This window comes from Desertibacillus haloalkaliphilus (assembly GCF_019039105.1).
Taxonomy (GTDB): Bacteria; Bacillota; Bacilli; order Bacillales; family KJ1-10-99; genus Desertibacillus; species Desertibacillus haloalkaliphilus.
The window spans coordinates 57672-173014 of record NZ_JAHPIV010000004.1 but is presented as its reverse complement, the minus strand read 5'-3'; the positions used below and the strand labels follow the sequence as shown (position 1 = coordinate 173014).

Annotated in this window: 104 protein-coding genes, 4 pseudogenes and 1 other annotated feature (1 of these 109 only partly in view); of the genes and pseudogenes, 47 read left to right on the top strand and 61 right to left on the bottom strand. The window is 38.7% G+C overall.

Translation table 11 applies throughout. From position 1 onward, the window contains the following. Window positions 1–359: 359 nt before the first annotated feature. Complete coding sequence (locus KH400_RS06115; protein WP_217222946.1) at window positions 360–980, top strand: NAD(P)-dependent oxidoreductase; 621 nt, start codon at window positions 360–362, stop codon at window positions 978–980. Window positions 981–1132: 152 nt separating this feature from the next. Here KH400_RS06115 and KH400_RS06110 read toward each other — a convergent pair whose 3' ends face one another. Further along, a complete protein-coding gene (locus KH400_RS06110) occupies window positions 1133–2257 on the bottom strand; it encodes an NADH:flavin oxidoreductase (RefSeq protein ID WP_281418650.1) in 1125 nt (374 codons plus the stop codon). 419 nt (window positions 2258–2676) lie between these two features. Here KH400_RS06110 and KH400_RS06105 point away from each other — a divergent pair. Both KH400_RS06105 and KH400_RS06100 read left to right on the top strand, forming a co-directional pair. Next, a pseudogene (locus KH400_RS06105) lies at window positions 2677–2880 on the top strand (hotdog family protein); the annotation flags it as partial. A 46-nt stretch (window positions 2881–2926) separates the two neighbouring features. Further along, complete coding sequence (locus KH400_RS06100) at window positions 2927–3553, top strand: hypothetical protein (protein WP_217222944.1); 627 nt, start codon at window positions 2927–2929, stop codon at window positions 3551–3553. A gap of 404 nt (window positions 3554–3957) precedes the next feature. On the opposite strand, the gene KH400_RS06095 is transcribed toward KH400_RS06100, so the two are convergent. Together KH400_RS06095 and KH400_RS06090 are read right to left on the bottom strand one after the other, a co-directional pair. Next, window positions 3958–4194, bottom strand: coding sequence for a hypothetical protein (locus KH400_RS06095; RefSeq protein ID WP_217222942.1), 237 nt, complete (start codon window positions 4192–4194; stop codon window positions 3958–3960). Window positions 4195–4237: 43 nt separating this feature from the next. Then, window positions 4238–4591, bottom strand: a pseudogene (locus KH400_RS06090) (RNA-guided endonuclease InsQ/TnpB family protein); the annotation flags it as partial. Window positions 4592–5385: 794 nt separating this feature from the next. Continuing rightward, window positions 5386–5629: a binding site (T-box leader), on the top strand. A 60-nt stretch (window positions 5630–5689) separates the two neighbouring features. Between KH400_RS06090 and KH400_RS06085 the strand changes: the two are divergent. From KH400_RS06085 to KH400_RS06030, 11 genes and pseudogenes are all read left to right on the top strand, one after another. Beyond that, window positions 5690–7393: a 2-isopropylmalate synthase gene (locus KH400_RS06085; protein WP_217222940.1), complete on the top strand. Its 1704-nt coding sequence runs from the start codon at window positions 5690–5692 to the stop codon at window positions 7391–7393. 404 nt (window positions 7394–7797) lie between these two features. Then, on the top strand, window positions 7798–8112 hold the full coding sequence (locus KH400_RS06080; protein WP_217222938.1) for a hypothetical protein: 315 nt from the start codon (window positions 7798–7800) through the stop codon (window positions 8110–8112). A 289-nt stretch (window positions 8113–8401) separates the two neighbouring features. Then, entirely contained in the window at window positions 8402–9754 is a 1353-nt protein-coding gene (locus tag KH400_RS06075) for a short-chain fatty acid transporter (RefSeq protein WP_217222936.1), read from the top strand. A 130-nt stretch (window positions 9755–9884) separates the two neighbouring features. Further along, window positions 9885–11882 (top strand): acetoacetate--CoA ligase, encoded by a 1998-nt coding sequence (locus tag KH400_RS06070; protein ID WP_217222933.1) that lies wholly within the window; start codon window positions 9885–9887, stop codon window positions 11880–11882. 777 nt (window positions 11883–12659) lie between these two features. Continuing rightward, window positions 12660–13067, top strand: coding sequence for an NAD(P)/FAD-dependent oxidoreductase (locus KH400_RS06065; protein WP_217222931.1), 408 nt, complete (start codon window positions 12660–12662; stop codon window positions 13065–13067). Continuing rightward, a pseudogene (locus KH400_RS06060) lies at window positions 13025–13683 on the top strand (CocE/NonD family hydrolase). The gene KH400_RS06065 and the pseudogene KH400_RS06060 overlap by 43 nt, the downstream one beginning before the upstream one ends. A gap of 177 nt (window positions 13684–13860) precedes the next feature. Then, window positions 13861–14568 carry a purine-nucleoside phosphorylase gene (gene deoD, locus KH400_RS06050; protein ID WP_217222924.1) on the top strand — a complete coding sequence of 236 codons (708 nt, stop codon included), beginning with the start codon at window positions 13861–13863 and terminating at the stop codon, window positions 14566–14568. Window positions 14569–14781: 213 nt separating this feature from the next. Continuing rightward, entirely contained in the window at window positions 14782–15468 is a 687-nt protein-coding gene (locus KH400_RS06045) for a Dph6-related ATP pyrophosphatase (RefSeq protein ID WP_217222922.1), read from the top strand. 319 nt (window positions 15469–15787) lie between these two features. Beyond that, window positions 15788–17155: a 23S rRNA (uracil(1939)-C(5))-methyltransferase RlmD gene (rlmD, locus tag KH400_RS06040; RefSeq protein ID WP_217223145.1), complete on the top strand. Its 1368-nt coding sequence runs from the start codon at window positions 15788–15790 to the stop codon at window positions 17153–17155. A 917-nt stretch (window positions 17156–18072) separates the two neighbouring features. Further along, window positions 18073–18942 carry a fructosamine kinase family protein gene (locus KH400_RS06035; protein WP_217222920.1) on the top strand — a complete coding sequence of 290 codons (870 nt, stop codon included), beginning with the start codon at window positions 18073–18075 and terminating at the stop codon, window positions 18940–18942. A gap of 402 nt (window positions 18943–19344) precedes the next feature. Then, on the top strand, window positions 19345–19614 hold the full coding sequence (locus tag KH400_RS06030) for a DUF4190 domain-containing protein (protein ID WP_217222918.1): 270 nt from the start codon (window positions 19345–19347) through the stop codon (window positions 19612–19614). Window positions 19615–19737: 123 nt separating this feature from the next. Here KH400_RS06030 and KH400_RS06025 read toward each other — a convergent pair whose 3' ends face one another. Further along, window positions 19738–20613: a LysR family transcriptional regulator gene (locus tag KH400_RS06025; RefSeq protein ID WP_217222916.1), complete on the bottom strand. Its 876-nt coding sequence runs from the start codon at window positions 20611–20613 to the stop codon at window positions 19738–19740. Window positions 20614–20763: 150 nt separating this feature from the next. Between KH400_RS06025 and KH400_RS06020 the strand changes: the two genes are divergently transcribed. The 5 genes from KH400_RS06020 to KH400_RS06000 all read left to right on the top strand — a co-directional run bounded on the left by KH400_RS06020 (window position 20764) and on the right by KH400_RS06000 (window position 24281). Then, window positions 20764–21450, top strand: a complete 687-nt coding sequence (locus KH400_RS06020) for a YczE/YyaS/YitT family protein (RefSeq protein ID WP_217223142.1) — start codon at window positions 20764–20766, stop codon at window positions 21448–21450. A gap of 182 nt (window positions 21451–21632) precedes the next feature. After that, on the top strand, window positions 21633–22088 hold the full coding sequence (locus KH400_RS06015) for a hypothetical protein (protein ID WP_217222914.1): 456 nt from the start codon (window positions 21633–21635) through the stop codon (window positions 22086–22088). A 198-nt stretch (window positions 22089–22286) separates the two neighbouring features. Then, window positions 22287–22493 (top strand): hypothetical protein, encoded by a 207-nt coding sequence (locus KH400_RS06010; RefSeq protein WP_217222912.1) that lies wholly within the window; start codon window positions 22287–22289, stop codon window positions 22491–22493. A 421-nt stretch (window positions 22494–22914) separates the two neighbouring features. Next, window positions 22915–23286, top strand: coding sequence for an iron chaperone (locus KH400_RS06005; RefSeq protein WP_217222910.1), 372 nt, complete (start codon window positions 22915–22917; stop codon window positions 23284–23286). 347 nt (window positions 23287–23633) lie between these two features. Then, window positions 23634–24281 carry a hypothetical protein gene (locus tag KH400_RS06000; RefSeq protein ID WP_217222908.1) on the top strand — a complete coding sequence of 216 codons (648 nt, stop codon included), beginning with the start codon at window positions 23634–23636 and terminating at the stop codon, window positions 24279–24281. Between the two features lie 107 nt (window positions 24282–24388). On the opposite strand, the gene KH400_RS05995 is transcribed toward KH400_RS06000, so the two are convergent. Beyond that, on the bottom strand, window positions 24389–25378 hold the full coding sequence (locus tag KH400_RS05995; RefSeq protein WP_217222906.1) for a DMT family transporter: 990 nt from the start codon (window positions 25376–25378) through the stop codon (window positions 24389–24391). A gap of 99 nt (window positions 25379–25477) precedes the next feature. Here KH400_RS05995 and KH400_RS05990 point away from each other — a divergent pair, with 99 nt between their 5' ends. Then, a complete protein-coding gene (locus tag KH400_RS05990; RefSeq protein ID WP_217222904.1) occupies window positions 25478–26056 on the top strand; it encodes a helix-turn-helix domain-containing protein in 579 nt (192 codons plus the stop codon). Between the two features lie 47 nt (window positions 26057–26103). Here the strand turns inward: KH400_RS05990 and cyoE are convergent, their stop codons facing one another. Beyond that, window positions 26104–27018 carry a heme o synthase gene (gene cyoE, locus KH400_RS05985; RefSeq protein ID WP_217222902.1) on the bottom strand — a complete coding sequence of 305 codons (915 nt, stop codon included), beginning with the start codon at window positions 27016–27018 and terminating at the stop codon, window positions 26104–26106. Between the two features lie 553 nt (window positions 27019–27571). Here cyoE and KH400_RS05980 point away from each other — a divergent pair. The 3 genes from KH400_RS05980 (at window position 27572) to KH400_RS05970 (ending at window position 30419) form a co-directional block, all read left to right on the top strand. Then, entirely contained in the window at window positions 27572–29206 is a 1635-nt protein-coding gene (locus KH400_RS05980; protein ID WP_246589413.1) for a catalase, read from the top strand. Between the two features lie 467 nt (window positions 29207–29673). Continuing rightward, window positions 29674–30189: a hypothetical protein gene (locus KH400_RS05975; protein ID WP_217222898.1), complete on the top strand. Its 516-nt coding sequence runs from the start codon at window positions 29674–29676 to the stop codon at window positions 30187–30189. Between the two features lie 29 nt (window positions 30190–30218). Beyond that, entirely contained in the window at window positions 30219–30419 is a 201-nt protein-coding gene (locus KH400_RS05970) for a hypothetical protein (protein ID WP_217222896.1), read from the top strand. A 353-nt stretch (window positions 30420–30772) separates the two neighbouring features. On the opposite strand, the gene KH400_RS05965 is transcribed toward KH400_RS05970, so the two are convergent. The 3 genes from KH400_RS05965 to KH400_RS05955 all read right to left on the bottom strand — a co-directional run bounded on the left by KH400_RS05965 (window position 30773) and on the right by KH400_RS05955 (window position 33453). Next, a complete protein-coding gene (locus KH400_RS05965; RefSeq protein ID WP_217222895.1) occupies window positions 30773–31942 on the bottom strand; it encodes a DUF4317 domain-containing protein in 1170 nt (389 codons plus the stop codon). 288 nt (window positions 31943–32230) lie between these two features. Continuing rightward, on the bottom strand, window positions 32231–32452 hold the full coding sequence (locus KH400_RS05960) for a YjcZ family sporulation protein (RefSeq protein ID WP_217222893.1): 222 nt from the start codon (window positions 32450–32452) through the stop codon (window positions 32231–32233). A gap of 158 nt (window positions 32453–32610) precedes the next feature. Then, window positions 32611–33453 carry a protein-glutamine gamma-glutamyltransferase gene (locus KH400_RS05955; RefSeq protein ID WP_217222891.1) on the bottom strand — a complete coding sequence of 281 codons (843 nt, stop codon included), beginning with the start codon at window positions 33451–33453 and terminating at the stop codon, window positions 32611–32613. A gap of 549 nt (window positions 33454–34002) precedes the next feature. Here KH400_RS05955 and KH400_RS05950 point away from each other — a divergent pair. The 18 genes from KH400_RS05950 (at window position 34003) to KH400_RS05865 (ending at window position 55361) form a co-directional block, all read left to right on the top strand. Continuing rightward, window positions 34003–34932, top strand: a complete 930-nt coding sequence (locus tag KH400_RS05950; RefSeq protein WP_246589400.1) for a sugar ABC transporter substrate-binding protein — start codon at window positions 34003–34005, stop codon at window positions 34930–34932. Between the two features lie 24 nt (window positions 34933–34956). Continuing rightward, window positions 34957–36468 carry a sugar ABC transporter ATP-binding protein gene (locus KH400_RS05945; protein WP_217222889.1) on the top strand — a complete coding sequence of 504 codons (1512 nt, stop codon included), beginning with the start codon at window positions 34957–34959 and terminating at the stop codon, window positions 36466–36468. A 1-nt stretch (window position 36469) separates the two neighbouring features. After that, on the top strand, window positions 36470–37441 hold the full coding sequence (locus KH400_RS05940) for an ABC transporter permease (protein ID WP_217222888.1): 972 nt from the start codon (window positions 36470–36472) through the stop codon (window positions 37439–37441). Further along, the gene (gene trpA, locus KH400_RS05935) at window positions 37438–38214 is read left to right on the top strand and encodes a tryptophan synthase subunit alpha (RefSeq protein ID WP_217222886.1); all 777 of its coding nucleotides are present in this window, start codon (window positions 37438–37440) and stop codon (window positions 38212–38214) included. The genes KH400_RS05940 and trpA overlap by 4 nt, the downstream gene beginning before the upstream one ends. 12 nt (window positions 38215–38226) lie before the next feature. Next, the gene (locus KH400_RS26380) at window positions 38227–39705 is read left to right on the top strand and encodes a xylulokinase (RefSeq protein WP_217222884.1); all 1479 of its coding nucleotides are present in this window, start codon (window positions 38227–38229) and stop codon (window positions 39703–39705) included. A 244-nt stretch (window positions 39706–39949) separates the two neighbouring features. Next, entirely contained in the window at window positions 39950–40486 is a 537-nt protein-coding gene (locus KH400_RS05925; protein WP_217222882.1) for a D-glycero-alpha-D-manno-heptose-1,7-bisphosphate 7-phosphatase, read from the top strand. A 738-nt stretch (window positions 40487–41224) separates the two neighbouring features. Further along, entirely contained in the window at window positions 41225–41857 is a 633-nt protein-coding gene (locus KH400_RS05920; protein WP_217222880.1) for a TetR/AcrR family transcriptional regulator, read from the top strand. A gap of 767 nt (window positions 41858–42624) precedes the next feature. Further along, a complete protein-coding gene (locus KH400_RS05915; protein WP_217222878.1) occupies window positions 42625–44244 on the top strand; it encodes an AMP-binding protein in 1620 nt (539 codons plus the stop codon). 21 nt (window positions 44245–44265) lie between these two features. Then, entirely contained in the window at window positions 44266–45297 is a 1032-nt protein-coding gene (locus KH400_RS05910; RefSeq protein WP_246589399.1) for a zinc-dependent alcohol dehydrogenase, read from the top strand. A gap of 299 nt (window positions 45298–45596) precedes the next feature. Beyond that, a complete protein-coding gene (locus KH400_RS05905) occupies window positions 45597–46349 on the top strand; it encodes an SDR family NAD(P)-dependent oxidoreductase (protein WP_217222876.1) in 753 nt (250 codons plus the stop codon). A gap of 35 nt (window positions 46350–46384) precedes the next feature. Beyond that, window positions 46385–47350, top strand: coding sequence for a thiamine pyrophosphate-dependent dehydrogenase E1 component subunit alpha (locus KH400_RS05900; RefSeq protein ID WP_217222874.1), 966 nt, complete (start codon window positions 46385–46387; stop codon window positions 47348–47350). Between the two features lie 29 nt (window positions 47351–47379). Then, a complete protein-coding gene (locus KH400_RS05895; RefSeq protein ID WP_217222872.1) occupies window positions 47380–48351 on the top strand; it encodes an alpha-ketoacid dehydrogenase subunit beta in 972 nt (323 codons plus the stop codon). Window positions 48352–48366: 15 nt separating this feature from the next. Next, entirely contained in the window at window positions 48367–49659 is a 1293-nt protein-coding gene (locus KH400_RS05890) for a dihydrolipoamide acetyltransferase family protein (RefSeq protein WP_217222870.1), read from the top strand. Between the two features lie 28 nt (window positions 49660–49687). After that, entirely contained in the window at window positions 49688–51082 is a 1395-nt protein-coding gene (gene lpdA, locus KH400_RS05885; RefSeq protein ID WP_217222869.1) for a dihydrolipoyl dehydrogenase, read from the top strand. 47 nt (window positions 51083–51129) lie between these two features. Then, window positions 51130–52281 carry a TRAP transporter substrate-binding protein DctP gene (dctP, locus tag KH400_RS05880; protein ID WP_217222867.1) on the top strand — a complete coding sequence of 384 codons (1152 nt, stop codon included), beginning with the start codon at window positions 51130–51132 and terminating at the stop codon, window positions 52279–52281. Between the two features lie 185 nt (window positions 52282–52466). Continuing rightward, on the top strand, window positions 52467–53783 hold the full coding sequence (locus tag KH400_RS05875; protein WP_217222865.1) for a TRAP transporter large permease: 1317 nt from the start codon (window positions 52467–52469) through the stop codon (window positions 53781–53783). A 21-nt stretch (window positions 53784–53804) separates the two neighbouring features. Continuing rightward, window positions 53805–54353, top strand: a complete 549-nt coding sequence (locus tag KH400_RS05870; RefSeq protein WP_217222863.1) for a TRAP transporter small permease subunit — start codon at window positions 53805–53807, stop codon at window positions 54351–54353. A 12-nt stretch (window positions 54354–54365) separates the two neighbouring features. After that, the gene (locus KH400_RS05865; RefSeq protein ID WP_217222861.1) at window positions 54366–55361 is read left to right on the top strand and encodes a zinc-binding dehydrogenase; all 996 of its coding nucleotides are present in this window, start codon (window positions 54366–54368) and stop codon (window positions 55359–55361) included. A gap of 63 nt (window positions 55362–55424) precedes the next feature. On the opposite strand, the pseudogene KH400_RS26890 reads toward KH400_RS05865, so the two are convergent. The 6 genes and pseudogenes from KH400_RS26890 to KH400_RS05835 all read right to left on the bottom strand — a co-directional run. After that, window positions 55425–55670: pseudogene (locus KH400_RS26890) on the bottom strand (OsmC family protein); the annotation flags it as partial. A gap of 21 nt (window positions 55671–55691) precedes the next feature. Beyond that, window positions 55692–55892: a hypothetical protein gene (locus tag KH400_RS05855; protein ID WP_217222859.1), complete on the bottom strand. Its 201-nt coding sequence runs from the start codon at window positions 55890–55892 to the stop codon at window positions 55692–55694. Between the two features lie 694 nt (window positions 55893–56586). Beyond that, a complete protein-coding gene (locus KH400_RS05850; RefSeq protein ID WP_217222857.1) occupies window positions 56587–57057 on the bottom strand; it encodes a metal-dependent hydrolase in 471 nt (156 codons plus the stop codon). Between the two features lie 95 nt (window positions 57058–57152). Then, window positions 57153–59588: a DNA topoisomerase IV subunit A gene (gene parC / locus KH400_RS05845; protein ID WP_217222855.1), complete on the bottom strand. Its 2436-nt coding sequence runs from the start codon at window positions 59586–59588 to the stop codon at window positions 57153–57155. 3 nt (window positions 59589–59591) lie between these two features. After that, complete coding sequence (parE, locus tag KH400_RS05840; RefSeq protein ID WP_312889058.1) at window positions 59592–61565, bottom strand: DNA topoisomerase IV subunit B; 1974 nt, start codon at window positions 61563–61565, stop codon at window positions 59592–59594. Between the two features lie 319 nt (window positions 61566–61884). Next, entirely contained in the window at window positions 61885–62298 is a 414-nt protein-coding gene (locus KH400_RS05835; RefSeq protein WP_217222852.1) for a CoA-binding protein, read from the bottom strand. A 167-nt stretch (window positions 62299–62465) separates the two neighbouring features. Here KH400_RS05835 and KH400_RS05830 point away from each other — a divergent pair, with 167 nt between their 5' ends. The 4 genes from KH400_RS05830 (at window position 62466) to KH400_RS05815 (ending at window position 66059) form a co-directional block, all read left to right on the top strand. Further along, on the top strand, window positions 62466–63011 hold the full coding sequence (locus KH400_RS05830) for a DUF2249 domain-containing protein (protein WP_217222850.1): 546 nt from the start codon (window positions 62466–62468) through the stop codon (window positions 63009–63011). A gap of 5 nt (window positions 63012–63016) precedes the next feature. Beyond that, window positions 63017–64309, top strand: coding sequence for a heme-copper oxidase family protein (locus KH400_RS05825; RefSeq protein WP_217222848.1), 1293 nt, complete (start codon window positions 63017–63019; stop codon window positions 64307–64309). A 28-nt stretch (window positions 64310–64337) separates the two neighbouring features. Then, entirely contained in the window at window positions 64338–64634 is a 297-nt protein-coding gene (locus tag KH400_RS05820) for a metal-sulfur cluster assembly factor (RefSeq protein ID WP_312889057.1), read from the top strand. Between the two features lie 93 nt (window positions 64635–64727). After that, window positions 64728–66059 carry a DUF2254 domain-containing protein gene (locus KH400_RS05815; RefSeq protein ID WP_217222847.1) on the top strand — a complete coding sequence of 444 codons (1332 nt, stop codon included), beginning with the start codon at window positions 64728–64730 and terminating at the stop codon, window positions 66057–66059. A gap of 120 nt (window positions 66060–66179) precedes the next feature. Here the strand turns inward: KH400_RS05815 and KH400_RS05810 are convergent, their stop codons facing one another. From KH400_RS05810 to KH400_RS05660, 31 genes are all read right to left on the bottom strand, one after another. Next, window positions 66180–66458: a hypothetical protein gene (locus KH400_RS05810; RefSeq protein WP_217222845.1), complete on the bottom strand. Its 279-nt coding sequence runs from the start codon at window positions 66456–66458 to the stop codon at window positions 66180–66182. Window positions 66459–66538: 80 nt separating this feature from the next. Further along, window positions 66539–67480 (bottom strand): MBL fold metallo-hydrolase, encoded by a 942-nt coding sequence (locus KH400_RS05805; RefSeq protein ID WP_217222842.1) that lies wholly within the window; start codon window positions 67478–67480, stop codon window positions 66539–66541. Window positions 67481–67524: 44 nt separating this feature from the next. Further along, a complete protein-coding gene (locus KH400_RS05800; RefSeq protein WP_217222840.1) occupies window positions 67525–68499 on the bottom strand; it encodes an NAD(P)H-dependent flavin oxidoreductase in 975 nt (324 codons plus the stop codon). Window positions 68500–68665: 166 nt separating this feature from the next. Continuing rightward, on the bottom strand, window positions 68666–69406 hold the full coding sequence (gene fabG, locus KH400_RS05795; RefSeq protein WP_217222837.1) for a 3-oxoacyl-[acyl-carrier-protein] reductase: 741 nt from the start codon (window positions 69404–69406) through the stop codon (window positions 68666–68668). Window positions 69407–69424: 18 nt separating this feature from the next. Next, window positions 69425–69859, bottom strand: a complete 435-nt coding sequence (locus KH400_RS05790; RefSeq protein WP_217222835.1) for a PaaI family thioesterase — start codon at window positions 69857–69859, stop codon at window positions 69425–69427. A gap of 56 nt (window positions 69860–69915) precedes the next feature. Beyond that, window positions 69916–70236, bottom strand: coding sequence for a DUF3870 domain-containing protein (locus KH400_RS05785; RefSeq protein WP_217222833.1), 321 nt, complete (start codon window positions 70234–70236; stop codon window positions 69916–69918). A gap of 233 nt (window positions 70237–70469) precedes the next feature. After that, the gene (gene nfsA / locus KH400_RS05780; protein ID WP_217222831.1) at window positions 70470–71219 is read right to left on the bottom strand and encodes an oxygen-insensitive NADPH nitroreductase; all 750 of its coding nucleotides are present in this window, start codon (window positions 71217–71219) and stop codon (window positions 70470–70472) included. A 47-nt stretch (window positions 71220–71266) separates the two neighbouring features. Further along, on the bottom strand, window positions 71267–73369 hold the full coding sequence (locus KH400_RS05775) for a heterodisulfide reductase-related iron-sulfur binding cluster (protein WP_217222829.1): 2103 nt from the start codon (window positions 73367–73369) through the stop codon (window positions 71267–71269). Between the two features lie 79 nt (window positions 73370–73448). Further along, window positions 73449–74216 (bottom strand): 2,4-dienoyl-CoA reductase, encoded by a 768-nt coding sequence (gene fadH / locus KH400_RS05770; protein ID WP_217222827.1) that lies wholly within the window; start codon window positions 74214–74216, stop codon window positions 73449–73451. Beyond that, window positions 74206–75603 carry an MFS transporter gene (locus KH400_RS05765; RefSeq protein WP_217222825.1) on the bottom strand — a complete coding sequence of 466 codons (1398 nt, stop codon included), beginning with the start codon at window positions 75601–75603 and terminating at the stop codon, window positions 74206–74208. Before KH400_RS05765 ends, fadH begins: the two co-directional genes overlap by 11 nt. 57 nt (window positions 75604–75660) lie before the next feature. After that, a complete protein-coding gene (locus KH400_RS05760) occupies window positions 75661–76431 on the bottom strand; it encodes an SDR family oxidoreductase (RefSeq protein ID WP_217222823.1) in 771 nt (256 codons plus the stop codon). Between the two features lie 126 nt (window positions 76432–76557). After that, window positions 76558–78552 (bottom strand): TRAP transporter permease, encoded by a 1995-nt coding sequence (locus KH400_RS05755; protein ID WP_217222821.1) that lies wholly within the window; start codon window positions 78550–78552, stop codon window positions 76558–76560. Window positions 78553–78620: 68 nt separating this feature from the next. Continuing rightward, the gene (locus KH400_RS05750; RefSeq protein ID WP_217222819.1) at window positions 78621–79628 is read right to left on the bottom strand and encodes a TAXI family TRAP transporter solute-binding subunit; all 1008 of its coding nucleotides are present in this window, start codon (window positions 79626–79628) and stop codon (window positions 78621–78623) included. A gap of 57 nt (window positions 79629–79685) precedes the next feature. Beyond that, window positions 79686–80876: a thiolase family protein gene (locus KH400_RS05745; protein ID WP_217222818.1), complete on the bottom strand. Its 1191-nt coding sequence runs from the start codon at window positions 80874–80876 to the stop codon at window positions 79686–79688. Window positions 80877–80929: 53 nt separating this feature from the next. Further along, window positions 80930–82078 carry an acyl-CoA dehydrogenase family protein gene (locus tag KH400_RS05740; RefSeq protein ID WP_217222816.1) on the bottom strand — a complete coding sequence of 383 codons (1149 nt, stop codon included), beginning with the start codon at window positions 82076–82078 and terminating at the stop codon, window positions 80930–80932. Window positions 82079–82090: 12 nt separating this feature from the next. Next, window positions 82091–82936 (bottom strand): 3-hydroxyacyl-CoA dehydrogenase, encoded by an 846-nt coding sequence (locus tag KH400_RS05735; protein ID WP_217223132.1) that lies wholly within the window; start codon window positions 82934–82936, stop codon window positions 82091–82093. Between the two features lie 15 nt (window positions 82937–82951). After that, window positions 82952–83932 (bottom strand): electron transfer flavoprotein subunit alpha/FixB family protein, encoded by a 981-nt coding sequence (locus tag KH400_RS05730; RefSeq protein WP_217222814.1) that lies wholly within the window; start codon window positions 83930–83932, stop codon window positions 82952–82954. A 15-nt stretch (window positions 83933–83947) separates the two neighbouring features. Further along, complete coding sequence (locus KH400_RS05725; protein WP_217222812.1) at window positions 83948–84718, bottom strand: electron transfer flavoprotein subunit beta/FixA family protein; 771 nt, start codon at window positions 84716–84718, stop codon at window positions 83948–83950. A 28-nt stretch (window positions 84719–84746) separates the two neighbouring features. Next, window positions 84747–85151: a PaaI family thioesterase gene (locus KH400_RS05720; protein WP_217222810.1), complete on the bottom strand. Its 405-nt coding sequence runs from the start codon at window positions 85149–85151 to the stop codon at window positions 84747–84749. Window positions 85152–85168: 17 nt separating this feature from the next. Further along, entirely contained in the window at window positions 85169–85948 is a 780-nt protein-coding gene (locus tag KH400_RS05715) for an enoyl-CoA hydratase/isomerase family protein (RefSeq protein ID WP_217222808.1), read from the bottom strand. Between the two features lie 33 nt (window positions 85949–85981). Then, entirely contained in the window at window positions 85982–86848 is an 867-nt protein-coding gene (locus KH400_RS05710) for a 3-hydroxyacyl-CoA dehydrogenase family protein (RefSeq protein ID WP_217222806.1), read from the bottom strand. Between the two features lie 15 nt (window positions 86849–86863). Continuing rightward, window positions 86864–88024: a thiolase family protein gene (locus KH400_RS05705; RefSeq protein ID WP_217222804.1), complete on the bottom strand. Its 1161-nt coding sequence runs from the start codon at window positions 88022–88024 to the stop codon at window positions 86864–86866. Between the two features lies 1 nt (window position 88025). Further along, complete coding sequence (locus tag KH400_RS05700) at window positions 88026–89654, bottom strand: long-chain-fatty-acid--CoA ligase (protein WP_312889056.1); 1629 nt, start codon at window positions 89652–89654, stop codon at window positions 88026–88028. 35 nt (window positions 89655–89689) lie between these two features. Further along, on the bottom strand, window positions 89690–90835 hold the full coding sequence (locus KH400_RS05695; RefSeq protein ID WP_217222802.1) for an acyl-CoA dehydrogenase family protein: 1146 nt from the start codon (window positions 90833–90835) through the stop codon (window positions 89690–89692). A gap of 49 nt (window positions 90836–90884) precedes the next feature. Next, window positions 90885–91286: a PaaI family thioesterase gene (locus tag KH400_RS05690; RefSeq protein ID WP_217222800.1), complete on the bottom strand. Its 402-nt coding sequence runs from the start codon at window positions 91284–91286 to the stop codon at window positions 90885–90887. Window positions 91287–91319: 33 nt separating this feature from the next. Then, the gene (locus KH400_RS05685; RefSeq protein WP_217223129.1) at window positions 91320–92489 is read right to left on the bottom strand and encodes an acyl-CoA dehydrogenase family protein; all 1170 of its coding nucleotides are present in this window, start codon (window positions 92487–92489) and stop codon (window positions 91320–91322) included. 217 nt (window positions 92490–92706) lie between these two features. Next, window positions 92707–94389 carry a sigma-54 interaction domain-containing protein gene (locus KH400_RS05680; protein WP_217222798.1) on the bottom strand — a complete coding sequence of 561 codons (1683 nt, stop codon included), beginning with the start codon at window positions 94387–94389 and terminating at the stop codon, window positions 92707–92709. 7 nt (window positions 94390–94396) lie between these two features. Continuing rightward, window positions 94397–95305 (bottom strand): ketopantoate reductase family protein, encoded by a 909-nt coding sequence (locus tag KH400_RS05675; protein ID WP_217222797.1) that lies wholly within the window; start codon window positions 95303–95305, stop codon window positions 94397–94399. Between the two features lie 497 nt (window positions 95306–95802). Beyond that, a complete protein-coding gene (locus tag KH400_RS05670) occupies window positions 95803–97077 on the bottom strand; it encodes a TRAP transporter large permease (RefSeq protein ID WP_217222795.1) in 1275 nt (424 codons plus the stop codon). 4 nt (window positions 97078–97081) lie between these two features. Beyond that, on the bottom strand, window positions 97082–97585 hold the full coding sequence (locus KH400_RS05665) for a TRAP transporter small permease (RefSeq protein WP_217222793.1): 504 nt from the start codon (window positions 97583–97585) through the stop codon (window positions 97082–97084). 99 nt (window positions 97586–97684) lie between these two features. Further along, a complete protein-coding gene (locus KH400_RS05660) occupies window positions 97685–98716 on the bottom strand; it encodes a DctP family TRAP transporter solute-binding subunit (RefSeq protein WP_217222791.1) in 1032 nt (343 codons plus the stop codon). Window positions 98717–99025: 309 nt separating this feature from the next. Between KH400_RS05660 and KH400_RS05655 the strand changes: the two genes are divergently transcribed. Continuing rightward, window positions 99026–100108: a tyrosine-type recombinase/integrase gene (locus KH400_RS05655; protein ID WP_217222789.1), complete on the top strand. Its 1083-nt coding sequence runs from the start codon at window positions 99026–99028 to the stop codon at window positions 100106–100108. A 63-nt stretch (window positions 100109–100171) separates the two neighbouring features. On the opposite strand, the gene KH400_RS05650 is transcribed toward KH400_RS05655, so the two are convergent. The 6 genes from KH400_RS05650 to KH400_RS05625 all read right to left on the bottom strand — a co-directional run bounded on the left by KH400_RS05650 (window position 100172) and on the right by KH400_RS05625 (window position 107013). Then, window positions 100172–100423 carry a hypothetical protein gene (locus KH400_RS05650; protein WP_217222787.1) on the bottom strand — a complete coding sequence of 84 codons (252 nt, stop codon included), beginning with the start codon at window positions 100421–100423 and terminating at the stop codon, window positions 100172–100174. Between the two features lie 451 nt (window positions 100424–100874). Next, entirely contained in the window at window positions 100875–102020 is a 1146-nt protein-coding gene (locus KH400_RS05645) for a histidine kinase N-terminal domain-containing protein (RefSeq protein ID WP_217222785.1), read from the bottom strand. A 157-nt stretch (window positions 102021–102177) separates the two neighbouring features. Next, window positions 102178–103134, bottom strand: coding sequence for a ketopantoate reductase family protein (locus KH400_RS05640; RefSeq protein WP_217222783.1), 957 nt, complete (start codon window positions 103132–103134; stop codon window positions 102178–102180). Between the two features lie 62 nt (window positions 103135–103196). Next, entirely contained in the window at window positions 103197–104396 is a 1200-nt protein-coding gene (locus tag KH400_RS05635; protein ID WP_217222780.1) for a lactate 2-monooxygenase, read from the bottom strand. 29 nt (window positions 104397–104425) lie between these two features. Continuing rightward, on the bottom strand, window positions 104426–105205 hold the full coding sequence (locus tag KH400_RS05630) for a class II aldolase/adducin family protein (RefSeq protein ID WP_246589396.1): 780 nt from the start codon (window positions 105203–105205) through the stop codon (window positions 104426–104428). A 296-nt stretch (window positions 105206–105501) separates the two neighbouring features. After that, a complete protein-coding gene (locus KH400_RS05625; RefSeq protein WP_217222778.1) occupies window positions 105502–107013 on the bottom strand; it encodes a carboxypeptidase M32 in 1512 nt (503 codons plus the stop codon). A 164-nt stretch (window positions 107014–107177) separates the two neighbouring features. Between KH400_RS05625 and KH400_RS05620 the strand changes: the two genes are divergently transcribed. Then, on the top strand, window positions 107178–107486 hold the full coding sequence (locus tag KH400_RS05620) for an iron-sulfur cluster biosynthesis family protein (protein WP_217222776.1): 309 nt from the start codon (window positions 107178–107180) through the stop codon (window positions 107484–107486). 59 nt (window positions 107487–107545) lie between these two features. Here KH400_RS05620 and KH400_RS05615 read toward each other — a convergent pair whose 3' ends face one another. From KH400_RS05615 to KH400_RS05575, 9 genes are all read right to left on the bottom strand, one after another. Beyond that, on the bottom strand, window positions 107546–107809 hold the full coding sequence (locus tag KH400_RS05615) for a DUF2564 family protein (RefSeq protein WP_217222774.1): 264 nt from the start codon (window positions 107807–107809) through the stop codon (window positions 107546–107548). Between the two features lie 270 nt (window positions 107810–108079). Beyond that, complete coding sequence (locus KH400_RS05610) at window positions 108080–108826, bottom strand: SDR family NAD(P)-dependent oxidoreductase (RefSeq protein ID WP_217222773.1); 747 nt, start codon at window positions 108824–108826, stop codon at window positions 108080–108082. A 33-nt stretch (window positions 108827–108859) separates the two neighbouring features. Next, window positions 108860–110491 carry an AMP-binding protein gene (locus tag KH400_RS05605; RefSeq protein ID WP_217223125.1) on the bottom strand — a complete coding sequence of 544 codons (1632 nt, stop codon included), beginning with the start codon at window positions 110489–110491 and terminating at the stop codon, window positions 108860–108862. Between the two features lie 36 nt (window positions 110492–110527). Then, window positions 110528–111325 carry a 1,4-dihydroxy-2-naphthoyl-CoA synthase gene (gene menB / locus KH400_RS05600; protein WP_217222771.1) on the bottom strand — a complete coding sequence of 266 codons (798 nt, stop codon included), beginning with the start codon at window positions 111323–111325 and terminating at the stop codon, window positions 110528–110530. A gap of 11 nt (window positions 111326–111336) precedes the next feature. Further along, window positions 111337–111729, bottom strand: a complete 393-nt coding sequence (locus KH400_RS05595; RefSeq protein WP_217222769.1) for a hotdog family protein — start codon at window positions 111727–111729, stop codon at window positions 111337–111339. A 17-nt stretch (window positions 111730–111746) separates the two neighbouring features. Beyond that, a complete protein-coding gene (locus KH400_RS05590) occupies window positions 111747–112901 on the bottom strand; it encodes an acyl-CoA dehydrogenase family protein (RefSeq protein ID WP_217222767.1) in 1155 nt (384 codons plus the stop codon). A 284-nt stretch (window positions 112902–113185) separates the two neighbouring features. Continuing rightward, window positions 113186–114535: a sigma-54 interaction domain-containing protein gene (locus tag KH400_RS05585; protein WP_217222765.1), complete on the bottom strand. Its 1350-nt coding sequence runs from the start codon at window positions 114533–114535 to the stop codon at window positions 113186–113188. A gap of 9 nt (window positions 114536–114544) precedes the next feature. Continuing rightward, window positions 114545–114970, bottom strand: coding sequence for a hotdog family protein (locus KH400_RS05580; protein ID WP_217222763.1), 426 nt, complete (start codon window positions 114968–114970; stop codon window positions 114545–114547). Between the two features lie 212 nt (window positions 114971–115182). After that, window positions 115183–115343, bottom strand: the final stretch of a protein-coding gene (locus tag KH400_RS05575) for a rod shape-determining protein (protein ID WP_217222761.1). 886 nt of this gene lie beyond the right edge of the window; 161 of the gene's 1047 nt are visible here — the last part of the coding sequence; its start codon lies off the right edge, out of view — the gene reads right to left on this strand; the stop codon is at window positions 115183–115185.

Sequence of the window (115343 nt, the reverse complement as noted above, 5' to 3'; positions counted from 1 at the left end):
CTAGGAATATAGCGCACACGAATTATCTAAATGGGAAAGAAGAAATCGTGAAGCGTTATTACATAGAAAAAGATCTAGACTATTACGGTAGTGAATCTATATAGACATGGGGAGTCTTATGATTTCTGAAGCTACAAAGTAAAAGTTGGAACAATGTGTACATTGTTCCAACTTTTAAGTATCTTCTAGTTTTTGATTATTTTTTTACTTTAATACTTTATTATATACCTCCTTAATTACTTATCTATGGTACATGTAAACAGAGATAAAAGGTGCATCATATCAACATTTTCTTATTGATACTGTATAAAATAACTTTTATAGTAAAATATTGTATATGCAAGAGGAGGCTCATTCTTATGAATATTTTAATTTTAGGTGCAACTGGACGAGTTGGAGGTCAAATAGTAACTTATGCCCTTCATGACAGACATCATGTTACTGTATTAGTTCGCACTCCAGAGAAGATTCAAATAAATAATGGAAATTTAACCATTATTCAAGGGAATGTTTTAAATAAAGATGATATTGTACGAGCAATGCATGGGATTGATGTAGTTATTAGTGCACTAAATACTGATGGGACAACCACTCTATCAGTAAGCATGCCACTAATTATCGAAGCAATGGAAAATGAAGGTATAAAACGAATTATCACTATAGGCACCGCAGGTATCCTACAAAGTAGAACAACTCCCGATTTACTACGTTATCAATCAAGTGAATCAAAGCGTAAGTCAACCCGTACTGCGAAAGAACATCATAAAGTATACGACATGCTCAAACAATCCACACTTGACTGGACTATTGTCTGTCCTACGTATTTACCGGATGGAGAAGGCTTAGGCGAATACCGGGAGGAGCGTGATTTATTGCCTGTGGATGGAATTGAAATTTCCGTACAGGATACAGCAGAATTTACATTTAGCCAGATAAAATCAAGCGATTATATAAAATCACGTGTAGGTATCGCCTACTAATAATATTCTCTTATAGTACTTTTATATTGGATTAAGCCATTTGTTGAAAAAAGTGAGATGCGGAAACCATCCCAATTCTTCAACTAAAGCACTCCTTTCAGGCATGTTTAAAATAGAAATTAGAGTCTAAAATCACAAGGAATTATAAGTAATTAAATCAAATTTCTCTCTGCTTCCTTCGTATAATGCGTCACTTGATCAAGTTGACCATCTTTGAGTTTGGCAGCCCATTCTGGATCAGCTAGCAGTGCACGGCCGACGGCCACATAGTCAAATTCGCCGGCTTTGATTTTTTCATCGACAATTTTTAGATTTTCTTCAATGGTTACCTGCGCATTATCCTGGTTGCTCAAATATGCGCGGTTAATACCAACGGAACCGACCGCAATCGTTGGCTTTTTCGTAATTCGTTTCGTCCAGCCGGCTAAGTTTAAGGTTGGGTCTTCATCTTTAAATTCAGGTTCCCATATTCGTCTTGTAGAGCAGTGGAAAATATCTACGCCAGCTTCAACCAGCGGGGTAAGTAATTGGGCAAGCTCATTAGAATTATGAGCTAACTTCGCTTCATAATCCGTCCCTTTCCATTGGGAAAACCGGAAAACAATCGGAAAGTCCGACCCTACAGCTTTCCGGCATGCACGAACGATGTCTGTAGCAAATTTTGTTCGCTCCCCTAGATCTCCACCATACTCATCATTACGCTTGTTCGTTACTTCCCAAAAAAATTGATCAATTAAGTATCCATGCGCTCCATGCAATTCAATTCCGTCAAAACCGATACGCTTTGCATTTGCTGCAGCTTCGGCATATGCATTAACCATTTCAGCTACTTCTTCTTTCGTTAAAGCCTTAATTTTTTCATTTCTTTTGCCTTTTAAAGTATATCCAGACGGACTGATAGGTGGTGCTTCAATATTTGGTTCACTGCCTGCTTTTCTTGCTGCACCTACATGCCATAATTGCGGAATAATTTTGCCACCTGCTTCGTGGACTTCCCGAACTACATTGGACCAGCCATTTAAGGCGTCCTCTCCATAAAAACGAGGAATATCAGGGCTATGTACAGCCGCTGGGTGGTTGATGGCTGTCCCTTCTGTTATGATAAGTCCAATACCATTCTCTGCGCGTTTGCGGTAATATTGAGAAACATTTTCCCCTGGGACTCCTCCTGGTGAAAAAATTCTTGTCATTGGGGCCATCACTAGCCGACTTGTTAACATTTCCTTTCCAAACGGTACAGATTCAAACAAAGTATAACCTACGCACTTTTGATCCAAGGTGAGCACTCCCTTCCAATAATTGTATTTGTCACTTCCTTTATTCTACAATTTTACTAGATAAATATAAACCAATAAGTCCTAACTTTTTAAATTTCGCCATATGGACATGTGTATCAATTTGCGAGGTGATTCCCCGTTAATGAAATATCTCTTTTAGAGCAACTCAAGGAAATAGTTTTGCAAATAACTTTGTTTCTCCTCGTTTTTTATTTAAGACAAATGTTCATTAAAACTGTCTAATAGATAAACAAAATGAAAGAGGGGGAGATTCTTATGATTCGTTTAGAGAGAGAAAAGCTCAAAAAGGAGGTAATAAAGTCTTATCGAGGACACAGCTCAAGAACTACTCAAGATAGCTAAAGGTTGCTTGTAATTACTTTAAAATTCAGATTATAATGAGGGCGTACAGCTAAAGGGGAGATCATAACGTAATGGCTCGGAGTATGAATTTTGCGTTTTTAAGACCTGTGTATACGGGGGATAAAATCATTTGTGAGGTTAAAATTGAAACATACGAAGAAGATGACAAAAACAGGACAGCTATTGTTGCGTCCTTTTCTTGTAATAACCAATTTGAAAAAGAAGTGCTAAAAGGTGATTTTTCTGGTGTCATACTATAACGTTCGTATACGATCTTCAACAAATAGCTGACAAAGGAGACGAAGTATGGGAATAATAAAAGTCGCATTTTTTGTTGTTATATCGTTACTTCTTATCTCGTGTCAATCAGAACATGATCAAACAAGTTTTCAGGATAATGGAGATCGTGAGCATGAATGGGAAAATGAATATTATCTATGGACGGAAAAACTTTATGGTAATGGTCAACTCATCAAAACAATGGTCCCTTACCTTCAAGATGGGAACTATAAAGAAGCTTCAGCATTAGTTAAAGGATTTAACATTGGGAGAGAAAGGTATAACCTGTATGAACAGTTGGATCGAGAGGTCTACAGTTATCTTGAACAGTATTATGGGGAAGAGGTAGTTCAATCGTTAATAGAAGTTGATGATAATCTTGTACGTACAACTCATGAATTACCAAATTTTTTAAATCAGGATTCGAAAGAGTACCATGAGGAAGTGCTGACTTTATTAAAAGAAATTAACACTAATTATTTTAGTATTGGTGGAATAAATAAAACCGTTACAAATAGGGATCTTTCCCTTTATCATATTTATACTTATCCATATCAAATGACGGATGAACATAACTTAAATGAGATTAAGCAGTTAACGAATGAAGTGAAGAATCAAACAGAAGATCTATTAGACTTGCTAGAAAAGTTTTAATTGAAGTGGAGAATAGTTAAGGGGGGGGCAGAAAATAACTAGTTAAAATATTGGCAGTGGCTTCACTCACCTACAGCGGTTACGCTCATTGCTTAAGGGGTGGGACAAAAGGTAACCTTTATGTCCCAGCCTCTGTTCACTTATTGTTTACTTTCTACATGTAAATTACATAATGTAATTGATGATTTATATCATCATAACTGACTTTTCCCTGTTTCTCGAGTACAGTGCCTCTCATCCAATCCGCAACAAAACAATGCCACCGCGTATAGTTGCATGCCGCCATAAGAAAACAGTCCAGTGATAAGTCCAAAGGCAAAACCTTTAAATTGAGTGGACGGCTCCACCTTTTTGTTATCGTTTGATGCAACATAGGCATAGACAGACCACACTGTTTCAACGAATTAACCGACCAACAATATCGTTGTGTTTGGCAGGGCCATTTCCTCTGTTACCTTCAGTCCACCGTTTCGAAAGAAAAACAAAATGGTTGCTACTAGGGCATAGACGTACCAGATTCTATTCGGAATACTTAGCTTTTCCTTCGGGTCTAGGGGGAGAATACTAATGGCTACGATAATAAGTAGAATCCCTGTATATTCAAATAACCCAAGACGCTCATCGTAAACGAATACTGACATAACGACAATGAAAAGTATGTTTGTATTGACGATAGGGGAGGTGAGACTCCAAAAAGTTGTAATCAACATAAGGATTCTCTTTTGAGGGTTCTTCAAATAAGTTACATTTGATTTGCTTTCGTTTTTCAATAGGTTTCGCCTGTTCTTTATCTTTTTTCTTTTGATAAATCAAAAGTTGATTGTCATTGATTTTTGGAACATGCTTTTGAATGTTTTCTAAAACTTCTTGTTGTGGTGGCTGCAACTCTTTTTCTTGAGTTAAACCTGTGAAAACTTGGCGGATATAAAAATTTGTCGTGTTAAATAAATTCTTAGAATTTGAGCACATTTCATTAAAATACGAGTACATACGATGCCCTTTTTTGACCCAAATTTGCATGGTTTTGTAGTTTGCCATTTTGCTGCCACCTCCAAACATAGGTTCTTATATGGTTATATTATCAATAAAGTTATAAAATTCCTAGTAAAAAAACGCCATTTCACCTCCCACCTAAAATTCCACCGAATTTTTGAGGAAGGAGTCCTCTTGGCTGAAACGATAGACCCTTATCGGAATAGTCGTCAGCAGGGACAACTATTGAAAAAATAGTAAAGCTATTATTATAGTGTGATCAATGGTATGTAAGTGAACAACTTGATCATAAAGAAATAGAGTTTTTACGGATTTTATTAGATGATTTAGACGATATGAAGGGATCACTAATAGACGAAATAGGTATCACATTCAATACATTACTTTACATTTTGACGATGAATAAGCTGTTTGATTAATAGTTATTGTATTTGCAATTTCTTCACTCGGTGGGTTTTCACCAGAATAACCGCATAATAATAATAACTCAATGTCTGCTCCATCATCATGTAAAGGGGAAAATAAATATTGAAAGTATCTGTCTTTACCGAACGGAGAACAACTAGATACAATAAATAAAGAAAAAACAATTAGTAGTTTTAGAGATAACTTCACGAACACCAGCTCCCGTATATTTATTCCAATTATAAGCGAATGGTTACAATTAGCAACTTGTATGATAATTTTAAATCAAAACGGTTTGGCACGTCCGAAAAAAATCGTTTGACTCCATTCAAACGACTTTGACGTATTGTAAATTCATAATAATCTTTACTTTCGGTAAATATAGTGTTGACAACTTAAGTTTATCGATATATCATAATATTTAATTTAATAATATGTAAGCAAAGATTGGAAATAGTAAAAGGACTTATAAGCTTGTCAGAGAGCCGATGGCTGGTGCGAATCGGTAGTTATAACCTTTGAACTCATCCAAGAGCTACTCCCTGAACATATTCAGTAGGGGACGTCGGTTTTCTACCGTTATCAAGATAGATGGTGATGGCCATCGAAAATGAGTGGATTAATATCGTTATGATTAATCAATTAGAGTGGTACCGCGAGCAATGCTTCGTCTCTATATTTTATAGAGCCGGAGCTTTTTTATTTTACTAAACTAACAATTAAAAGGTGGGAGTCAAAATGAAAAATCACGATAAATATTCCAGAGTTTACTTTATGCCTCCAGTACAAAGCTTGAAATGGACAGAAAAGGAGTATATTACGGAAGCTCCTACCTGGTGTAGTGTGGATCTTCGTGATGGGAATCAAGCATTGGTCGTCCCGATGAGCCTAGAGGAAAAGTTAGAATATTTCCAGTTGCTTGTCGAAATAGGCTTTAAGGAGATTGAAGTTGGTTTCCCAGCAGCTTCGGAGACTGAATTTGCTTTCTTACGCACATTAATTGAAGAGAATTTGATTCCTGATGATGTGACTATTCAAGTTTTAACACAGTCAAGAGAGCATATTATTAAAAAAACATTTGAAGCGTTACAAGGTGCGAACAGTGCAGTGGTACATCTATATAACTCCACTTCTGTTGCCCAGCGTGAGCAAGTATTTAGAAAGTCTAAGGAAGAAATTATCGATATTGCTGTCACTGGAGCAAAAATGCTTAACAAATATGCTGCTGAAACCGAAGGGAATTTCAAATTTCAATATTCTCCGGAAAGTTTTACTGGGACAGAAATCGAGTTTGCACTTGAGATTTGTAATAAGGTACTTGAAATTTGGAAGCCGACAGATGATGGCAAGGTTATTATTAACCTACCAGCCACTGTATCAATGTCTATGCCCCACGTTTACGCAAGCCAAATTGAGTATATGAGCGATAACCTGAGGTACCGAGATAATGTCATTCTATCAGTACATCCCCATAATGACAGAGGTACTGGGGTTGCAGATGCCGAGCTAGGAATGCTTGCGGGAGCACAGAGAGTGGAAGGAACATTGTTCGGTAATGGCGAACGAACAGGGAATGTTGACATCGTTACGCTTGCTTTAAACATGTATTCACATGGGGTAGATCCACAGCTGAATTTTGAAGATATCCCTAGCATTATGGCTAAATATGAAAAATTGACAAGAATGAAGGTTCACGAAAGACATCCATATGGTGGTGAACTCGTCTTTACTGCATTTTCAGGCTCTCACCAAGATGCCATTGCAAAAGGTATGAAATGGCACGAGGAAAAAGAACCGGAGCATTGGACAGTACCTTACTTATTAATTGATCCTATTGATATTGGTAGGGAATATGAAGGAGATATCATCCGCATTAACAGTCAGTCCGGCAAGGGGGGAATCGGTTATATTCTCCAGCAAAATTATGGAATTGACCTACCGGCTGAAATGCGTGAAAGTTTTGGATATAGTGTGAAAAATGTTTCAGATCACGAGCACAAGGAGCTTCTGCCGAATGAGATCTATGACATTTTCATTAACGAATATGTAAATGTTAATACACCTGTGGAATTTATCCGTTACAATTACACGAAAAATGATCATTATGAAATGACTGTATCGATCCGCGTCAATCATGATGAACACGAATTTTCTGGTGAGGGAAATGGGAAACTTGATGCTATCAGTAATGCCCTGCAAACCAAACTAGGGCTCGACTATACGGATTTGGTCTATAAGCAACATGCACTTGAAATAGGCTCAGGTTCAAACGCTGTTTCTTATGTAGGAATTACCGCAAAAAATGGCGATGTATATTGGGGATGTGGCATAGACACTGACATTATGACCTCGTCGATAAAAGCTCTGTTTAGTGCCGTTAACAAGATGGTATCTAGCTTAGAGCTTTCTGTTGAAAGCCAACTGATCGAGTCAAATAAATAAGTGGAAATAAAGGGGATCAGAACAAGGTTATTAACTTGGATCTGAAAAATGAAAGAATACTCACCCTCAGCGAACCACAGGTGATGAGGCACAGCTATTTTCCATTGTAGCTGTGCTTTCTCTTGTGAATGTTTCTAAAAGCCTTTTTCCAACACTAACCTATGATGGATGAAGACGATTTTTGTCTTGCAATCTAGTTGTACCTTGATGAAGGAAGCAATATTGTTTTAAATATTTCCCCTAGCTTATTTCAATTCGTTGTATGACCTTCTTAGATATCAGCCGTCAAAGCAAATGCTTAAAGGAAAACCAACAATATTCGTTTTAATAAGAATAAAATGAGTTCAATGGTTGTGGCAGGGAACTGCCCTTTTTTGTCGAAATGACAGTTGGGGTGATTCAATATGGATAAAGTGACAGAAGAAATCATGACTTGGAAAAAGGAACTAGAATCTGAGAAAGTTAAAAATACAGAAGAAGTGAATAAAGAAGCCGAGAAGGTAACGATAGCCAAAACTTCGTACTCTATAGCTGAACAAGCTTTAGATTCAATGGATAGGGGCGAGGAGCGAACAAGGTATTACGAGGAAAATGTGAAGCCTTTAGAAGATGCATTGGATCTAGCGGAACAGCAGTTTGAAAGTATGAAGCTTGCAAAAGGCATGAGGAATGCAAAGATTGATTTATTATTAGCTGAAATAGAAATGAAAGTTAAATGAGTGAGCACCAATTAGGTGCTTTTTTTTATGGGCTAGGAATCTTTTAAGGGGGTACAAATCCTAGGATTGTTGAAATGTTGCCCATGCTATTTAAGTGCGAGTGATCGTATAAATAGGAGTGCGATATATGTACACATATAATTTATTGACAATTTAGAATATTTAATATAATATGTTTCGTACTGAAAGATTATAGGATCTACCAGTACGAAAGGAAGGGATAAAGAGCTATTTTCTATACTTTATCACTTATCGTAAGTGTGTTCTGACTCGCGAAAGGGGGAATTTTATGTTGAGAGCGATATCACAAAGATTTAATGTTGCGGTTGAAAAGTTTTTACCGAATGCTTTTATTTTTGCTATTATCTTGACTTTTGTTACGCTCATTTTTGGGATGGTCGTCGGAGGTGAGTCACTACTTACGATGATCGAATTTTGGTACGGTGGCTTCTGGGACTTTCTTGCTTTCACGACACAAATGATTCTGATCTTAATTACAGGGTATGCTCTTACACAGGCTCCTCTAATTAAAAAGTGGATGACTAATATAGCTAAGAAACCAAAAAATCAACTATCTGCGATCACGATGACGATCACTGTAGCTGCGATTGCTGGTTATATTAGCTGGGGACTCGGATTCGTTCTTGGGACTTTATTTGCAATGGAAGTGGCCCGAAATGTCCAAACAGCAGATTATCGTATTTTAGTTGCTGCCGCTTATACGGGAACGATTGCGATATTACCTGCCAGCATTACAGTTACGGCACCATTGCTTGTGAACACACCGGGGCACTCCCTTGAAGAACAGATTGGCCTAGTTCCATTAACGGAAACGATTTTTAGTCCAGTATTACTAGGGGTTGCCTTAGTGTCTGTCGTTGTCACGATTTGGGCGTATCGAAAAATGGCTCCGAAACCGCATGATGTTCGGCCCTTTGCTCATTTTGCAACAGATGAAATAGCATCATCCGTTGAGGTACAACATGAAAACAAACCTGAACCAGAAAGAACGGTAGCAACAAGGCTCGACAATAGTAAGATACTTAATTACCTCATTGTGCTCATGGGTATGACTTGGATTGTTATTTACTTTAGTCAAAATGGATTTAATTTAGATTTAAATATTTTAAATTTTATGTTTATTATATTAGGTTTAGCTCTTCATGGATCACCACAAAGCTATATTAAAGCGATTACAGGAGGAATGCCTTCTGCTTCAGGAATACTCCTTCAATTCCCTTTTTATGCTGGGATTATGGGAATGATGGCAGGGGCAGGCTTAATTACAGTAATTGCACAATGGTTTGTTAGTATCTCAAATGAATTTACGTATCCGGTCTTAAGCTTAATCGCAGCTGGATTTGTCAATATTTTTGTACCTTCCGCTGGGGGACAATGGCAAATTCAAGGTCCAATTATGGTAGAAGCCGTACAGCAAATGGGGATTCCGGTTAGTGTGGCGATCAATTCAGTAACGATCGGGGATTTATTAACTAACCTGCTCCAACCATTTTTTGTCTTGCCTGCACTTGGTCTAGCTGGGTTATCACTAAAAGACATATGGGGATACTGTCTAGTTTCGATGGTGTTATTATTTATCGTAGCAGCAATCGGGGTTACATTCATTCCAATTTTCCTCTAAAAAAATGATTTTTTAGAGAACATATACACATTCTTTGTTCAAGAAGTCGGGTCATAATATACTGAATTTTCGTAATAGTATATTTGTGGAACTATAAAGCGGAAATATGGTTTAATAAGGAGTTGATTTTATGGGAGGTTTTTCAAGCAGAGAGGTTATTTGGACACCATCTCAACAAAGAATTGACAATTCTACTATGACTAGCTACATGAATTGGTTACAGGAAACCAAGGGGCTTACTTTTAGTAAGTATACTGATTTATGGAAATGGTCCGTTGATGAATTAGAGGAATTTTGGGAGTCGATATGGGACTATTGTGGTGTGAAAGCTGAAAGTAACTTTCAGAACGTGCTATCGGATAGAAAGATGCCAGGAGCAACATGGTTTGAAGGTGCAAGACTAAACTATGCTGAAAATATTTTTACAAAATATCAAGAAGATAAAACAGCGATTTATTTTCGTTCTGAACACATTCGCAGCAAAGAGTTAAGTTGGAAAGAATTAGAGGAAAAAGTGGCATCAGTTGCCCATCAATTAAGACAGCTCGGTGTCAAACGTGGGGATCGTGTTGCGGCGTATATGCCAAACATCCCTGAAACTGTCATTGCCTTTTTGGCAACTGCAAGTATTGGAGCTATTTGGTCCAGCTGTTCTCCAGATTTCGGGACGAATAGTGTTGTTGATCGCTTTAAGCAAATCGAGCCTGTTGTTTTGTTTGCCATTGATGGATACTATTATAACGGTAAAGTTTATGATAAGCGTTCAGTAGTCAATGAACTCCAAGAAGAGCTTGATAGTTTACAACATACGATCGTTGTTCCAAATATGAATGAGAACTCTCAAGTTAGCACGGGAGACAAAACAATCCCTTGGGAACAGATCAGCAAAGAAAATGTTCCACTCACGTTTGAACATGTACCTTTTGATCACCCGTTGTGGATTCTTTATTCATCAGGAACAACTGGAATGCCAAAGCCAATTGTTCAAGGACACGGTGGAGTGTTGGTAGAGGCACTTAAATCAACAATCATTCAACAGGACCTTTATTCAGACGATAAAGTTTTTTGGTTTACAACGACTGGCTGGGTGATGTGGAATCTGCTTGTTTCTAGTTTAGTAGCTGGATCATCGATTGTACTATATGATGGAAATCCTACATATCCAAGTGCAGATACACTTTGGGAATTCGCAGAGGATATTGGGATGACATTCTTTGGTACAAGTGCACCATTTATACACAACTCGCTCAAGCTTGGTATTAAACCTAATGAAAAATATGATCTATCTAAATTAAAAGCACTATATTCGACTGGAGCCCCTTTATCAGAGGATGGGTTTAAATGGGTATATGAGAGTGTAAAGGAAGACATCTGGCTAGCGTCAATTAGTGGAGGAACGGATGTTTTCGCAGCCTTTGTTGGAGGGGTGGGGACAGAACCAGTCGTTGTAGGAGAGATCCAAGGTCGCGGTCTAGGCGTGCATGTCGAAGCATTTGATGAGCAGGGAAATGCATTAGTAAATGAAGTTGGAGAAATGGTGATCACTAAGCCGATGCCATCAATGCCATTATATTTCTGGGGTGATCATGGTAACAAACGATATTTTGAGAGTTATTTTGATACGTATCCAGGGGTTTGGAAACATGGTGATTGGATTAAATTTGATGAGAAGGGAAGCTGTATCATTTATGGACGCTCTGATTCTACGATAAACCGATCGGGTGTCCGAACGGGAACGAGTGATATCTATCGAGTTGTCGAAGGAATTGAAGAAGTGATGGAAAGCATAGCTATTGATATGGAAGTACTTGATCGTCAGTCTTGTTTGATGCTGTTTGTTGTGTTAAAAGATGACACAAAACTGGATCAGGAATTAGTTGCAAAAATAAAACAACAAGTAAGAATGAATGTTTCCCCTAGATTCATACCAGATGAGGTCCATCAAGTGGAGCAAATACCAAAGACGTTGAATGGTAAAAAGATGGAAGTTCCAATTCGGAAGTTGTTGCTTGGATTAGACATGGATAAAGTCATCAATGTAGATTCCGTAAGTAACCCTGAGTCATTACCATATTTTAAAGAATTAGCTGCTCGCTTACAAATGGAGAATAAAGGGAAATTATTTTAATAGAGTCTATACAATGCATAGTCATGCATGTATAGAGAATAAGGATGCAAATTGTAGGTCGGTTTGCATCCTTGTTTTTAGTACTCCAACTAGGAAAAATTAACGAATGGTTATAGGAGGTTTAAGCCAATGGCCATTGTTATTGGCTAATGTTAAAGGAGATTTTAACATAGCTATCGAGTTCGAAATCCTATAAAACCTCACTGCATCGAGTGTATAGTTTAAATTTTGGACGTAAACTTTTGTTGTAGTTTTTTGCTTTAAAAAAATATTGACCAGTCGGTATCTGCGCTGTATTCTTATAATGGAAATTTTTTGAAAATTTAGTAATCTATTAATGATTTTGAGGGTGTTTGTAGTTTTAACCGGGAGATCGTAGAGGGAAAGTCTTGTAGTCATGATATTAGCAGAGACGATACATGTATAGTTGTACTACTAAAAGGATTAGAATTCATGCCTTTTGGTGTACAGTTAATACGTCTTCGCCTGAGGGTGTAAGCGCATCCTTCATATGAGAGTGTACATATTTACAATAGTTTGGGTTGTGCCCCCTATTTGTTACAAGACTTGCTAATTTGGAGAGGAAAAAATTAATTATGACACATACTCTTATATGAGGCAGGTAGTAGCGTTGGTGGTACATGGTATTGGAATCGCTACCCTGGTGCTATTGTGACACTCCTAGTCAATTCTATTGCTATACTTTTTCAGAAGAGCTTTATAAGGATTGGATATGGTCCTCTTTGTACCCTGAACAAACGGAAAATTCTTAACTATTTGAATTACGTAACAGATAAGCTTGTCCTCCGCAAAGATCTCCAGCTGAATACTAGAGTTACTTCTGCAGAGTATGACGAGAAAATTTGTAGGTGGCGAATCGTTACCGAGGATGGCGATCTTGCGTTAGCAAAATACTTCATACCAGCACTTGGTAGTTTAGCTGCTCCTCATACCCCTGACATTAAAGGTCTAGAAAATTTCGCAGGTGAACAATATCATACGAGCCGTTGGCCACACGAAAAAGTAGATTTTAGAGGGAAACGAGTCGGTGAGGTATTATCGGAATGGATTTTTGAATGTATAAAGTATCTCGAAACAAACGGGATCGGAGAAATTGAAGCGACTCCTGAAGCTGAAGAAGTATGGACGAATCATTTAAATCAAGGTTTGGGGACGGACATCTAAATTGGGAAACACCAACGACAGAAGAACAACACGATAAATATCTATATGACCCCGAACAACCAGTCCCGACAAAAGGTGGTCCACTTCTATTACCTGCAAAAATAAAGGGAGGAGCGGTTAATCAATCTCAATTGGAAGAACGCTCTGACATTCTTTGTTATACTTCATATACATTAGAGCAAGATTATACCGTGATTGGAAATGTATCTGCAACTCTGTACGCGGCTTCTTCGCCCCTAGATACTGATTTTGTCGTGCGCTTGGTTGATGTACATCCCGATGGAAAGGCCGTTAATATTACAGATGGTATTATCAGAGCAAGTGCGAGAGAAAGCTATCCTCAAGCGGGAGTGTTTAAACCGACAGAATCAAGCTTCATTGAACCTGATCGAGTATATAAATATACGATAGATATGTGGGCTACTGCGGTGACTTTCAAAGCAGCCACCGTATTCGAGTCGAGGTATCTAGCAGTAATTTTCCTCGTTGGGATCGTAATTTAAATACTGGAGAAGACAGCCTTACTTCATCAAAGTCTCAAACAGCTGTACAAACAATCTTTCATCATCCGACATATCCAAGTTCAATTACATTATCTGTTGTTCCAAAGAGATAGAATAACGGGAAATTTCATAATAATGAAAATAACCTTGGGCCACTATATGATAGTGGTCTTAAATTATTAACTACAATTTAAAATTTAAATTCGAAATGCTTATAAATTCTTGTTTTTTGGATACTAATAACCATATACTACCTATAGGAATAATAATTTAGTAAATGGAGTGTTGAAATGAGTATTCATATTGGTGCAAATAAAGGTGATATAGCGGATAAGATTTTACTACCTGGGGACCCATTGCGTGCCCAGTTTATTGCGGAGAACTTCCTAGAAAATCCAGTTAAGTATAATGATGTACGAGGGATGTATGGCTTTACTGGAACGTATAAAGGTGAAAAAGTCTCTGTGCAAGGAACAGGGATGGGGGTTCCTTCGATTTCAATTTACGCTCATGAACTGATCAATGAGTATGATGTAAAAAAACTGATTAGAGTAGGTACGTGTGGAGCGTTTCAGGATGATGTGAAAGTGAGAGACGTTATCCTTGCGATGAGTGCATCTACAGATTCGAGTACAAATAAGAACACGTTTCATGGATTAGATTTTGCCCCGACAGCAAATTTTGATCTTTTGAAAAAAGCTCATGATGTCGTGTTACAAACAGGTAAAAATGTACACGTTGGAAACGTGTTTACGAGTGATTTATTTTACGATTCAAATGAAAATTTTGTTCCTACACTTCGTAAACACGGTTCGCTTGCTGTTGAAATGGAAACAGCAGCTCTTTATACACTAGCTGCTCGTTATAATGCGCAAGCACTATCGATTTTAACAGTTAGTGACCATCTCATTACTGGAGAACTTACTTCTTCTGAAGAAAGACAAACGACATTTAAAGAGATGATGAACATTGCATTAGATACGATTATTGAAGGTTAGGGTCATGTCTATAGAATGTGCAAAATGAAAAAGCGGGTCTGCTTCAAAAGTCAAGTCACAGCCACTTGTGGAGCAGACCTGTTTTTATTTTTAGTTTTCGCGAGCTAGGATATTGTAGCTGTTTTACAATTTGAGTCCTAGGGGTACATCTTTTATATATTATAAAGAAACGACTATTGACATAAAAGGTCTGAGGGAAAGGTTGTGGTTTTTTTGAAAAAGAATACAAGAAAAAAGGTAGCTATCTGCTGGAGTGGAGGGAAAGATAGCTGTCTCGCATTATATCGCGTACTAAAAGAAAATCACGAGGTAAGTTGTTTATTATCAATGGTTTCAGAAAAAGATGCTAGAAATCACGCACATGGTATACAATTAGAGGTATTAAAACTACAGGCTGATGCATTGGGATTACCTTTAGTCTTAGTCGATTCAGCAGAGGATTATGAGTCGTCACTACAAAGGTCTTTGTCTCTATTAAAAAAGCAATCAGGTGTAGAAGCTATTGTATTTGGAAGTTTATACTCAAACGAAGATAGAAGGTGGAATGAACAAATTGCATTAAAGTCAGGAATTGAGCCTTTGTTTCCTATATGGATTTCGAAAAAACAAACTTCTAAACTATTGCATGAATTTGTATCACTAGGTTTTAATTCTGTTGTTTGTCGTGCCTCCACAAAGTTTTTTGACCGTTCTTGGGCTGGTAAATATCTTGATTGGAACTTCTATGATGAGATCCATCAGACAGATTGTTGCGTTATGGGGGAATATGGGGAATATCATACCTTTGTTTTAGATGGACCAATTTTTAAGAAAAAAATTGATATCACTAAATCTAGTGTTGTTATGAATTCTGGATTATGGTCTTTAGATATTCAATCGTGCGAATTAGTAGATAAATGATCGTCTTATTTACATACTTCATAGCTTTATTATTTTCGTCGGTTTAGAGTTGATAAGTTTATTTGTCAAAGTTTAAGGAAACGAACTACTGATTGATGAAAATGAGGAATTTCGCATAGCTTGGCTCTTTCAGGGAGAGGGAAGTATATTATCACTTATACTTATAACTGTAAATAAATACAAAAATGATTTTATTCCAAATTGAGCTTTCCTCCTTTATACTAGGTAGAATATGATATTTTTTGGATAAAGAATTTTTGGTTATCCTTTTAATAAATAGGAGTTGTCGAAGGAGGAAAATAAAGTGACTGCAGAAACAATGGTTGCTACAATTCGCACACTTGATGATAGAGGATCAGGCCGAGCTAACGTTTGGCGTGAAAATGAGAAAGGGAATCTAAAAAAGCTAAAATTAACAATCCCGCAAACTCTTCCAGGAGAAGAGGTTCGTGTAACGGTCGCTCAGCCTAGCCGAAGACGATGGAAGGTTATGCCAGATGAAATCGTAACAGCTCATGACGAACGAATCGAGGCACCTTGTCCTCACTTCCAAAAATGTGGAGGTTGTGTATGGCAGCACTGGCAATATAGTGGGCAATTAAAAGCAAAAACGAATCATGTGAAAGAGGCAGTCGAATCTCAAGGGTTTGACTCAGATCTAGTGTTAGATACGATTGGGATGGATGAGCCGTGGCATTATCGAAATAAGATGGAGTTTACCTTTTCTCCTGAAGGTTCATTAGGGCTGCATGAGCAAGGGAACTGGCGTAAAATTATTCCGCTTGAAACGTGTTTAATTGCTGGCAAGGATATGGTTGATGCTGCGATGGAAGTAGCTGAATGGGTAAGAGAATACGAGTTAAAAGGTTATGACAAAGACGAGCATGAAGGATTACTGCGTCACCTTATGGTAAGGCAGTCATTTATCACTGGAGAAATGATGTTAGGTCTTTTTGCAACAGAAGCACCAGAAGGACATTTAGCAGAAGCAGTTGATCAACTAGTCAAGCGAATTGAGGATAAGTTTCCTCAAGTGAAAAGCTTGTTATGGCTTGAGAATACAGACTGGGCTGATCGTACGCAGTCAGAAGAAACTCACGTATTGTCAGGAAGAGACTTTATCTATGATGAGATCGCAGGCTATCGCTTCCGCCTCTGGTTCGATACGTTTTTCCAAACGAATCCAACACAAGCCCAGAAGTTAGTGGATATAGCATTAGAAATGGCAGAGCCAAAGGAAACTGAAAAGGTGATTGACCTATTCTGTGGTGTTGGGACGTTCTCACTACCTTTTGCAAGTAGAGTAGACAAGCTTGCTGGAATAGAGATTGTTGAGAGCTCTATTGAATCGGCTAAGCGTAATGCCTCAGAAAACGGGTTAGACAACACTACGTTTTTAGCCAAGGATGCTAGAAAAGGCATTGATCAGATGTTAGAAAGCTTTGGGCACCCAGAATTACTGTTACTAGATCCACCTCGTTCAGGAGCAGGTGGTAAAGTAATGAGAAGAATTGGACGTGCTCAACCAGGTCGAATTGTTTACGTATCATGCAACCCAGATACATTTGCAACAGACATTAAAGAGCTAGAGGCTTTTGGGTATGAACTAAAAGTCGTACAGCCTGTAGATTTATTCCCACAAACGGTACACGTAGAAAGTGTTGCGTTGTTGGAGTTGAAAAAGTAAGACAGTTTGTAATGAAATGAGCCGCCATCCTAATGATGGGGCTCATTTTTACTAAAACAATTTCATTTGTTCATCATCTGACATGTTTCTCAATGCTTTCTCTTCGTTATACCCAAGTGCTTTATAAGCAGATATTCGTTTTTCGAACATTTTGTTAAGTATAAGTACATGTTGACACTTCCGTTCGTCTTGGTAATATTTTATACCTCCATACAACCCATAGAGATGGGATTGGACCCCGTCTATACAAAAATGGTGAATGTAATGGATTTGTACGAGGTTTGTTAATGAATCAACCATTGCATTTGGTGCCGTACGAGATCAGTGCTGAAGCAAATAGCTATTGTGTGGTATGTTAAGCTTGTAATAGACTACTATTAGGAATAAATATAGGGGTTGTGAAACAAAGTCAATAGAAGGGAACTCTCAGCAAAAGTAAAAAAAGCTGTTAATGTTAGCTGTAGTGAAAAGGATCTTTGAGTGCAATAGATGTGTTCATCTATTTAAATAAACTAACTGAAGAAAATTACAAGAGCTGGCGAAAAGGTAACGTTTTTTATTTAGAACGGGTCATAAGAGGGAACCTAGCACAATTTAGTTTTCTTATGAAAGAATTCAGGTCCTATTGTTTAAGCTTAGGCTTAAAACCTTCTTGGACCGCTTATAACGCATGGGGAGGCCAAAACAAAAGGCTTCGATTTAGTAAATCAGGTAATCCTAAAATTGAAGAGGCTTATGCGACGCATTATACCGTCAGGAAAAAATAATAAGAAAATCATGCTAATAAGGATGAGTAAAAGTGCAATTCGCTTTTTCTCGTCCTTTTACTATTGTCCCAATGCAATAAACCTTTGCGAACGATTTATATAGTTTTTGAAAGAGGTTGTCTAGTTGGGAATCAGAAGGAGGATGATGATATGAAGGAAATCATTGGAAAATTCCTTTTACGATTAGAGCCGAACGGTAAGCTTCAAAAACTTCGTCCCGTTGCTGGGGGAGACATAAATGAGGCTTATTATGTACGAAGTAAGGAAAATGAATATTTTGTCAAACTAAATAGGGACGTTGATGCTTCATTTTTTGATTTTGAAGCTGAAGGGTTAGAACGCATAGCTAAGACGAATACGATCTCTGTCCCTAACGTACTCATGAATACTGTAGATGATCAGTCCAGAATACATATGTTGTGGCTAGAATGGGTTGATGGAACAAAGCGTTCAAGCACAGAAGCCTTATTAGGGGAACAACTTGCTGCCATGCATTTATGTAAAGTTCCTGGATATGGATATACGCGTGATGGATATATCGGGAAATTAAGACAAGACAACCAATTAGTAGACAACTGGCTGACTTATTACCGTGATTTTCGACTGAGGGGGCAATTAGAGATAGGACGAGCTAGACAAACGATTACAGGTCGACGTGAAACCCTATTACTCTTGTTGTTAGAACAGCTTGAAAAATGGGTACCTGATCATCCTCAGCCTAGCCTCCTGCATGGCGATTTATGGGGTGGAAATTGGCTTATTGGGGAAGAGGGTAGACCTTATTTGATCGATCCATCTGTCTTATTTGGCGATCATGAATTCGAAATCGCCTTTACTGAATTATTTGGTGGGTTTTCTACAACATTTTATGAGGCGTATACTTCGGTGTACCCTCTCGCTGACGAATATGAAACAAGAAAACCTCTTTATCAACTATATTATTTACTCGTACATGTAAATATGTTTGGCGAGTCATATGGTCATTCAGTTGATCATATCTTAAATAGGTATGTGGGATAGAAGATATGTTAAACATTTCTAATATTTTCCATCTAATCTTTGTTTTTATAGAAGCGATTTTTCTAGAGGGGGGTATGGTTGAAGGATGCAAAACTACTACATGGGGTGAGGGGTGTTGAATAAAGTGAAAATTCACCCATTCATAATTCTATCTTTAATAGTGAGTGCTATTTCAATGGGAATATATGCTTATCGAAATTATACCAATCAAGAAATTGGTTATGCAATTTTATTCACCCTATTATTTATATTCCTAATGACGCTTGTGATTTTTGGATTTTTGAGAAACAGAAAGATTGGTCAAGAAAAACATAGAAAATAATTAACTTTATGAAATACACAGATGCTTTCATTTTCTCAACTGGTTGATCCGGATTTTCTTATACGGTTGGAGGCGGTTAGGTGACGTCCACTATACAAACAAATAGTAAAGCAGTTACATCCATAACATTTGGTATATTATCATTAGTCATTCCCTATGCTGGTCTGATTATTGGGATTGTTGGTCTGATAGTTGCAAGAAAAAGTGTTAAAGAAATACAAATGAAAAATGAAGGTGGGAAAGGTTTATCGGTTGCTGGAATGGTATTTAGTATCGTCGGGATTTGTATTCATGCACTTCTCATTACCCTTTTAATTATGTACTTTGCAACATTCTCTTATTTTGGATGAGCTTTAATTGTACGGAATGCTAGAGTCATAGAGCATTCCTTTTTTGGTTAGGAAACTTTTTTACAGGCTACAGTTATTATTGCAAAGAAATACATCCTTGACGAAATACTACGATCTTTTGGTTCACTCAACGCACTCCCAAAATTGGGTAGCTGCCTTTGAGGTAGGAGTATCTTTTAGTTTTAAAAAAACAGGCTCTACGCTAAAGTCAAATTGTTTCAGTTCGTAAAGCGTTGTTTGTCCTAGAAAATGTGATGTATAATTCATTTTTGGAATAATAGATAAGCCTAAGCCTCTGCTTACTAGCGCAACGATCATATTGATATCCTTACACTCGATGATAATATTCGGCTTTAGATGATGTTTATTAAACGCATGAAGAAGGTCTTTATAAAAAGAATGTCCTTCCATCGCTCCTAGCATAACCAAAGGGAATTGGGCTACTTGTTCTAAGGTTATATGTTGAGATGAAAATGATGTTGCCCAACTTTTGGGGATAATCACAGCGGTTGGCTGTTGTTTCAATTTTTTCATTTTATACTGGCCACTATGTTCCAATCGTAAAACCAAGGCGATGTCAATTTCTCTTTGTTCCAGTTTTTTTAAGATCTCTGCTGAATTCCCTGTAACGATACTAATTTTAATCGTTGGAAATTGCACTCTAAACATACTGATATAGTCAATGAGCATATTCGAACATGCAGAGGACACACCAATACATACTGTTCCTGCCGTATTTTGTTCAATGTCCTGAATTTGCTGCTTTACATCTTCCATTCGAATTAACATGTCTTCCGCATATTGATACAATAACTTTCCTGTTTCTGTAAGTTCCCATTTCTTTCGATAACGATGAATTAATGTCGTGCCAAGTTCTGTTTCAAGCTTTTTTAATACTTGACTAAGTGGTGGTTGTGCAATGTGAAGTACTTCTGCTGCTTTTGAGATGCTACCTTGTCTTACGATTTCTTTAAAGTAGTTTAATTGTCGAATGTCCATGTATATCCCCTTTCATCATATAATATATATATGATTAGTTTACCATATATATATTATTCATATCTTAAAATCGGTGTTATATTTAACCTTAATAATTATTTTTATGGTGTTAATAGAAAGTGAGGGGTTTTATGAATCATGGGTAGAACTATGAGGCAAACCAGCCTATACGTGTTGGGTTTATTTGTTTTGTCGCTAGGCGTGAGTTTGTCGATTCAAGCAGGATTAGGGGTCTCTCCTGTGTCCTCACTTGCTTATGCAACTACGTTAACGGCTGGCCTATCAATTGGTGTAACAACTGTACTTTCAAATGTTTTATATATTATTTTTCAAGTCATTTTTAGCAAACGTGTAGTGCTTAATGAATTTGCAGGCCAACTCATTATTGCGTTCTTATTCGGCTTCTTCATGGATGTAACGCTTTTCATCATACGACTATTCCCTACACCTGAAACCGTCTTTGCTCAATTTGTCTATTTAATTGTTAGTTTATTCGTTGTATCAATCGGCTTATTGGGCTATACAACGGCTCAACTTCCACTCATGCCTTATGATGCGTTAACGAAGGTAATTAGTGAGAGATTTAAGATCGTATTTAGTAAAGCTAAAATCTCAGGGGATATAATCAATGTTTGTGTGGCAGGTGCAATATGTTTAATTTTCATCCAATCATTAGGTTCAATCGGCATTGGTACAATCATTGCTGCCTATTTTATTGGCAAAATATTAGGGTGGATGATCCCACGCTACCGAGACACTCTATTAAACTGGGTATTTAAAACGGAGAAGGCAACAGAAGAAATCGCAATTAAGGGTAGACAAAAAGAAAATGCATAAATGAAGAAACAAGATAACCAGATTAGATTGCACATGCCTAAATGGTAACGAGAAAGTAACCACTGTTTTACATGAAGAAGCGCAGCTGGGCAGTTGTTTTTTTATTTTTCCTCTAACTCTTGCCAGTTATACCTGCCATAATGGTATACGGGAAAACTGAGGGGAAGAAAAGAGGTAGAAAAATGTTGCACAAGGGTTACAACCTTATCCTTATTAAAATAATGGTAGCAATTGTCTCGGCAGTTGCTTTTACTTTTTATCTAGCTTGGGCAGCGTATACACCAGTAGCTGATAGGGTTTCTGATGTTGGATATTATTCTTTTAGTGGTTTATTTGCTTTTAATTTTGTACCAGTCTTTTTTATCTTTATCATATTAGGTGTAAGCCTTTCTTTGGTTATTGATCGTCTAGTTCTCCATAACTTTAATCTGAAGGGGATGAGAGGAATTCTAATCATGGTAACAGCTTACGTGGTGCTCGGAGTTATTAGTGGGGTGATCGTTGCTGTTGTCTTTTTTGGGGTTAATTTTATTAACGTATCACTGATCAAATTCCTTTTTCTAACTATTTTTGGCGCTTTGATTTTTCTTGTGGTTCAAACAGTATTTTTATTTAGTTTTTATAAATTTGCAAAATAATTTTATATCCTTATCTTGCAAACGTGAGCGTTACTGTTATAAGCAGGAACGTTTTTTTTTTCAAAAGAAAGAAATCAATGTTAAGCTAATAACGACTGTATACTAAAAGCTTACTTAATTTTGAGAGTAGTTCTTCAGGTGATTATGTTCATTTGGCTTTAAAATCATTGTTTGAAGTTAGGAAGGTATCTATATGGGATGGATAAAAAGATGACACCAGTACAGGGATTAGTAATGATAGGAACGATTGCTTTTCTTGCGATTGCGGTCATAATAGCTAGCCAATCTTATTTTAGTTATTTAGAAGTGACAGAAGCAGCTAACAGTTGTTTTGATATGGGTGGTCTTCCAATTATTGAAAAATCTGGACTAAGAATGACTTACTTTCACTGTAATATGGAATAAGATAGGATGAAGTCAAACAAGGAGTGGCCAAGGAGGCAACTCCTAAGCGTCGAATGGTTAGTGAGTGGAACAACAAAAAAACATACGAGTACGAAATATAGTAAACGGGAGCGAGTGCAGAACATGTGCGGTCGCTTTTTTGTAAGTGACAGGTTTATCAAGGACTTGATTTCGAGATACTACTAAAGTGTTACGAGAGATTCGAACCAGGAACTTCTGACGAATATGTGGATTGTCTTTTAGCTATTGTTGTCAGGGCATCATACTTAGCAAATATCATTCGAATGGGGGCGAAAACAAAAATAATTGTAACAAGTATATTCGTACAAGAGCAAGACAAGGCATTGGCGTTTTAAATCCTACGTTGAGCAAAGATACTCAACACTTTAGTGACGATAGCATAATAGTAAAGGAGAATAATATGGACATTTTTTCGAAGTATTTAGCAGGTATCGAAAACCCAGATCACCGCGACCGAACTGAGGGTGTATTGTCATGGGTTGCTCGTACATTCCCACATTTGGAACCGCATATAAAGTGGAATACGCCAATGTTTTCTGATCACGGCACATTTATAATTGGTTTCTCCACAGCAAAGCATCATATGAGCGTTTCACCTGAAGAAGTAGGTATAGCGCATTTTGCTGATGATATTGTACAAGCTGGCTACAGCGCTACCAAAGGCTTGTTTCGAATTGCATGGAATAAGCAAGTAAATTACGATTTGCTTGAGAAAATCATTGAATTTAATATTCGAGATAAAGCAGAATATACGACTTTTTGGCGAGATTAGATAAAATACAAATTATATTTTAACAATAAGCTTCCTATCTTGAAAAAGTTGATTACTATTTTGATTTAATAAAACTGCATCTAAGTTGTCATTAAAACTGACCCTACTAAAAAACACAGCCACTACACTGAGTAGCTGTGTTTTTTCTTGCGTTCCGATTCCCACTCTATGTGGACCCTCGGCTGAATTTTAATTTATATTTTAGTCCACTCAAATTGAATGATCATATATCAAAAGGATGTTTGTGTCATTTATGTTAGTATATGTATATGATTGTGAAGGAATGTACAGAGAGAACAGCAAAAAACGTTCCTTTGCCTTCTATAGGAAAATGAGGTGGCAGTAGTATGGGTGATGATTTATATTTACAATTTATATTTATAGTTTGTGCTGGATTCATACTCGGACTATATTTCTTTTATTCCGCTTATAGAATTCAGAAGCAAAGAGGGGTAGTGATAGAGTCAAAAATAGTCTTTGTCCTCATGCTTTTGATTTCGATTGTACCATTTTTTTATGTGGGAAGCTTAGGTGTTGATCCATTTATTATGTATGGAGTGGTAATAGGGATTTTGGTTGTAGGTTTGCTTTCTAGATTCTATTTTAATGGTAAAGAAGTAACTATTTATGAAACGACAAAAGAGTCGGTGGTGTCCTTATTGAATAAAGAGCTAACTCAACGTTCCATTCCTTATGAAATTAAGGGAGATTTTCAAGCTGATGAAACGATATTTGATCTTTATGAGGGGAAAGCAAAAATTAAAGTGGAGGCTGGAATCCTGGGTGAAGAAAGAAAAAATATAAAAATCTCATTTAAAAGATGGTGGAGCACCCCGCAAGTTGACGAAGTTCAATATAGAATAATGGAAGTTTATCGTAAAGATAGAGATGGTGAACTGTTTTGGAAACAGATTCTTTTGCATTGTATTCTAGGCTTTGGAATTATTTTGGCGATAGGTTATTTTGCGTTGAATATGAATCCCAGGTTACTTTAAATTAATAGTAAACAATAGTTCTAAATTTGTTTAAAAATTGATGCAAAACTAGGATAAACCACTGTTCATCCTAGTTTTCGATTTATACATTATTCATCTTTCGTAAGCTAAAGCTTCTGTTGTTCTCTTTTATATAATGGAATAGTATTCAGTTTACTGTTTTTGTTTTTTGTGGAGTAGCTGTGAAGAAACATACCTAGGATAATAATGAAAAGTCCAACGACAGCTAATCCGTTTGGTAAAGGAGTTGATAGGAGAAACACTTCACCTATCATCACAAATAGTACTTGAGTAGACTGTGTTGCTTCTACGGCAGCTAATTTTCCTTGATTTCCCTTAGCCCTATCCGTTGAAATAAAGAATAATGTTGTTGCAATAACGCCTGAACAAATGGCTACAACAAATGTTTGCAACAGCTGATCTGTTGAAGGAGCACCGACTGTTACAAAACCAAAAGCGCTAATGGCGAACCAAAACGGTAAACTAGCTAACGTCATTCCTAATACCCTTTGAAATGTATCCAACCTCCCGCCACATAATTCCATCATTTTTCGGTTACCTAATGGGTAAGCAAATGCTGCTATTACAACTGGTAACACACCAACTGCAACTTCAGACCATGTTAAATGATTAGCATTTTGAAACTGGATAAGGGCAACCCCACATAATATGAGAAATGAAATCAGTAGAGCTCTTGTTTGTAGTTCATTTCTCACTTTAATTTGTCCTTCTTTCGTTTGGATTGTATTATACATTAGAGGACCGAGTAAAACACCTGCAACAATCGTTAATTGCCATGTGCCGGCTACTAACCAGCCAGGTCCATAAATCGCAGCATAAGTTAATGGGGCGTAAAATAACACAAATCCAACAAAGCTCCAGCATAACCATTGAAAGGGATGTTTCAGCATCTCATATAGGACTTGTTTTAAATTGTTCCGTAACAGTACAATGATCAATAGAAAAGGGAGCATAAACAGGAAACGTAAGGATGAACTCCATATCCAACTTCCTCCTGAAAGCTCCATAGAACGATTTAAAATAAATGTGACTGCAAAGAACATAGAAGCTAAAATGCCAATTAATATTTCTTTCATGATAAACCACCTTTAGTTATTTGATTAAAGTATAATATATTTTACTAATGGTTTATTATATTATACCACGGGAAGAAAAGAATATGGAGGTTTGGCGACATGGTCAACAAATCAAATGATGCAGAAAAATTAGCCCGACAGGTTGGTGATACACTTAGAAGAATTAGGCATGATCGAAAGATGAGTTTACAGGAACTAGCTACCATCACTGAAGTAAGTAAACTAACATTGGGAAATATTGAAAGAGGAGAAGCAAACCCATCATTATCTGTGATTTGGAAAATAGCTAACGGCCTTACAATTCCAATTTCGACATTACTTAATGAAGATAAGGAAGTGCTAGTTTCACGGAAAAACGAAGGGAATGATGTGGTAAGTACCAATGGAGCTTGTACGTTGCAATCGATATTTGACACTTCAAATTACGGTTCATTTGAAATACATCGGGCTTTTCTAGAGCCCAATAGTGAATATTCACCTGGAGCTCATCAAATAGGAGTGATCGAATATGTGACTGTGATGGAAGGCGAGTTAAAAATTAAAATACAAGATGAATATCACCATCTTTATGAGTATGACGCTATAAAGTTTAATGGTGATGTCGAACATGCTTATATTAACCCAACGGATTCTGTCACAGTATTACATTTTGTTATGACATACACTAAACCCAATTAAAGAAAAGAACCAATCAACACATATAAGCGTGTCACTTGGTTCTTTTTCTAAAATAAAATTCCAATGATTGAGTAAATGATGACCGTTGAAAACAGGATTGTCATGTGAATGAGAGAATAGATAAACATAGCCTTCGCCCATTTCTCTGCAACCATTTTATGATAGCCATAAATACTTAAGATAAGCCAAGCTATACTTAAGAGTAAAGCTACTAGCATAAGCCCTAGACTTAAGGTGCCAAATAAAACACTGATAGCAATGAGAATCACAAGATAAACATTCGTTTGTATATATGTTCGTCTAACACCTTTGATGACGGGTAACATCGGAACACTGGCTGCTTTATATTCATCGTTTCTTCGGATCGCAATCGCGTAAAAATGTGGCATTTGCCATATCACAGCAACAATGAAAAGTCCGATAATCGCAGGGTGTGTAATGTCGGGATACATAGCTGCCCAACCAATTAATGGGGGCATCGCACCCGAGATACTACCGATTTCAGTATTATAAATGGTTCTTCTTTTACTCCACATCGTATAAGGTCCTATATAAAAGAAAAGACCTAAAAAGCCAAGCAAGCCTGCTAGAGGTGTAGTAAGTGAAAGAGCAAAAATTCCAAGGATAGACATTAAAATAGCAAGCCATAAGACAGTCTTAAACGAAATCATTCCCGTGACAGTTGGTCTCACTTTTGTTCGCTCCATAATGGCGTCAATATCTCGATCATATAAATTATTAAAGGCACCAGCTGCACCTATTACAAGTATAGTGCCTAGAATTGCGAGTACCATGTCAGGTAGTTTATCTATGAAACTGACTTCATAAGTGAATATAGCTAACGTCATACCAGCAAACATAGTAATGAGATTAGATTTAATAATTCCAGTTTTGATTGTTTGTGAAATGATATCTAGTTTTGGGCGTTGTTCTGTATTTGTTAATTGTTCTGTTTTTAGCAAGGTATCCCCCTACTTTCTAGTATTAGAAGATTAAAGTTATTTTTAAATGTTACTAGTTTTGTGAAAGAGATTATATATTTTAGCATAAAGTAAATTATCTCAAATGTATAGGACGTTTGTACAGCAACATTAACTACCAAAAGATTAAATTTTGTATAGAAGATCTCGAAGTTAGTAATCATTACCGCCTAGAGTGATAGATTATATCGCAAATCTCAAGTTTTGAACGAACGGGGGATAGAATTAACAATTGAAAATGTATTGAATCACAGAACCTCGTGCAGCTGTGATTTTTTTATTGTTTTACGCGCCAATGTCTATTGATAATCGTTGGTTCAATTGATAGAGCAAATATGACAACTAAATCCATGATCTTCGAATTTTTTAATGCTATTTTTATAGTGATTCGAGAAAATATTGAACTGTTATGGTGGTTAGTCTTTAAATGATTGGATAAATTTAGGGTGTGGTGCTGTATAAAATTTCTAATGTGATGCAAGTTATAGCTGTAATGAAATTTGAGGAGGGTTTTAGTTTGGCAGATAAAAAAGATATGAATGCTTCTTTAAATGGAGATGATAAGAAGCGTGAAACACTGACAACACGCCAAGGACAACCTGTTCATGATAATCAAAACATCCGTACGATTGGAGATCGTGGACCAGCGACACTTGAGAATTATCATTTTATAGAAAAAATTTCACATTTTGATCGAGAAGAGGTACCAGAGCGTGTCGTACACGCAAGAGGTTCTGGAGCATTTGGCTATTTTGAAACGTACGGAAAAGTTGGTGACGAACCTGTAGAGAAGTATACTCGAGCTAAAGTATTTTCGGGTGCTGGAAAGAAAACACCGTTAATGGTTCGTTTCTCCACAGTAGCAGGAGCGAAGGATTCTCCGGAGACAGCTCGTGACCCACGCGGCTTTGCGGTAAAAATTTATACAGAAGAAGGTAACTGGGACCTGGTTGGGAATAACTTGAAAATTTTCTTTATTCGTGATGCGATGAAGTTCCCTGATATGATTCACGCATTTAAGCCGGATCCTGCTTCAAACGTGCCGAATCCTGAGCGGATGTTTGACTTCGTATCTCGTACACCAGAAGCAACACATATGATTACATTCCTATTCTCCCCATGGGGAATTCCAGCGACATACCGCCACATGCAAGGTTCTGGTGTAAATACGTATAAGTGGGTAAATGATAAAGGCGAGGCTGTACTAGTGAAGTATCACTGGGAGCCGAAGCAAGGGATTCGTAATTTAACACAAGATGAGGCGGATGAGATTCAAGCGAAGAATGTCGGTCATGCAACACAAGATTTATATGAGGCGATTGAGAATGGAGATTATCCGGAATGGGAGCTCTTTGTACAAATTATGGAGGATGATTATCATCCGGAACTTGATTTTGACCCTCTTGATGATACAAAGCTGTGGCCAGAGGATAAGTTCCCTTGGCTACCGGTCGGTCGCATGGTTCTGGATCGCAACCCAGAAGATTTCCATGCGGAGATTGAACAAGCGGCCTTTGGAACAGGGGTTCTTGTTGATGGGATGGACTTCTCAGATGATAAAATGCTTCAAGGTCGTACCTTCTCTTACTCTGATACACAGCGTTACCGTGTTGGTGCGAACTATCTGAAGTTACCTGTGAATGCACCAAAAACGGATGTTCGCACGAATCAACATCGTGGCCAAATGGCAATTCATGATAAAGAAGAGTTTGGAGATAATCCACATATTAACTATGAGCCATCGATGCTTGGAGGTTATGAGGAAGCAAGTAAAGAAAATAAACCACCACACCAGCCAACGTATAATGCAGCAGCAATGAGTGCACCGATTGATCGTCCGAATAACTATGGACAAGCGGGGGATACATACCGGAGCTTTGAAGATTGGGAGCGCGAAGAGCTGATCAATAATCTATCTGAAGCCCTTGCCGTATGTGATAAAAAAATACAGGATGCGATGATTGATCACTTCACACAAGCAGATGAAGATTATGGGCGTCGTGTGAAGGAAGGAATCGAACAGAAAATGAAAGAAATAGAGAATATGGAGAAGGAAAACACAGTACCGGGGCGTGAAGCAGGTCAATCGAAATATGGTCAAGGATCACTAGATGCTAATGAAGCTACAAAAGATGCTGTGAAGAAGAGTCACGAGGCTGACCCATATTAATACTAAGGCACAGGAAATACAGTAATGACTGTATTTTCTGTGCCTTTATTTTTTGAGTAGTAGCAAGTATGACTAGCCTAGGAATGCTTGTGACATAGACCTTTCAGTGACATAGCAGTTCGAAAATCTCTAATTGATAAGTACCTCATATGGTCCGTGAGCTCTGAAATAATCGAGAGGATATATGTGTTATCTGTGTTAGAATATGTATGTTAAGAGTTTCGGTACAATTGAATTCTTAAGACTAGTACTTGTTATTGAAGAGGCTACAAAAGACAGAAGATAAGATTGAGAATAGGTGGAGGGAATCGTTATGCTACTAATTATCGCACTTGTAATCGTGATTACACTACTAGCCATAGAAGTTCAAATTAGGAAATCAAACAAAATAAAGAAATCATTGAATTGTTGAAGGAAATAAAAGAAAAGAACTAGTAGAAGAGCACGATGTTTATAGGAGTGATAGCTTGACTAAAAAACAAAAGATCGTTTATAGAATATCAATCGCTGTAAATATAATGCTAGTCCTCGCCATTACTTGGGGCTACATGAAGGTCAATTTTGCCTCTGAACAGATTTTTTTAACAGAGGTACAAGACAATCTTATTGAATTAGAAGGTTTAATTGCACATCAACAGGAGAATGATTGGTCTGAACCTAATTTGGTAACTTCAAAGTTAGGAGATGTCATAGATGGTTTGTGGATCGGACTGCAAACTGGGGAACATTTAAATACTCTTTCAAGGAATGATCATCGCACCCTCCATCAATTTTATACTCTCTTAGGAACTAGGTATCCAAATGATAGGTTGTATAGCTTTTCTGAGGTTTCTGAACAAGATAAAGAACACTTGTTAGAGCTTCGAGAACATCTTCGTGAGTTTGGAATGGGCTTAAATATTTCAATAAGTTATGACATGAATTCTTTTATGAATAGCATAACAACAGTAAATGATAATATTGAAGAAAATCATCTCAAATAATGGAATAAGTCATATAGGGGGCATTTAAAATGATGAACGCTAGCGATGGAGTATTTGTTCTGTTAACATTTTTACCTATTATATTGTATTTAGCACTGATTGTCTTTGGGATTTATTTTGTGGTAAGAGTGATTAAGTTCATGAATGTCAAAACAAAATTAGACCAAGAAAGAAACGAAAAAATTAGCGAGTTAATTAAGGTTATCGACCAAAGGAAAAGAAGTGAATAGTGTTTTCTAGTAACGGAAGCGATTGCTTAGTAATAGGTGATCGCTTTTTTAATGAAGTTAAAAGCAAGGTAGGGTATCCGCTACTCGTTGAACCTTATAATATACATCTTGGTTCCTAAAGGCTGGTTCAACGATACTTTGGTCAACATTCCAATCCCCGCCAGCAAGCCCGCATTCAATCATGTAAGGGAGCCCAATCTTTATTTTTAGATCGGGAAGACATTAATTTCAGCGACCTTCAAGTGGTTGTGCGTCTACTCATTGAAGGGAAGAGTCGGGAATGACTACAGAAGTCATTCCGATTCATTCGTCTAATTCTTTAAGGTTGAGAACGAGCGTTCGCACCCGCCTGTTTATTCACCAAATGCTTCTGGAAGCATTGTAAAGCCGTCAATGACTGTATCTTCTTCTACTTCGATCATAAGGTAACGTTTACCGTTAAAAGTGATCTGTTTTACGTATTCTAGATCCTGCGGGCTAATGGAAACCTTGGCTACTTTTGTATCAATTTTAATCGATTTAGATGTATACTTTGGTACGATGTTATTTGCTTTGATTTCATATTTTTCATCATCGATCACTTTCTGAAACGCCGTCTCTACTTTTTCGGTATTTATATCCTCAATTCCGCTCACCTTTAAAACACGTTCAACGTCTTTGTAATCTAATTTTGGTGCTTCTTCCTCTTCATTTTCTTCTACGACACGGTGAATTTCTTTGTATACATTAGAGAGAGTCGATGTGTTTAGTTGATTTCCAGTTACGTCTTTTACGATCTCCTCAAAAACAATTTTGTCATCCATTGCAGTCATCGTTTCTTCACCATTTAATACTTCCTCAATGAATCGATGGTCAGGCTCATGTGCCTTTCCGGCTGAATAGAGAATGTGATTAACATCCGAAGCATTGTCAGTAATACAAGGGAATAAAAATCCTCCCATAGGAGCAGTGAGGTTGATGATCGGGTCGACGACGATATTATATTTAAATTCTTTCTCGATATAATCAAACAACAGCTCTTTTTTGGGGTCTTGGGTTTTATTAATACTACATAAGATAAACGAATGTGAATAGACCTTATCCCGGTCACTCTCTTCGGATTCAGCACTTTGGGCTTTCATCGGCCTGTAGTATTCACCTCGAATAAAGGTTACGACAATATCCATCTCATATTGTTGGTTTTCTAACATTTTTTCTACAATACGGAGCATTTGTTCCTTCCAGGCGTCTACATCATTACTTAATAACCCTTGGTGCAAAATAAGCTGGCTATTATTTTCCGCATCATGTTGAAACTTTAATTCAAACAACTTCTCATCCAATTGACCACCTAGTAGCTTTTTGAAATTATTCATAAATAACTCCTGTTGATCTTGGTCTAACATTTCAAAGGGTTGGCTTTGATGGTGATAAATATCAGATGATTCTTTCATTATGTATACATTAAACATGTCGTTGATCTTTAGTAAATCATTTTCTACTTTGAATTGTCGGCGAATGTGAGCAATGTCTTTTTTGTTCATATATAATTCACTCCTAGGTTCGTTTTGGTTTAAATGGATAGGGAGTAATAAAATATAGCATTACAAAGTGGAGAGCAATGAATCACTCTCCGTCCTTGATGTATTCTTTTATAGTAACATATGAGACCGTTGCTAATGTAAGAAACGTGTTAAAAACCTTCACCATCGTAGGAGGGGCATACCTGATTTGCACCTTAAGCATCTGCATGTAAAGGACGGATATACTAATGAAAAAAGTTCCTGTGCGAGAAGGCTGCACAGGAACTTTTTTTAGCGAGCGTAATGAGGTTAGCATGCCGTATAAATACTTGCACCTACAATGATTAATAAGATAAACAACACGACAATTAAGGTGAAATAATTTCTCGGTCGAGCTGGAGCCACATAGCCATAACCAAATGCAGGAGCTGTTACTGGAGCTTCATGGGTTGGCATAGGTGGAACATTCGGTGGAATGTTCGGTGGGATATTTGCTCCGAGAGTCGGTGGTACGTTTACATTAGAATACATGTTGACACTTCCCTTCGTCTTGGTAATATGTTTATACTTCATACTACTCATAGAGATGGGATTGGAGCCCGTCTAAACAAAAAATGGGTAAGTGTAATGGGTTTCTACGAGGGTTGTGAATTGACTAATTTTATCAATGGGATCTTATTTACTGTTTTCTAATCCGTTCCATTAGCGAGATAATATAAATACTGTAAATAACAGATTGAATTTTTGTTATGGTGTACGACCGGACGTTGTACTTTGTAAGGTGTACGGCTTGTTTGCTGCCTTAAAAAGTTTCCTAAGTAGTGAATAGAAGGTCTTGTCACTAGGCTTGTTAAATAGGCTTGCTGCTGACTGCCTGGTCGTCTACGGTCATTGAGAATTTCAATAATCTGTTCCATCGTCCCTATGGGAAATCCATGACCAAAAAAACGACCATCGTTGAGGAGGACGGCATTAAGGCCCCTAAACCATGGAGTATTTGGATGAAAGTCAGGGTTATTAAAATAAACAACATCACCGGGTAAAAAGTGGTCTGAGTAAAAGGTATCGATCGTAAGGCTAGAATCGGTATGCCAGCTATAAAGGTAAAGGTTTTGAAAAAGAGAATTAAATAAATTTCTGCCAATACTGTAGAGTGTGGCGTGGTAATAGATGATGATAATAGCAGTTGCACATTCATACGCATAGAGTGAACTGTTTTCATAAATGTCGAGAATCGCATCGGCAGGTTGCACATCAGGTCGTAACAGGAACCCACCTTCGATTGTTAATTGCCAATACTCAGGGTTACAACGGGCATAGTCAAAGGTTGTAAACTGAGCTTGACTTTGACTCATTGCGTTTGCATTTGAGATAATGTTTTTTCGTAGTCTGATTTCAAACAAAAATTCATCCACGGAATAATAAGAATATAAGACGGGTGCATTCTCCATGTGTTGAATGATGGTTCTTTCAACACTGTTGAGTTCCCACTGATCATTAAGTTGAAACGGGATCCCTGATATTTGTATCATACAAACCTCCATTCAAAAGCTTGCTTTTTTACTGTATTACAACTAATCGTATTCGCATTGCGCGTTAATCATGTTTTTACGACTCCTTAATATACGAATGGATGCCTGACATATCAAAAAGGGAGCCTATCGATGTCAGTTGGTTTCGTTCTTTAAGTTAATCGAGTTGGACCTGTATGAATTCGCATATCCTTTACCTCTTCAATACACGTACTGCTAGTCAACGATATATGAATTGAAGCACTCAGTAAAAATTATCAAACATGCGCAAAGTTAGTATTGATTGTTTATTATTAATTTTAAGAAAATTAATTGACATAGCAAAAGATGTAGATTATTCTATAACAAATCTATAGGAATATAGTTTCATGATTTTATAAGAAAGCTTAGAAAGGAGGGGAGTTAAGGGGAACTCTATTAAAGGTAGGTGTCGCGTGGTCTAGACGAAAGGATCGCTCGTTTTCTTCTGTCCAAATCCTTTAGTGATTTACTACCCTACTGTAAAATAGCAAAAAGGCAGACTTTAAACCAAAATGTAATGGGGGATCTATGATGAAAAAGTTATTAACGATGATTGCATTTATATCTATTGTAGCAGTAATGGCAGCATGTACTTCTGAGTCAGGAAGCAGTACTGATGAAGATGAAAAGCGTTTAGCGATTCTAACGCCGTATTTATCTTCAGTGACAACTAAACAAATGGTTGATGAACTAGAAGAAAATGCAGAAGAAAAAGGTTGGTCCACGAATGTCGTTGATACGAATGGAGATGTCGGTGCACTTGCATCAAGAATGGAAGATGTTATTTCATCTAATGTAGATGCGATTGTTCTTGTAAGTACGGATCCAAATCAGGTTGAAACACAAATCCAACAAGCATCCGAGCGAGGCATTCACGTATTTGGTAGTGATGCAAGTTATATAGAAGGAATGACATTAAATGTAACGAGTGATAATCAAGCGATGTCTGAGACGATCACGGATTACCTACTTGAACAAATGGGTGGTGAGGGGAATCTGATCGTATTTACACACCGTCCTCATCCTGGCGTATTACAACGGTCGATTAAACTAGACGAAATGTTAGAAGCAAATCCTGATATTAACGTTATTACAGAGCAAGAAATTCAAGTACCAGGTCCAATTGAAGATTCTCGTCAGCAAATGGAGAACCTACTTTTAGCTAACGCAGAAGATGATTCTATTACAGCCGTATGGGCAGCTTGGGATGAGCCGGCGATTGGTGCTGCACAAGCCATTGAGGCTGCAAACCGAGAAAATATTATCGTCACCGGTATTGACGGAAATAGTCAGGCACTTGATATGATTCAAGCAGGGTCTCCGGTTCAAGCAACCGTAGAGCAAAACTTTATTGGAATGGCTCAAATCGTGATCGAGCAAATGGAGCATGTATTTAACGGTGAAGACGTAGAAGATACAGAAATGTATGCACCTGCAGAGTTAATTACAGCTGACTAACACCTTGGTAGGGGGGGAGGAAAAGTGAGTTTATTAGAAATCTCTCAGTTAAACAAGCACTTTGGAGGAAATCATGCATTAAAAGATATGAACCTTACCGTTCAAGCGGGAGAGGTGCATTCATTGGTTGGTGAAAATGGTGCTGGTAAATCGACGATCATTAAGATCATCTCAGGCGTTTATCAGCCTTCTAACGGAACGATCAAATGGGAAAATGAAAGAATAGACATACATACACCAAGAGATGCTCAACGATTAGGAATCAATGTCATTCACCAAGATCGTCAATTGGTGCCTTACTTTACAGGACTTGAAAATTTATTCTTAAATCAAGCATATCCGAAAAAGCGGTTCGGCTTCGGTATTGATTGGGCAGCTATGAAAAAAAGAGCTGCAACTTTACAAGAGGAGTGGGGAATTCATCTTCCCCTCTCTAAAGTCGTTTCAGAGATGTCTCCGTCCGAAAAAACACTACTTGAGATTTTACGAGCGATGATGATGGAATCAAAACTATTAATCCTCGATGAACCAACAGCTTCATTAACGAATAATGAAGCAGAATTACTGTTTTCATTTATTAAACGGTTAAAAGAAAAAGGGGTCTCTGTTATTTATATCTCTCATCGATTGGAAGAAGTGATAGAGTTATCCGATACAGTGACCGTACTCATTGGCGGGCAAATAGCAAAGACACTAAAAAGAAGAGAGTTATCGAAAGAAACGATTATCAAATATATGACAGATGGAAAAGCGATAAAAACTCAAGAAAAAATAAATCATAGCAAGTCAACCGAACAAATCCTTTTATCAGTCAAAGGGTTAACAACCAAAGACCGTTTCGTTAAAGATATTGACTTTGACTTACATAAAGGTGAAATCCTTGGAATCTATGGGTTAGCTGGGGCTGGACGAACAGAGTTACTAGAAGCGATCTATGGACAAAGAAAATTAAACTCAGGATGTATTCAATATGAGAGTCAATTGATCGAGAACCCAACTCCACGCAACTCTATTGAACACGGGGTTGTGCTTATTCCTGAGAACCGTCACGAAGATGCACTGATCATGGGAAATACGATTCGTGAAAATATGACGATCTCTATTCTAGATAAATTTACAAGGAACGGTGTTATTCAAAAGAAGCGGGAGCTAAACTCAGTTGAGCGCGAACTCGAGCGATTTCAGGTGAAAACAACAGGAAGTGAACAGGTGGTGTCTGAACTAAGTGGGGGGAATCAGCAAAAAATTGTATTTGCAAAAGCATTATTATGCCAACCAAACATTTTCTTATGTGATGAACCAACTCAAGCTGTAGACATTATGACACGCTCTGAAATTCATCATTTCCTGAGAGAGCAAGCTGCTGACGGGAAAGGCATTATTTTCGTCTCATCTGACCTTCCAGAAGTATTGGAGATTAGTGATCGAATCATCGTGATGAGTGAGGGAGAAATTGTCGCTCAATCAGAAAACCATGATCTACAACCTGATCGTGTACTAGATATTTGCTATCGTTATAAAAAGGAGGTCATTTAGCTTGGAAGTCAATACACCAACGAATAAAAAAACACTAGACCATAAAAATTTCATCAGTTCATACGGCACCATCCTAGCAGGCCTTGGTATTATCATTATTTTCTCAATCTTAAGCCCATCTTCATTTGCTACCTTTGATAATTTCATTAATATTACTCGGCAAATATCATTTCTTGTCATTATTGCACTAGGAGCTACCCTTGTGATGGCCGTTAAAGAATTTGATTTATCAATTGGTGCGATGGCAAGCTTAGGTGGTGTTCTGTCGGCCCTTTTAGCAGCTACTGGAGTGCCGATTTTTCTCTGCCTACTCATTCCGGTCATCGTAGGCTTTGTGATTGGCTTTTTAAACGGTGCGATTATCACGAAGTTTAAAGTCCTTTCCTTTGTTACAACGCTTGCGATGGGTACGGTTATCGGTGGTGTCAGCTTTTGGATCACTGGTGGAGCAACGGTTTTTGAAAACATCCCTGATGGTTTTAAATTATTAGGACAGTCGACGATTACTTTTATACCTGTCCTATCCTTGATTATGTTTGTGCTCGTTCTTTGTTTTTGGTATATCATGTCGCAAACGTCTCTCGGCAGAAGACTTTATGCGATCGGTGGTAATGAAAAGGCATCAGAAGTATCAGGGGTTAATATCGCCCGTTATAAAAATCTAGCATTCGCCATTTGTGGATTACTAGCCGCTTTAACTGGCGCACTTTTAGCTTCACGTCTCGGTTCAGCTCATCCTACTGGAGGGGAAGGCTATTTATTAAATGCTTATGCTGCCGTTTTTTTAGGGATGACTGTCATAAGAAGCGGTGTACCTAATATTCTAGGGACATTATTTGGAGCAACGATCATTGGGGTATTGGCAAATGGGTTAACGATATTAGAGGTCCAATCCTATATTCAAAATATCATTACAGGAGCCATCATTATTATCGCATTGATTTCACAAAAGGTAGGGAGTGTTTCTAAATGATGGCTAATCATAATGGTTTGATAAAGGGCGTGAAAAATGACCGAAAAAAATTTCTGACCGGATACTTTATCGCCGGAGACCCTAGCTTTGAAGAATCTGTAAGGCTCATTAAACAAGGGGTAGATGCTGGGTTGGACGTTGTTGAAGTGGGCATTCCGAGTAAATCCCCTTTTTTAGATGGGGATGTTATTCAAAAGGCACAAGAGCGAACACGTAAACACTTTTATAAAAAAAGTCAGTATATCGCTCTTTTACAGAGGTTACGCCAAGAGGTTCATGTACCGATTTGGGTGATGGGCTATAGCTCTGATGTGGTTTGCGAAAATCTTTACATTGATCTTGCTGAAGAAGGCTTAGCAGATGCTTTTATTATTCCTGACCTGTCAAAAGAAAGGCTGAAAGCGGTTAGAGAAAAGCTTGAACGATATCGTGTTCAAGTCATACCTGTCGTTAACAAGGAAATGAATGATGAGGACCTTTCCTTTGTTAGTCAAGGTAGTGACATCATTTACTGCCAGCTGTATGCTGGTAAAACAGGGGAAGATGTAGATAGTCTTGACTTTCTACCACAACTAGAGAAGAAGATGAGAAAGGTAACAAACGGTGCACTGATGGCTGGCTTTGGCATTAAAACACCAAGGCGTGTCCAAGAAGTAATCGGTTATGGTTTTGATGGTGTTGTTGTTGGAAGTGAAATTGTAAGACACATTGAACAGAAACAAACTAAAACACTTGTAAGATTTATACGAAGTTTAAAACAAGCAACGAAGTGAGAGGTGGACGCGGTGAGTTATATCGCTTCTTTTGATATTGGTACGACTTCAGTTAAAGGTATTCTTATTAAAAAAGACGGTTCAACAACTGGTAAATCAAGTCGTGACATCGAAACGATTCATGGACCAAATGGTGAAATTGAGCAAAACCCTCTTGATTGGTGGAATGGAGTTGTTTCCATTGCTCAACAATGGTGGAACGATGATCGGATCAGTGCTTCAGACATAGCTATGATCACGTTCAGTGGACAAATGCAGGATGTGGTTCCTATCGATGTAAATGGTGAAGCGAAAAAAGCAATCTTATATTCAGACAATCGAGCACTGGACGAAGCCGATCATTTATACAAACAGTTCGATGATTGTAGAATGGTTACTGGAAACCATATTGATGGTGCATCCCCGTTTGCCAAGCTGTTATGGCTAAAAAAGCATAGGCAAGATACATTCTCAAATTGCTTTACATTTTTATTCAGCTCTAAGGATTATGTCATCTATAAATTGACGGACAAAATCTCCACGGATCCTACAACTGGTGCCACAACTGGGATAATGAATATTAAAACAAGAGATTGGCAAAAAGGTTGGTTAACAGCAAATCATATACCTATGGATCAACTACCGCCGATTCTAGCTGCTGATGAAATTACTGGCGAAGTAACGGATGAAGCCGCACAAGAAACTGGTTTTGAAAAGGGAACAGCTGTGCTGTGCGGATGTGGTGACGCAGGAGCGACAACGATGGGCGCAGGTGCTATTCGAGAAGGTGAAGGCTATATCTATTTAGGTACAACTGGATGGACGGCTATCCCATCAAACACGGTCCAACAACTCGAACATGGCGTTTTTAATCTAGCCCATCTTCCCAAAGACCGTTATATCTCAATTGCCCCTTTATCAAATATCGGAAATGTACATAAATGGGGAGTGGAAACGTTAACGAAAACGAGTGATGAAAAAAGCTACACCGCCTTTGAAGAATTAGTTGCTTCTTCTCCAGCCGGCGGAAATGGATTATTGTTTTTACCATATATCCATGGCGAGCGCTTTCCAGTTAACGACCCAAACGCAACGGGAGTTTATTTCGGTATCACAGCATCAACAACGAATGAAGACATGGCTCGTTCTCTCATTGAGGGGATCTGCTATTCACTACGTCAAACGTTTGAGGTTTTAATAAAAGAAAAAAGTAAGACGTTGACAGTCCTCGGTGGCGGGACGAAAAGTGAGGCATGGTGCCAAACGTTAGCTAATGTATTGGGTTCAACGATCAGTATTCCGCAAAACAGCGAATACATCCCTGCTGTCGGTGCAGCTGCATCAGCATTTATCAAATTGCAGTGGGTTGACAACTATGAAGCCTTTGCTGATCGCATTCTTAGATCCAATACAGTGAAAACCTACGAACCAGACAGAGAACTAGAGGAATTATATACAAAGTTATATGAGAAATATTTAAAGCTCTATCCAGCCGTTAAGGATTTAATGTGACAAGAATGGACTTCTTCAATTAGAAAATGTAAAACTATCGAATCTATGAATTTGATAGTTTTTTCATATTAAAGGTCGGACTTAACTAGGTTCCAGTAGATTCAAAATAATAAAGTGTCGTTTTGTCATTTGCCTAGAAAACATAATAAGTAAAATGGCGTTTAATCAGAAAAAAGTAAGCTTACATATGAATAGGTTAGGCTAAACTGATCTTATAGAAATGAAGAAAACTGGAGGTTCCCAGATGCGTCAAAAAAGAGCAGTTTTTTTAGACCGCGATGGTGTCATAAACGAAGTTCTTACAAGCCGAGTGAGGTTTGTGAATAAGCCCTCACAGCTGTATTTTTTAGAGGGAGTTCCACAAGCGATTCGCAAATTAAACCAACAATTTGATTATATTTTTGTCGTCACAAATCAGGGGGGAGTTGGGCTAGGATTTATGAAAGAACAACAACTTCGTAACATCCATAAGCACATGATTGAACAGTTAGCGGCTGAAGGAGCAACGATACATGATGTCGCCTATTGCCCACATAAACCGAGAGCCGGATGTGAGTGTAGGAAGCCAGGATCAAAAATGATTTCTGACCTTGCAGATAAATACGATGTAGACCTTTCTTGCTCTTATATGGTAGGGGATAGGGATACTGATATCCAGGCTGGGAAAAGGGTTGGAACAAAGGGAGTATTTCTTGGTGTGAGTGATCCACTAGCGGATGCAGCATTTCCAGATTTATTGTCAGCTTCAGATTGGATTATTAAGGATACTAGAGAAAGTTAAATGATATAGGGATGATGGCAAAATTGTCTTGTAGCAGCTTGATGATTTTGTCATTATTTTTTTGATATTGGTGTTTACTTAGGCTGTCAATTACATTTGTTTACAAGTATTGTTGGAACTTAACAATAAAATTCATCAATGAAGAATTTAGAAAACGACAAGCAATATTGAATACTATTCCCAAGTAAATGGTATAGTCCCATTAAGAATGTGAGCCTATTGCGATAGATAAAAGAACTGGTTCAATTGGAAGGGAATTTTTTTATCGGCTTTTGGACCTTGAATTTATTCATAAAATCCGATGTCATCTGTTTTTAAGTAAAACTCACTTGAGGACTTTCAACAAGAAACCCTTTGCATGAATACTTTCCATTATTCAATCTATTACTTCCAATTCCCTACTTTAGTTAAAAGTGTCCGTTTTATCAAAACTGTCTATTTAATATACATTTACTCGATCTCGGTGACTAATCCATTATAATATTATCATACTGAAAAGATCCTAGATATTGACTTATAAATAGAGTGTACTGACTTGCTTATTTGTCAAAATATTAGTAAAATTCAAATAAAGTAACCGTGCCTTGGATTATTTTTATTTGTTTATGGGATGAGAAATTAATTCGGATTTTTTACTTTTTGTAAATAAAAATGGAACTTACACTAGCGTCTTTAAATGTGCAAATCTGATACACGGATTGATTAAAGGATCATTTTTTAAACAGGGAGAATTTTAATATGAAAAAAAACAATCGTAAAACATTAACAGAACGTCAAAAAAGAGCAATGAAAACAAGAAAAGCATTACTTGATAGTGCATTAAGGTTGTTTAATGAGAAGGGGTTTGATGAGGTGCATATAGAGGAGATTGCTAAGGAAGCAGGAACCTCAAAGGGATCTTTTTACACATATTTCAAATCAAAAGATGCCGTCTTTTTAGAAAAATATAAAGAGATAGATGAATTTTATTTAAATGTATTCAACAAATTACCTAAAGAGATGTCCAGTCCTGAAAAAATTCGTGTACTACTGTCAGAAGGTATTAATTTGTTCTTAGAGTTAGGTCATGAATTTGTTACAATCGTTGCCAAAAGTCAATTAGATACCAACATGCCTCCATATGTATTTAGTAGTGATCGAACAATTAATCAATTAATATTTAAAATAGTAGAGGAAGGCCAGGCTAGAGAACAAATCAGAAACGACTTAACCGAAACGGAAATAGCAGATATGATCATATGTTTTTATAGAGGTATTTATATTGAATGGTGCTATTTTAATGGCAACTTTGATATCTTCAATAAAGGTAACCAATATATTGATCTTTTTATAAATGGTGTATTGAAAAAGAAGAAAAATAGCTTAACCTAATATGTTTTCGGTAAAACAGTAGTGTAATTAAAAGATTGTAATCGAAAAAATCAGGTGAAGAAACTAAGGCAATATTATAATAACTAAAAAGACCTTTAATATCCTATAAGCGGTATTAAAGGTCTTTTTAGTTATTTTTTAGATTTTTCCCGTAACTTTGATCACAATCCAATCATTTGTTCTATTAATAGATATTGTTTTTTATCTGAGTGCATCGGTAAACTTATTATTGTAAATGTTTAAAAAATACAAAATTATTTGACTTTTCGGTCATTTAAATATATAATCTAATTAACCAAGGTCATTGACTCGGGTTAATTAGATTTATCTATTTTGGATATACAAAAACTTTTATGAAAACGCTTAATTTACAACTTTCTCCACTTAGAGGTGGGTGTCTCAATCGCTCTTGACAAACATTACAATGGTCAGAAAGGTTGCTTGAACCATTAGAATGTCCTGCTTTTCAAGAGTCACTCCTCTGATTTCTGATTCTAGGGCACCGCTAAACGGTGTTGTTCTTTGAACAATACTTTTGTTAAATAAATGGCCTTTGTCCAACTTATTCGAAAATGTGGCATATTTCTAGCTCTAGAATAACAACCGGAAGAAACCTTTCAAACGATTAGTTTTTTAATGTTCAATTGAGCCTCTCGGTGATTGGCTTTAATTGTACCCTCAAATTATAACCTATTAACTTAGTTCTAGTAACAAGGACTATATCTAAAAAGTCTTGATAATACGTATTTATTTACAGGGGGATTAAAATGAATTTGATTATGCCTGAACAAAATTATGTGAAAAAAGGGTATTGGAAAAACAAAAATATTTTCAATTATTTGCAAGATGCCTATTTGAGTTGCCCTGAATGCATAGCTGTTGATGATAGTTACGTCACTTATAAATACAAAGAGCTATATAATAAGTCTGTTAGCTTAGCTTCCACGTTAAGGTCAATGGGGGTTAAAAAGGGGGATGTTGTCTCATTTCAATTGCCCAATTGGTCTGAGAGCTTGATTATACATTATGCTGTAGCGATGATCGGAGCTGTGTGCAATCCAATCATTCCAATTTATCGAAAAAGAGAAGTGAAATATATATTACATCAGTCTAAAACAAAAATTATTTTCTTGCCTAATAAATTCCGTGACTTTGATTATTTAAAGATGATTAGAGAACTCCAGGATGAGTTAGATGGATTACAAAAAATAGTTATCTTAGATAAGTATGCTGACCAGCCAAGTATAAACGATGACATTGAAATGTTTTTCGAAGATTGTATAATGCCTGAGGTAAGTTCCCAGTTCGATGCTGAATCTGTTAATGAAAAGGACCCTTTACTATTGATGTTTACATCGGGAACAACATCAAACCCGAAAGGGGTCGTCCATACGCATAACACACTCATTCACGAAAATGAGACGATTATTTCCCTCTATCAACTAGGCGAAAACGACCATGTTTTTATGCCGTCACCTATTACTCATATTGCAGGATTTATTGCTGGGTTGGAACTACCAGTCATAATAAAGTCAAAATTGGTTTTGCAGGATATTTGGAAACCAAAAGAAGCCGTAGAAATTATTATTAAAGAGAATTGCACATTTTTGCTAGGGGCGACTCCGTTTGTTCAAGGTATTTATGATGTAGTGAAAGAAACGGAGCAACAGGTTCCATTAAAAATGATCCTTAGTGGAGGCGCTGATGTTCCACCAGAATTGGTGATTAATAGCAGTAAATTATTAAACTGTTATGTCTCACGTGTGTATGGGTCAACAGAGTACCCCACTTTAACGTTATGCGGTCCAGAAGACTCCTTTGATAAAACAGCCTATACGGATGGGCGCTTGCTAGAGGGGTCAGAAGCAATTATTCTTGATGACAACATGAGAGAAGTTCCAGCAAACCAAGTTGGTGAGCTTGCGGTCAAAGGACCAGAAATGTTTTTAGGGTATTTGCAGCCCGAGTTTAATGAAACCGCCTTTTATGGTGACTATTTCTTAACAGGTGATTTGGCATCAATGGATCAAGATGGCTATATTAAAATCATAGGAAGAAAAAAAGACATTATTATTCGTGGAGGAGAAAATATCTCTGTAAAGGAAGTAGAGGAATTATTGTACAGACATGATAGCGTTAATCAGGTAGCAGTCGTTGCGATGCCCGATAAAAAAATGGGTGAAAAGGCTTGTGCTTTTATTAAATTGAATAAAAATAAAAAGCTTGATTTAGAAACGATGAAAGAGTATTTGCTTGGCAAAGGGTTGGCTATCCAAAAGGTACCTGAACGACTTGAAATTATTGATGAAATGCCGATGACAACGAGTGGGAAAATCCAAAAATTTGTATTGAGAGAAGATATTCAGAAAATGCTTGAAAAACAATAGAGTGATAGAGAGGTGAAAAGTTTGAAAGGCTTAGTAAAACAAGGTGATCGTATACAAATAATGGATGTTGAAGAGCCAAAGGTTGATGATTCTGGAGTGAAAATTGAAATTAAGTACACAGGAATTTGTGGAACGGACTTACATATTTACCACAATGATTTTGAAGTGACGGATTCAATTGTTATTGGCCATGAGATGTCTGGAGAAGTGGTTGAAGTAGGGGATGATGTAAAAAACATCTCTGTCGGTGATCGTGTGACGGTTTTACCTTCAAATGTCCACACATGTCAACGTTGTGAGTATTGCAATAAAGGTCTATACACCCTTTGTTCTGATAGAAAAGGTATGGGTTTACACGTGAATGGTGGTTTTGCAAAGTATGTTGTCGTAAGAGAGGATATGTGCTACAAGATTCCTGACCATGTATCCTATGAGGTTGCTGCTATGTCTGAACCATTGGCAGTTGTTACACAGCCCATTGAAGAATTGACAACAATTAAAAAAGATGATGTCGTTTTAGTTACGGGGCCTGGACCAATTGGATTATTGGCTTCATATGTGTTAGTAAATAAAGGTTGTAAAGTTTTGGTAGCAGGAACATCACAAGATCAAGAGCGCTTAAATTTAGCTAAGGAAATTGGATGTGAAAGAACAATTGATGTAACTAGAGAAGATTTACATGCCATTGTTGATGAAGAAACAAATGCCATTGGTGTTAATTTAGTTGTAGAGTGTTCGGGAAGTGGTCACGCTATAAAAAGTGGACTTGATGTTTTAAAGAAAACAGGCACCTTTTTACAGGTGGGTGTTATCGGTAAAGACGTAACGTTAGACTTCGATACGATTCTATATAAACAATTGGTTGTTAAGGGGTCAATGGGACACGGGATAACTACATGGGAAAAAGTGATGGAAATACTAAAAAAGTCAGGAGACGATTTAGAAAAAATCATCACACATCGCTTCCCTCTTAGTCGTTGGGAAGAGGCCTTTAAGATTTGTGATGCAAAAGATGGGGCCAAGGTTTTAATTTACAACACTAGTAATGCATAAATTTTTAAACCCTTTGTCAGATGAGGTAAAGGTAGTTGATAAAAGGACAACAATGACGTAAGTGGTAGTCCAACACACCATTTGCAAATAGATTTTGGAGGAACTATCTAATCTAATAATAAGGAATTTTCATAGAATAGTTTGATAATCAGAAAATATTTTCATGAAAAGCTAATGATATTAGATTAAATGAGATTACATTAACGAATATGCAAGACTAAATACCCTTAAATAATTCGGAATATTCATAATTTTTTTGAGGTGTAAAGGGCTGTGTAGGGATAAAAGGAGGGATATAGATGGATTTAGATATTTCAGGAAAGGTAGCGCTCGTTACAGGAGCAGGTGGCGGAATCGGTAGAAGTATCGCCACATATTTAAATCATGAAAATACATTTGTCTATTTAATAGATATCGACAAAAAGGGGTTAGATGATGCTCTAAGTAACTTACCTAACCAAGATCAAGCGAAAGTTATGACATTAGATATAACAGACTATTCTGCAGTTCAAGAAACAATTGATGACATAGCATTAAATCATGCAGTTCCAGAAATTCTTATAAATGCTGCTGGTGTAGCGGGATTGACCACCCCAATTTATGAATTAGATGAAGAGGATTTTAATCGAATAGTTAAGATTAATTTAAACGGTACGTATAATATGATCCGACACGCCTCATTACACATGGTCAAAAAGGGACGAGGCAAAATTGTTAATATTGCTTCCATAGCTGGTGTTACTGGATCAAATTTATTTCAATCTCACTATGCGGCTTCTAAAGGTGGCGTCATTTCATTAACACGATCAGTAGCTAAGGAGTTAGGACCTAAAGGTATAAATGTTAACGCGATTGCACCTGGTGTCATTGAAACAAAGATGATTGCCAATATGGAAAGTGATAAGAAAAAGGAATATTTTTCTAAAATTCCAATACAAAGAATTGGTAAACCGAATGATGTCGGTAAAGTTGCCCTGTTTTTATCATCAGATTTAAGTACTTATATGACGGGTCAAATATTAAACGTCGATGGCGGGATTGTTATGGCTTAAAAAGTCACCATTATTATTTAAAGGGGTTTTGAACATTGAATGCACAGAATTCTAAAGTATTTAAGCTCAGTCTCTATGAAAAAATCTATCAAGGAAGATGTTTCGAGGATGAATTGCAGAGATTGTTTGCCGATAACAAAGTGGTAGGCTGGATTCATTCTAATAGAGGGCATGAAGCGATTGGGGCCGCCTTCGGGATGGCCATGAATCAAAATGACTTTTTAGTACCACATCATCGTGATCGCCCCCTCTATCTAGCAAAAGGGTTATCAGCAAAATCGTTGTTAGCGGAAATTATGGGAAAAAAGACAGGTTGTTGTGGTGGTATTTCTGGTGAGATACACATTATGGATGTTGAGACCAAAATTTATGGCACATCAGGAGTTTTAGGAAGCGGAATGCCAATTGGACTTGGGATTGCTTATGCAAATAAGTTAGAAGGTAATGATTGTGTTGTTGTTTGCAATTTTGGTGAAGGATCAAGTAATCGCGGCTCGTTCCATGAAGTTTTGAATATGGCAGCACTATGGTCGTTACCGATTGTATTTACATGTGAGAATAATCAATATGTTGAATTCACATCAATCGATGAACATATGAGTGTCGAAAATGTTGCAAGCCGTGCTAGCGGATATGGCATAGAAGGTATCGTAACTGACGGTTTTAGTCCAATTAAATCATATGAAACTTTTAAATATGCAATTGAAAAAGCTAGAAAAGGTGAAGGTCCAACTTTGATAGAAGCAAAAACTTATCGTTTGGATGGCCATTATGAAGGTGATCCGATGAAATATCGCGACAACAAGGAAAAAGAGTACTGGGCGAAAAGAGATCCTGTCTTTGCTTTTAAATTGGAATTAATCAACGACGGAGTTGCAACTGAAGAGGAGATCAAAGTGATCGAAGCTCGCGTTGAAAAGGAGATGGAAGAAGCAATTGAATTTGCACTTCAATCTGATTACCCAACAGTCTCAGATACTTTTAAAAATGTTTATGCGTAGACAGTAAATGAAAGGGTGGAAGAATTGTAATGGGAAAAATAAATTTTAGATGGGCAATAACCCACGCACTTGATGAAGAGCTTGCTCGTGATGATAAAGTGTTTATGATTGGGCAAGACATCGGAAAATCTGGGGGTGTATTTGGTTTAACAAGGGGGCTACATGAGAAATATGGTAGCTGGCGAGTAAAGGACAGCCCGATTAGTGAAGAGGGTATCACTGGTCTAGGTGTTGGAGCCGCAATGATAGGGTACCGTCCAATTGTTGAAATCATGTACATGGATTTTATTACATTGGCGATAGAGGGAATAGCCAATCAAGCAGCCAAAACCTACTATGTTACCAACGGAAATATAAAAGTGCCGATGGTTGTACGCACACTTGCTGGAGGAGGTTTCCGCGCAGGTATCCACCACTCACAAAGTTTAGAAAGCTGGTTTACTCATGTTCCGGGATTGAAAGTGGTCTATCCATCAACCCCGTATGACGTGAAAGGTTTGCTTAAATCATCGATCCGAGATGATAATCCAGTTGTATTTATTGAACATAAAGCTCTCTTTAGTATTAAAGGGGAAGTGCCTGATGAAGAGTACACTGTTCCTTTAGGCAAAGCAGACATTAAAAGAGAAGGTTCAGACTTAACGATAATTACTTACGGAAAGCCGGTATATCAGTCTTTAGAAGCGGCTGAAAAGTTAGAAAAGGAAGGTATTGATGTAGAAGTTGTAGATTTAAGAACATTAGTACCTTTAGATAAAGAAGCGGTGTTGGAGTCGGTCCAGAAGACAAATCGTGCCATGGTGGTTTATGAAGCGCCTAAAGAGAGTGGCTTCGGTGCTGAAGTATCAAGTATGATTTCTGAAGAACTGATTTATGATTTAGATGCACCAATTAAACGAGTTGCTGGTGCATTTACACCGATTCCTTTAGGGGTAAATGAAGATGCGCATTTTCCAACAGTCGATAGAATTGTCCATGAAGCAAAAGAGATGTGTCGCTAAAAGGTGGGAAAAACAATGGCAACGGAACTAAGAATACCAAAAATTGGTGTTGAAATGCAAAGTGCAGTGATTGATCAGTGGAATATTGAGGAAGGTAATCAAGTAGAAAAAGGTGACATTATACTTACTATCCAAACGGAAAAAGTCACCTATGAAATCGACTCACCAGCTTCCGGTTTTGTGAAAGTTATCGGTCATGAAGGTGAGGAGTACGATGTAGGGGTTGTTGTAGCAACAATTGCTGAAACGAGGGACGAATACGAAAGCATAAATAATGAACAGTCAGAGCATAAAGACGACGATAAAAACGTAGAAAAACAGCTGAATGAAGTGCAGGAACAAAAAACTCTTAAACCAGAACTCACTGCATGCAATGGAGACGCTGTTGAAAAGAATCGAAAAGTGAAATCGACTCCTTTGGCGAAAAAAATTGCCCGAGAAAACGGCATTGACTTAACGATGGTAACTGGAAGCGGACCGTCTGGAGCGATTGTTAAACGAGATGTTCTTCAAGCAATTGAAAACAAAGAGCAAAACACTACCGTTGAAGCTGTAACAACTGAAGAACCGGATTCATCACAACCTGACAATAAACAGCATGGTTTAAAACAAATCGCTGAAAGAAAACCTTTAAAGGGCATGCGGAAGAACATTGCAAAGCATATGGTTTCAAGTTTACAAACAGCAGCACAGCTTACTGATATTAATGAAGTAAATGTGAGCAAACTCGTGCAATTCAGAAAAGAATTAAATGATGATATCGCAGAACATCTAGGTTATAAAATATCCTTTAATCATTTAATTATTAAAGCAGTATCTATTATTTTAAAGGAGCTCCCAGTCTTTAATTCTAGTATTAATGATAAGGAGATTATCCAATGGAAAAATATTAATATCGGCTGTGCAGTAGCCATTGATGATGGGTTAGTCGTACCTGTTATTAAAAATGTTGATCAATTGTCTTTACATGAAATTGCTAATGAATTTACGAGATTAGTAGATAAAGCAAGAAATGGTTCACTCACCACAGATGACGTATCAGGTGGAACTTTTACAATAACAAATGTCGGTAGTTATGGTGGTTATTACGCAACACCGATCTTGAACCAACCTGAAGTTGCCATCTTAGGGGTAGGACAAATTAAAGAAAAACCAATTGTCAATGAAAACCGTGAAATTATAGTAGGCGATATGATGGGATATAACTTAACATTCGATCATCGTTTGATCGACGGCGCAACTGCAGGAGAGTTTCTTCAAGCGTTCATACAAATTATCGAAAATCCTAAACTACTTTTAATTAAATAATGATAACTCGAAATGAGGTGAAAGTTCATTGCAAAAAAAATGGCAAACTGTCGTGATCGGTGGCGGCCCTGGGGGATACGCAGCTGCCATAAGAGCTGCACAATTAGGCTTAAAAACCGTTTTGATTGAAAAGCAACATCTAGGTGGAACTTGTTTAAACGTAGGCTGTATACCGACAAAATATATGGTGGAGTTAGCCAATTCTACCGGTAAAGTTAATGATCTGGAAAACTTAGGAGTGGATGTCACTTATCATGGTTTAGATTTAATCAAGTTTCAAAAGAGTAAGCAAAAGGTTGTCAAACAATTAACAGGTGGGGTCAATGCTTTATTAAAACGTGCAGGCGCTGAAGTAATTAGTGGGACAGCGGAATTTGTTTCAGATAATCAAATAAAGGTAATGACCGAAAAAGAAACGATAGAAATAGAAGCGGAAAATATTATTATTGCCGCAGGTACACGCCCGACAGAACTTCTAATCCCATTTGATGGAGAACATGTTGTCTCGAGTACAGACGTCTTGAACTGGAAGGAGTTACCACAGTCACTTACAATCGTCGGTGCCGGCGTTATTGGAATGGAATTTGCTAGTATTTTTTCACAGTTAGGTGTCAACGTTTCTGTCGTTGAGGTTGCACCGCATGCTTTGATGAATGAAGATCAAGATGCTGTCAACTATTTAGTAAAAGCACTTAAAAATCGAGGTGTACAATTCCATTTAAATACAAAGGTTGTCTCTTCTAGTAAGAGCGATCGAGAAGTGACATTATTCCTAGAAAAAGATAGTCAACAATCCTCATTATCATCGGAAAAAGTTTTAATTGCTGCGGGCCGAACTAGTAATGCTGATACTTTACAGCTGGATAAAACTAGTATACAAGCAGACAGAGGCTTTATTAAAGTCAATAAACAAATGCAGACCGATGTTAAGCACATTTATGCTGTGGGTGACATTGTTGGAAGCTGGCAATTGGCGCATGCAGCATATGATGAAGGCGTTGTAGCAGCGGAAAATATCGCGGGTCAAAAGGTTGAATTTGAAGATCAATTTGTGCCCCGTTCCGTCTTTACGTCTCCAGAAATTAGTTCAGTAGGGCTAACCGAAAAACAAGCGCGAGAGCAATATAATCAAGTGAAGGCGTATAAAGTTCCGTTACAAGGAAATGGAAAAGCATTAATTAATGGTCTAGGTAGAGCCGAAGGTATGGCGAAAATTATAGTAGATGAAAAATATGGTGAGATTGTAGGCTTTTCAATCGTAGGGGAGCATGTGAATGAATTGGTCACCGGTGTGACGAGTATTATGAGTTTAGAAAGTACTATCGAGGAAGTTGCATCAATCATTCATCCACATCCATCTTTATCCGAAGTGATTAAGGAACTTGCTTTATTAGCTGAAGGAAAACCATTACATTCGATGTAACGGTGTAAAGTATTAATTAAAAAAATATATTCGGGGTGAACAGTTTAATGAAAAAAAACCGTAAATTTTTTATGACTTTACTAGTGTCGATGTCTATATTAATGCTAGCTGCTTGTGGCGGAGGTGGCTCTGATCCTGCTGGTTCAGATAATACGTCGAATGATACAGGCGAAACTATTACGCTCCGTGCTGCGACTGGTTTAAGTGATCAACATGGCTGGTGGACTGCATTTATGGTTCCATGGATGGACCGTGTAGAGGAGCTAACTGATGGGCAAGTTCAGTTTGAAGGGTTTTCTGGTGGTGAGTTAGTGGAAGTTGGTCAGGAGCCAGATGCTTTAAAAAATGGAACAATAGATGTAGCGATTTTAGTCCCATTCTATCATGAAAACATGTTTCCAGCTTCTTCTATCACGTTTTTACCAGTTAGTCATACTGACGAATTTATTAGTGGTGAAGCTCTGAGAAAATTAATGGAAAGCGATGTTGAACTTGGAGATACTGGAAAGTCTTATTATGAATCACATTATGCTGATAACGGATTCTTCTCATTAACGCTTAATGCAGGAGCTGTATATTCAATTTCAACAACTGGTTATGAATTTAATTCAGTGGATGATGTTGAAGGTATTTCGATGAGAACGCCCAACCTTTTATTTGAGCTAATGGCTGAAAACATGGGTGTAAACAGTGTTTCAATGAATATTGTAGAAGCATTTGATGCTTTAAATAGAGGAGCATTTGAAGGTATTTTCCATACACCTGCTGACTGGACAGGTGCTGGGTTCCAAGATCTACTCACATACACAATTGATGACTTGTTCCTTGGTTCATCCAATGGTGTGTTTGCCATGACTCAAGAAACGTGGGATAGCTTGCCAAGCGAGGTTCAAGACGCTATGTTACAAGCGCATGATGAGTTGTATGAAGACGGAATTCAAGAGTGGATCGATCGAGCAGATGCGGCAAGGTCTTATAATATGGAAGAGGCTGACGGTCAGTTCATTTCATTCAATGATCTACCGGAAGAAGTTCAAGAGCATATCACCGATGCTAATGTTCAGACTTGGTATGATTACATTGAGTTCCTAGAAAATAATGGATATCCAGGGAAAGACATTGCAATTCTATGGCGTGATATTATGATCGAAGCTGGTGGAGAAGTGCCTGAGGAATTAATGGATTTAGAAAATTACTAATCTTCACTCTTATCCGCTATGTTCTAAAAGTGGAATATAGCGGATAATTCTTATCAAATGACATGGGGTGTAATGTCATCCAATCAATGTATACGTTTATTAGATGCAGAATACATAGTAATACCCCTAACGCGATAACTGAAAAGTTGTTCATATAATTCAAAGGTTTGGTGGTGAATTCAAAGGTGAGTGCTGTAGCTACAATAACCATAGTAATAATATTATTTACAATATTGTTATTATCAGGTTTATACATTCATTCGGTATTACTTGCTTCGGGAGTAATTGGTTTAATTCTATTAGATGGTTTTGGCGTGCTAGAAGGCTTATTAGGAAACCAACCTTATCATAGTGTTGCAACCTATTCATTATCAACCATTCCATTGTTCATACTAATGGCACAGTTTATATTACAAACTGATATCGTCAAGGATTATTTTAATATTGTCCATCGCATATCACATGGAAGCGGCGGTTTTCTAGGTGGACTGACGATTGTGGCAGGGGGTTTTTTAGGGGCTGTTTCAGGCTCCGGAACAGCATCTTCGGCAGCCTTAGGGCAAGTTGCAGTGCCTGAGTTAAATAAAAGGGGGTTTAGTCCTCCATTATCGGGAGCGATTGCAGCAACGGGAGGATCTTTGTCCAGTATTATTCCACCAAGTGTCACGTTAATTATATATGGTATAGCTACAGAAACACCTATTAGTCAATTGTTCATGGGGGCAGTTTTACCTGGGGTTTTAACGGCTCTTGTATTTATTCTCGTTATGTTTTTTTTAATGAGATCTTCATGGAACAAACGAAATATTGTATCAACTGATGAGGATTCCGACTATGTAAAAATTGCTGTTACACGGCTCATTATTATTACATCGGTAGCTTTGATTATTATCGGTGTTATCTTCGGCGGTATTTATATGGGGTTTGTAACACCAACTGAAGCTGGTGCTGTAGGCGCGTTTGTTGCTTTCCTTTGCGCTTTAGTATTAGGAAAGGTTAATAAGACGTTTTTTATGAAATCAATTTCTGAAACTGTGAAAACCTCTGTTATGGTAATGTTAATTCTTATAGGGGCACAAGTTTTCGGACGCTTCATTTCGCTGTCGTTAGTTCCGAGAAGATTAATTGAGCTTTTAGAACCAATTATGGCTTATCCTGCTCTTGTACTAGGTATTCTGTTAATAGTATATTTCTTCTTATTTATGTTTATTGAGGGTGCTGCGGTTATCTTGATGACAACACCAGTTGCTCTCCCAATTATTAGTGCACTAAATGTCGATCCACTCTGGTTTGGTGTTTTCGTTTCTGTTATTGGTACCATTGGATTAATCACTCCACCAGTGGGTATTAGTGTGTATGCAGTATCAGGTTCGAGTCGTATTTCATCGGATTCGATTTTCCGATTTACATTAGTGTTTGCGATTGTTACATCAATTGTAGTTGGTGGTGTGATGATTGCATTTCCAGATATTGCATTATGGTTACCTAACTCAATGAAATAAGCGTAGAGGGGGTGGAATGTTATGACAAGGTTTGAGAAATCGTACCATATATTTCAATCAATTAAATCAATTGGGATTGTTATATGTGGAATAAGTATATTTGCCATGATGTTCTTTATTGTGGCTGATGTTTTCAGTCGAAACTTCTTTACAGGTTCTTTAAATGGGAGTATTGAGTTTGTTCAATATTATTTAATGCCTTTGGCAATCATTCCTGGCCTAGCTTATGTATATGCAACAGGTGTACTACCAAGGATGGAAGTACTACTAGATAAGTTTAAAGGCAAACTAAAAGCCATCATTGCAAATTCTTTGCTACTGTTTGAGTTCCTTTTATTTTCACTCGTAATATACTATTCATTTAAATTTGCAATAAGTGGTGTTGCATCGGCTTCATCGTTTACAGCCGGTGGAGTCATTTATCCATACTATCACGTGTTATTTCTCATTCCAGTTATGTTTATCCTCGTTAATTTGGAAATTATTTTTATTTTGATTCGTAACTTTCAAATGAAACGAGCTTTGTTCAAGTTTTATTCAGATGAGGATGAAGGTACTAATAATTTGTGATGAGGTGATAATATGAAAGCGTTTTACCATAGAGTAACGAATGGAAAACAAGTAGATTCGTATGAAGAAATTGATGAAATAAAGGTTTGTCAAGATGAAGTGAAAGTGAATTTATATTCTGCAGGGTTAAATCACCGTGATTTATTTGTATTGGGGAGACAAAAAGAAGGCGATCAACCGCTGATCATAGGGTCTGATGGTGCTGGTGTTATTGAAGAAGTTGGATCTAATGTTAAGAATTTTAAAGTAGGAGACGAAGTTATTATCAACCCTAGCTTGAGATGGAAGAAAAAAAGTGATGGAGCACCAGAAGGTTTTGAAATTTTAGGAGGAAACCATACTGGAACATTGGCACAAAAAATTGTCATTTCTGCGGAAAATGTAGAGGTAAAACCGGCTTATTTAAGCTGGGAAGAAGCAGGGGTGTTTTCATTATCTGCTTTAACGGCATATCGAGCTCTCGTTACGAAAGGAAACATTCAACCAAATGAAACTGTCTTTCTGCCGGGTATCGGAAGCGGAACGATTACGTTTGCTTTACTATTTGCAAAAGCTTTAGGTAACCGTGTTGTTGTAAGCTCAAGATCAGCAGAAAAATTGGAAATGGCCAAAAAGCTTGGTGCTGATGTCACAATTGATACGAATACAGACTGGCAAGAAAAACTTCAAGATGAAAAAATTGATATCGTTATTGAAAGCATTGGGCAAGCCACATTTAATAAATCATTAGGGTTGTTAAGAAATGGAGGAAGACTGGTAATCTTTGGTGGAACCTCAGGGTATAATTTAAATATTAATCTGTTTGATTTATTTATAAATCAAATTACCGTATTGGGAACGACAATGGGAAGTCAGGATGAATTCAGAGAAATGTTGAAGTTTGTATCAGAGAAAGAGGTAAGGCCAGTCATTGATAGGATTTTTGCAATTACTGAGTCAACAGAAGCATTAAACCATCTCGATGATGCAAAGCAATTCGGAAAGATCGGGATTAAAATTGAAGATTAAGTTAAAATAAAAATAGACATCAAAAAGATTTACCTTATCGAAGGTAAATCTTTTTGTAGTTGATTAATATTCCTCAATTACCCATGAGTGCTTAAATTCTACAGCCCCTTTGAGGGTCTGAGCAACAGGGCAATTTCGTTCAAAAACTGACAAAGCTCTTTCGGCAGCTTCCTTTTTGTCACTTGGAACTTTTACATCGTAATGACAGCTAATTTTCGTGATTTTTAATACGCCTTCTGGAGCTTCGATAGTACCTTGAACCTTTGCCTTAACATTATTTGTCGTTGGAATTTTACGCGCCTCCAGCGCGCCAGAAAGGGTTCCAACTAGTCAGCCTCCAGCAGCAGATACAATATGATCAAGCGTTGAAGGATATTCAATTTCAGGTTCAACCCCATAAAACTTTTTAACTCCACCATGCACGCCATATAATACTGGTTCATCGAATCCGCTTATCTTCGCTTGACGGATTTTATTAGCAGTATCCTTTTGTATTACTGTTATTTCGGTTAATTCAATTGGTTCATTCATTTAATCACCACCTTACCACCAGAATACAGAATAATCTGATTTTAATCAATTAATTCGGCTTTATGTATAGGTTATTTTTGGATATAAAAAATAAAGTGGAAAAGCATTATGAAAACTTTTTTGCAGTTACATTACAATAACTAATTTTCTATACTCTTTTTCGATAGACATCCAGCCTTCTAAAAAACTGTCCCAAAAACAAATAATCGATTAAAAGGAACCTTGAACAAAAACTCATACGCTCCCAAAACGGCGATATATTTGAATTCATTGTTCAAGATACTACAAAGTTAACAAAGGATACGAATACGAAAAGGATAGAAAAATGCTAGGTTCTAATTTTCAGCTACGGTTACTGTAAGATAAATTAAACAATTGAGTCATGGATTAAGAGGTTAAATTCAATAAAGAAAACATAAACATTACACTTAATATTAATCTTGGATGAAAAAATGGATCGCGGGACCAGAAATATACAATTGGAACACCAGATATTGTTATTTAGCACCGGATATTATCGTTAAATGTGGGGGAACGGTCGCAGTTAATGAACCTTATTAGCGGATTAGCAAGTTAGGATATGATTTTAAATTTTTTCTAGTTTACATAATATATATTATGAGATCCAATAAAAATCATTCATTTCCCGTCTCGTTTCCTAAGTATACTTAAGATAGTGAGACGGAAGATGAAATTATATGAGGTTATAAATAATAACAACTAATAAACCTATGGAAACAAAACCTTCGCCAATTGCTGATCCTGTTTTTGTGTAAAATGGTAAACGAATCATAGCTTTAATTGGATAAAATAATTGAATGCCTCTCGCTGTCATGGCATCTAGAATGAAATGACTAATCATACCGGCTGTTAACCCTACTTGAATTTCGCTACTATATGATGTCGGCAATTGACTTGTTATCCAATAAATCGCTAACAAAAATAATAAACTATGTGTAATCGTTCGATGACCAAATGCTTTGTTTAAAGGTTTTGATATCACTTTTAGTCGTCTTCCAATCATTGAATTCGGATGACAAATATCTGGTATCATTGAGCCGATGATTGCTGAAACGTAAAAAATCGTTGGACTGTCAATGTGAATGGTATGATACGTTGCTACTGCTGCAGCTAATCCACCTAGCAGATGTGTACTTCCCTTCATATTCGTTATTACTCCTTTGATGATCGTTCTTTATTGTTGTTTGTTTACATAATGTTTATGTGTAATAAATATGAAAAGATGAGTAGAAAAAATATCTACTCATCCTCCTTTTGTATCAGGTGTTTTCGTACTTCGACGACTTCCCCTGCTTTTCCTGAATCGATAACAAATGATCCATTGCTATAACGGTCTGCATTTTTCCATTCACTTGGGTTAACGTTTGTTGATGTGCCGTCTTTCATCACTAATTCGAAAGTTTCGTTTCCTTCAATCCTGTTGAATGCTACGATTCGGTGCGGATTTTTCTTCAATTCTCTTAGCATAACAAGACCGCGTTTAGCGCGACTTGATTTATCAAATTCATTGATTGAAATGCGTTTCACTGCTCCGCGCTGGGTTATGATAAAGAAGCCCGTTTTTTTATTTGCTGGGAACACGGCCCCATTGATGACATGATCTTCTTCTTTTAAATTAATTCCTTTGACGCCTGCTGCTCGTTGACCAACCATGTTTACTTCATCTTCACTAAACCATAATCCGTAACCTGCATGAGTGGCGATAAATAGATCTTGTTTACCATCTGTGACAAATACGTTCATGACTTCATCGTCATCTTTTAAACGGAGTGCAACCAATGCTTTTGAATAACGCTGTGCTTGGTATAATGACAGTTGTGAGCGCTTCACCATCCCGTATTTTGTGAAGAATAGTAAATACTCATCTTCCTTAAATTCTCTTACTGGAATGGCTTTTAAAATTTTAGAGTCTCGTTCAAGGCTTACCACATTTGCGACATGCTGCCCGTGATCCTTCCAGCGGATATCGGGTAATTGGTGAACAGGCAAGTATAAATAATTCCCTGTGTTGGTAAACAGCAGCATCGTATCGGTTGTATTCATTTCATATTGAGCGATTAAATAATCTTCATCTTTCATCCCGGGGTCCTCACCATTTGACGCGGTATACGACCGTAGACTTGTGCGTTTAATATAGCCATCTTTTGTAACGGTGACCATTACATCTTCTGATGGGACAAGAACTTCCATATTAATCTTAATTTCTTCAATTTTTTCTTTAATGACCGTGCGTCGTTCATCCGCAAATTTCTTTTTGATCGCTAGTAAGTCCTTTTTGATGACTTGAATAAGTTTGCTTTCACTGTTTAGGATGGTTTTTAACTTCTTGATTTGTTTCTCAAGCTCGGCAGCCTCTTCTTCTAACGTTGTAATATCGGTATTGGTCAGTCGATATAATTGTAAGGTCACAATGGCTTCTGCTTGAGCTTCAGTAAATTCAAAACTCTCAATTAAGTTGTTTTTTGCATCGCGTTTGTCCTTTGAAGCGCGAATCGTATCAATCACTTCATCGAGGATAGAAATCGCTTTAATGAGTCCCTCAACAATGTGCTCACGCTCTAACGCTTTGTTTAACTCATATTGTGAACGCTTCGTAACTACTTCCTTTTGGTGATCGACATAAGCTTTTAACAGCTGTTTTAGTCCAAGAAGCTGTGGTGTTTTGTTAAAGATAGCGACCATATTAAAATTGTATGTAATCTGTAAATCTGTGTTTTTGAATAAGAAATTTAAAATACCTTCAGCGTCAGCTTCTTTTTTGAGTTCGATGACAATTCTTAATCCTGTACGGTCGGTATCATCACGTACTTCAGCAATGCCATCTACTTTTTTATCAAAGCGGAGTTCATCCATTTTCTTTACTAGATTTGCTTTGACAACTTCGTAAGGAATTTCAGTAATAACTATTTGTTGACGCCCGCCTTTTAAGTCCTCGACCTCAGTTTTTGCACGAACAACAACTTTTCCTTTTCCAGTTTCATACGCTTTGCGAATACCGTCAATGCCTTGTACAATTCCCCCTGTTGGGAAATCAGGCCCTTTAATGACCTGCATCAGTTCATCTAAACTGGCTGACGGCTTTTCCATATGCATAATTGCTGCGTCAATCACTTCACTTAAGTGATGCGGAGGGATATCAGTGGCATATCCCGCTGATATCCCAGTTGAACCGTTAACGAGTAAGTTAGGAAACATCGCAGGTAAAACCACTGGCTCTTCTTGAGAATCATCGAAGTTTGGTATAAAATCGACCGTTTCTTTTTCTATATCACGTAATAGCTCAGAAGAGATTGCTGATAACCTAGCCTCCGTATAACGCATGGCAGCCGGAGGATCACCATCAACAGATCCATTATTTCCGTGCATTTCGATTAGACCTTTTCGTACTTTCCAGTCTTGACTCATACGAATCATTGCTTCATAAACGGATGAATCCCCGTGAGGGTGATAATTCCCGATGACGTTACCTACAGTTTTTGCTGATTTTCGAAAGGGCTTATCGGCCGTGTTGCCGTCCTTGTGCATGGCATATAAAATTCGTCGTTGGACGGGCTTTAACCCATCCCGTGCATCTGGGAGTGCTCGTTCTTGGATAATATATTTACTATACCTTCCGAATCGGTCCCCAATCACGTCTTCTAATGGAAGGTCTAAGTATCGATCTGTTTGTGCCAAGCTCTATTCCTCCTCCATGACTGAAAGATTTTCATTCTCTAAAATATTCGTTTCTTCTTCTAATCCGAAGGCTACGTGTGATTCAATCCACTTTCTTCGCGGCTCAACTTTATCCCCCATTAACGTCGTCACTCTTTTTTCAGCTCTAGCAGCGTCATCAATTTTGACGCGAATGAGTGTTCTTGTCTCTGGATCCATCGTTGTTTCCCAAAGTTGTGTGGCATCCATTTCCCCCAGACCTTTGTATCGTTGGATCGTATAGCCTTTTCCGACTTTTTTAATCGCATCTTGTAATCCTTCTTCATCCCATGCGTATTCAACCACTTCTTTTTTTCCGCTTCCTTTACTAATTTTATATAAAGGAGGCAGTGCAATATAGATCTTTCCAGCCTCAACTAGCGGGCGCATGTAGCGATAGAAAAAGGTTAACAGTAACACTTGGATATGCGCACCATCAGTATCTGCATCTGTCATGATGACAATTTTGTCGTAATTTATATCATCAACCGTAAAGTCCGCACCGACACCGGCACCGATCGTATGAATAATCGTCCGAATTTCTTCGTTTTTCATGATATCTTCGAGCTTTGCTTTCTCAGTGTTTATAACTTTCCCACGTAGTGGCAATACGGCTTGGAACTTTCGATCACGTCCCTGTTTAGCTGATCCTCCTGCTGAATCTCCCTCAACAAGGTAAAGTTCGTTGCGTTGCGGATTTTTCGATTGTGCAGGTGTTAGCTTTCCGCTTAAAAGCACGTCTTTCCGCTTGTTCTTTTTCCCACTACGGGCATCTTCACGTGCCTTGCGCGCAGCTTCGCGGGCTTGTGCTGCTTTTATTGCTTTTTTGACAAGCATCGTACTGATCTCTGGATTTTCTTCAAAGAAAAAGGATAACTTCTCTGAAACGACACCATCAACCGCAGATCTTGCCTCAGGCGTTCCGAGTTTCCCCTTTGTTTGCCCTTCAAATTGGAGCTTCTCTTCGGGAACTCGAATGGAAATAATCGCTGTAAACCCTTCACGAATATCTGACCCATCAAGATTTTTGTCTTTATCTTTTAATAAATTCACTTTTCTTGCGTACTCATTGACTGCTCGTGTCATTGCAGACTTCGCACCAGACTCGTGTGTTCCGCCATCCTTTGTACGAACATTATTAACAAAGGATAGAACGTTATCGGTGTAACCATCGTTAAATTGGAACGCAAATTCAACATCTATTTCGTTTTGTTCCCCGTTGAAAAAAACGACAGGATGAAGGGTTTCTTTGTCTTCATTTAAGTATTCGACAAAGGCTTCAATTCCTGTTTCATAGTGAAAAAGCTCTTTGTTTTCTTTGCCTTTTCGCTCATCATGCAATTCAATTTTTAAACCTTTTAATAAAAATGCAGCTTCACGTAAGCGCTCTGATAAGGTTTCAAAATTATAAACCGTTACACTAAAAATGGTCGTGTCAGGTTTGAAACGGATGGTTGTACCTGTCTTCTTCGTCTTCCCAACCTTTTCTAGTGTCGTGACAGGATGGCCACCATTCTCGAATCGCTGTCGATAAACGTTGCCATCTCGTTTTATTTCGACTTCAAGTGATTCAGATAATGCATTAACGACTGATGCGCCAACACCATGTAAACCACCGCTTGTCGCATAGCCGCCTTGACCAAATTTACCACCTGCATGCAATACAGTAAGGATGACTTCTGGCGTTGGCTTCCCCATTTTATGCATTCCAGTAGGCATACCACGTCCTTCATCACTGACACTAATGCTGTTATCTTTATGGATAGTTACTTTTATAAAATTACCGTATCCCCCTAATGCTTCGTCTACGGCATTGTCTACGATTTCGTAAACGAGGTGGTGCAACCCTTTGCTATCGGTGCTTCCGATATACATTCCTGGGCGTTTCCGTACCGCTTCAAGCCCTTCTAGCACCTGAATGGCATCATCGTTATAGTCAAATTGTTGTTTTGTAGCCACAGTAGAGACCCCTTTCAAACAAACGTACTTGTAGATGTAGCTCAAAAAGATCTTAGAAAAATCATGAATTTCTTTATCGAATTTTTGTTCATTCATGGTTTCTATAGCACCTTTTTGAACTAACTCTCATGAATATATTACCATAAAGGAACATTTGTTTCTATTGTTGTTCGTAGCTGAGTTTTATAGTATCTGCAGTTGCTGTCTTTAATTCATTGTATCTTTATTTTTTTGTTTCGCAACCTTTTTCCTTCATTTCGCGCAAAAGTGACAAAAGCCCCTAACATTTGGCATATATGTTAAGAGCTTTGTTAAACAGTTATTTTGTCAGGGCGTGTTCTACTTTTATACACCGATCCATGATACAAGTGATCTGGTTTTCTTTACAAATTTCATAGGCTTCTTCATGCTCTACTCCTAATTGTGCCCAAAATACGTCTGGTTTTATTTCCGCAGCTTCTTTTGCTACCGCGGGTAAATGCTCACTACGTCGAAAGACATTAACGATATCGACATGACCATCGATTTCTTTAAGAGAAGAAACGGCCTTTTGTCCTAATACTTCATCAACCATTGGATTAACAGGAATAATTTCATACCCTGCAGCCTGCATCGCTTCAGTAACCATATAAGACGTTCGTTCTGGGTTATTTGATAAGCCAACAACGGCAATTCGATTCGCTTTTTTTAGAACTTCCTTAATCTCTTCTCGGCTTGGGTTTTCAAATTCCATGGTAATACACTCCCTCGTTTAAATTGGTTATTTATACCTCTATTGTAAACGATTTCACAAATTGAGCAAAGGAAGTTGCTTGAGATTTGCGTGGTGACAACTGTCACTGCATCTACTGTGGTTATGTACTATTCTTTCAGTAACAAAACACAGAGGAGGTGCTAGTAATGGCAAAAGGGAAAGTGGTGGAGTTAGATGTGCGTGAAGATCTTAAAAATAAGATCGAGCCGTTTCAAAAAATTATGAAAGCTGTTAAATCATTGGAAAAAGATGATACCTTTATCTTACACACAACATTCAAGCCAAAACCATTGCTCTCACTACTTAAGACTAAAGGATTTACAAATGAAGTAGAAAAAATAGACAACAATTATTATGTAACTACCTTTAAAAAGAAGAAAAAGCGTTTCTCTTTCTTTAAGAAAAAAGAAGAAGACGCACAGAAAGGTCAATTATCAGATTCAAGCCATGATCCTAGTATAAGCCTTGGTGATCATTATTATATAGATAATCGTGGTCTAGAGCCACCACAACCAATGATTCGCACGTTATCAAAGCTTGAAAAAATGTCTGACGATGAGACATTAAAGATTAGAAATGATCGTGTACCAGTATTTTTAATTGAAGAATTGGAGCAACTTGGCTATAAGCACTCCCACATTGAGTGTCAGGATGGGTCTGTCGAAATTACGATTGTCAAAAGAGAGGGATAACGATCATGGGAACTGCAGCAAGTGTACAGAACACAACATTGATGACTGACTCTTCCAGGCAAAACTTTTATTTACCATTTTCATTTATGATAACGGGTTTTCTATCATTACTTATTTTTTCGATCCTGCTTTTGTTTGCCGGTGGTCTTTTTCATACGAGCGGAGTGCGACAGGTGTCGACAATCGCAGCCGTTCACTTGTTTGTGTTAGGTTGGGCGACGATGTTTGTCATGGGAGCTGTCTATCAGTTAGTCCCTGTGGTGACTCAAAATGAATTGTTTAGTACGAGATTAGGGATGGTTCATTACTTTTTATATACAGCTGGAAGTATCGGGTTACTGATCGGATTTTTCGAATTTAACACGGTAACGCTAATCATCTCGGGAGCCCTAGTGATTATTGGGACACTCTTATTTATTAGTAATATTTTACTGACCATTTTTAAGACGAGGGCATGGAATCCAATTCTTTTTGCAATGTATAGTGCACTCTTTTATTTATTGTTAACGATTATTTTCGGATTTTTGATGGTTATCAATTTTCAATATCCACTGTTTGGTGATATCCATTCATCTCTTCTTGCATCGCACATTTGGTTTGGCTTTATTGGCTGGTTCCTCTTTTTAATTATCGGTTACAGCTTCAAAATGTTGCCGATGTTTTACCTGTCACATGGTTATCCGGAGCGTTTGCAAAAGTGGATATTAGTATTACTACACGTCTCACTACTAACGATTACTTCAAGCTTCTTTATGCCTGTTTCATTTAGTCTAACGTGGGTAGGATTGTTCTTATTGTTAGTGATCCTTGTTGTTTACCGACTGCATATAAAGCAGATCATTTCTAAGAAATTTAAGAAGAATCCTGGGAAAGGAATTGCGTTAACGGTAAGAATTATCGATTGGTTCATCATCATTAGTGCAGGTATTTTAGTAGTTTTAACTATAGATACACATCTGTTTTCCAACCTAACATTCTTAACTGTAATCTCGGTGCTTTATTTATTAGGGTGGGTAAATATAACCATTTTAGGTTACACCTCAAAAATCATTCCATTTCTTTGGTGGACGTTTGCTTTCGGTAAACGAGTGGGTAAGGAAAATGTTCCGTCTCTTCATCAATTAATTGATGAAACGAAAGTGCAGCGTCGACTAGTATTGATGGCCATTGCTGTTATTGTTTTGGCTATTGGAATTGCGTTGCAACTAACCACAATTATAATGATAGGACAAATTAGTTTGGCTTTAGTAACGATTTACTTTTTAATACATCTGTTGGCTGTGTTTACGTATTCTTAATAGCAATTTTGTCGGGAGGGATTTTAAAATGGCAATGACAAAAGAACAGGTATACGAGAAATTAGAAACGGTGATTGATCCAGAACTTGGTGTTGACGTTGTAAATTTAGGGTTAATCTACGGTGTGAAGATTGATAATAATGACATTATCATCACAATGACGCTTACAACACCTGGTTGCCCACTACACGACATGATGAAATCAGGCGTTCATTCTGCTGTTGAATCCTTACCAAATGTCGGGGCAATTCAAGTTAACATCGTGTGGGAGCCGCAGTGGACACCAGAAATGATGAGTGGTAAAATTCGTGATCAATTTACTTAAATGAAATAGGAAATAAGTCATCCTCTAGGATATATCATAAACTCCTATAACCTGGTTAAACTAATTTAAATAAACTGGGTAAGGGGTTTATGTATGACAGGTTCCTTTTCTAAAATATTATTTAAGATTCGTGCGAGTTTTTGGTTTATTCCGAGTTTTTACGGAGTATTGGCCTTTGTGTTGGCCGTCGTTTGCTTTTTGATTGATGTGTCCGTACCTTCAATGGGTCATGCCCAGTGGATGCGTGATTGGTTATTGACCGATATTGCACTTGCACAAACTCTTTTAGGAGCAATTTCTGCTTCTTTACTTACAATGACGACAATCACGTTTTCGTCAATTATGGTTGTTTTAACGACGTACCTATCACAATTTTCACCACGGACGTTACAAGATTTTATGATGGACCATAGTACACAGCGAGTATTAGGGGTTTTTATTGGCGGTTTTATTTATTCTACATTGTTGTTACTTTTGCTACGTGAGCGGTATGATGATGATGCTCTGTTTATCTCACCTGCCCTTGCTGTGGTGGTTGCGTTTATTTGTGTCGGTTTTTTCGTCTTCTTTATTCACCACGTTGGGAACTGGATACAAGTTAGTAATTTAATCCACCATATCTGTGCTGATACGATAAAATCTATTGACAAGAACTTTAATGAGGAAACTCACAACCATAAAGATGCTCCGTGGGAAGATTGGGAAAGTGAAGAAATTACACAAATGGAGCCAAAAGAAATTCAGTCAATCGTTTCTGGTTATTTACAACTCATTGATATTGAAGACCTGGTTGAGAAAGCGAAAGCTGATAACTGTATTATAAAACTAGAGAAAAGATTAGGAGATTATGTCGATAAAGGGTCGACGTTGTTATTGTTATATAATTTGGAAGGGAATAAAATTGAGACGGATTACCTAACGTTTTTTAGTTTCGGTAGTGAACGAGCGACCATTCAAGATGTTGAGTTTGGGATAACAAAGATTGTTGAAATTGGACTTCGGGCACTTTCTCCAGGCATTAATGATCCAAATACGGCGATTAGCTGCATTCGACAATTAGGGAAAATCTTAGCAAGATTGGGTAATAAAAATCTCCATCGTTCTTTTTTTAATGATGATAAACGAAGTCTCCGTCTCATTATTGAGCAGCCAAGCTTTTCTGATTACTTATATAAAAGTTTTTACCAAATTAGACAATATTCAAGTGAAGATATTTCTGTCCTCGCAGCAATTATCGAAGCCTTACAAGTGATTGCTGAGCAAAATAATGGTGAGATAAAAAAAGAAATTTGGGACTTTAGCCGATATATATTAGAAGCTTTAGATCACCAACTGCTATTAGAACTCGATCGTAACTATATGAATCGTAAGCTTGAGCGTTTGGCACAACGAACTGGCTTTCAAAAGGATTTCATTCCGATCTAATCGAAGGAAAGAGAAACAGGGTCTGTCCGATAAGTGGCTCTTATCTCATTTTTGTACATGTTGATAAATGAAGCAACTGAGATAATCACTACTTGCTTTAGGACAGGCCCTTCTTAATGTTTATTCATTAAATGGATATTGAACAAACGGTCGTTCATGGTCATTTTTCTTCTCCTCATTATTGAGCTGTTGATAAACGATGTCCAATTGTTTTTTGGCTAATTGTAATGCCTCCTGATCGTTACCATTCGATATCACTAGCGTAAGTTGTTCAATGGCTTCTGTTAATCCTACAATCGTTTGTTTAAGAGTCTCAGCTTCACTTATATTGCTTTTCTTTGTTGTAGCTAAAATATCATTCACTGTCTCTTTAATCTGCTTGATCGTCTTTTTATTCACCTACCCCATCCCCTCTCTTAGCTTTTTATGTTTATATGACTGAGGGGGGGGATTTATGAGTTCTAGCTAGGGTCAATCGATTATTTACGGTAATACATCAATCTGCCGTTGACGTTTTCTTTTACGCACTCATTTTTGTGATATAAATATTCGAGGTGTGCCATCGTTTCCCCTATAGCAAAATTCATTTCATGGACTGTAAGCTCCTTTCTGAACAATTGTTTAGATGCTTCTAGAACCGTTACCTCAGATGTCAAAATCTCTAGTGTTCGTTCCAATCGCTCATCATGGTGAGCGATGATCTCATCAATTCTCTGATTAGCATGATAAAATGGTTCACCATGAGAAGGAATGACATACGAAGCATCAAGTTGTTTTATTTTCTGTAACGATTCAAAGTAATTAGCTAATGGATTATCTAAGCCATAAATGGTACAAGAGATATTTGGCGTAATTTTTGGAAGAATGTGGTCAGTTGATATAAGAACATCTTTTTCCTTATTATAAAAGCATACGAGACCACTTGAATGTCCCGGTGTAAAAATTACGTCATATGCGAGTTCACCAATGACAACCTTCTTATTTTCTTCAAAATAGTAATCTACTCTTGGTTGAGGTGTGACACGCGAACGGAAGTTGGTTGAATTATCTGCCAACTGAACCAATAGGTCCTCTCCAACACCACATAGTTCAAAAAATACTTTTGTTAAACCAGTCGATTCATCGTTTAAAAATTTATCCGCTAGTGCAGTATCAACCTCCGACATCCAAACAGAAGCTCCGGTTCGTTGTTGTAGCTCGCCCGCATATCCATAGTGATCAGGGTGATAATGTGTGATGAATAGTTTTTCAACCTGTTTATTGCCAACATATTTTTCCCATGTCATGCGTGATTGATCATTGTTTAAGCCTGTATCAATAATGGTTAGGCCTTTTTCATTTTCAGCAAGGTAACAATTGACATGATTTAGTCGAAACGGCAAGTCGATAGTCACTTTCGTTAATCCTAATTGATTTAGCATACGTCATCCTCCATAATTATCTACTAGGTCTTTTTTGAGATGTTTTACTTGTTTTTTACCAATGCATCAAGTGCATGATGATAATCGTTTTTCAGTTCAGTAATAATGTCAGCCACTGGCTTGACATCTTTAATTGTGGTTACCCCTTGTCCGGCAGACCAAATATCTTTCCAAGCGTTTGCTTTAGGTTTTGATTGATCCATTTCGGAAAAGTCTATGTCTTCCTTTTTTTGCAGATTCTCCGGATCTAGGCCTGCTTTTTGAATACTTGGGATTAAGTAGTTAGCATTGACACCACTAAACGCATCTGTATAAACTAGATCTTCGAAAGTGGAATCGATCAGCATTTGTTGGTAATCATCGCTCGCAAAGCTTTCTGAAGCTGCGATAAATCGCGTACCCATGTAACTAATGTCGGCTCCTAGCGCTTGACTGGCAAGAATATCTTGACCATTGGTGATTGATCCAGCTAATATCGTTATTCCATCCCAAAACTGTTTGACAGCGCTAATGAATGCGAATGGGTTTGTTGTACCAGCATGACCTCCTGCCCCGTTACAAACTAGGATCAGCCCATCGACACCTGTGTCAGCAGCCTTTCTAGCATGTGCCAGGTTAGCAACATCTGAAAAGACAAGCCCTCCATAGTCATGGACGATCTTGACAATAGGTTTTGGATTACCTAGAGATGTGATAACGATGGGCGGTTGATATTTTTTAATTAGCTCTAAATCTTCTTCAAATCGTTTGTTTGACCGGTGTACGATAAAATTTACAGCCCATGGCGCCACACGGCGACTAGGTTCCTCGGATTTAATTTGTTCAAGTTCAGTCGTAATTTGTTGTAACCAATCTTCTAAAATAGCTCCTGTTCTAGCATTTAATAGTGGAAATGAACCTATGATTCCTGATTTGCAGCTTTCGATAACTAATTTAGGGCTAGATATCAAAAACATCGGTGCAGCAATAACTGGAATTTCCAGTTGCTCAGTAAGTTGTTGAGGTAAGGTGTTTTTCATCCTAAATCTCCCTTCTAACTTTAAGAGTAAGTGATCAACACGACGGTTATGAATGACACTTATAAACCACCATTCATTGGTCATTGATTTGTAAGATGATTCAATAGAAAATAACAAAAAAGCACAAAGATCTAGTCTAAAAAAAATGTTGTGCTTATAGTCTCCGTTATATGACGACGCCACCATCAATACTTAGAATTGTTCCCGTAATAAAACGAGCTTCATCAGAAGCGAGGAAGGCGTAGCCATTTGCGATGTCTTCTGGTGTGCCGAGGTCTTGTAATGGTGCTTTGTCCTTCATCATATCAAGTACATGTTCGGGCATTTTTTCGGTCATTGGAGTCAGGATAAATCCAGGTGCGACCGCATTCACACGAATCCCGTATTTTCCTAACTCTTTTGCCCATGTCTTAGTCATGCCATTTACGCCCCATTTTGCAGCAGCATAGTTTGTCTGACCGAAATTCCCGTAAGAACCAACAATGGACGAGGCATTTAAAATGACGCCTGATTTTTGCTCTTTCATCACTTTAGCAGCAGCTTGAGTAACGTTAAATACACCTTTTAAATTGACGTTAATCACATCATCCCACTGCTCTTCACTCATCTTTAATAATTGAGAATCAGCGGTAATCCCAGCGTTATTGATAACGACATCAACTCTACCAAACTCTTTAATTATTTCATCCATTAGCTGCTCAACTTGTGGACGTTTGGTAACGTTTACACATTTTGCAATTGCTTCAGAACCATTTTCTTTTAGTTCCGCCACCGTTTGATGACTATCTTCTTCTTTTAGATCGACAACAACTACTTTAGCACCTTCGCTTGCAAACTTTTTTGCCGTGGCTGCACCAATTCCGCGTCCGGCACCTGTAATAATTGCAACTTTATCTTGTAATCTCATTGGTCTATCTCAACTCCTTTATTTCTTTTCATAACGGTAAAAGGTTCCTGAGGTTACGCACAATGTTTCGTTTTGCTCGTTCGTTATCACACACTCTAGGAAAGCTACTTTGTATCCATTTTTACTATAGCGGGCAGTGGCAAAAATCTTCCCGTCGCTTACGGTTTTGAAATAAGATGTTTTCAGCTCTAGAGCGACATATGGAGCATCTTTAAATTTAAAATTTAAATGACCCATAGCAGTGTCAGCTATATACGTATAGATTCCCCCGTGAACAGTTCCAATCGGGTTTAACATAGGTTCAGTAACTGGACATTCGACGGTGCACGTTTGTTCATTCTCTCCATAAATAAAGTTGAAATCTAGAAGATGAAATAAAAATAAGTTTTCCGGTTCTAAACGCTTATGATCCAGTGCTGCTTTAGTTTTTTGTATCAAATCTTTTTCTGTCATTACCTTTCCCCCTTTTCATTCTTTTGGGCCATAGGTTGGCCGTTACTATCTCATACTCAGTTATCTTCTTTTATCTGCTCATATTGAACGTGGAGATCTTTAATCGCAGCAGTTAGTGCGTTAACTGCTTTTCCACGATAATGTTCTTGAATGAGTTGGATGGGTTGATCAACTCCATCAGTTAAGCTGATCCCTTGTAATAATTGTCCGATAAAATCTCGGCCGTGATCCGTCGCTAGAGTACATGACGCATCGACAATGACACCATACCTCTTATCAACCTCCGCTGTGATTGTTAACGTATCAAATACACTTTTGGCGGCCATCCCTTGTGGTAATCTAGCGTGACCAGCAATAAAATAAAGGTTCGAAATCATTATGAACTCCTGCCTTTCAGATGTTTGATAGATTTTTATAGTTAGATCATTTATGTTTAGCTTGTGGAAATAGTGTTAAATCAGGTGGTGAGACCATATGTTCGTTGTGTGGCTAATTGTCCAATACTATAAAAGAAGATCTGTTCTCTTCTCTAGCAAAATAATTGGGATACTATATTGGGGCAGTCATAAAAGATACCCTTTTCGGACTGCCCCCTTACTTTTTGTATGTGTTACCGTTTGGTAAACCCTTGTCTCTTCACATAATCATTCATATACATCCGCTTCGGATTACTTAGCATATTTACCATTTGATCTGTCCAATTATCTTGCCGCTTCCCATTTGTACGCTCTGCATAATAGTTGGAAATAATCGCATCATATTCACTGAGTTGTTTCTTGTACGTGACGAGATCTTGTTGGTACTCTTCCTGATGATAAATGTGATTACGTGGTAAACGTGGCTTCTTTTCTGGTGATTGTGATGGGTAGCCAACAGCAAGACCGAATAACGGGATCACATGTTTTGGTACACGCAATAATTCACCAACTTCCTCTAAGTTATTGCGAATACCGCCAATGTAGCAAATACCAAGACCCATTGATTCAGCAGCAACAACTGCATTTTGGGCAGCTAAAGATGCATCAATGACCGACACCATAAATTTTTCTGTACTTTCTAGTGACTCGCTTAGGTCGATCTCTTTACTTTCAGCAATCACCTGATGACGATATAGGTCAGCACAGAAGATGAAAAAATGCCCATTTTTAGCTACGTACGTTTGGTTACCGGCAAGCTCAGCAAGCTTCTCCTTCTTTGTTTGGTCAGTGATACCAATAATTGAATACGCTTGAATAAAGCTTGAAGTAGATGCAGCTTGTGCACTTTCGATTAGCGTGTGAATTTGTTCCGCACTTAAAGGTCGGTCTTCAAAGCTACGAATCGAAGTATGTTCCATGAGTGTGTTTATTGTTTCGTTCATTAGATCATCCCTTTCTTTTTTTCTTGCAGCCACAATAATCAAATCTTCTACGAAACGACTTCCGTTTCCTTTTTAATTAAAGACTTTTCTAAAATTTCTACAATATCAAGAGTTGAAATGTCATCTTCAACTTCTTTTGCTTTCGTACCGTCACTTAACATCGTTAAGCAATATGGACAGCCGCTTCCGATCATTGTCGGATTCGCTTCAAGTGCCTGTTCTGTTCGTGCCACGTTAATACGCTCACCAGCATCTTCTTCTGTCCACATCATGCCACCACCGGCACCACAGCACATCCCGTTTTCACGGTTACGGTCCATTTCAACGATGTTAACGCCTGGGATCGCTTTTAAAATCTCACGAGGCGGCTCATACACTTCATTGTAACGACCTAAATAACAAGAGTCATGGTATGTGATTGTCTCATTGACTTCATATTTCGGTGTGATTTTACCTTCTTTAATGAGCTTATCAAGCAGCTCTGTATGGTGATAGACTTCAACGTCCTCTAACCCGAATTCAGGGTACTCATTTTTAAACGTATTGTATGCATGCGGATCGATTGTCACGATCTTTTTCACTTCGTTCTTTTGGAACAATTCAATGTTTGCCGTCGCAAGCTCTTGGAATAAAAATTCATTCCCGATACGTCGTGGTGTGTCCCCTGAGTTCTTCTCTTTGTTACCAATAATCGCAAAAGAAACACCAGCTTCATTTAACACTTTCGCTAAGGACTGTGCGACTTTCTGACTTCGTTTATCATATGAACCCATTGAGCCAACAAAGAACAAGTATTCAAATTCTTCGCCTGCTTTTTTCGCTTCTTTAATCGTTGGCACGTGGATGTCATCGCGGCCGTCTCTCCAGTTTTCGCGTTCTTTACGGCTAATCCCCCAAGGGTTGCCTTGACGCTCGATGTTCATCATCGCACGTTGTGCCTCTTGGTCCATTTTTCCTTCTGTTAAAACGAGATAACGACGTAAATCAATAATTTTATCAACGTGTTCGTTCATCACTGGACATTGATCTTCACAGTTTCGGCACGTCGTACATGCCCAAATTTCTTCTTCTGTAATAACATCACCGATCAAGCTAACGTCATAACCGGCGGCAGCTTCTTCACTTCCAGCCCCTTGCATCGCCAGTTGGTTGCCTTTCGTATGGTTAAAGGCGAATGCTGGCATCCATGGTGAGCGTGACGTGACTGCGGCTCCTTTTTCTGTTAAATGATCACGCATTTTGACGATTAAGTCCATCGGTGAAAGCATCTTCCCAGTACCTGTCGCTGGACACATATTCGTACAGCGCCCACATTCCACACAGGCATAAAAATCAAGCAACTGCTTTTGGTTAAAGTCTTCTACTTTCCCAACACCAAATTCTTCTTTTGTTTCATCTTCAAAATCAATCGAAGCAAGCTGACCGACCTTGTGCGTACGTCCAACGAAGACGTTTGCTGGACCTGCAATTAAGTGCGCGTGCTTAGATTGTGGAATATAGACGAGGAAAGTAAGTAAGAATAATAAGTGCATCCACCAGAAGACAAAGAAAAGTGCAGCAGCAGCTGTCGGACCAATCCCTGCAAATACACTGGCAATCGCAGAAGCGACTGGTTCGAACCCTGTTAGCGGCTTATCAAGCCAAATCTTCTCCATCCCCTTGGCAAATAGCTTTGAAACCATTAATCCACCAATAAAAATGAGAACAAGACCGCTCTTCCAGCCTCGCTTTAAGCGGACAAGCTTTTCAATGTAACGACGGTAAAAGGCCCATACAACGGCCACTAAAATCATTAATACAACAATCTCTTGGAAGAATGTGAAATATGGATAAACCGGACCGAGTGGCAAGTGAGACCCAACCGCTAGCCCTTTCCAAATCACATCAATCGCACTAAATTGTACGAGTAAGAATCCGTAGAAGAACATGACGTGGATCGCTCCACTCTTCTTATCCTTCATCAGTTTCTTCTGTCCGAAGACATTTACAAGTACTGCATCCCAACGTTCCTTCATCGTATGATCGAATTCAACTTTTTGCCCGAGTTTAATGTACTCATAACGAGTTTTCACTAACGAGGCAAATAAGAAGATCGCATAGGCAACGATGGCTAGGAATGCAATAAGGTTAATCAATGGTAAAAGTTCCATTTAGTATCATTCCTTTCATTGAATTTCGTATCCCTAAATAAATATCTATACAAAATTGAAGTAGAATGCTAGCTATATGTCACGAAAAGGACCTGCGGTTTAACCATTGGCCACCATCCATTGTAATGCAATCGCCATTGATAAAGTCAGCTTCAGGCTGAAAGAGGAAGTGTGCGAGATTAGCAATTTCTTCTGGTTTCCCTAAGCGTTTAGCAGGGATACTGTTGATTGTACGCTGATAAGCTTCCTCTGTTGGCCACAGACGCTCGGCACCACCAGTATCTTCAATCGGTCCTGGTGCGATGGCGTTGACCCGAATGCCGTATTTACTCCCCCATTCGGCCGCTAATGTCCTTGTCATCGCTAAGACGCCAGCCTTTGCACTTGCTGAATGGACGACACCAGTCCCTGCTGTCCAAGCATATGTTGCCATCATATTAATGATGCTACCTTGTTGTCCGTTTTTGATCCATTCCTTTCCAACCGCTTGGCTGCAATACCATGTGCCGTTCAGAACAATATTGATCACTGTATCCCACCCATTCGTTGATAGGTCTTCAGCAGGGCATATAAAGTTTCCGGCAGCATTGTTGACGAGAAAATCAATCTGACCAAACGCTTTTTTGGTTTCATTAATCATTTGTTCAACTTTTTCAGGCTCGCGAACATCCATTTCAATTGGCAGGATGTTACTTGAGTCCGTCTCCATTTCCTGTTTTGCTTGCTCTAATCGGTCAAGACTGCGTCCCGTGATCACAACCGAGGCGCCTGCAATGGCAAACCTTTTGGCGATTGCTTTGCCGATGCCGCTGCTAGCACCTGTAACAATGACAACTTTATCTTTCATTCGCTATTCCTCCTACTTTTACGTGTTTAAAATAAGCAAAGACAAACAATGCAATGATAGCTAAGAGTACTAACAACAAATAAGCATTACTGAACGAAGCGTCAGTATCGTTCCAAAATAAATTAACAGCTATGGTGTTAGTTGCACTCATATCGAGGATTTTCCCCGATACGGAAACACCTGTTGCTCCACCAAAAAACTGTAATAACTGAAGAATGCCAAATCCTGAAGGAAAGTCTTCTTGAGGTAAAAAACTTGATAAGAAGTTCGGTAACCCCATCGTAATACAAGCAAAACCGAGACTTGATAACAGGTAAAAAAATAAAATCGTCCACTCCGATAGATAGCTAAAGCTAGAAAATAGGAATGCTCCGATTAAAATTGAGGTAATTCCTGAGCCGATAATTGTAACAACGCCTATAGAATCTAGCGCCTTCCCTAACAAGATCGAGATAAGAGCCGAGCAGATCGCTCCTGGGAAGATAAGTAAACCTATTTTAGCGACTGTGACTGCATGAATGGTTGCTAATAGCAGTGGACTAATAAATAACACTGAAAAATTAATAAAAAATACTAAAAATCCAATCATGAGAATCGTTACATACGGTTTCGTTTTTAATAGTGCTGGTGCGATAAATGGATGGTCCACTCGGTTGATGTGGCGCCAAAACAATAGTATGGAAAGGATCCCGAATATAAACCCGACATTTTCCGTCGTGATAAAAAGTAATAATGATATCGCACCTAGACAAAGATAGATAAGACCAAAGACATCAAAATGGTCACGCTTCGTGGATTCCTCTGGTATATTGAGACGATAGATCGGAATCATTAAGACACCAAGCAGGCTGATCGCAAATAAAAACATCCAGCCGAAATATTCGGTGAGTAAACCACCAAAAAGCGGACCTAACCCAAATCCTAACGTGGAAGCAGCAGCAATTTTACCCATTGCTGCTCCCTTTTGTTCAGCTGGTATATAGCGTGTGACCATGATCATCCCTAGTGCAGAGATTGAACATGCGCCTGCTGCTTGCAATAGTCTAGCAATTAGTAATAAATAATAGGCATTTGCTACCATGCCAATCACTGAGCCTATCCCTAGTAAACACAATCCAATAGTTAGGAGACGCTTAATAGGATAGATTCCAGATAACCTGCCGTACAACACCGTTCCGATTGCAAAAACAACGGAGTAACAAGTCACAATCCAAGACGCAAGAGTCGCACTTAGTTGAAAGTGAGATGAGATCGTAGGAATTGCAATATTGAACATCGTTGTATTCATAACCGTGATTAAAACGTTTAAAAATAGGGCGATATAAAATAGATTTTCATTTTTTATGAGCTTTTTCGCACCTAATTGCTGTGGTTGTACAGTTTCCAATGGAATAACCTCTTTCCTATCAAACCTAGCTTATTGCCTTCGTGCTAGGGGTAGTCGTTATAAATGAGCACCACCATCAACAAGAATTGTATGTCCAGTAACAAAGTCGCTTGCACTAGATGCTAAATAAAGTGCAGCTCCTTTTAACATATTTTCGTCGCCAATTCGTTTGAGAGGGATGTTGGAAGTAATCGTATCTCCTCTATTCTCAAGGACGGCTTTTGTCATTTTTGATGGGAAAAAGCCTGGTGCAATTGAGTTCACATATATTCCGTGGTGAGCCCATTTTCTTGCAAGGTCTTTTGTGAAGTGAATAACGGCTGCTTTACTTGTACTATAACCAATTGCGTTAAGTACTTCGGGTGGTTCAGCTTTGACGCCTGCAACGGATGAGATGTTAATAATTTTACCTGATTGATTTTCGATCATATGCTTCCCTACTTTTTGAGACATTAGAAATGTACCCTTTACATTAACATTCATCACTTTATCCCACGCATCTACAGGCATCTCTTCTACATCTGCACCCCATGTGGCCCCGCTATTATTCACTAAAACATCAATTTTTCCAAATTCTTCAATTACCTCCTGGACAACTCGGTCGACATCCTCTTCATTCGTTACATCACAGGCAAAAGCTTTAGTTCGAACTCCTTTTTCTTTTAAAGCAGCGGCAGTATCTTCACAGTTTTCGAGCTTTCTCGAACAGACAATAATGTCACACCCTGCATCTGCGTAAGCCTCTGCCATTTGTTTTCCTAATCCTCTTCCTCCACCTGTAATTAGGGCTACTTTTCCAGTTAAATCAAATAATTGAAATACAGACATTGTTTGTTCCTCCTCTAATGAACCGGTTAGATTTTTATTATTTTAAAATTCAGAAATACACATAAGCTATTGTGGCTAGGTTGTTCAATGTATGGGGTTACAAAGGAGGTATGTGGCCTCCCTTGTTTATGAACCCGTTTGTTTTAAATTCGTATCTAAAGCCCCGTTAGACGACTTTTGTAACATCTGCATAATAACAATAGATGCTATTAAGCCAACCCCAATAAGGTCAGTGAGAGTACCTTGAGCAACGAGCAGTAATGCTGAGAAAAGCAACATGATCCGCTGTACAATTGGTGTTTTCGTAATTAAATACCCTTGAATAAAGGCAGCGAAGGAAACTAAACCAATGGTACAAGTGAACACACCAATGATAATTTGTAGTGTACTTCCTTCAAGGATCATCGCGGGATTATATACGAGCATATACGGTAATATAAATCCTGCCAAACCAATTTTCAAAGATTGAAAGGCTGTTTGTAATGGGTTACCACCAGCAATACCTGCTGTTATATAGGAGGTAATCGCAACTGGTGGTGTAATACCTGAAAAGATCCCAAAATAAAAGACAAAGAAGTGAGCAGCGATGACTGGAACATCCATTTGAACGAGTGCCCCTGCTCCAACCGTTGCTAAAATAACATAGGCAGATACCGTTGGCATTCCCATCCCTAAAATAATAGAAGCGATCATAATTAATAGCAGTAATGGTAACAATTCACCACCAGATAATTCTACTGCCATTCTAGAAAATCGTGTTCCTAATCCGGTCATGATCACTGCACCTGTAATAATACCAGCAGCCGCACATGCCATCACCGTTGGAATAGCATTACGTATACAGCTATCCAGTGATGCTAGTAAGTCCATGAAGTTCATTCTCGTTTCTTTTTTAAATAAACTGATAACAAGGATCGTAATGATCGCCCATAGGCCTGCCATAATTGGACTATACCCCATAATCATCATGGCAATAATGACAACTAGAGGGGAGATTAAATAACCTTTTTTAAACATAACTTCCCAAAAGTTAGGGAGTTTTTCTTTAGGGAGTCCTTCTAATCCCTGCTTCCGTGCTTGAAGGTAAATCACGACACCAGCAACGAAAAAGAATAAGATGGCAGGGATTAGTGCATAACCAGCAATTTGGATAAAAGGTATCCCTGTATACTCAGCCATAATAAAGGCTGCGGCCCCCATGATCGGTGGCATGATTTGACCACCTTGAGAAGCGACTGCTTCTACTGCGCCAGAAAATGTACGCGAATAGCCTACCTTTCTCATTAATGGGATCGTGAATGAACCTGTCATGGTAGCATTAGCTGCACCATTTCCTGTAATAGTCGCCATTAACCCACTAGATACAACTGAAGCGAGTGCAGGTCCACCCCTCATTCTTCCAGTCAATGCAAATGCAAATTCAATAAAGAACTGCCCTGCTCCTGACTTTAGAAGTAATGACGCAAAGATCAAGAACAAAATTAATACTGTTGATGCAATGTAGATCGGATCTGAGAAAATTCCATTTGTAGAAACAAACATTGTGTCGATCATTCTTCCATAGCTGAACCCTTGATGAGCCATTAAACCAGGAAACCATGGCCCAATGAAGATATACATCCAAAAGAATAACGTTAAGACCGCCATGGCAGTTCCAATCGTTCTGCGTACACCTTCGATAATTAATAGGATCATTAGTGTACCGAGCGTAAGGTCAATAAAGGAAGGATTCCCTTGGCGATACATAATATCAGGATATACAAAGAATGAAGAAATCAGCAGGATCCCTGATAACAGTAACGGAAGTAGATCGAAAATGGGGTGCATTTGTTTGTTGCCCTTTTTGTAAGGGATATAACTAAAACAGAGCAGTAACGCAATGGACGTAAACACTGCACGGTGCTGCCAGCCTGGAAGGCTAGTAAACGCTGCACTATAAATGATGTAGAGAGCTAAGCCAATTGAAAAAATAGAAAGTAATAAACGCCATGAACGATAGATGGAAGACCAGCGATCAGGGTTATAGATTACCTTTTCTATATTGGTTGTCATTGTTTCTTTTTCAAGAGAAAGGTCTATTTTTTCATGATCAGCTTGACCTGCTTTTCTATCCTTTGTCATTTGAATGCACCTCCATATCTATAAAAAAGATTGAAATGGGATAGAATAATAGAGGAAGAAAACCTCTATTATTCTGCCACACCAATTTCTTGATAATAACGTAAGGCTCCTGGGTGTAATGTGTTTTCAGGATCGTAAACTTCTGAGTATCCAACTTCTGGGTCAAACCATTTGCCTCGTGTTGGTTGCTCTTCATTGATTCGATCTAGATTTTCCCATAGTGATTTGGTCATTTCATAGACAACTTCCTCATCCATGTCTTTATTTACAATTAGTAATGCCATTGTGACTACGGTAGAAATATCTTCTGTTTGATTTTTATACGTATTGGCAGGCAAGTCCATATCAATCGTATAGCCATAGTCTTCCTCGTCTAGTTTTTGAAGGACATCATCTGGTATAGAAATGAGACGAACAGGTCTTGTTGAGTCGATCTCTGATAATCCTGTTGCGTTAGGTGCCCCGCCTTGAACAACCATATCGATAAGGCCGTCACGAAGCTGGTTTAGTGCATCTCCATAATTTTCAAAGGTTACTCTTGAGCCACTTTCTTCTAGGTCCTCAAATTCATAGCCCATCGCGCGGAAAACTCTTTGCGCTGTTTGGGCACTCGCGTCTCCATGCTGTCCTGGTGCGAGATGACCGCCTTGTTCAATAAAATCTTCTAGGGTTTCGATAGAACTGTTATCTAATACAGCAAAATTCCACCAGTTTGGATATAGTGTTCCAATTGCCATAACATTTTCTTGTTTGTCATCTTCAAAGGCACCAATTCCTTGTCTAGCATCAGCGAAATCAGATGCAAATGCAATTCCTGATTGTACGTCTCTTCCTGAATTTACATCGCGAATGTTCCCGATCGCTCCACCCTCAACAACAGTCATGTTCATACCTTCAATTTCATCCATCCAAATGTCTGACAAAAGGACTGATAACGGATACCATCCTGAAGCGGTAGGTCCACTAATGTGCGATTGGAATAATCCAGATGAAGAACCTTCACTACTACCACAAGCAGAAGTCAACAGAGCTACGATTGAAATTGAAATTGATAAAATAAATAATTTGACTTTCATACTGCACCTCCAATATTTTTTCCTTCTTTACAAGATTGATGATAGTTAATGCTTCTGTTAGCTCTGAAGTTGTTCGATCATAATGGCCATACCCTGACCTCCACCTACACAAAGGGTGGCGACACCATATTTTTCATCTCGTTTGAGCATTTCATAAATTAGAGATGTAACGATTTTACAACCTGTTGCACCAAGTGGGTGACCTAATGCAATCGCTCCTCCATTGACATTGACTTTATCAATATCTAATTTTGCTTCGCGGATGACCGCTAATGCTTGGGAGGCAAATGCTTCATTTAATTCGATTAACCCGACCTCTTCAATCGATTTACCTGTTTTTTTCAGTAGCTTTTCTAATGCAGGTACAGGACCAACCCCCATCACTTCTGGTGAAACGCCTGCTGTGGACCAATCAACGATTCTAGCTAGTGGCTTTACTCCAAGTGACTTTGCTTTTTCTGCTGTCATGAGGACAACGGCTGCTGAACCATCATTTCTTCCACAGGCATTTCCAGCAGTGACTGTGCCATTTTGACGGAAGGCTGGTTTTAGTTGTGCGAGCTTTTCGACCGTTGTCTTTGGTCTTGGGTGTTCATCGGTATCAAACAAGAAGCTGTTTTTTCTTTCCTTTACCTGTACAGGGATGATTTCATCTTTAAATCGCTCATTTTCAATCGCCTTAGCCGCTTTTTGTTGACTTAAAACGGCAAAAGCGTCTTGATCTTCCCGAGAAATTTGGTATCGTTCGGCAACATTTTCTGCGGTGATTCCCATCCCTAAGTGGCTGCCGAAGATTTCTTGTGGTTGTTGTCCATTTTCAACGTTTGAATCAACAATGGTTGGATTGCCTTCACCAAAACGAGAATTTCTTAAATAGATCGGTGCCTTACTCATACTCTCCGTCCCACCAGCGACGACAATGTCTGCTTGGTTGGAGATTATTTGTTGTACCCCGGATGTAATCGCTTGCATACCAGAGGCACATAAACGATTGACTGTAAAAGCAGGGGCCGTTTCAGGTACACCTGCACGTAAGGCAGCCACTCGTGCAACATTTGATGATTCAGTTGACTGACGAACCTCTCCTAAAATAACTTCATCAACTTGTTCGGGGGATATTCCCGCGCGTTGAATCGCTTCCTTGATTACGGTTGCACCTAATTCACCTGAATTTATATCCTTTAGGGAGCCGCCGAAGCGGCCCACAGCTGTGCGGACAGCACTTACAATGACGATTTCATTACTCATCCTTGCTCTCCCTTCATTAAACTCTTTTAATGGAACTAGTCATGGAGTTAAACTTATTGATACTCTTTACGTAGTTGACCAGAAATAATGTTCTTTTGAATCTCTGAAGTCCCTTCATAGATTCGAGTAATTCTTGCGTCACGGTAGTAGCGTTCAATTGGGTAGTCTGAGATATACCCAATTCCACCGTGGATTTGGACTGCTTTATCTGCGACCCGGTGGTATACTTCAGAGCCGAAAAGCTTTAACATCGCGGCTTCTTTGATTAGTTTTTCACCTTGGTCGACCATCCAAGCGACCCGATATGTGAACGAACGTAGAGCTTCAGTGTCCATCGCCATTTCGGCAACCATATGTGCAACCGCTTGGTGCTCAATGATCGGCACATTAAATTGTTTTCGTTCTTCTACAAATTCCATCGTTAAATCTAGTAGCTTTTGACATGAGCCTAGATTACGAGCGGCTAAACCAGCCCGACCGTTGGCTAATATTTTGAGAGCATTTACATACCCTTGACCTTCCTCGCCAAGGACATTTTCAGCTGGGACTTCACAATCTTCAAAAAATAATTCTGCTGATTGTGAACCTTTTAAGCCCATTTTCTTTTCTAGGGCACCAACCTTAAAGCCTGGAAAGTCCTTTTCAACGATAAACGATGTAATTCCTTTTGCTCCTTTTGCAGGATCGGTCACTGCCATTACGGTAAATACATCAGCAATTGGGGCATTTGTAATATAGTGTTTTGACCCATTAAGAATATATTTGTCACCTTTTTTGACCGCGGTAGTTTTTAAGTTTGTTGCATGTGAACCAGCAGATGGTTCCGTTAATGCAAATGCCCCGATTTTTTCCCCTTGGGCCATTTCAGGTAAATACTTTTGCTTTTGTTGCTCATTTCCCATTTCTACAATCCCAACAGAACCAATTCCCGTATGGGCACCGATTAAGGTCGTGTAACCATTATGAGTTTTGCCTACTTCTTCATATAGGGCACATTTTCCAACCATACCAATACCAAGTCCACCGTACTCTTCAGGTATGCTTAAGCCGAACAGCCCCATCTCCTTTGACATATCAACTATTTTCGCTGGGATTTCATCAGTTTCTTCAATTTCTGCAGCTAGTGGGTCGACTTCGTTTTTTACAAAATCACGAATGTTTCGCTTGAGAAATTGAATGTCTTCACTTAAATTAAAATCCACATTGATCACCTCTTATGAATAGTTATAAAACCCTTTTCCGGTTTTTCTTCCTAATCGCCCTGCTTTCACATATTTCACTAATATTGGGCATGGTCTGTATTTTTCACCTAATGTTTGGTGAAGGTATTCCATGTTGCGCAGTCGTGTATCAAGTCCAACAAGATCGGCTAACTCAAGCGGACCCATTGGATGGTTGAGCCCGAGTTTCATTGCTTTATCGACATCTTCTGGTGATGCGACACCTTCCATGACCATATTCATTGCTTCATTGCCAATCAAGCAATTCATTCGACTGACAGCAAAGCCAGGAAATTCGTTGACCTTCACACACTCTTTCCCCATTTTTTCTCCAATCGCGAATGCTTTTTCAATTGTTTCCTCGGATGTTTCGAGACCGCAAATGACCTCGATTAATTTCATTTTTGGTACCGGATTGAAGAAGTGCATCGCAATGCATTGGTCCGGTCTATTCGTTTGGGCTGCGATTTCAGTCGGGCTCATCGTCGACGTGTTCGTAGCTAATATCGCATGGGGTGGTGCAATTTCATCGAGCTGTTTAAAGATTTTTGTTTTTAACTCCATACGCTCTAATACGGCTTCAATGACAAGATCTACATTTTTGGCGGCTTCACGTATATCGGTTGTATACGTAATATTTGCTAACGCTTCCTTTGCTTGTTCTTTGGTTATGTAGCCTCGATCTACACTTTTATCGAATTGCTTTTGTAAGTACTTATCCGCCTTTTGAAGAGATTCTTCATGAATATCTTGAAGCTTTACTTGGAACCCGGCGAGAGCACCGGCATAACCGATGCCTCTGCCCATTGTTCCAGCTCCAATCACTGCTAGGTTGTTGATCATAATGACCTCCCATTATGCATTGGAATAGAGTTCTTTTTTCAATTCTTCGGTTAGTAGAGGGGTGACTTCAAATAAGTCACCAACGATGCCATAATCAGCAATTTCAAAAATTGGAGCTTCTGGATCTTTGTTGATCGCTACGATCACTTTCGAATTTGACATCCCCGCCAAGTGCTGAATCGCGCCAGAGATTCCGATCGCAAAATATAAATCTGGTGTAACGACTTTACCTGTTTGCCCGATTTGTAACGAGTAGTCGCAATATTCTGCATCACACGCGCCTCGAGATGCCCCAACAGCAGCTCCTAATGTTTCTGCTAGTGGTTCTAATGATTTAAAACCATCTTCACTCTTTACTCCACGGCCGCCAGCGACGATTACTTTTGCTTCTGAAAGGTCAACACCACTTGTAGCTTTGCGGACAACGTCTTTGATTACGGTGCGTAAGTCTTTTAGTTCGACATCAACGCTTGTAACCTCACCTGTTCTTGACTCATCCAATTCTAATGGCTGGATGTTATTTGGACGGATCGTTGCAAAAATCATTCCTTCTTTGACAGCTTTTTTCTCAAATGCTTTCCCAGAGTAAATAGGACGTGTAAACACGACTTCATCACCATTGACATCAATAGCGACTGCATCAGAAATTAAGCCAGCATCAAGTTTCGTTGCGATACGTGGAGCTAAATCCTTTCCTGCTGCTGTATGACCGATAATAATCGCTTCAGGTTTCTCAGTTTCAGTAACTTGGAGGAATGCTTGCGAGTAAGCATCGGTTGTAAAGTCTTTAAGTTCAGGGCGCTCTACCGTTATAACACGATCCGCTCCATACTGAATGAATTGATTAGCTAAACCACTAATATCCTCGCCAAATAATACGCCGACAACTTCTCCGTCATTTGCTACGGTTTTCCCAGCAGCTATCGCTTCAAATGTTACATTTCGTAGTTCATTGTCACGAACTTCTCCTAAAACTAATACCTTTTTCGCCATGAAAAATCCCTCCAATTATATGACTTTTGCTTCGTTTCTTAACAATGAAACAAGTTCTTTTGTTTGTTCTTCAATGTCACCATCTAAGACTTTCCCTGCTTGTTTTTCAGGTGGTAAAAATACATCGATTCGCTTCGTCTTAGACTCTACATCCTCTTCATCGAGATCAAGGTCATCTAAATCTAACGTTTCAAGCGGCTTCTTTTTCGCTTTCATTATTCCTGGTAGTGATGGATAACGAGGTTCGTTGAGTCCTTGTTGGGCCGTCACTAGGACAGGAAGAGAGACTTCGATCGTTTCTTGGTCCCCCTCGACGTCTCGTTCGATCGTTGCTGTTGCTCCGTCAATGGAAAGGTTAGTTATTGTAGTGACTTGTGGGATCTCTAGTAATTGAGCAACCCGTGGTCCGACTTGGCCTGAGCCGCCGTCAACCGCAACATTACCGCCTAAAATAATGTCAAAGTCTTGATCTTTTAAGTACGTAGCTAGCAATGTAGCTGTCGTATATTGGTCACTCTCTTCAACCTCTTCATTATCGATAAGAACGGCTTTGTCAGCACCCATGGCTAGAGCTGTACGTAACTCTTTTTCGGCTTCTTCATCACCAACAGTTACAACAGTGACTTCACCACCATGTTCATCCCTTAAGAGAATCGCTTCCTCGACCGCATACTCGTCATAAGGATTGATAACAAATTCAGCACCGCTATCATCGATTGTCCCGTTATTAATGGTTATTTTTTCTTCGGTATCAAATGTACGTTTTAAAATCACAACGATATCCAATTGAATTTCCTCCTTTATACTTAACAATTTATTTTGGGCGATTGACTTTAAATGTACCGTTGCCTTTGGCTAGCAACCGATTGTCTTGGTCATAGATCTCGCCTTCTCCAGCGACGATTCGATAGCCTTGCTGAAGGACCTTTGCTTTTGCAAGTAAGTAACCTTCTTTTGCCGGGGCAAGGTAATGAATATTTAAACTCACCGTTACAATTGGTGCCTTAACAGCTGATCGAACGACCATGCTAATGATGTTATCGAGCATCGTCGCATATACACCACCATGAACGGTTTGGTTCGTGTTAATTAAATGCTCTTGAATCGGTAGTTTTAAAATAATTTCTTCTTCATCACAGCGGACGATTTCAAAGCCAAGATGAGTAAAGAATGAACTAGTTTCAAAATTTGTTTTTAATTCTTGAATCGTTTTGGACAACGTGGTCCCTCCTCAGCTTACTTTCCAGAAAAATTTGGTTTACGCTTTTCTAAAAATGCCTTTGTTCCCTCATTTTTATCTTCAGAAGCAAACAAGATCGCTTGAGAAAGCTTTTCGATCGCTAGGCCGGTTTTAATGTCGGTTTCACTTCCAAGGTTAACGGATAGTTTCGCTAATTTGACAGCTAATGGACCTTTTGATAAAATTTGCGCCGCGATTTCTTCTGTTTTTGCTTTTAATTCGCTCGGGTCAGTGACTTCACTAATAAGTCCGAATTGCTTCGCTTCTTCAGCCGTAATAATTTTTCCGGTTAGAATCATCTCCATTGCTTTCCCTTTACCAACAATTCTTGCAAGGCGTTGTGTACCGCCAGCGCCTGGGATAATGGAAAGGTTGAGTTCTGGAAGTCCGAATTTTGCATTTGTTGATGCGAGGCGAATATCACAGGACATTGCTAATTCACAGCCGCCCCCAAGAGCAAAACCGTTTACCATTGCAATCGTTGGCTTTTCATAACTTTCAATAAGATCATATACTTGCTGCATGCCTTCAACTTTGAGAGCATCTAGCATGGTTTTATCTGGTAATTGACCGATGTCAGCGCCTGCGGCAAATGATTTTTCGCCAGCCCCTGTAAAGATGACGCATCCGACTTGATCCTCTGTCCTAACAACGTCTAGTGCGGAGACAATCTCGTCGAGTGTATCTTTATTTAACGCATTGCGAACATCTGGACGATTAATCGTGATGTAAGCAAGCTTTTCAGTAATTTCGAGTGATATGTTTTTATAATTCAAAATAAAACACCTCTTTCAAAAATTCGGAATTATTTAGCTGTACGTATAGAAACCTTTTCCTGCTTTGCGACCGAGTTCTCCTCGTTCAACTTTCTCTATGATTGTTTCTGATGGTTTATCCTCTTCATTCCCTGATTCCTCGTAACGTTGCATGCGGACGTTATAGTGAACATCTAGACCCGTTAAGTCAATTAAAGCAAATGGTCCAATCGGGTGATTTAATGCTTTTGTACATGCAAGGTCAATTTCTTCGGGTGTTGCAATTTCATTTTCTAGTAAGTAGATCGCCTCATTCATTAATTTTCCTAGAATCCGGTTTGCGACAAAGCCTGAAATTTCTTTCTTTAACAAGATTGGTCGTTTATTGATCTTGTTAGTGAGTTCAACTGTTACATTTGCAGTTTCTTCTGACGTATGTGGCCCTTGAACAACTTCAACGAGCTCCATCACCAGTGCCGGATTAAAGAAGTGCATATTGCATACTTTTTCCGGACGCTTCGTTGCATCAGCAATCTGAGAACTAACAATTGTTGAACTGTTTGTAGCAAGAATCGTATGTGGTGGCGTTAATTCATCGAGTTGTTGAAAGAGTTCTCTTTTTACGTCTACTTTTTCAACGATTGCTTCAATGACGTAGTCGGTCTCTTTGACTGCTTCTTCTAATTTGTTTTCAAAAGATAAGCGATTAAATGCTCTATTCACTTCATCAACGGTAAGTCTCCCTTTTTTAATGCGACGTTCCATATGGCCTGTTAAAGATTCCTTTGCTTTTGCAAGGCTTTCTTCGTTAATATCTTGTAGTGTTACCTCGTAACCAGCAAGTGCACAAACCATCGCAATTTGTGAACCCATGGCGCCAGAACCAATGACACTTATATGATTAATTTGTTCGATATTCATAACCCAATCCCCTCTCTATCTTTCTAAAAGTAAAGCAATTCCTTGGCCACCGCCGATACATGCGGAAACGAGTCCGCGTTTAACATCACGACGCTTCATTTCATAAGCAAGCTTTGTAACGAGCATACCGCCAGTGGCAGCTATCGGATGGCCGTGAGCGATTGCACCACCATTGACATTCAGTTTTTGTCGGTCAAAGGATAGTTCGCGATCACAGGCAAGTACTTGTGAAGCAAAGGCCTCATTAACTTCAATAAGGTCAATGTCATCTAAACTTAAGTCCGTTCGCTTTAGTAGTTTTTGAATGGCTGGAACGGGTCCAATTCCCATAATATTTGGATCAACACCAGCGACTGTCCAGTCCTTAACAATGGCTAGAGGTTCTAGGTTTCTAGCTTGGGCCTCAGCCTTTGACATCAGGACAAGTGCGGATGCTCCGTCATTGACACCTGACGAATTTCCAGCCGTTACACTACCTCCCTTTTTGAACACAGGGGCTAGTTTCTCAAGGCCTTCGTGGGTGACATCAGGCCTTGGATGTTCATCCTTGGAAAATGTGACCTCCCCTTTTCGACCTTTAATCGTAATGGGAACGATTTGTTCATCAAAAAGACCTTGTTCCATGGCTGATGCCATTTTTTGCTGACTTTCGAGCGCAAATTCGTCTTGCTCTTCTCTAGAAATCTTATATTTCTCTACGAGATTCTCAGCTGTAATGCCCATTGGAGGATCTCCAATATGATCGGGTGCTAGTTGTCTTTTTACAAATTTAGGTGGGACTCTATCGTATGTTCGTTCTTGCGGCGCAAGCAAATAAGGTGAACGCGACATGCTTTCTGTTCCACCTGCGACTGTGATCGTTGCTCTGCCAGCAATAATCGCTTCAGCAGCAAGTGCGACACTATTAATCCCAGACCCACATTGGCGATCGATCGTAACTCCGGGAACCGAATGTGGGAGTCCTGCTTGAAGTAATGACAACCTTGCCATATTCCCTCCTCCTGAGAGGCAATTTCCAAAGATAACATCATCGACGTTTGTTCCTTCAATCCCAGAACGTTGAATCGCTTCTTCAATCACTCGACCGCCATAAATGGATGGGTCCACAGTCGCTAGTGCGCCGCCTTTTTTCGCAATCGGTGTTCGCACGGCTGATACAATAACAGCTTCAGTCATGTCATACCTCCTTTTTTTCCATTTGTTTTGCCTTTGCAATTTCTTCATCAATCAATTTCCGGCGTAGAATCTTACCAACGGTTGTTTTCGGTAATTCATCTCTGAAGCTGAATTCTTTCGGGATTTTATACCGAGCCATATGATTAGAGCACCATTGGCTCAAGTCCTCAGCGGTAATATCTACCCCTTTTTTTGAAACGATCACTGCTTTTACTGTTTCACCACGATAAGGGTCTGGTACACCGAAGACACAAAGCTCCTCGATCGCCGGATGTTGGTAAAGGATATCCTCAATTTCAACGGGATAGATATTATAGCCACCTGCAATGATCATATCTTTTTTACGACCGACGATGTAAAAGTAGCCATCTTCATCCATTGTTGCTAAGTCACCGGTATATAACCAGCCATCCCTGATTGTCTTTGCTGTTTCTTCTTCGTTATTCCAGTAGCCTTTCATCACTTGAGGCCCTTTAACGATGAGTTCACCAACTTCACCAACTGGAAGCTCCTTTTCTCCTGTTTCTTGATCAACAATTTTAGATTCTGTATTCGGAATAGGGATGCCGATACTCCCAGCTTTTTTAACCCCAGTAACCGGGTTGCGATGGGTGACCGGCGCGGACTCAGATAAACCGTATCCTTCGACAATTAAGGCACCAGTCTTCTCTTCGAATTCTTTAATAAGTTCAACAGGCATCGGCGCAGATCCGCTATTACAAATTTTGATCGATTGTAAAAATTCTGGTGATGACTTTGGATGATTCAATAATGCAATATACATCGTTGGTACACCAGGGAATACAGTAGGTTTATAAGTTTTCATGAGCTCCAATGTTTTTTCAACGTGAAAGCGTTCAAGACAGATAATCGTAGCTGCCGCAAAAATGGCAACGTTCATCGCACTCGTCATCCCATACACATGGAAGAAAGGTGAAACGCTTAAGACTCTTTCCCCAGGGCGTTCAAAATAGCCATCAGCAAACACAAATGTTTGATAAATATTAGCGATCAAATTAAAGTGAGTCAGCATAACGCCTTTACTGCGACCTGTCGTTCCCCCTGTATATTGGAGGACTGCGATATCTGCTTTTGGTTCAATCTCGATCTCTGGTAGTTGAATAGATTGTGCGTCGTTGATTAATTGATAGAGATCATACTCTTTATCTGATAATTGAACATCACTCGTTGTGTAATAGATCGCCTTCATGTTGATACAGAATGGCAGTTCTTGTAGCTTTTCTCTTTGCTTATAGGACCCAGCAAACCATTGGGCTCTAGAGTTTTCTAGTAAATGTTCAAGTTCTCCTAGTTGGTACATTGGGTTGACTTGAACCACGATGCCCCCTAGACGTTGAACAGCAAAGTACGTGACAATGTATTCAGCCGAATTAGGGAACATCACTGCCAGACGATCTCCTTTTTCAAAACCTAGATGGTGCAAGGCTGTCGCTAGTTTATCTACTTTTTTCTTTAATTCCTGATAGTCCCACTGTTTTTCTTTATCCATAACAGCAATTTGTTTCGGGTAATCCTTTTCTGAACGCTCTAAAATTTGATAGAGGTGCATAGAAGGAATGTCGATCTCCTTGGAAACATTTTCAGGATAAAATTGATGCCACCTTTGCACAAACCTTCCCTCCTTCTTTGTTCATCGCTTATGACTTATACTTCATCTAAGATGTGTCTTGCTACAACGATTCGTTGAATTTCATTTGTGCCTTCATAGATCTTCGTAATACGGGCATCTCTGTAAAAGCGCTCGATTGGGTATTCGGCAATGTAGCCCATACCGCCATGGATTTGTACCGCTTTATCTGCAACTTTATTAAATACTTCTGTGGCAAACATTTTTGCCATGGAAGCTTCTTTGATCGCTTTTTTTCCTTCATCCACTAAGCTAGCTGCTTTTAGTGTCAGCTGTCTAGCCGCTTCAGTTTCTGTAGCCATATCAGCGAGAATCCACTGAATCCCTTGGTTACTTGAAATCGGTTTTCCGAACTGAACACGTTCTTTTGCGTAGCTTGCGGACATTTCAATTAGTTTGTCACAAGAGCCGACAGAACGTGCCGCAAGTCCAATGCGACCTTCACCGAGTATTTTTAAGGCTGACATGTACCCCATACCAACTTCACCGATCACGTTTTCTTCTGGAACCTCGCAATCTTCGAAAATGATTTGCGATGTATATGACCCTCTTAAGCCCATCTTTTTATCTTCTTTACCAACAATGAGCCCAGGGAAATCTCGTTCAACTAAAAATGCGGTGATGCCACCTTTTGCTCCTTTTTCTTTATCTGTGACTGCAAAAACGGTGTAGACATCTGCAATTGGACCATTTGTGATGAAATGTTTCATCCCATTAAGGATCCATTTATCGCCGACTTTTTCTGCTTTAGTTGATAGGTTGGTTGCATCGGACCCAGCCCCTGGCTCTGATAAGGCGAAACATGCAATTTTTTCGCCAGCTGCCATTGCAGGTAAATACTTTTGTTTTAATTGCTCTGAAGCGAGTTTGACTAATCCAGTACTTCCAATTCCTGTATGTGCACTAATTAAGGAAACAAACCCATTATGAGTGCGTCCAAGTTGCTCTAAAACAACAGCTTTGCCCGTTGTGTTCAGTCCGATTCCACCGTATTCTTCAGGGATACTAATCCCAAATAAACCTAATTCTTTTGCTTTTTCGACTAAATGCTGAGGAATGCGGTCTTCCTCCTCAATTTGTTGAGCATATGGCTCTACTTCATTCTCTACAAAATTCTTAATCATTGTTTTCATTTGTGCGATTTCATCTGTCATTGTAATCATAGTTTTCCACCTCATTTATTTAAAATTTATTGATCACTCATGGCCATTGTTAGGCTTTCGGTCGGATGACTTTAAATGTTCCTGTTCCTTTAGCAATTGGGTTTCCTTCTTTATCGGTGATTTCACCTTCACCTGTAGCGATTCGGTACCCTTGTTGAATGACTCTACCCTTGGCGATCAGCTCATCTCCACGTTTAGCTGCTGAGAGGTAGTTAATGTTTATATTAATCGTTACGACTGTACAGTTGAGGGTTGTAGCTAGCGTATCTCCAATGATGTTATCAACCATTGTTGCAATGACACCACCATGTACGATATCTTTTGCATTTAAATGATGATCTTCAATTTTTAGGATGGTTTCAACTTCGTTCTGGGTTGACTTCTCCGTGACAAATCCTACCTTAGTTGAAAATGGACCTGTTTTTGAAGGAGGATGTTCAATCTGAGCCATATATTTTAGCCCCTTTCTACATGGATAAGGTTATTATCCATTTTTTTCGATTAATCTTGAAATGACGAGGCGTTGAATTTCTGCAGTTCCTTCCCAGATTTGATAAATTTTTGCGTCGCGAGCAAATTTTTCAACAGGATATTCTCGTATGTAGCCGTAGCCTCCAAGAATTTGAATCGCCTCCATTGCTGTTTTTACAGCTGTATCGCCTGCGAATAATTTCCCCATGCTTCCTTCCCCACGAGAAAATGGTTGTTTTTCTTTAACCATCCAAGCTGCTTTCCAAAGCAAAAGACGGGCAGCTTCAATTTCGGTTGCCATATCAGCTAGTTTAAAGGCAATCGCTTGGTTTTTAATGATCGGTTTACCAAATTGTTTTCTTTCTTTTGCATAATCTAGTGAATATTCATAAGCTGCCCTTGCAATACCTAAAGCAGCTGCACCAACGGATGGGCGAGTCGCTTCTAACATTTTCAATGCTCCTAAGCCACTAATTGCTCCTGGTGTACCGGGCTCTCCACCTAATCGGTTTTCAAGTGGGATTCTGCAATCATCTAAGATCACTTGTGCCGTATGTGAAGCTCTTACGCCCATCTTTCGTTCCTTTTGTCCCATCGATAAGCCAGGCGTATCTTTGTCGATTACAAATGCGGCAATGCCATCCCAGCCTTTTTCTTTATCGGTTTGTGCAAAAATGACATGGACATCAGCGATACCACCATTCGTGATAAATTGCTTTGTGCCATTTAAGACATATTCATCACCATCACGCACAGCTGTTGTCGCCATCGCTGCTACATCTGACCCTGAGCCTGGTTCGGTCAGACCCATCGCTCCTAGTCGAGGTTGATCAGGGTCACAGAATAATGGAATGTATTTTTTCTTTTGCTCCTCTGTTCCTGCTACCATAATTCCTGTCGCTGCTAACCCTGTACCGTTAATCGCTGTTGCAATTCCTGCACATCCCCAATATAATTCTTCAGTGATGATTAGTGATGTGACAGGATCATTGATTCCAAGCCCGCCATATTCAGCTGGGTAACGATAGGATGTTAATCCGAGTTTTGCAGCTTTTTTTATCACTTCCCAAGGCATTTCCTCGGTTTCATCGTAAATGTGTGCAACGGGTCTAATTTCATTTCGTGCAAAGTCGCGTGCTAGTTTTTGAAATTCTTTTTGTTCTTCTGTCAGTTCAAAGCTAATCATGTGAGTCCCCCCTAAATTGTGATGATTGCTACTTTCACTCTTTATAAATGCAAAAGCTGTGCCAAAAATAAAAAAAGCGAGAGTAAGCGCTTTCTAGTTCATAAAATAGACATGTAATTCATTTTTGAATTAATAATCTGAAAATTAACAAAAATAACGATTCAATAATGAATTATAATTCATTATTGAATCGTTATCGTCACTCGTGTCGGTTTTATTCAAACGAAATGTGATATTTTTTTAGTTTACGGACGACGGTTGCTTGGCTTGTTTCTAATTGTTTAGCAATTTCATAGGTTGTTTTCCATGTTTGTGCAGCTTGACGTAATGTTTCTGCTTCAGCGTCTTCCACGGCTTCTTTTAGTTTTTTTATTTTTGGTTGTGGCTGATCATCAACGATCGTCATCGTCACTTGTTCTTCCTTTGTGTGGTACTCGTCAGGTAAATCCTTTCTTTTAAGAACTTTAGTAGGAACGGTTAGCATCAATCGCTCCACTAAATTGGATAACTCTCTTACATTGCCGGGCCAATGATAATGATAGCAGAACTCTTTTAGGTCTCGGTCAAAGGACTTTGAAATTTCATATTTTTGATTGTTTTGGTCAATGAAATATTGGACCAGTGGTAAAATGTCGTCTCGACGCTCTCGCAATGGTGGGATCGATACAGGTACAACATGCAATCGATAGTAAAGGTCTTCGCGAAATTCACCATCGCGAACCATTTGTTTGAGATCCTGATTGGTAGCAGCAACCACCCTAACATTAACCTTTTTCATTTTTGTACCGCCAACTCGTTGAATCTCTTTTTCTTGAAGGACTCGTAATAATTTTACTTGCAGGGCTAGTGGTAGCTCACCTACCTCATCTAGAAACAGGATGCCTTGATCAGCTAATTCGAACATTCCGGGTTTGCCGGATCGATTTGCACCAGAAAAGGCGCCAGCTTCATACCCAAATAGTTCTGATTCAAGCAAGTCTTTAGGGATGGCTCCACAGTTGACTTTGATAAACTTTCCTTGATCATAGCGGTTGCTGACTCGGTATAAGTGCCTTGCAAACACATCTTTTCCGACACCTGTTTCACCAAGAATTAAAACGGTTGTATCGACATTGGCCAAACGTTCTGCAATCGTAAAAAGTTCTTGCATCTTTTTACTGTTTAAGATAATGTGTGGATCTTGCCTGGTATGCGCTTTCAATTTTTCTAATTCGTGTTTATATTTTTCATTTAATTTTTGGGCTTTATTCAACTGTTCCGTTAACTTATTAAGGTCAGAAAGGTCACGGATATTGGTAACAACTTTTTCAATTTCACCTTCTTCATTAAAAATGGGGCTACCGGTTAATAATGTTTCTTTTTGATTATGGTTTTTTTGAACTAAGCTAACAGTATCTCTTGTTTCAACAACTCTTGGAGTTACGGATGCTTTTAAAATACCCCGTCTGATCAATTCATTGATGTTTTTCCCGACGTAATAATGTTTAGGGATACCGGTAATTCGTTCTATTGCTGAATTTGTTTTTAATGTCATTCCGTCACGATCAGTGATATATATGCCATCATAAGAGTTTTCAATAATAGCATCTAACTCACGGTTCGATTTATCCAATTCTTTTAGTTTTTCCATTAAATTGTAATGATCGTCACCGTTAAACAGCATATAGAAGATTTCAGTGTCTTCAGTTTTCGAGAGGAGTAGATAGTTTTTACCTTTGTATGAAACGAGTTGGTACGATTTACTCTCATAAATTGTCTTTACTAATTTTGTTAGATGTTCTCCTCTAGCAATGGTTTGAAGAACCTGTTGGGCATTATGATTATAGTCTTTGATCAGCCCGTCTTCTTCTGTAACGATAATAGGAAATGGTAAAGCGGTGATCTCTTTTATTTTCATCTATGGTTCACCCCGCTTGATCAATAAAGGTTAAGACTGAATAAATCGTACCTAAGACAGAGACATCTAAACCTTTAGAGCGTCCAAGCTTAACGAAATAGCCACATAATGATTCGGTTTCCATACGTTTTCGTTGCTCTCGGTCTTGTAACATGGATGTTTTATGATTTCTGACTAACGCAGCATCAGCAAACACACGTTCAGCAGCATTTTCACTTATATCAATGTTTGCTAGTTTACTGATATGTAGCATCTCAGCGAAAACCTGTTTCGATGTTTGCAATAGTTTAGGATCGTCAAGAATTTCTCCTACCTTAGCTCCTGTGATTGCTGAAAGTGGATTAAAGGTTACATTCCAGAGCGACTTTTCCCATTTACGTCGCATAATATCTGAAGATAATTTACAACGGACCTCAGCTTCTTGTAAAGCGCGTACTACTTCTTCTGCATATGATTCTTGGGCAGGATGTAATCCACCGATATAGAAAATATGTTCCCCTTCTTGTCTAATCACACCTGGGTCCTCAATTTTTGCTGATAAATGAGCCGCACCGGATAGAACGTGAGTCTCCCCAAACGCATCAGCTAATATCTCTTCATTGTTTACCCCATTTTGTAGTGTTAACACAAATGCGTTAGCCTTCTTGTAAGGTTTGATCAGTTCAATGGCCTGTCTTGTTTCGGTTGATTTAACGGTAAAGAGTAAGAGATCAGCCTTACTAATCTCTTCATACTGATTCGTAAATGTGTCATGCTCAGTAAATGTACCATGCTGATGGTGAAGGGTTAAGCCTTGTTCTCTCATGGCGTCTAAGTGTCTCCCACGAGCAAGAAAGGTCACGTCATGCCCCGCTTTTTTTAACATCATTCCTACAAATCCACCAACTGCTCCTGCTCCAATCACAGCAATATTCATTTCATCGCCCCCTTGAGTTTGTTAAATATATATAAATTATCTCTGATTTATCAGTAAAAATAAAGAGATATATTTAAATATTTATAATATTAAAACAATAAAGTGTATTATTATGTTCTCATAGGATAAAGGGCTACCAAGATAAATTCTTAATATAGCCCTGTTATCCTATATTGTGATTGTTAATCTCTCGTATAAGAAATAATTGAATTTGGGTCTGGTTCATACTGAAAAGTAAAGAAATAGGCCGTTCAACAGCTTTTTTGTTGTTAAACGGCCTTTAACACGTGAGATCATTCATTTTCTCAAAGGAAACAGACTCCTTAATCTATTTATCCATTAATTCTGCCTGTGCAGGATTAATGGATTAGTTCTTTATGATTATTTACCTTTATTTACAAAACTTCCATTTCGAAATCAATTTGATGAATGGTGAGAGATGTCATTTAAAGTGGGTTGCTTAGTGGTCATTATACTCGTAACGGAAACTATTAAACCTAAAACATCTCTAATATACCAACACTTAAGATTGGTACGAATGTGATGATTAAAATGTTTATCATCATCATCAGTAAGAATGGTAATATCGCCCGAACAACACCTTCATACTTCGCTTGACCAACCTGGGAAGCGACAAATAAATTAATACCAACAGGAGGGGTAATTAATCCGATTGAGAGATTAACAACCATGATTATGCCAAAATGAACCGGGTCCATCCCTATCATTGTTACCACAGGTAATAAAATCGGCGTAAGAATAATTATGGATGCAATCGTTTCCATAAAGGTACCAACAATCAGAAGGAAAAGGTTAATCAATAAAATAATAATGATTGGCGACAAATCTAAAGTGGCAAAAAGGTTAGCAAACGATTGAGGAACTTGTTCTCTCGTGAGCAACATTCCAAAGATAGAGGCTGTCGAAATAACAAGTAAAATAACGGATGAAGTAATTGATGATTCGATTAAAATTCTTCTCATAACACTTAGAGAAAGTTCACGGTAGACAAAAATGCCAATTAAAAACCCATAAACCACGGCAACTACAGAAGCTTCTGTTGGTGTAAAAATTCCCCCATAAATACCACCTAAGATAATAATTGGCATAAGTAATGCGAAAAGCGACTCTTTTAGTGACACTAGAATCTTCTTAAGACTAGTCTTTTCAAGGTTACTGCCATATCCTTTAACATGTGAAATGATAAAAGCAACAACCATTAAAGATAGTCCAATTAATAGTCCGGGGATAATCCCTGCGATAAATAAATCACTAATAGAGGCGCCAGCTGCAACCCCATACAATACCAGTGGAACACTTGGTGGTATAACGATACCTGTAGTGCCCCCAGCTGCTTGGATGGCAGATGAAAAGTTACGATCATAACCTTCTTTTACCATTGCTGTAATGAGAATCGAACCTACAGCTGCTGTAGTTGCAGCCGCTGATCCAGACAAAGCAGCGAAAAGCATACATGTGATGATAGAAACATGGGCTAGCCCACCTTTCATTTGTCCAACAAGACTTTTGGCGAAATTTACTAGGCGGACGGAAATACCACCATGTTCCATTAATTTCCCAGCAAGTATAAAAAAGGGAGCTGCCATTAAAGGGAAGGAATCTAAAGCTGCAAACATTCGTTGCGGCAATACCATTAATGGAATATCACCACTCAACCAAAAAACAGTTATGGTTGATAATCCCAATGCGAATGCAATCGGGACATTGATAACGAATAAAACCAATAATAAAATAAACAGTAAAGTTATCATTTGTTTATGTCTCCCCTTTCTCAGCTTTGCTTATATCTGTTGGGTGAATTCGAAATACTTTGATTGAGACGTCTATGACATTCATCAGCATAAGAACGGCACTGATTGGCATGATCGTATAAACATACCCCATAGGAATTCGTAATGACGCGGAACGTTGAATCATAGAAGTCTCAATGATTTGATATCCTTTCACTAACAAGATTAATAGGAATGTGACAATCGCTAATGACGCGATAAGTTGTACCCATTTTGCTATCCTGTGTTTTAATTTGCTTATAAAAAAGTCAATGCTGATATGACTGCCATATTGAAAAGCAACACTAGCACCTAAAAACGTGATCCAAATCATTAAAAATCGGGCTATTTCTTCAGTCCATGCATACGATGATCCAAAAGCAGCTCGTGATACAATTTGAATGAATACTAGCAAGACCATAATGACAAGGAGAACACAAGTTATGTTTTCAATTGTTCGATTCAAATGTGCTATACTTCTTTTCCACATTGAACACACCTCTCTTAAAGTTCCAAAAGTTTATATAAGAAGTTCTTAATGAATAAAGAAGTGAGAACATATCCGTACTCACCTCTTCAAAATAATTAATTAGTATTCTACATTTCTTATTCTTTCAACATAGTTACCAAAACGATCTTCGAATTGATCGTACACTCCGCTCATGCGGTTTCTAAAAGAATCGGTATCAATTTCAGAGTTTGCAGTGACGATAATCCCGTGTTCCTCCATGCTCGCGAGTTGCTTTTGTTCTAGTTCCTGATTTATTTCTCGTTGTCTATGGGCGTACTCCTTACCTAACCTCTCAAATACTTCCTGGATATCTGCAGGAAGAGAGTTGAATGTATCCTGGTTCATCATTAAAACTGCTGAAGTATAGAAAAATTCTGTTAAGCTAAGGTAATCTAGCGCCTCGTGAACACCCGTTGTTTCAAGTACACCAATCCCGTTATCCAATCCTGAAACCACACCTTGTTGTAAGGAAGTGTATACTTCAGGCCAAGCAATCGGAGTAGGATCCGCTCCTAGTGCCCGATATGTTTCTACTGATACATCATTTTCAGCGGATCGAACTTGTAACCCTTCCATATCATTTACATGTGTAACCTCACGTTCATTGTTTCCGAAGTGATTAAACCCTCTTTCCCAGAATGAAAAGGCTTTCAAGTTAGCTTCTGCTAATTCCTCTAAGATCTCTTTACCAATTTCACCATCCAATGTAGCATACACATGTTCTAAGTTCTCAAAGAGGAAAGGTAATTCTAGGACAGCTAAGTTTTCTGAGAACCCAGCAGTGGGACTTGATGTAGCCATAGTCATATCGATTGAGCCTGATGAAACTTGCTCAACGACTTCTCTTTCACCTCCAATTTGCCCATTACCGAATACTTCAAATGTTACTCTTCCATCCGTTTCTTCCTCAACAGCCTCTATGAATTCGTTTATACCTAACGTATAGGAGTGTTGATCAGGTGCTATGTGAGCAAGGGTAATTTTGATTTCATCATCATTTTGATTACTTCCTCCTTCAGCACTGACATCATCTGAAGAACTTCCACATGCAGTTAGAAAAATCAAGAAAGAAACAGATAGTGCAAAATACAAGATTTTTGATCTGGTCATTATAAATCCCCCTTATATATTTTTTTGAATATTTAGTTAATTGTTATTTTACAGTTTGTACGTTTTTATTCATACATCAAAAGTGAGGAATTGAAATGCTTTCTTTCATCAAAAATGAGGATTGATTTTTGAAACAAAGGTATATATCGTTCCTATTTTTGATATTTTAATAGGCTCCTACTCTCATTAGTTAATTGAAAGTTATCGAACAACTCCCTTCCATTTTAATTCTAATTTTCATATAATAGTTCTATGAAACATATATTTCATGGAACTATTAATCTGCGATTTGTGTGAGGTGGAACGGCAATGTCAATATTTGCAAAACTTAACGAACAAAAGCAAAATGAACACAATCAACAACTAGCGATACCCGATCATATTCAGGATGAGTATCGCTATTTAATAGAAATGCCCTCTTTTATTCAAGATTACATCATGAGCCGCATTGCTCTTGGTTTCTCAAAAGCTACGATTCAACGCTATTTGTATGACTATAAATATTTCTTTGATTACGTAAAGCATGCCACTGGTGAAAAAGATCTACAGATGAGTGAGATCTCATTGGACGATTTTATTGAAATTGATCAAAAAGGCGTTGAAAATTACATTCAACACCTCTCTCTTTATGCTGAGAACAATGCAAAAACAGTTAACCGAAAACTATCGGCGCTTAAATCGTTATTTGATTATTTAAAGCAACGGAATTTGGTCTCTACGAACCCAGTTGAAGGTATTGAACGACCGAAAGTAGCAAAACGAGATCCGATTTATTTGCAGAGGGATGAATATACCGAACTACTTTCCTTTATTTTATCGGATGAAGGATTAACGATACGCCAGCGCCCCTTCCATGAACGATTTAAAAAAAGGGATGTGGCGATCATTCATATGCTGATTATGACGGGAGTACGAATATCAGAGCTTTGCCGTATACGAGTGAAGGATTTAAATCGCATTGACAAGGAAATAACCGTAACAGGTAAAGGAAACAAACAGCGTACCATTCCATTAAGTGAGGGAACGTTGGAAATGATTGATGAGTACGTACAATCCATTCCTAATTATGCAAGACCTAAACATGCAGAAGAGTCCTTGTTTATCGGCTTTGACTTTACAACGAAAGCATATAAAAATAACGTAACCATTAATGCGATTCAAAAAATGATTCAGCGTCACATTAAACGAGCCAAAAAGCATTTACCTTTTCTAGCGTATAAGCCTATTACTGCCCATAAGTTACGCCATAGCTTTGCAACAGAGCTTGTCTATCGCGGTGTCGATGTGTTAACAGTTCAAAATTTACTTGGGCATGAATCTGTGGCAACGACCCAAATTTATGCACACGTCCAAAAAGATATGAAGAAAAAAGCGGTTTCCTTATTAGACTAAGATTACATAATGGAATTATGGTAAACTAATATCAAAAAAACGCCCAAGAATATTCGTGGACGTTTACTCACCTTCCATTAACGTTGCGGGGTTAATTAAGGATTCATTGATTAACCCTTGGGCCTCTTCTGCTGGAATGCCACCTGTATAGAGATCAATTTCTTGCTCAATCTTTCGTAGATCGTCTTCAACTGAGTCGTGTGGTTCGTTGTTTTCTTTTAATTCTCCTAATTTCTGCAAAAGCAACTGTTGCGTTTCTTTTAAAACATACAACTTTTCCATTCGTTCCATATAGGATAATTCTTCGTTTGCCATGTGTACCTCCTCATTTTCGCTTCTCTCTTTGGTATCCCTCAGTGCACAAATATTATCCGATTTTAACTTGACAATATTTTCTTTTAAAAAAGAGTATGTTTTTCTATAATCCGGATATGATAAGTAGCGAGGAAGCAAACATTGCTTTTCTCACTAACCAAAAAGATTCTTTCGTATTAAACAGGTTTCGAAGATTTTGTTTTCGTCTATCCTCCCGAGGTGATAACATTGAACAATTTATTCGCTCGATTAAATTGCTAAGTTGAAATCTCAGGTAAATGGGGTGTCTCTGAAAAAGTAAAATCGTTTCGACCCTAGAGCTTAAAGCTGATACGAAAGAAGCAGTGGTTAGGAAAAAGGAGCCGTGAACTCGGCTCCTTTTTTAACTACATATTTATATATGACCATCTCAGTTTACATAATAAAATTACCGTCAACTTTATATTTTGATTTAATTATTATCTGCAGGTTCAAAATCAATGGTAAAGCTAGTATGTTTATGGGTAGAATCAACGTCGATTTTTCCGTTATGCTTTTCAATGATCTGTTTAACGACGGATAGCCCTAGCCCCGTACCTAACTCTTTTGTTGTTATAAACGGTTCAAAGATGTTTTCTAGTAAGTGGGTCGGGATCTCTTCTCCATTATTAGCAATAACCAATGAAATCGAGGTCTCCGTATGTGATAAGGTAATATCTATAACCCGCTCTCGATTGATGTGTGTGAGAACCTCGACCGCATTATTAATGATATTTAAGACAACCTGTTTTAACTCCTCGATAATGCCTTGTACTAAACAACCTTCATTAATATCAACGTTTACTGTAATTTGTTCATCTACAAAACGTGGATACATAAAGTCAATCATTTCTCTTACGATTTCAGACAAGTCGAATGTCTCAATCTCATCGTCATGTCTCTTTACTTTTGACAAATATAGAAATTCGTTGATTTTCTTTGTTAATTGCTCGATTTCACGATCAATAACCTGGAAATAAAAACGATTATCTTCATCCACTTTTCCATATTTTTGTTCTAGTAATGAGATAAAACCATGTATTGATGTTAGTGGATTGCGAAATTCATGGGCAAAACTCGACGCAATTTGTCCTAATACGGTCAAGCGATCAGAATGCATTTCTTGGATAAATTTATTTTTTTCATATATAATCGAATCCTTTTGTTTTGTATATTCCCTCACAGCATAATAAAGGTAAGAGTCAAACAATTCATTGACTATGAATATCCCTTCACTTATATCGTGGCGTGAAAGTAAGGAGTGGGATAGGGCATCAACGACTAACGAACGGCCTAAATTAATGTTATGAACAAATTCACTAATATTTACATTAGCTTGTATCCGTTCACTGGCAATTTTCTTGGTTAGTTCAATGATTTGATCGGTGTCGCGATGTTTAATATAGTCATAGACTAATTGAAATGTACGTTTCCCATTTTTAATAATCTCTTCGTAATAAGGGTCTCCCTCATGGATTCGCGCTTGTCCTAACCAGTGAGTTAATATTTGTTCTTCATTGGTTTTGAAGAACGCTGTAATACGTGCGAGTGCCGCTTCTTTCCACATAGGCGTGTCCATAAAAAACTCTCCCTTAATCCTTTACTGTACTACATTGTTAATAACCCTTAGTATAACAGAAAATGGTTGGGAATTGCCAGTTTTTTGGGGGTGTGATGGTATTCTATTTACTAAACGATACTAGTAAAAATAAAACAAGAAAAATTCCTCACTATGTTTAGGAGGAATTAGTAGAATGTGATAATGATTGGTGAGTTGAGCCAAGTGTTTGTTTATTTATGGAGGATAGAATGGAATATATTGTTTCAATCGTAGGTGTTCTAACCCCTAGTTCATGGCCCTTTCTAATAAAGTACCCACAAAGCGATTCAACCTCCATGACCTTACCCTTTTCTCGATCTTGGAGCATCGATGTTTTATGGTTACGAGCAATTTCTGAAGCTGAAAAAATTTGATAGACCCAATCTCTTTGCAGGTGAATCTCTAACCGGTCTGCAATCGTTAAAACTTCTGATAGAACAGCTTCTGCAGTCTTGCGTAATGGTCTATCGTCGAGAATATCTCCAACAGTGGCAAGTGAGGCTGCTGATAATGGATTAAATGTGGCATTCCATAATAGTTTTTCCCACTTTTTCACTATGATGGATTCAGAAATTTGATAGTCGATATTAGCCTCTGTTAATGCGTTTGCGAATGTAGGCACATGGTGCATACTAGCTTTTGAAGGGGCTCCGAAAATAATTGTTTGCAAAGGGTGCGCAGAGTAAATGACACCTGGTTTGTCAATAATTGCTGATATATACGTTAAACCTGAGACGATGCGGTTAGCACCGAGGATGTTAACGAGGGTCTCCTCATTGTCAACACCATTTTGTAGCGTCAGGATACCCGCATCTTCTTTTAAGAACGGACGTAATTTTTTTGCTGTCTCTTCTGTTTCTGTGGACTTAACGGTAAAGAATAATAAATCAGCAGTTTCTAACTCCTTGAAATCACTCGTAAACTTTCCGTTTATTGTAAATTGGTCTTGTGACGAGTGAACATGAAGACCAGACGTATTCATTGCTTCTAAATGTTTCCCTCTAGCGACAAAGGTAACGTCAAACCCTGCCCTTGAAAGCAATGCGCCGTAAAAACCACCAACGGCTCCTGCCCCAATTATGGCAATTTTCATTTTCGTCCCCCCTCTTTGTCAAGGCTCACTTGTTTGATCTTTTTTCAATCAATGAAATTGTTTCATAATGACTCGCTTCTAACCGTTGATTGAGCATCTGGTACATTCGATAGTAGGGAACGATCAAGGTTTTTTATCGAGTTCCGACCAGATAAAGCTAGTGTCAGGTCTGTATCGGCTATAATATTACGAATGGCATGCTTTACCCCTTCTTCACCACCGACAGCTAATCCATATACAAATGGTCTTCCAAGTAACACTGCAGAGGCACCTAAGGCACTCGCTTTTACAACATCCGAACCTCTACGAATCCCGCTATCTAGTAAAACGGGGATTTTCCCTCCAATCACATGACATATGCTCTCAAGCGCATCCAACGTGCTGATCTCACCATCAACCTGGCGACCTCCGTGGTTAGAAACGATGATACCGTCAACACCGTATTGTAGGGCTAATTCAGCATCACGAGGGTGGATAATACCTTTTAAAATGATTGGAAGGTCCCAATGTTTACGTAAGAAGGCAAGGTCTGACCATGTTAAACGGGCATTAGAAAATATCTTAAAGAAATATTCAATGGCTGCGCGCCTATCTTCTTGAGGAGATTTTTCTAACTTTGAACAAAACATAGGGTCAGATAAGTAGTTAGCAATGCCAATTCCTTGTAAAAAAGGTAAGTATGCTTGTTCTAAATCCTTTTCCCTCCAGCCGAGGATTGGTGTATCTAGCGTAACGACGAGTGCTGTATAGCCTGCACGTTTTGCCCGATGAAGCATACTAGCAGTGACATCCTCATCTTTACCCCAATATAGTTGATACCAGCGTGGTCCTTCCCCTATAACATCAGCAATTTCTTCCATCGTGTATGATGAGGCAGTACTTGTAATGTATGGGATATTCATGTTTGATGCAGCTTTAGCAGATGCAAGTTCGCCTTGATCATGAACGATCGATTGCACACCGACGGGCGCTAAAAGAATGGGTGTTTGAAAGGTCTGACCAAATAAAGTAACTGATAAATCCCGCTCGTCAACATCATTTAACATGCGTGGTTGTATTTTTTGCTTTGTGAATGCGTCCCGGTTTGCTTTCATAGTTTCTCCGCTGCCAGCCCCACCGGCTACATACCAAAATGGACCATCTTTTAACTTTTCTCTAGCAAGCTTTTCCCAGTCTTCAAATGCGACGGGGTATTGTTCCTCTTTCTCGACTGATGGTTGGGAGTAAATTTGGTGTTGGATGATATTTCCATAACCACTCATGACTTTCCCTCCAATTCGACTCTATTTTTTTACTCTAATAAATCCGGTTGTTCCTTCACGATTCGGTCCCACAAGGGTTGGAAGCTAAACCATCCTGCTAATTGAGAGCCCACTTGTTTCTTTGTTACTTTGGCATAGTCTTTATCAATTAAAACCGGTGCCCCTGCCGCTTCGGCCATTAATTGGGATTGGCACGAACGTTCCATCGTAATAAACCACCATGCGGCCTCATCAACACTTTTCCCTACTGTCAGTAAACCGTGATTTCGTAAGATCGCGGCTTTATGATTGCTAAGTGATTCGGCAATGCGTTTTCCCTCTTCCGTATCTAGGACAACACCAGTATAGTCATCAAATAGGACATGATCATCGTAAAACGCACATGCATCCTGAGTGATTGGGTCTAAAAGCCGTCCAAGTGTGGACCATGTTTTTCCGTAGACAGAGTGGGCATGTGCTGCAGCAATCACGTCGGGTCTAGCCGCATGAATTTGTGAATGAATCGCAAATGCAGCTCGATTGACAGGCTTATCCCCTTCTACGACATCACCATTATGGTTACATAAAATAAGGTCAGAAGCCTTAATCTGGCTAAAGTGCATACCAAACGGGTTTACCCAAAAGTGATTATCCTTTTCAGGGTCCCGCGCTGTAATATGGCCCGCAACCCCTTCATCAAATCCAAACTTGGAAAATAACCGAAAAGCACCGGCCAGTCGTTCTTTTAAATGCTGTCGTTCTTCTTCAACGGAATCAAACGTTGGCACCATATTTTTTAGAGACAAATCTTTTTCATATGACTTTGTCATACCATCCACCCTTTCTTATTCGATGAAATCTTCTTTTCTATTATACTAACCAGTCAGTATTAAATGACTAAAACAACTGTATAATTCATAATATAATGAAAATTCAAACATTACAAGGGTGGATTATCTCTTCTAGCAATGAGCGGAGCCGCTGCAGCTTTTTAAAAAGCCTACTAGGAGTGTTTTTCCTAGCAGGCAAACAGCGAGTGGAGCCATTGCAAAACCCTTTTTAAATACGCTTTATAGCATAGGCCCCCGACCCTCTATCGCTGGAGTCATTCCATCGTACGATGTGGTTAGAATTGATAGAGATTACGATATTTTTCACTAAGATATTGAACGAGATCGTCCGGGTTTATCCCTTCCCCTGTAATATCTTTTAGTATTTCTACTGGCGTTTTTAATTTGCCGAATTGGTGGACATGGTTGGTTAACCACTCTTGAAGCGGAGTAAGGTTTCCGTCAGTAATCAGTTGGTCATAATTGGGTAGATCCTTTTTCATCGCTGCTTGAAGCTGTGCTGCATAAATGTAGCCAAGGGCGTAGGATGGAAAATAACCAAACGAACCGTCAGACCAGTGGACATCCTGAAGAACACCTTCACCATCATGTGATGGACGAATGCCTAAATACTCCTCCATCTTATTGTTCCAGATCTCTGGTAAGTCCTTTACTTCAATTTCATCATTGATCAATGCTTTTTCGATTTCGTAACGAATGATAATATGCAAGGCATATGTCAGCTCATCGGCTTCAATTCGAATCAATGATGGACCGGCAACATTGATTGCTTGGTAAAACTCATCCTTACTCACTTGATCGAATTGACCGTTTGCATGAGTCTTTAGCCGTTCATAATTATGCTCCCAAAATCCCGGATGTCTACCAACAAAGTTTTCCCAAAATAATGATTGAGACTCATGAATCCCCATCGATGTTCCGTCGGCTAGCGGTGTCCCAATTAATGACTCTGAAATATTTTGTTCGTAAAGGGCATGACCACCCTCATGAATCGTCCCGAAAACTGCGGTGCGGAAGTCGTTTTCATCATATTTTGTCGTCACACGCACATCATTTGGGTTTAAACCAATAGCAAATGGGTGAACCGTTTCATCAAGTCGGCCAGCATTGAAGTCATAGTTCATTTGTCTTAAAATGTCCAAACTAAACGCTCGTTGTTGTTCCTTTGGGAAACGCTCGAACAAAAAGTCTGTTTTTGGCTGCTTGCTTTCGGTAACCCCCTTAACAAGCGGGATGAGTTGATCCCGTAGCTTTCCAAATACATCATCTAAAATGTCTACGGTCACACCAGGCTCGTAATCATCTAATAACGTATTATATTTATTCCCTTCATATCCCCAATAGTCGATAAAGCGTTTGATCGTTTCCACGATCTTTTCTAAGTAGGGCTGGAAAGCAGAAAAATCAGCCTTCTCCTTCGCCTCTTCCCACGCAGCCTCTGCTTTTGATTGCAGGATCACAAATTCTTTATACTCTTCTTCAGGGATTTTTGAATTGCGGTCAAATTCCTTTTGGCATTCGTCAAGGGTTTTGGTCGTGATTTCAGACAGGTGGTGCCTTGCTTCATCATTGTTTAACGTTTGTAGGAATTCAGCCATCTGATCTGACGTCGATTGTTTAAACACTTCGGTTGATAGTGTCCCAATCACCTGTGAACGCTGTTCAATTCCTTTTTTCGGGGCACCTGTACGTGAATCCCACGCAAGTAGAGCTAGGGCCTCACCGTAGTTTTCCATTTTTTGAACGTAGGTTAAAAAGTCTTTTTCTACCATTTTAACATCTGCCATGTTCGCACTTCCTTTCGGCTCATTCACTAAGTCATCTATGTATTAGTTATGGAATTGCTGTATTCATTATAACGAAGGTTCGACCTACATGGCTATTCATTCGTTTTATTTATCTGTGATTTTTGTTATCCTTGTAACGGAAGTGAATACACAGGAGGGGTTTTGTGAAATTTACAATTACCGATGAAGCGGCACGTTTTTATAAAGAAGAAATACCTTTACAACCTGGTGAGTCGTTACGTTTTTATGTGAGAGTCGGCGGAGTTGGATCAGGTGGGTTTTCAGTTGGTGTGATGAAGGAGCAACCAAGTGAATCATCATATATCATTGAAAAGCAAGACGCAAAGTTCTTTGTGACGGAGGATGATTTTTGGTACCTAGACGGAATGACGATCGATTATAATGACGATATGGATTTTGTAAGCTTTGAAAATTCAGCGATTGATGATCTAAATCACCCGGGTTCGTCATGACATTGTAACTAAGGAGCCGTTCGTTTAAGGTCAAACCATAGCGAAGGCTCCTTTTTGTTTTATTGTTTGGCTTCTTTTAGCTGTTCATCAATTCGATCAATGAGTTCAGAGGAAATTTCAAAGAATTGTTCATCGACACCGGTTTGGTGTGACAGTGCGTGTTGATATTGCTGTTTCGCTTGGTTTAATGCATCAGTTGCTGCGTGTAATTGATCTTCATCCATACTCATTGTCGCTTGTCCTACCATACGCTGGGCGGATTTTATTGCCATTTCTACTTGTTTTAGGTCGTTATAGCCGTATTGTGCACCATTATTTGTCATGATTACATCCCTCCTACTCTTATTATCATGACTAAAACATGCCTAAAATATTCTTATAAAAAATGTGACAGTCCTATTTGGTACTTTAACCTGTTTAGGACTGTCAAAATTCTCTATATAAGTAAACTTAACCAAACATGGAGTGTCCGCCATGTACAGAAATGACTTGGCCGGTGATCCAACCTGAATAAGGGGATAACAAAAGAGAATCGTACCTGTAATATCACAGCTGTGCCTAGTCGTTTTAACGGATATTGCTTAACTATTTTTTTACACCATTGTTAACCCACCGCTAACAGATAATGTTTGCCCTGTGACGTAGTCTGCTTCATCAGAGACAAAATAGGCAACAGCACCAGCAATATCGTCTGGTTGGGCCAATCGCCGGAAAGGAATGGCTTTCTCTAGGGCACCGACAAGACCTTCATTATAGGACCCGATTTCTTCAATTAGCGGTGTGTTACTCGGTCCAGGGGCAACACAATTCACATTGATTTTATGACGTGCCATTTCTCTAGCAAGTGTTTTAGTAAATGCCATCACGCCACCTTTGGCAGCAGAATAGACAGCCTCACCTGATGAACCGACTCGAGCGGCGTCAGAAGCAATATTTACGACTTTTCCGTACCCATTATCAATCATATGGGGCAAAATTTCTTTACATGTATGCACTTGACCCATCAAATTAATATCAACGATTCTTTTCCATGTGTCTGGCTCACTTTTTAAAAAGGGCTCAACCTTATCCCATCCGGCATTATTGACTAATACATCAACTTTGTTATACATACTGATCGACTCTTCGACAGCTGTTTTTACACGATCTAAACTCGAAACATCGCAATGGACAGCCATCGCTTCCCCTTCGTTTTGTTGGATCATTGCGACCGTCTCTTCTGCATTTTCGATATTGATGTCTGCCACGATAATTTTCATTGAACGCAAGGCTAGTAATTTAGCAATCTCTCTACCGATGCCGCTACCTGCTCCTGTGATAAATGCTACTCGTTTTTCCATTTCGACCCCTCCTCAAAGATTTTCATAGATGAATTATTGACTAAGCTTTTCCGAAATCATTTTTCGTAGGCGGAACTTCTGGATCTTTCCACTTGGTGTCCTTGGAAAGTCATCGACAATTTCCACTTTTTCCGGCCAATATTGTTTAGCCACGCCCTTTTTTGCTAAAAATTGTTTCAATGCATCAAGAGTAAGCGGTGTTTTTCCTTTTTCCATACTGATGAAGGCACACGCCTTTTCTTGTAAACGTTCGTCTGGCATCGCAACAATTTGGACGACGGATACATCTGGATGTTCATAGATAATGTTTTCAATATAGGCAACAGGGATGTTTTCACCGCCTCGAATGATAATGTCTTTATCGCGTCCCGTAATCCGAATGTACCCATCTTCATCCATCACCGCACGATCGCCAGTGACAAACCAATCCGCACTAAATTCGGCATTCGTTTTCTTCATTCGTTTTAAATAGCCAACAAATAAGGCAGGTCCTCGACAAAGTAAACTTCCTTCGGTGTTGGCTGGAACCGTTTCACCATCTTCATCAACGACTTTTAGTTCCATCACCGAAAATGGTTTACCATCAGTCGACGTTAGTTTTTCCTCGGTATCATTCGCAAGTGTTAGTGTGACTAACCCGTTTTCGGTTTGGCCCCAACCAGATAGAATCTGACCAGGGAGTTGCTCTGCTGCTTGCTTTACTAACGTTCGTGGGATCGGGGCTCCGATCGCTATAAAATACCGAAACGAGCTTAAATCATATTGTTCAATATCTTCTACCTGAAGTGTATCTTGTAAAAATGGTGTCGCCGCCGTAGTGAACGTAATCTTTTTTTTCTCAATTAATTCAATGAACTCTTTTGGGTTCCATACATCTTGATATACGGCTGTGCCTCCATGCATCACAGGTAATCGAACACCGTATAGAAAACCCGTCTGATGAGCAAAGGTGGAGGCCATAAATATCGTATCTTCAGAGGTTAATGATAAATGATCAATCCATAGGAGCGATGAAAGTGTAACCGTATTATGAGTGTGCATGACTCCCTTAGGTTCTCCGGTTGTACCTGATGTAAAGACGATCTCGGTGAGTTCATTTGGGTCTAGCGTGATATCGTCTAATAGCGCTGGATTTTTCTTCTCTTCCCATGGCACTTGAGTGAGAGAGTCGAATGATTTCATTCCAGATGGTACGTTTTCTCCAACTACATAGATGTGTTCCATATTCGGCCACTCAGGCATAAGTCGTTCGATCATTTCTGGATAGTTAAAACCACGGAATTCATCAGGAACAACAATCATTTTTGATTCAGCAAGCTTCACCATGAAACCGATTTCACGGTCGCGATAAATAGGGATCAGTGGGTTACTGATCGCACCGATTCTAGTTGCTGCAAAGTGTAAAATAACAAACTCATTCCAATTAGGGAGTTGAAAAGAGACGACATCTCCTTTTTTTAAACCGAGTTCAAGTAATCCAAGGGCAACACGGTCGACGAGCTTTCCTAGCTGTTCGTACGTATAGCGGCTTTTTTTATCAATAATCGCTACTTTGTCGGGGTCCTTTTCTATTGCTGTCCATAAATAATCTAGAATCGTTCGATTTGGCCAGTCAGACTCATAGGTTTTAAGGTACTCATCCGTTAAAATCGTTTCAAAACTCATCAAGTACATCTCCCCCTTTAATGTAAGACCTTCGTTTTACTTGCGGAACTTTGTAAAATCAACCGGTCGCTTTTCTATAAAAGCATTTCTGCCTTCTGCGGATTCATCTGTTTGATAAAACATCGATAGACTTGCCATCGCTAGCTGAGAAATGCCTTCGATATTGGCGGTGTCAGCGTTAAAGGAAGACTTAAGCATTTTAATGGCAGTTGGACTTTTTTCAACAATTTTTGCCGCCCATTCTTCTGCTGCTGCGAGCAGTTCACTTTGTGGGACGATTTTATTCACGAGCCCCATCTCTCTTGCTTCCTCAGCGCTATATTTTTCACATAAGTACCAAATTTCTCTTGCCTTTTTCTCGCCGACAATTCGAGCTAAGTAGGCCGTGCCAAGACCAGCATCATAGCTGCCCACCTTAGGTCCGCTTTGCCCAAAAATGGCATTTTCAGAGGCAATGGTTAGGTCACAGATGACATGAAGAACATGACCACCACCAATGGCATAGCCGTTAACGGCAGCGATAACAGGCTTTGGTATCGCTCGAATCGTATGATGCAGCCCTTCGATTTCAAGACCGATGCCACCTCCTAAACCACCGGAACCGTCGTAGCCACTATCGCCTTTATTCTTTTGATCGCCTCCTGTACAAAACGCTTTTTCACCTGCACCTGTTAAAATCACTGCACCAATTCGATTATCATCCCAAGCGTCTCTAAACGCTGCAATTAATTCTTTGACGGTTTGACCACGAAACGCATTGTACACTTCGGGACGATTGATCGTAATCGTGGCGATACCATTTTTCTTTTCATACATCACATCTGTTAGTTCCATATCAATTCCTCCTAGTTATGTTTTTTTGTCTTGACAATAACTCTTCCTCTAATCACTTCTTTGCCCGCTTCATTTAAGCAACGAATTTTTTCTGTAATCCAATCTCGTTCGGTGTTCACATTGGTGGTTTCGAGTTCCACGGTGATCGTGTTTCCAACTGAAACGGGGTGTAAGAAAATTAATTCTTTTTCTAAAATCACATAAGAATGACCGCTCATTTCTTTGCTAATCGCTTCACTAATTAAGGCCTCACATACAATGCCAGGAATGAGAGGTTCATGCTTAGAATTGCGTTTTTCATAAATCTGATTAAAATCAAATGTAAGCTCTTTCCATTGCACGACTTGTTGTTGGCTAATCGTTTTCTTTATTCGTGAAACTTTGCCTGTAAACACCCGATTCATCTCAACAAAGCTTCCACTTAATAAGGACGGAATTCTTTTCCGAATAGATCCCGTGCAATCACGAGTTGATTCACCTGGGCTGTGCCGTCCCCGATTTCTAAACCAATGACATCACGTAACCTTTGCTCAAGTGGCATTTCTTTTGTATACGCATAATGACCATTTAAGAGCATGCATTCATGAATCGCTTCTTGGCTATATTTAGGTCCAAGCCATTTCACTGATGATGCTTCACCGGAGTGCTTCAAGTCTTGATCACGTAACCAGAGCCCGCGATAGGCCTGCCATTTGATTAACTCTAGCTGGGTAGAATGAGTAACTATTGGAAACGATACGCCTTGAAACTTTGCCAATGGTTTTCCGAATGCATGCCTCGTCTTCACATGTTCAATCGTTTCATCGATGCTCTGCAATGCGGCACCGACGCACTGAAGCCCAATGAGTAGGCGGCTTAAGTCAAATCCATTCATGACCTGGATGAATCCATTGTTTTCAAGTCCGATCAGGTTTTCTTCTGGTACGTGTACATCGGATAAGTATAGTGAGCCTCTTCCAATCGGTACATTGCCCATATCGTCATAGCCTCGACATTCTACTCCGTCAAGCTCGGTAGGGATGACAAATGCACTGATCCCTTTACTTCCGGAGTGGATGTCAGTTTTTGCAAAGACTATAAAGGCATCTCCAATCGTTGCTACACTGATCCCGGACTTTTCGCCATTTATGACATAATGGCCTCCCTTTTTAACGGCAGTGGAACGGATCCCCGCAGCATCTGTCCCTGCTGAAGGCTCTGTAATGGCGATCCCAACAATACTTTCACCTGAGGCAATTTGCGGGAGCCATGTTTGTTTTAATTGTTCAGTCGCATGGTTGTTAATAATTTCTGAAACGAGAGCATTTAACATCACCGCGTACGTTAAGTTGAAATCTCCACGACCAATTTCTTCAGCGGCTATCCCGGTCGTTACGCAATCAGCCGCACTGCCCCCGAATTGTTCCGGAACGCGCAGACCATTGACACCTAATTCACCGAGCTTCTCCCAGAGATGTCTTGGATGTGTATGTTCTCTGTCCCAGGTTGTATAGTGTGGGAGCAGCTCATTCATTGAAAAGTTTCTTAACATGGAACGAAAGTCTTCTTGTTCCTCACTAAAAGAAAAACTTACCATTTTATCCCTCCTCACCTGTCTATATTGCAAGGACCATGCCAAGTGTAAATCCTGATCTAACAACGCTTTCATCGGAACATTTTCGCAATACAGATAATATTTCGAAATTCTGCAAATCTAATATGCGAATCGATACATATGACAATAAAAATAAGGAGCTGTCCAGACATGTATCAGACACCTAACTGAGGTGATAAGGTACATACCGGAAAGCCCCTTGGCGGTTTGTTAGTTATTAAAAGTCTGTTCGAATAGGCTGTTTTTCCTCCGTCTGAACAGACTTTTTAAACACGCTCTTTCAGCTTATATTTTGCAATTTTGCGGTAGAGACTAGCTAAATGAATGTTGAGCTTTTGAGAAGCGACTGATCGGTCTCCATCAGCTTCCTTTAATGCTTGTTTTATCGTTGTAATCTCGGCTTGTTCAACAGCTTTTTTGAGATCAAGTGTTAGAGGTGGCGGGTCATTTGGTTCGACAGATGGATGAGGAAGATTTATGACGGGAGATAAAAATAAACTTTCAGCTGTTAGCGTATCCCCCTCAACAATGTTCATGCCACGTTCAATAAACGCTTTTAGTTCACGAACATTTCCAGGCCAATCATAATTGACGATGCGTTCCTTCATATCCTCAGAAAGGGTTGTTACTTGCTTACCAATTTGTTTGTTGAAGGATTCAATGAAATGATCACATAAAGGGAGTATATCTTCTCTTCGCTGTCTTAAGGGTGGGATTCTTAGTTCAAATACGTATAAGCGGTAAAATAAATCTTGGCGGAATTCCCCCTCCTGCACAAGCGTATGTAAATCTCGGTTGGTTGCAGCGACAATACGAATGTCTACGTATTTACTCCCGACGCCACCAAGCCTCTCAACTTCACGCTCTTGGAGGACGCGTAATAATTTCCCCTGCGCCTGGTACGGGAGTTCAGAAATTTCGTCTAAAAACAGGGTTCCGTGTTGAGCTAGCTCAATTTTCCCTGGCTTTCCTCCCTTTTTTGCCCCGCTAAAGGCACCTGACTCGTAACCAAAGACTTCCGATTCAAATAGTTCATCTGGAATTGCTGCACAGTTAACCGCCACAAAGGGCTGTTTTTTCCTTGCACTTAATTGATGAATCGCCTGAGCAAAAAGCTCTTTCCCAGTTCCACTTTCACCTGTAATTAATACCGTGGAGTGGCTTGCTGCGATTCGGGCTGCCAATTCTTTCGTATGTGCCATGGACGGACTGCCTTCAATAATGTCGCCAAAAGTATAATGGTTGTTCGAAGTTGATTTTGTTGATCTATTCTTCGATTCAATCGCATTCATGAATGCATGGACTTCATAAAGGTTCACTTCATCTTCGCGGAAAATAACCGAGTAAATAAACGTGTTGTTTTGTTGGTGAATTCGTAGCAAGCAAGCATAGCCAAGCACCCTCGCAAAAATGACTTTCTTGCGTTTTCTTTCTGTAGGCCTAATCGCTGAGGTTTCTTTGAGGAGTTGTTGAATCTTAGTCCCAACGATTTCTTCCTTTTTAACTGAAAAATGGTCACAATAATCCGGGCTTGCTTCAAGAATGATACCTTTTTCATCAGCAGTCAGATAACCCCATGTTTCCACCGAGTTTGGTCTACTTTTGATTTCTTCCATGAAAACCACCTAATTACTTTCAGTTTCTAAAACGAGGATGACAACTTGCCCTTTAATCACTTCATTACCTTGTTGGTTAAAGCAAGTGACTTTTTGTGTAACCCAATTTCGTGCCTCATTGATATCAATCACTTCCAGTTCAGCGGTGATCTCATCACCAACATGAACGGGGTGATAATAAATTAGCTCTTTTTGTAGTAAAATGGAGGCACTGCCAGGAAGCTTTTGGCTAATTACTTGTGTAATTAAGCCTTCTGTAAGTAAACCTGGAACGATCGGCTTTTCATAATAACACTTCCACACGTTTTCGTTTACGTGATATACAGGACTAAAATCTTGAGTTAATTCATTACATAACTTCACGTCTGTTTCAGTAAAGGCTCGCCGGTGACTCGCCACTTGCCCAATAAACATATCATTAATTGTTATACTCATAGCATCCTACCTTTTGTTAATTATTTTAAATATTTAAAATATTCAGCAGTCACATAATTCAACTATAACGTGATTGTTTTCGAAATTCAATAGTTATTCAGGTTAACACTATTGCAAGTCTTTTTAATAAAAAGGAAGCTGTCCCAGGTACGGAACAGTCACCTCATGTACAATGGAACATGTATTGATTGTACTTATAAGGTGAGCAGTCACTAATGGGACAGCTCCTTATTTTTACTATCAATTGTTGATTGAATCAGGTCTAGGTGTTCAAAAGCGGATCCTGTTCCGACCGCAACGCAATCAAGTGGTGATTCAGAAACATGGACCGGAATTAAAATTTCATCACTAATTAAAGTGTTCAATCGTCTCA

Bases quoted from the DNA above. Each gene is read 5' to 3' on its own strand.
- KH400_RS06115 (WP_217222946.1), top strand. From the start codon at position 360: ATGAATATTTTAATTTTAGGTGCAACTGGACGAGTTGGAGGTCAAATA.
- KH400_RS06100 (WP_217222944.1), top strand. From the start codon at position 2,927: ATGGGAATAATAAAAGTCGCATTTTTTGTTGTTATATCGTTACTTCTT.
- KH400_RS06095 (WP_217222942.1), bottom strand. From the start codon at position 4,194: ATGTCAGTATTCGTTTACGATGAGCGTCTTGGGTTATTTGAATATACA.
- KH400_RS06085 (WP_217222940.1), top strand. From the start codon at position 5,690: ATGAAAAATCACGATAAATATTCCAGAGTTTACTTTATGCCTCCAGTA.
- KH400_RS06080 (WP_217222938.1), top strand. From the start codon at position 7,798: ATGGATAAAGTGACAGAAGAAATCATGACTTGGAAAAAGGAACTAGAA.
- KH400_RS06075 (WP_217222936.1), top strand. From the start codon at position 8,402: ATGTTGAGAGCGATATCACAAAGATTTAATGTTGCGGTTGAAAAGTTT.
- KH400_RS06070 (WP_217222933.1), top strand. From the start codon at position 9,885: ATGGGAGGTTTTTCAAGCAGAGAGGTTATTTGGACACCATCTCAACAA.
- deoD (WP_217222924.1), top strand. From the start codon at position 13,861: ATGAGTATTCATATTGGTGCAAATAAAGGTGATATAGCGGATAAGATT.
- rlmD (WP_217223145.1), top strand. From the start codon at position 15,788: ATGGTTGCTACAATTCGCACACTTGATGATAGAGGATCAGGCCGAGCT.
- KH400_RS06035 (WP_217222920.1), top strand. From the start codon at position 18,073: ATGAAGGAAATCATTGGAAAATTCCTTTTACGATTAGAGCCGAACGGT.
- KH400_RS06025 (WP_217222916.1), bottom strand. From the start codon at position 20,613: ATGGACATTCGACAATTAAACTACTTTAAAGAAATCGTAAGACAAGGT.
- KH400_RS06020 (WP_217223142.1), top strand. From the start codon at position 20,764: ATGAGGCAAACCAGCCTATACGTGTTGGGTTTATTTGTTTTGTCGCTA.
- KH400_RS06015 (WP_217222914.1), top strand. From the start codon at position 21,633: ATGTTGCACAAGGGTTACAACCTTATCCTTATTAAAATAATGGTAGCA.
- KH400_RS06010 (WP_217222912.1), top strand. From the start codon at position 22,287: ATGGATAAAAAGATGACACCAGTACAGGGATTAGTAATGATAGGAACG.
- KH400_RS06005 (WP_217222910.1), top strand. From the start codon at position 22,915: ATGGACATTTTTTCGAAGTATTTAGCAGGTATCGAAAACCCAGATCAC.
- KH400_RS06000 (WP_217222908.1), top strand. From the start codon at position 23,634: ATGGGTGATGATTTATATTTACAATTTATATTTATAGTTTGTGCTGGA.
- KH400_RS05995 (WP_217222906.1), bottom strand. From the start codon at position 25,378: ATGAAAGAAATATTAATTGGCATTTTAGCTTCTATGTTCTTTGCAGTC.
- KH400_RS05990 (WP_217222904.1), top strand. From the start codon at position 25,478: ATGGTCAACAAATCAAATGATGCAGAAAAATTAGCCCGACAGGTTGGT.
- KH400_RS05980 (WP_246589413.1), top strand. From the start codon at position 27,572: ATGAATGCTTCTTTAAATGGAGATGATAAGAAGCGTGAAACACTGACA.
- KH400_RS05970 (WP_217222896.1), top strand. From the start codon at position 30,219: ATGATGAACGCTAGCGATGGAGTATTTGTTCTGTTAACATTTTTACCT.
- KH400_RS05965 (WP_217222895.1), bottom strand. From the start codon at position 31,942: ATGAACAAAAAAGACATTGCTCACATTCGCCGACAATTCAAAGTAGAA.
- KH400_RS05960 (WP_217222893.1), bottom strand. From the start codon at position 32,452: ATGTATTCTAATGTAAACGTACCACCGACTCTCGGAGCAAATATCCCA.
- KH400_RS05955 (WP_217222891.1), bottom strand. From the start codon at position 33,453: ATGATACAAATATCAGGGATCCCGTTTCAACTTAATGATCAGTGGGAA.
- KH400_RS05950 (WP_246589400.1), top strand. From the start codon at position 34,003: ATGATGAAAAAGTTATTAACGATGATTGCATTTATATCTATTGTAGCA.
- trpA (WP_217222886.1), top strand. From the start codon at position 37,438: ATGATGGCTAATCATAATGGTTTGATAAAGGGCGTGAAAAATGACCGA.
- KH400_RS05925 (WP_217222882.1), top strand. From the start codon at position 39,950: ATGCGTCAAAAAAGAGCAGTTTTTTTAGACCGCGATGGTGTCATAAAC.
- KH400_RS05920 (WP_217222880.1), top strand. From the start codon at position 41,225: ATGAAAAAAAACAATCGTAAAACATTAACAGAACGTCAAAAAAGAGCA.
- KH400_RS05915 (WP_217222878.1), top strand. From the start codon at position 42,625: ATGAATTTGATTATGCCTGAACAAAATTATGTGAAAAAAGGGTATTGG.
- KH400_RS05905 (WP_217222876.1), top strand. From the start codon at position 45,597: ATGGATTTAGATATTTCAGGAAAGGTAGCGCTCGTTACAGGAGCAGGT.
- KH400_RS05895 (WP_217222872.1), top strand. From the start codon at position 47,380: ATGGGAAAAATAAATTTTAGATGGGCAATAACCCACGCACTTGATGAA.
- KH400_RS05890 (WP_217222870.1), top strand. From the start codon at position 48,367: ATGGCAACGGAACTAAGAATACCAAAAATTGGTGTTGAAATGCAAAGT.
- dctP (WP_217222867.1), top strand. From the start codon at position 51,130: ATGAAAAAAAACCGTAAATTTTTTATGACTTTACTAGTGTCGATGTCT.
- KH400_RS05870 (WP_217222863.1), top strand. From the start codon at position 53,805: ATGACAAGGTTTGAGAAATCGTACCATATATTTCAATCAATTAAATCA.
- KH400_RS05865 (WP_217222861.1), top strand. From the start codon at position 54,366: ATGAAAGCGTTTTACCATAGAGTAACGAATGGAAAACAAGTAGATTCG.
- KH400_RS05855 (WP_217222859.1), bottom strand. From the start codon at position 55,892: ATGAATGAACCAATTGAATTAACCGAAATAACAGTAATACAAAAGGAT.
- KH400_RS05850 (WP_217222857.1), bottom strand. From the start codon at position 57,057: ATGAAGGGAAGTACACATCTGCTAGGTGGATTAGCTGCAGCAGTAGCA.
- KH400_RS05835 (WP_217222852.1), bottom strand. From the start codon at position 62,298: ATGGAATTTGAAAACCCAAGCCGAGAAGAGATTAAGGAAGTTCTAAAA.
- KH400_RS05830 (WP_217222850.1), top strand. From the start codon at position 62,466: ATGGCAAAAGGGAAAGTGGTGGAGTTAGATGTGCGTGAAGATCTTAAA.
- KH400_RS05825 (WP_217222848.1), top strand. From the start codon at position 63,017: ATGGGAACTGCAGCAAGTGTACAGAACACAACATTGATGACTGACTCT.
- KH400_RS05820 (WP_312889057.1), top strand. From the start codon at position 64,338: ATGGCAATGACAAAAGAACAGGTATACGAGAAATTAGAAACGGTGATT.
- KH400_RS05815 (WP_217222847.1), top strand. From the start codon at position 64,728: ATGACAGGTTCCTTTTCTAAAATATTATTTAAGATTCGTGCGAGTTTT.
- KH400_RS05805 (WP_217222842.1), bottom strand. From the start codon at position 67,480: ATGCTAAATCAATTAGGATTAACGAAAGTGACTATCGACTTGCCGTTT.
- KH400_RS05800 (WP_217222840.1), bottom strand. From the start codon at position 68,499: ATGAAAAACACCTTACCTCAACAACTTACTGAGCAACTGGAAATTCCA.
- fabG (WP_217222837.1), bottom strand. From the start codon at position 69,406: ATGAGATTACAAGATAAAGTTGCAATTATTACAGGTGCCGGACGCGGA.
- KH400_RS05790 (WP_217222835.1), bottom strand. From the start codon at position 69,859: ATGACAGAAAAAGATTTGATACAAAAAACTAAAGCAGCACTGGATCAT.
- KH400_RS05785 (WP_217222833.1), bottom strand. From the start codon at position 70,236: ATGATTTCGAACCTTTATTTTATTGCTGGTCACGCTAGATTACCACAA.
- nfsA (WP_217222831.1), bottom strand. From the start codon at position 71,219: ATGAACGAAACAATAAACACACTCATGGAACATACTTCGATTCGTAGC.
- KH400_RS05775 (WP_217222829.1), bottom strand. From the start codon at position 73,369: ATGGAACTTTTACCATTGATTAACCTTATTGCATTCCTAGCCATCGTT.
- fadH (WP_217222827.1), bottom strand. From the start codon at position 74,216: ATGAAAGATAAAGTTGTCATTGTTACAGGTGCTAGCAGCGGCATCGGC.
- KH400_RS05760 (WP_217222823.1), bottom strand. From the start codon at position 76,431: ATGTCTGTATTTCAATTATTTGATTTAACTGGAAAAGTAGCCCTAATT.
- KH400_RS05755 (WP_217222821.1), bottom strand. From the start codon at position 78,552: ATGACAAAGGATAGAAAAGCAGGTCAAGCTGATCATGAAAAAATAGAC.
- KH400_RS05750 (WP_217222819.1), bottom strand. From the start codon at position 79,628: ATGAAAGTCAAATTATTTATTTTATCAATTTCAATTTCAATCGTAGCT.
- KH400_RS05745 (WP_217222818.1), bottom strand. From the start codon at position 80,876: ATGAGTAATGAAATCGTCATTGTAAGTGCTGTCCGCACAGCTGTGGGC.
- KH400_RS05730 (WP_217222814.1), bottom strand. From the start codon at position 83,932: ATGGCGAAAAAGGTATTAGTTTTAGGAGAAGTTCGTGACAATGAACTA.
- KH400_RS05710 (WP_217222806.1), bottom strand. From the start codon at position 86,848: ATGAATATCGAACAAATTAATCATATAAGTGTCATTGGTTCTGGCGCC.
- KH400_RS05705 (WP_217222804.1), bottom strand. From the start codon at position 88,024: ATGACTGAAGCTGTTATTGTATCAGCCGTGCGAACACCGATTGCGAAA.
- KH400_RS05695 (WP_217222802.1), bottom strand. From the start codon at position 90,835: ATGATTACAATGACAGATGAAATCGCACAAATGAAAACAATGATTAAG.
- KH400_RS05690 (WP_217222800.1), bottom strand. From the start codon at position 91,286: ATGGCTCAGATTGAACATCCTCCTTCAAAAACAGGTCCATTTTCAACT.
- KH400_RS05680 (WP_217222798.1), bottom strand. From the start codon at position 94,389: ATGAAAATAAAAGAGATCACCGCTTTACCATTTCCTATTATCGTTACA.
- KH400_RS05675 (WP_217222797.1), bottom strand. From the start codon at position 95,305: ATGAATATTGCTGTGATTGGAGCAGGAGCAGTTGGTGGATTTGTAGGA.
- KH400_RS05670 (WP_217222795.1), bottom strand. From the start codon at position 97,077: ATGATAACTTTACTGTTTATTTTATTATTGGTTTTATTCGTTATCAAT.
- KH400_RS05665 (WP_217222793.1), bottom strand. From the start codon at position 97,585: ATGTGGAAAAGAAGTATAGCACATTTGAATCGAACAATTGAAAACATA.
- KH400_RS05660 (WP_217222791.1), bottom strand. From the start codon at position 98,716: ATGACCAGATCAAAAATCTTGTATTTTGCACTATCTGTTTCTTTCTTG.
- KH400_RS05655 (WP_217222789.1), top strand. From the start codon at position 99,026: ATGTCAATATTTGCAAAACTTAACGAACAAAAGCAAAATGAACACAAT.
- KH400_RS05650 (WP_217222787.1), bottom strand. From the start codon at position 100,423: ATGGCAAACGAAGAATTATCCTATATGGAACGAATGGAAAAGTTGTAT.
- KH400_RS05645 (WP_217222785.1), bottom strand. From the start codon at position 102,020: ATGGACACGCCTATGTGGAAAGAAGCGGCACTCGCACGTATTACAGCG.
- KH400_RS05640 (WP_217222783.1), bottom strand. From the start codon at position 103,134: ATGAAAATTGCCATAATTGGGGCAGGAGCCGTTGGTGGTTTTTACGGC.
- KH400_RS05635 (WP_217222780.1), bottom strand. From the start codon at position 104,396: ATGAGTGGTTATGGAAATATCATCCAACACCAAATTTACTCCCAACCA.
- KH400_RS05630 (WP_246589396.1), bottom strand. From the start codon at position 105,205: ATGACAAAGTCATATGAAAAAGATTTGTCTCTAAAAAATATGGTGCCA.
- KH400_RS05625 (WP_217222778.1), bottom strand. From the start codon at position 107,013: ATGGCAGATGTTAAAATGGTAGAAAAAGACTTTTTAACCTACGTTCAA.
- KH400_RS05615 (WP_217222774.1), bottom strand. From the start codon at position 107,809: ATGACAAATAATGGTGCACAATACGGCTATAACGACCTAAAACAAGTA.
- KH400_RS05610 (WP_217222773.1), bottom strand. From the start codon at position 108,826: ATGGAAAAACGAGTAGCATTTATCACAGGAGCAGGTAGCGGCATCGGT.
- KH400_RS05605 (WP_217223125.1), bottom strand. From the start codon at position 110,491: ATGAGTTTTGAAACGATTTTAACGGATGAGTACCTTAAAACCTATGAG.
- menB (WP_217222771.1), bottom strand. From the start codon at position 111,325: ATGGAACTAACAGATGTGATGTATGAAAAGAAAAATGGTATCGCCACG.
- KH400_RS05595 (WP_217222769.1), bottom strand. From the start codon at position 111,729: ATGAATCGGGTGTTTACAGGCAAAGTTTCACGAATAAAGAAAACGATT.
- KH400_RS05590 (WP_217222767.1), bottom strand. From the start codon at position 112,901: ATGGTAAGTTTTTCTTTTAGTGAGGAACAAGAAGACTTTCGTTCCATG.
- KH400_RS05585 (WP_217222765.1), bottom strand. From the start codon at position 114,535: ATGGAAGAAATCAAAAGTAGACCAAACTCGGTGGAAACATGGGGTTAT.
- KH400_RS05580 (WP_217222763.1), bottom strand. From the start codon at position 114,970: ATGAGTATAACAATTAATGATATGTTTATTGGGCAAGTGGCGAGTCAC.